The organism is Paenibacillus sp. J5 (genome assembly GCF_054955055.1).
Genome location: NZ_JBUEDD010000006.1, coordinates 115,344 through 230,686, shown reverse-complemented (window position 1 = coordinate 230,686; position 115,343 = coordinate 115,344). Strand labels below are relative to the sequence as shown.

99 protein-coding genes and 1 riboswitch (2 of these 100 cut by a window edge) are annotated in these 115,343 nt (G+C 55.2%); of the genes, 20 read left to right on the top strand and 79 right to left on the bottom strand.

Annotated features, from left to right (window positions below; genetic code table 11):
- The 3 genes from ACY1JZ_RS13370 to ACY1JZ_RS13360 form a co-directional block, all read right to left on the bottom strand.
- Positions 1 to 2,794: the 5' portion of an ATP-binding response regulator gene (locus ACY1JZ_RS13370; RefSeq protein WP_462629580.1), read on the bottom strand. 377 nt of this gene lie to the left of the window's left edge; the window shows 2,794 of its 3,171 coding nt (coding positions 1–2,794); it begins with the start codon at positions 2,792 to 2,794; its stop codon lies off the left edge, out of view.
- A gap of 5 nt (positions 2,795 to 2,799) precedes the next feature.
- Positions 2,800 to 3,870 (bottom strand): response regulator, encoded by a 1,071-nt coding sequence (locus ACY1JZ_RS13365; protein ID WP_462629579.1) that lies wholly within the window; start codon positions 3,868 to 3,870, stop codon positions 2,800 to 2,802.
- A gap of 214 nt (positions 3,871 to 4,084) precedes the next feature.
- Positions 4,085 to 5,806 (bottom strand): DUF4127 family protein, encoded by a 1,722-nt coding sequence (locus ACY1JZ_RS13360; protein WP_462629578.1) that lies wholly within the window; start codon positions 5,804 to 5,806, stop codon positions 4,085 to 4,087.
- Between the two features lie 257 nt (positions 5,807 to 6,063).
- Between ACY1JZ_RS13360 and ACY1JZ_RS13355 the strand changes: the two genes are divergently transcribed.
- Together ACY1JZ_RS13355 and ACY1JZ_RS13350 are read left to right on the top strand one after the other, a co-directional pair.
- The gene (locus ACY1JZ_RS13355; RefSeq protein ID WP_462629577.1) at positions 6,064 to 6,405 is read left to right on the top strand and encodes an RNA polymerase sigma factor; all 342 of its coding nucleotides are present in this window, start codon (positions 6,064 to 6,066) and stop codon (positions 6,403 to 6,405) included.
- The gene (locus ACY1JZ_RS13350; RefSeq protein ID WP_462629576.1) at positions 6,357 to 6,659 is read left to right on the top strand and encodes a helix-turn-helix domain-containing protein; all 303 of its coding nucleotides are present in this window, start codon (positions 6,357 to 6,359) and stop codon (positions 6,657 to 6,659) included. Before ACY1JZ_RS13355 ends, ACY1JZ_RS13350 begins: the two co-directional genes overlap by 49 nt.
- 138 nt (positions 6,660 to 6,797) lie before the next feature.
- On the opposite strand, the gene ACY1JZ_RS13345 is transcribed toward ACY1JZ_RS13350, so the two are convergent.
- From ACY1JZ_RS13345 to ACY1JZ_RS13335, 3 genes are all read right to left on the bottom strand, one after another.
- Positions 6,798 to 7,802 (bottom strand): LacI family DNA-binding transcriptional regulator, encoded by a 1,005-nt coding sequence (locus ACY1JZ_RS13345; RefSeq protein ID WP_462629575.1) that lies wholly within the window; start codon positions 7,800 to 7,802, stop codon positions 6,798 to 6,800.
- Positions 7,803 to 7,947: 145 nt separating this feature from the next.
- Positions 7,948 to 10,023: a beta-galactosidase gene (locus ACY1JZ_RS13340; protein WP_462629574.1), complete on the bottom strand. Its 2,076-nt coding sequence runs from the start codon at positions 10,021 to 10,023 to the stop codon at positions 7,948 to 7,950.
- Between the two features lie 143 nt (positions 10,024 to 10,166).
- Positions 10,167 to 10,478: a hypothetical protein gene (locus ACY1JZ_RS13335; protein ID WP_462629573.1), complete on the bottom strand. Its 312-nt coding sequence runs from the start codon at positions 10,476 to 10,478 to the stop codon at positions 10,167 to 10,169.
- A gap of 149 nt (positions 10,479 to 10,627) precedes the next feature.
- On the opposite strand from ACY1JZ_RS13335, the gene ACY1JZ_RS13330 reads away from it, so the two are divergent.
- From ACY1JZ_RS13330 to ACY1JZ_RS13315, 4 genes are all read left to right on the top strand, one after another.
- A complete protein-coding gene (locus ACY1JZ_RS13330; RefSeq protein WP_462629572.1) occupies positions 10,628 to 11,722 on the top strand; it encodes a GerAB/ArcD/ProY family transporter in 1,095 nt (364 codons plus the stop codon).
- Positions 11,723 to 11,744: 22 nt separating this feature from the next.
- Positions 11,745 to 13,178, top strand: coding sequence for a spore germination protein (locus ACY1JZ_RS13325; protein WP_462629571.1), 1,434 nt, complete (start codon positions 11,745 to 11,747; stop codon positions 13,176 to 13,178).
- Complete coding sequence (locus ACY1JZ_RS13320) at positions 13,175 to 14,362, top strand: Ger(x)C family spore germination protein (protein WP_462629570.1); 1,188 nt, start codon at positions 13,175 to 13,177, stop codon at positions 14,360 to 14,362. Before ACY1JZ_RS13325 ends, ACY1JZ_RS13320 begins: the two co-directional genes overlap by 4 nt.
- 300 nt (positions 14,363 to 14,662) lie before the next feature.
- A complete protein-coding gene (locus tag ACY1JZ_RS13315) occupies positions 14,663 to 16,765 on the top strand; it encodes a methyl-accepting chemotaxis protein (protein WP_462629569.1) in 2,103 nt (700 codons plus the stop codon).
- Between the two features lie 197 nt (positions 16,766 to 16,962).
- Here ACY1JZ_RS13315 and ACY1JZ_RS13310 read toward each other — a convergent pair whose 3' ends face one another.
- The 14 genes from ACY1JZ_RS13310 to glgA all read right to left on the bottom strand — a co-directional run bounded on the left by ACY1JZ_RS13310 (position 16,963) and on the right by glgA (position 37,562).
- On the bottom strand, positions 16,963 to 17,892 hold the full coding sequence (locus tag ACY1JZ_RS13310; RefSeq protein WP_270165856.1) for a manganese-dependent inorganic pyrophosphatase: 930 nt from the start codon (positions 17,890 to 17,892) through the stop codon (positions 16,963 to 16,965).
- Positions 17,893 to 18,018: 126 nt separating this feature from the next.
- A complete protein-coding gene (locus ACY1JZ_RS13305) occupies positions 18,019 to 19,530 on the bottom strand; it encodes a phytoene desaturase family protein (RefSeq protein ID WP_462629568.1) in 1,512 nt (503 codons plus the stop codon).
- A gap of 3 nt (positions 19,531 to 19,533) precedes the next feature.
- A complete protein-coding gene (locus tag ACY1JZ_RS13300) occupies positions 19,534 to 20,484 on the bottom strand; it encodes a lysophospholipid acyltransferase family protein (protein WP_462629567.1) in 951 nt (316 codons plus the stop codon).
- Positions 20,453 to 21,280 carry a carotenoid biosynthesis protein gene (locus ACY1JZ_RS13295; protein ID WP_462629566.1) on the bottom strand — a complete coding sequence of 276 codons (828 nt, stop codon included), beginning with the start codon at positions 21,278 to 21,280 and terminating at the stop codon, positions 20,453 to 20,455. The genes ACY1JZ_RS13300 and ACY1JZ_RS13295 overlap by 32 nt, the downstream gene beginning before the upstream one ends.
- On the bottom strand, positions 21,277 to 22,167 hold the full coding sequence (locus ACY1JZ_RS13290; RefSeq protein WP_462629565.1) for a phytoene/squalene synthase family protein: 891 nt from the start codon (positions 22,165 to 22,167) through the stop codon (positions 21,277 to 21,279). The genes ACY1JZ_RS13295 and ACY1JZ_RS13290 overlap by 4 nt, the downstream gene beginning before the upstream one ends.
- On the bottom strand, positions 22,149 to 23,690 hold the full coding sequence (locus ACY1JZ_RS13285; protein WP_462629564.1) for a phytoene desaturase family protein: 1,542 nt from the start codon (positions 23,688 to 23,690) through the stop codon (positions 22,149 to 22,151). Before ACY1JZ_RS13285 ends, ACY1JZ_RS13290 begins: the two co-directional genes overlap by 19 nt.
- Positions 23,691 to 23,730: 40 nt before the next feature.
- Positions 23,731 to 25,245: a phytoene desaturase family protein gene (locus ACY1JZ_RS13280; RefSeq protein ID WP_462629563.1), complete on the bottom strand. Its 1,515-nt coding sequence runs from the start codon at positions 25,243 to 25,245 to the stop codon at positions 23,731 to 23,733.
- Between the two features lie 327 nt (positions 25,246 to 25,572).
- Positions 25,573 to 26,187, bottom strand: coding sequence for a YqaA family protein (locus ACY1JZ_RS13275; protein ID WP_462629562.1), 615 nt, complete (start codon positions 26,185 to 26,187; stop codon positions 25,573 to 25,575).
- Positions 26,188 to 26,553: 366 nt separating this feature from the next.
- Positions 26,554 to 27,786 carry a CobW family GTP-binding protein gene (locus ACY1JZ_RS13270; RefSeq protein WP_462629561.1) on the bottom strand — a complete coding sequence of 411 codons (1,233 nt, stop codon included), beginning with the start codon at positions 27,784 to 27,786 and terminating at the stop codon, positions 26,554 to 26,556.
- A 169-nt stretch (positions 27,787 to 27,955) separates the two neighbouring features.
- Positions 27,956 to 29,626: an ATP-binding protein gene (locus ACY1JZ_RS13265; RefSeq protein WP_462629560.1), complete on the bottom strand. Its 1,671-nt coding sequence runs from the start codon at positions 29,624 to 29,626 to the stop codon at positions 27,956 to 27,958.
- 24 nt (positions 29,627 to 29,650) lie between these two features.
- On the bottom strand, positions 29,651 to 30,490 hold the full coding sequence (locus ACY1JZ_RS13260; RefSeq protein WP_462629689.1) for a CheR family methyltransferase: 840 nt from the start codon (positions 30,488 to 30,490) through the stop codon (positions 29,651 to 29,653).
- Complete coding sequence (locus tag ACY1JZ_RS13255) at positions 30,483 to 34,199, bottom strand: response regulator (RefSeq protein ID WP_462629559.1); 3,717 nt, start codon at positions 34,197 to 34,199, stop codon at positions 30,483 to 30,485. The genes ACY1JZ_RS13260 and ACY1JZ_RS13255 overlap by 8 nt, the downstream gene beginning before the upstream one ends.
- 288 nt (positions 34,200 to 34,487) lie before the next feature.
- Positions 34,488 to 35,444 carry a DMT family transporter gene (locus tag ACY1JZ_RS13250; RefSeq protein ID WP_462629558.1) on the bottom strand — a complete coding sequence of 319 codons (957 nt, stop codon included), beginning with the start codon at positions 35,442 to 35,444 and terminating at the stop codon, positions 34,488 to 34,490.
- Between the two features lie 360 nt (positions 35,445 to 35,804).
- A riboswitch (FMN riboswitch) is annotated at positions 35,805 to 35,949 on the bottom strand.
- Between the two features lie 161 nt (positions 35,950 to 36,110).
- Positions 36,111 to 37,562, bottom strand: a complete 1,452-nt coding sequence (gene glgA, locus ACY1JZ_RS13245; RefSeq protein ID WP_462629557.1) for a glycogen synthase GlgA — start codon at positions 37,560 to 37,562, stop codon at positions 36,111 to 36,113.
- Positions 37,563 to 37,801: 239 nt separating this feature from the next.
- Between glgA and ACY1JZ_RS13240 the strand changes: the two genes are divergently transcribed.
- Together ACY1JZ_RS13240 and ACY1JZ_RS13235 are read left to right on the top strand one after the other, a co-directional pair.
- A complete protein-coding gene (locus ACY1JZ_RS13240; RefSeq protein WP_462629556.1) occupies positions 37,802 to 38,779 on the top strand; it encodes an ABC transporter substrate-binding protein in 978 nt (325 codons plus the stop codon).
- 81 nt (positions 38,780 to 38,860) lie between these two features.
- Complete coding sequence (locus ACY1JZ_RS13235; RefSeq protein WP_462629555.1) at positions 38,861 to 40,486, top strand: helix-turn-helix domain-containing protein; 1,626 nt, start codon at positions 38,861 to 38,863, stop codon at positions 40,484 to 40,486.
- A 406-nt stretch (positions 40,487 to 40,892) separates the two neighbouring features.
- On the opposite strand, the gene ACY1JZ_RS13230 is transcribed toward ACY1JZ_RS13235, so the two are convergent.
- The 5 genes from ACY1JZ_RS13230 to isdC form a co-directional block, all read right to left on the bottom strand.
- Positions 40,893 to 41,663: an ABC transporter ATP-binding protein gene (locus ACY1JZ_RS13230; protein ID WP_462629554.1), complete on the bottom strand. Its 771-nt coding sequence runs from the start codon at positions 41,661 to 41,663 to the stop codon at positions 40,893 to 40,895.
- A complete protein-coding gene (locus tag ACY1JZ_RS13225) occupies positions 41,653 to 42,636 on the bottom strand; it encodes a FecCD family ABC transporter permease (protein WP_462629553.1) in 984 nt (327 codons plus the stop codon). Before ACY1JZ_RS13225 ends, ACY1JZ_RS13230 begins: the two co-directional genes overlap by 11 nt.
- Before the next feature lie 46 nt (positions 42,637 to 42,682).
- Positions 42,683 to 43,651 (bottom strand): heme ABC transporter substrate-binding protein IsdE, encoded by a 969-nt coding sequence (gene isdE, locus ACY1JZ_RS13220; protein WP_462629552.1) that lies wholly within the window; start codon positions 43,649 to 43,651, stop codon positions 42,683 to 42,685.
- Positions 43,652 to 43,799: 148 nt separating this feature from the next.
- Positions 43,800 to 48,236 carry an NEAT domain-containing protein gene (locus ACY1JZ_RS13215; protein WP_462629551.1) on the bottom strand — a complete coding sequence of 1,479 codons (4,437 nt, stop codon included), beginning with the start codon at positions 48,234 to 48,236 and terminating at the stop codon, positions 43,800 to 43,802.
- Between the two features lie 159 nt (positions 48,237 to 48,395).
- Positions 48,396 to 49,541 carry a heme uptake protein IsdC gene (gene isdC / locus ACY1JZ_RS13210; protein WP_462629550.1) on the bottom strand — a complete coding sequence of 382 codons (1,146 nt, stop codon included), beginning with the start codon at positions 49,539 to 49,541 and terminating at the stop codon, positions 48,396 to 48,398.
- 548 nt (positions 49,542 to 50,089) lie between these two features.
- On the opposite strand from isdC, the gene ACY1JZ_RS13205 reads away from it, so the two are divergent.
- From ACY1JZ_RS13205 to isdG, 3 genes are read left to right on the top strand one after another with little or no spacing between them, the layout of a single operon-like run.
- Positions 50,090 to 51,046: an ABC transporter substrate-binding protein gene (locus ACY1JZ_RS13205; protein WP_462629688.1), complete on the top strand. Its 957-nt coding sequence runs from the start codon at positions 50,090 to 50,092 to the stop codon at positions 51,044 to 51,046.
- Positions 51,046 to 52,041 (top strand): FecCD family ABC transporter permease, encoded by a 996-nt coding sequence (locus ACY1JZ_RS13200; protein ID WP_462629549.1) that lies wholly within the window; start codon positions 51,046 to 51,048, stop codon positions 52,039 to 52,041. The genes ACY1JZ_RS13205 and ACY1JZ_RS13200 overlap by 1 nt, the downstream gene beginning before the upstream one ends.
- Positions 52,041 to 53,162, top strand: a complete 1,122-nt coding sequence (isdG, locus tag ACY1JZ_RS13195; RefSeq protein ID WP_462629548.1) for a heme oxygenase — start codon at positions 52,041 to 52,043, stop codon at positions 53,160 to 53,162. The genes ACY1JZ_RS13200 and isdG overlap by 1 nt, the downstream gene beginning before the upstream one ends.
- Before the next feature lie 132 nt (positions 53,163 to 53,294).
- Here the strand turns inward: isdG and tyrS are convergent, their stop codons facing one another.
- From tyrS to ACY1JZ_RS13145, 10 genes are all read right to left on the bottom strand, one after another.
- On the bottom strand, positions 53,295 to 54,554 hold the full coding sequence (gene tyrS / locus ACY1JZ_RS13190) for a tyrosine--tRNA ligase (protein ID WP_462629547.1): 1,260 nt from the start codon (positions 54,552 to 54,554) through the stop codon (positions 53,295 to 53,297).
- A 330-nt stretch (positions 54,555 to 54,884) separates the two neighbouring features.
- Positions 54,885 to 56,048, bottom strand: a complete 1,164-nt coding sequence (locus tag ACY1JZ_RS13185; RefSeq protein WP_462629546.1) for a response regulator — start codon at positions 56,046 to 56,048, stop codon at positions 54,885 to 54,887.
- Positions 56,049 to 56,064: 16 nt separating this feature from the next.
- Positions 56,065 to 59,052: an ATP-binding protein gene (locus ACY1JZ_RS13180; RefSeq protein WP_462629545.1), complete on the bottom strand. Its 2,988-nt coding sequence runs from the start codon at positions 59,050 to 59,052 to the stop codon at positions 56,065 to 56,067.
- 347 nt (positions 59,053 to 59,399) lie between these two features.
- Positions 59,400 to 61,034: a chaperonin GroEL gene (gene groL / locus ACY1JZ_RS13175; RefSeq protein WP_270165901.1), complete on the bottom strand. Its 1,635-nt coding sequence runs from the start codon at positions 61,032 to 61,034 to the stop codon at positions 59,400 to 59,402.
- 74 nt (positions 61,035 to 61,108) lie between these two features.
- Complete coding sequence (gene groES / locus ACY1JZ_RS13170) at positions 61,109 to 61,390, bottom strand: co-chaperone GroES (RefSeq protein ID WP_270165903.1); 282 nt, start codon at positions 61,388 to 61,390, stop codon at positions 61,109 to 61,111.
- A 140-nt stretch (positions 61,391 to 61,530) separates the two neighbouring features.
- Positions 61,531 to 62,121, bottom strand: coding sequence for a hypothetical protein (locus ACY1JZ_RS13165; RefSeq protein WP_462629544.1), 591 nt, complete (start codon positions 62,119 to 62,121; stop codon positions 61,531 to 61,533).
- A gap of 340 nt (positions 62,122 to 62,461) precedes the next feature.
- Positions 62,462 to 63,217: a 2-dehydro-3-deoxy-D-gluconate 5-dehydrogenase KduD gene (gene kduD, locus ACY1JZ_RS13160; protein WP_270165907.1), complete on the bottom strand. Its 756-nt coding sequence runs from the start codon at positions 63,215 to 63,217 to the stop codon at positions 62,462 to 62,464.
- Positions 63,218 to 63,232: 15 nt separating this feature from the next.
- Complete coding sequence (locus ACY1JZ_RS13155) at positions 63,233 to 63,994, bottom strand: DeoR/GlpR family DNA-binding transcription regulator (protein WP_270165908.1); 762 nt, start codon at positions 63,992 to 63,994, stop codon at positions 63,233 to 63,235.
- A gap of 18 nt (positions 63,995 to 64,012) precedes the next feature.
- On the bottom strand, positions 64,013 to 64,846 hold the full coding sequence (gene kduI, locus ACY1JZ_RS13150; RefSeq protein WP_270165909.1) for a 5-dehydro-4-deoxy-D-glucuronate isomerase: 834 nt from the start codon (positions 64,844 to 64,846) through the stop codon (positions 64,013 to 64,015).
- 122 nt (positions 64,847 to 64,968) lie between these two features.
- Positions 64,969 to 65,886, bottom strand: a complete 918-nt coding sequence (locus ACY1JZ_RS13145; RefSeq protein WP_462629543.1) for a proline dehydrogenase family protein — start codon at positions 65,884 to 65,886, stop codon at positions 64,969 to 64,971.
- 301 nt (positions 65,887 to 66,187) lie between these two features.
- On the opposite strand from ACY1JZ_RS13145, the gene ACY1JZ_RS13140 reads away from it, so the two are divergent.
- A complete protein-coding gene (locus tag ACY1JZ_RS13140) occupies positions 66,188 to 67,723 on the top strand; it encodes a carboxylesterase/lipase family protein (protein ID WP_462629542.1) in 1,536 nt (511 codons plus the stop codon).
- Positions 67,724 to 67,871: 148 nt separating this feature from the next.
- On the top strand, positions 67,872 to 68,264 hold the full coding sequence (locus ACY1JZ_RS13135; protein WP_270172653.1) for a DUF2500 domain-containing protein: 393 nt from the start codon (positions 67,872 to 67,874) through the stop codon (positions 68,262 to 68,264).
- Between the two features lie 90 nt (positions 68,265 to 68,354).
- Here ACY1JZ_RS13135 and ACY1JZ_RS13130 read toward each other — a convergent pair whose 3' ends face one another.
- The 15 genes from ACY1JZ_RS13130 to ACY1JZ_RS13060 all read right to left on the bottom strand — a co-directional run bounded on the left by ACY1JZ_RS13130 (position 68,355) and on the right by ACY1JZ_RS13060 (position 79,136).
- Positions 68,355 to 69,047, bottom strand: coding sequence for a PspA/IM30 family protein (locus ACY1JZ_RS13130; protein WP_270165918.1), 693 nt, complete (start codon positions 69,045 to 69,047; stop codon positions 68,355 to 68,357).
- Positions 69,048 to 69,052: 5 nt separating this feature from the next.
- Entirely contained in the window at positions 69,053 to 69,436 is a 384-nt protein-coding gene (locus ACY1JZ_RS13125) for a PspC domain-containing protein (RefSeq protein WP_462629541.1), read from the bottom strand.
- 29 nt (positions 69,437 to 69,465) lie between these two features.
- Positions 69,466 to 70,140: a PspA/IM30 family protein gene (locus ACY1JZ_RS13120; RefSeq protein ID WP_270165922.1), complete on the bottom strand. Its 675-nt coding sequence runs from the start codon at positions 70,138 to 70,140 to the stop codon at positions 69,466 to 69,468.
- 82 nt (positions 70,141 to 70,222) lie between these two features.
- Positions 70,223 to 70,513: a hypothetical protein gene (locus ACY1JZ_RS13115; protein ID WP_270165924.1), complete on the bottom strand. Its 291-nt coding sequence runs from the start codon at positions 70,511 to 70,513 to the stop codon at positions 70,223 to 70,225.
- A 286-nt stretch (positions 70,514 to 70,799) separates the two neighbouring features.
- Entirely contained in the window at positions 70,800 to 71,867 is a 1,068-nt protein-coding gene (locus ACY1JZ_RS13110) for a polysaccharide deacetylase family protein (protein ID WP_462629540.1), read from the bottom strand.
- A gap of 362 nt (positions 71,868 to 72,229) precedes the next feature.
- A complete protein-coding gene (locus tag ACY1JZ_RS13105) occupies positions 72,230 to 72,892 on the bottom strand; it encodes a response regulator transcription factor (protein WP_462629539.1) in 663 nt (220 codons plus the stop codon).
- 3 nt (positions 72,893 to 72,895) lie between these two features.
- Positions 72,896 to 73,894 (bottom strand): sensor histidine kinase, encoded by a 999-nt coding sequence (locus tag ACY1JZ_RS13100; RefSeq protein ID WP_270165927.1) that lies wholly within the window; start codon positions 73,892 to 73,894, stop codon positions 72,896 to 72,898.
- Between the two features lie 100 nt (positions 73,895 to 73,994).
- Positions 73,995 to 74,690 carry a PspA/IM30 family protein gene (locus ACY1JZ_RS13095; RefSeq protein ID WP_462629538.1) on the bottom strand — a complete coding sequence of 232 codons (696 nt, stop codon included), beginning with the start codon at positions 74,688 to 74,690 and terminating at the stop codon, positions 73,995 to 73,997.
- Between the two features lies 1 nt (position 74,691).
- A complete protein-coding gene (locus ACY1JZ_RS13090) occupies positions 74,692 to 75,147 on the bottom strand; it encodes a PspC domain-containing protein (protein ID WP_462629537.1) in 456 nt (151 codons plus the stop codon).
- Positions 75,148 to 75,154: 7 nt separating this feature from the next.
- Entirely contained in the window at positions 75,155 to 75,829 is a 675-nt protein-coding gene (locus ACY1JZ_RS13085; RefSeq protein WP_462629536.1) for a PspA/IM30 family protein, read from the bottom strand.
- A gap of 23 nt (positions 75,830 to 75,852) precedes the next feature.
- Entirely contained in the window at positions 75,853 to 76,146 is a 294-nt protein-coding gene (locus ACY1JZ_RS13080) for a LiaF transmembrane domain-containing protein (RefSeq protein ID WP_270165931.1), read from the bottom strand.
- Positions 76,147 to 76,393: 247 nt separating this feature from the next.
- Entirely contained in the window at positions 76,394 to 77,131 is a 738-nt protein-coding gene (gene tatC, locus ACY1JZ_RS13075) for a twin-arginine translocase subunit TatC (RefSeq protein WP_462629687.1), read from the bottom strand.
- A 334-nt stretch (positions 77,132 to 77,465) separates the two neighbouring features.
- Positions 77,466 to 77,696, bottom strand: coding sequence for a twin-arginine translocase TatA/TatE family subunit (gene tatA, locus ACY1JZ_RS13070; RefSeq protein WP_270165932.1), 231 nt, complete (start codon positions 77,694 to 77,696; stop codon positions 77,466 to 77,468).
- 215 nt (positions 77,697 to 77,911) lie between these two features.
- Complete coding sequence (locus tag ACY1JZ_RS13065) at positions 77,912 to 78,397, bottom strand: MogA/MoaB family molybdenum cofactor biosynthesis protein (protein WP_270165933.1); 486 nt, start codon at positions 78,395 to 78,397, stop codon at positions 77,912 to 77,914.
- A 115-nt stretch (positions 78,398 to 78,512) separates the two neighbouring features.
- Entirely contained in the window at positions 78,513 to 79,136 is a 624-nt protein-coding gene (locus ACY1JZ_RS13060) for a 5-formyltetrahydrofolate cyclo-ligase (protein WP_270165934.1), read from the bottom strand.
- 146 nt (positions 79,137 to 79,282) lie between these two features.
- On the opposite strand from ACY1JZ_RS13060, the gene ACY1JZ_RS13055 reads away from it, so the two are divergent.
- From ACY1JZ_RS13055 to ACY1JZ_RS13045, 3 genes are all read left to right on the top strand, one after another.
- Positions 79,283 to 81,223, top strand: a complete 1,941-nt coding sequence (locus ACY1JZ_RS13055; protein WP_270165935.1) for an ABC-F family ATP-binding cassette domain-containing protein — start codon at positions 79,283 to 79,285, stop codon at positions 81,221 to 81,223.
- 629 nt (positions 81,224 to 81,852) lie between these two features.
- On the top strand, positions 81,853 to 82,278 hold the full coding sequence (locus tag ACY1JZ_RS13050) for a hypothetical protein (protein ID WP_462629535.1): 426 nt from the start codon (positions 81,853 to 81,855) through the stop codon (positions 82,276 to 82,278).
- On the top strand, positions 82,275 to 83,351 hold the full coding sequence (locus ACY1JZ_RS13045; RefSeq protein ID WP_462629534.1) for a phosphodiester glycosidase family protein: 1,077 nt from the start codon (positions 82,275 to 82,277) through the stop codon (positions 83,349 to 83,351). The genes ACY1JZ_RS13050 and ACY1JZ_RS13045 overlap by 4 nt, the downstream gene beginning before the upstream one ends.
- 76 nt (positions 83,352 to 83,427) lie before the next feature.
- Here the strand turns inward: ACY1JZ_RS13045 and ACY1JZ_RS13040 are convergent, their stop codons facing one another.
- The 10 genes from ACY1JZ_RS13040 to ACY1JZ_RS12995 all read right to left on the bottom strand — a co-directional run bounded on the left by ACY1JZ_RS13040 (position 83,428) and on the right by ACY1JZ_RS12995 (position 91,464).
- Positions 83,428 to 84,723, bottom strand: a complete 1,296-nt coding sequence (locus ACY1JZ_RS13040; protein ID WP_462629533.1) for a cellulase-like family protein — start codon at positions 84,721 to 84,723, stop codon at positions 83,428 to 83,430.
- A gap of 181 nt (positions 84,724 to 84,904) precedes the next feature.
- Positions 84,905 to 85,981, bottom strand: a complete 1,077-nt coding sequence (tsaD, locus tag ACY1JZ_RS13035) for a tRNA (adenosine(37)-N6)-threonylcarbamoyltransferase complex transferase subunit TsaD (protein ID WP_462629686.1) — start codon at positions 85,979 to 85,981, stop codon at positions 84,905 to 84,907.
- Positions 85,982 to 85,985: 4 nt separating this feature from the next.
- Positions 85,986 to 86,474, bottom strand: a complete 489-nt coding sequence (gene rimI, locus ACY1JZ_RS13030) for a ribosomal protein S18-alanine N-acetyltransferase (RefSeq protein WP_462629685.1) — start codon at positions 86,472 to 86,474, stop codon at positions 85,986 to 85,988.
- A gap of 103 nt (positions 86,475 to 86,577) precedes the next feature.
- Positions 86,578 to 87,552 (bottom strand): tRNA (adenosine(37)-N6)-threonylcarbamoyltransferase complex dimerization subunit type 1 TsaB, encoded by a 975-nt coding sequence (gene tsaB / locus ACY1JZ_RS13025; RefSeq protein WP_462629532.1) that lies wholly within the window; start codon positions 87,550 to 87,552, stop codon positions 86,578 to 86,580.
- Entirely contained in the window at positions 87,549 to 88,049 is a 501-nt protein-coding gene (gene tsaE / locus ACY1JZ_RS13020; protein ID WP_462629531.1) for a tRNA (adenosine(37)-N6)-threonylcarbamoyltransferase complex ATPase subunit type 1 TsaE, read from the bottom strand. The genes tsaB and tsaE overlap by 4 nt, the downstream gene beginning before the upstream one ends.
- Position 88,050: 1 nt before the next feature.
- Positions 88,051 to 89,139 (bottom strand): thiamine-phosphate kinase, encoded by a 1,089-nt coding sequence (gene thiL, locus ACY1JZ_RS13015; RefSeq protein ID WP_462629530.1) that lies wholly within the window; start codon positions 89,137 to 89,139, stop codon positions 88,051 to 88,053.
- Positions 89,140 to 89,250: 111 nt separating this feature from the next.
- Positions 89,251 to 90,120, bottom strand: coding sequence for a YitT family protein (locus tag ACY1JZ_RS13010; RefSeq protein ID WP_462629529.1), 870 nt, complete (start codon positions 90,118 to 90,120; stop codon positions 89,251 to 89,253).
- 131 nt (positions 90,121 to 90,251) lie between these two features.
- The gene (locus ACY1JZ_RS13005) at positions 90,252 to 91,085 is read right to left on the bottom strand and encodes a polysaccharide deacetylase family protein (RefSeq protein WP_270165948.1); all 834 of its coding nucleotides are present in this window, start codon (positions 91,083 to 91,085) and stop codon (positions 90,252 to 90,254) included.
- A gap of 24 nt (positions 91,086 to 91,109) precedes the next feature.
- Positions 91,110 to 91,232 carry a hypothetical protein gene (locus ACY1JZ_RS13000; RefSeq protein ID WP_462629528.1) on the bottom strand — a complete coding sequence of 41 codons (123 nt, stop codon included), beginning with the start codon at positions 91,230 to 91,232 and terminating at the stop codon, positions 91,110 to 91,112.
- A gap of 1 nt (position 91,233) precedes the next feature.
- Positions 91,234 to 91,464: a hypothetical protein gene (locus ACY1JZ_RS12995; protein WP_270172812.1), complete on the bottom strand. Its 231-nt coding sequence runs from the start codon at positions 91,462 to 91,464 to the stop codon at positions 91,234 to 91,236.
- 135 nt (positions 91,465 to 91,599) lie between these two features.
- Here ACY1JZ_RS12995 and ku point away from each other — a divergent pair, with 135 nt between their 5' ends.
- Positions 91,600 to 92,529, top strand: coding sequence for a non-homologous end joining protein Ku (gene ku, locus ACY1JZ_RS12990; RefSeq protein ID WP_462629527.1), 930 nt, complete (start codon positions 91,600 to 91,602; stop codon positions 92,527 to 92,529).
- Positions 92,530 to 92,713: 184 nt separating this feature from the next.
- Here ku and ACY1JZ_RS12985 read toward each other — a convergent pair whose 3' ends face one another.
- Positions 92,714 to 93,664: an ATP-dependent DNA ligase gene (locus ACY1JZ_RS12985; RefSeq protein ID WP_462629526.1), complete on the bottom strand. Its 951-nt coding sequence runs from the start codon at positions 93,662 to 93,664 to the stop codon at positions 92,714 to 92,716.
- Between the two features lie 43 nt (positions 93,665 to 93,707).
- Here ACY1JZ_RS12985 and ligD point away from each other — a divergent pair, with 43 nt between their 5' ends.
- Positions 93,708 to 94,622, top strand: coding sequence for a non-homologous end-joining DNA ligase (gene ligD / locus ACY1JZ_RS12980; RefSeq protein WP_462629525.1), 915 nt, complete (start codon positions 93,708 to 93,710; stop codon positions 94,620 to 94,622).
- Here ligD and cls read toward each other — a convergent pair.
- Positions 94,614 to 96,041 carry a cardiolipin synthase gene (cls, locus tag ACY1JZ_RS12975; protein ID WP_462629524.1) on the bottom strand — a complete coding sequence of 476 codons (1,428 nt, stop codon included), beginning with the start codon at positions 96,039 to 96,041 and terminating at the stop codon, positions 94,614 to 94,616. The two genes, ligD and cls, sit on opposite strands and share 9 nt — an antisense overlap.
- A gap of 188 nt (positions 96,042 to 96,229) precedes the next feature.
- On the opposite strand from cls, the gene ACY1JZ_RS12970 reads away from it, so the two are divergent.
- Complete coding sequence (locus ACY1JZ_RS12970) at positions 96,230 to 96,670, top strand: bactofilin family protein (RefSeq protein WP_270165955.1); 441 nt, start codon at positions 96,230 to 96,232, stop codon at positions 96,668 to 96,670.
- A 264-nt stretch (positions 96,671 to 96,934) separates the two neighbouring features.
- Here the strand turns inward: ACY1JZ_RS12970 and ACY1JZ_RS12965 are convergent, their stop codons facing one another.
- The 3 genes from ACY1JZ_RS12965 to ACY1JZ_RS12955 all read right to left on the bottom strand — a co-directional run bounded on the left by ACY1JZ_RS12965 (position 96,935) and on the right by ACY1JZ_RS12955 (position 99,146).
- A complete protein-coding gene (locus tag ACY1JZ_RS12965; RefSeq protein ID WP_462629523.1) occupies positions 96,935 to 97,729 on the bottom strand; it encodes an ABC transporter permease in 795 nt (264 codons plus the stop codon).
- The gene (locus ACY1JZ_RS12960) at positions 97,722 to 98,642 is read right to left on the bottom strand and encodes an ABC transporter ATP-binding protein (RefSeq protein ID WP_462629522.1); all 921 of its coding nucleotides are present in this window, start codon (positions 98,640 to 98,642) and stop codon (positions 97,722 to 97,724) included. The genes ACY1JZ_RS12965 and ACY1JZ_RS12960 overlap by 8 nt, the downstream gene beginning before the upstream one ends.
- A gap of 243 nt (positions 98,643 to 98,885) precedes the next feature.
- The gene (locus ACY1JZ_RS12955) at positions 98,886 to 99,146 is read right to left on the bottom strand and encodes a hypothetical protein (protein WP_462629521.1); all 261 of its coding nucleotides are present in this window, start codon (positions 99,144 to 99,146) and stop codon (positions 98,886 to 98,888) included.
- Positions 99,147 to 99,506: 360 nt separating this feature from the next.
- Here ACY1JZ_RS12955 and cysC point away from each other — a divergent pair, with 360 nt between their 5' ends.
- Positions 99,507 to 100,115 (top strand): adenylyl-sulfate kinase, encoded by a 609-nt coding sequence (cysC, locus tag ACY1JZ_RS12950; protein WP_270165961.1) that lies wholly within the window; start codon positions 99,507 to 99,509, stop codon positions 100,113 to 100,115.
- A 328-nt stretch (positions 100,116 to 100,443) separates the two neighbouring features.
- Here cysC and ACY1JZ_RS12945 read toward each other — a convergent pair whose 3' ends face one another.
- From ACY1JZ_RS12945 to murJ, 14 genes are all read right to left on the bottom strand, one after another.
- Entirely contained in the window at positions 100,444 to 102,246 is a 1,803-nt protein-coding gene (locus tag ACY1JZ_RS12945; protein WP_462629520.1) for an ABC transporter ATP-binding protein, read from the bottom strand.
- Positions 102,247 to 102,258: 12 nt separating this feature from the next.
- Positions 102,259 to 103,431 (bottom strand): nucleotidyltransferase domain-containing protein, encoded by a 1,173-nt coding sequence (locus ACY1JZ_RS12940; RefSeq protein ID WP_462629519.1) that lies wholly within the window; start codon positions 103,429 to 103,431, stop codon positions 102,259 to 102,261.
- A 4-nt stretch (positions 103,432 to 103,435) separates the two neighbouring features.
- Positions 103,436 to 103,885, bottom strand: coding sequence for a lasso peptide biosynthesis B2 protein (locus ACY1JZ_RS12935; protein ID WP_270165966.1), 450 nt, complete (start codon positions 103,883 to 103,885; stop codon positions 103,436 to 103,438).
- Between the two features lie 12 nt (positions 103,886 to 103,897).
- Positions 103,898 to 104,194 (bottom strand): lasso peptide biosynthesis PqqD family chaperone, encoded by a 297-nt coding sequence (locus ACY1JZ_RS12930; RefSeq protein ID WP_270165968.1) that lies wholly within the window; start codon positions 104,192 to 104,194, stop codon positions 103,898 to 103,900.
- Positions 104,179 to 105,129 (bottom strand): aldolase, encoded by a 951-nt coding sequence (locus ACY1JZ_RS12925; RefSeq protein WP_462629518.1) that lies wholly within the window; start codon positions 105,127 to 105,129, stop codon positions 104,179 to 104,181. Before ACY1JZ_RS12925 ends, ACY1JZ_RS12930 begins: the two co-directional genes overlap by 16 nt.
- A 111-nt stretch (positions 105,130 to 105,240) precedes the next feature.
- Positions 105,241 to 105,381, bottom strand: coding sequence for a paeninodin family lasso peptide (locus ACY1JZ_RS12920; RefSeq protein ID WP_462629517.1), 141 nt, complete (start codon positions 105,379 to 105,381; stop codon positions 105,241 to 105,243).
- A gap of 59 nt (positions 105,382 to 105,440) precedes the next feature.
- Entirely contained in the window at positions 105,441 to 107,375 is a 1,935-nt protein-coding gene (locus ACY1JZ_RS12915) for an asparagine synthase-related protein (protein WP_462629516.1), read from the bottom strand.
- On the bottom strand, positions 107,372 to 108,661 hold the full coding sequence (locus tag ACY1JZ_RS12910; RefSeq protein ID WP_462629515.1) for a sulfotransferase family protein: 1,290 nt from the start codon (positions 108,659 to 108,661) through the stop codon (positions 107,372 to 107,374). The genes ACY1JZ_RS12915 and ACY1JZ_RS12910 overlap by 4 nt, the downstream gene beginning before the upstream one ends.
- 170 nt (positions 108,662 to 108,831) lie before the next feature.
- Positions 108,832 to 109,749 carry an LCP family glycopolymer transferase gene (locus tag ACY1JZ_RS12905; protein WP_462629514.1) on the bottom strand — a complete coding sequence of 306 codons (918 nt, stop codon included), beginning with the start codon at positions 109,747 to 109,749 and terminating at the stop codon, positions 108,832 to 108,834.
- A gap of 142 nt (positions 109,750 to 109,891) precedes the next feature.
- Positions 109,892 to 110,776, bottom strand: coding sequence for a dTDP-4-dehydrorhamnose reductase (rfbD, locus tag ACY1JZ_RS12900; protein ID WP_462629513.1), 885 nt, complete (start codon positions 110,774 to 110,776; stop codon positions 109,892 to 109,894).
- Complete coding sequence (rfbC, locus tag ACY1JZ_RS12895; RefSeq protein WP_462629512.1) at positions 110,773 to 111,327, bottom strand: dTDP-4-dehydrorhamnose 3,5-epimerase; 555 nt, start codon at positions 111,325 to 111,327, stop codon at positions 110,773 to 110,775. Before rfbC ends, rfbD begins: the two co-directional genes overlap by 4 nt.
- Before the next feature lie 55 nt (positions 111,328 to 111,382).
- Positions 111,383 to 112,717, bottom strand: coding sequence for a UDP-glucose dehydrogenase family protein (locus tag ACY1JZ_RS12890; protein WP_462629511.1), 1,335 nt, complete (start codon positions 112,715 to 112,717; stop codon positions 111,383 to 111,385).
- Between the two features lie 19 nt (positions 112,718 to 112,736).
- Positions 112,737 to 114,140, bottom strand: coding sequence for a sugar phosphate nucleotidyltransferase (locus ACY1JZ_RS12885; RefSeq protein ID WP_462629510.1), 1,404 nt, complete (start codon positions 114,138 to 114,140; stop codon positions 112,737 to 112,739).
- 91 nt (positions 114,141 to 114,231) lie between these two features.
- Positions 114,232 to 115,343: the 3' portion of a murein biosynthesis integral membrane protein MurJ gene (murJ, locus tag ACY1JZ_RS12880; protein ID WP_462629509.1), read on the bottom strand. 442 nt of this gene lie beyond the right edge of the window; only the last 1,112 of its 1,554 coding nucleotides appear in the window; the start codon falls outside the window, past its right edge — the gene reads right to left on this strand; it ends in the stop codon at positions 114,232 to 114,234.

Below are 115,343 nucleotides of genomic sequence, written 5' to 3'. Positions count from 1 at the left end.
CGATATACAGATAGGAACGGACGAGCTCCAGCTCCTGCTCCAGTGGTACCAGATGCTCCAGATTTTTCAGATCAATGCTGACACGGAGATAATTAGAGAACTCATCTACCAGATTTTGCATTCGCCGCAGATCAATCTGGCTGAGCGCTGCCACCGCATTGAAGGTGTTCAATATGAAGTGCGGCTTAATCTGCGCCTGCAGCCAGGCTCCCTCCATTCGCAATCGCTCGCCTACCGATTGCTTCAGCCGGGTCAGCATCGTTACGCGGGCTCGCAGCTCCAGCAGGTTGACCGGCTTCGTCACATAATCGTTGGCTCCGGCCCGGAAGCCCGTCTCGATGTCTTCTGGGCGTTCACGCGCCGTCAACAGCAGAATAGGCAGCTCGGACAGCGTGTAACGGCTCCGAACAAGCCGGGTCAGCTCGTAACCCGACATGCCGGGCATCATCACATCCGAAATCATCAGATCGAACGGCTGCTTCTCCACCAGCCGCAGCGCTTCGCTGCCGCCAGTCGCTACCGTAATCTGGTAGGCTTCATCAAACACATGCACCAGCACATTCAGATTAACGGCATCATCATCCACGATAAGCAGACGACTTCGCTCGGCTCCAGTGTCCGATTGCCCGGCGGCGCCCACACCACCAGAGATTTCGTCTACCGCTTGCCCCCGGCCTTGCGGCGCCCTATCGCCGACGACGGCAAGACTGACAGGCACGGCTGCCGCCGCTTCCATCAAGCCTGCTGGAACCGAATCAGGCCACACGATAGAGGTCGCCCCTTCCTGCTCAACATCAGTCGGCCCGTTCGCTGCCGCTACAGCCGCAGCAGACGCGAGCTCCATTGTGAAGGAGAATTCGGCTCCCTTGCCGTACTCGGATCGAACACGAATTACGCCGCCATGCAGCTCTACGAGCTGTCTGCAGACATGCAGCCCCAGCCCAAATCCGCCAAGGCTAGCCTCCGCCTGTTCATATGGCTCGAACACCCTTCGCTGCAGCTCGGGCGGCATCCCCGTTCCAGTATCTCGCACCCGAATCGTCGCCCAGCCTGCCTGCGCCTCTGCGCTGACCTCGATCTCTCCTTGACTTGTATGCTTCAACGCATTATGAACCAGATTGAATAGAATCTGGATCAACCGCTTCTCATCCGCCATAACCGGCGGGAAGCTGTCGGGGATCAAGCTCCTGAGCACGACGGGCTTCCCGGCAGACATATGGCGCAGCATGTCCAGCACGCCGCCAGCAGCGGTCTGTACATGTACTGTCTCCCGCTGCAGCACAATGCCGCTCTCCTTCAGCAGGGCTATATCTAGCAGATCGTTCAGCATCAGTGTCATACGCCGTCCCACATCGAGCATCAGCTCCATATCCCGCACACTCTTGGCCTGCAGCGAGCCCCCCTCGCGTTCCAGCACGGCCTGGGCGACCGCGAGCATGCCGTGCAGCGGATTGCGCAGTTCATGAGAGGTATTTGCCAAAAATTCATCCTTCTGTTCATCGGCCTGCTTCAGCTTGACCGACAGCTCGCGCGTCCGCTTGACCCCTTGGAAATACCGCTGAAACCACATCGCACTAAAGCATATAATCGCAATCAGCAAATCAAACGGATAGAACACCACGCTATTTCCCAGATGATAAAGGGGAATCTCCCAGGCCAAACAGTGAATTAACGCGAGCAGGCCAAGTAAAGTGAACCCATTATGCTGCGGATCACGCAATGCCGTCCGCCAGATGGCCGTAAAGGTAACGACGATCGAGATCGCCACCAGCAGGAAATATAAAGGGAACATATGCAGCACAGCAGCAGACGGCGCCACGACAATAAGCAGCACTGTGAGCAGGCAGAGACGAGAAATCCAGGCCACTGCCCGCCTTGCCCAGGCACGAGCATATTGGCCGGGGACGCATTGGAGGATGCTGTATGCCCAGCTAACCATAATGAACGGCATATGCCTCACACTGAGCTCAAAGCTGGGCTCCCCCCACAGCAACAATATGCGGTTCTGAACAGCAGACATAGCCAGAATCGGAAAAATGACCGATAACGCAAAAAAAAGCAACCGCCGGTCGCGCATGCCCATCGCGTACAGCAGGAAGGCGTATCCCCCATGCAGCAAATACACGATGCTGACAAGCATGATCATCCCCATGGATAGCCCCGTCTGCCTGTCTACTGCATCACTTTTCCCGAGCAGAATGGATCTGGCAATCCCGCCGCGGGACGGAAGATCATAGTTCGCCACCTGCAACGCGATATCGAGCCGCTCGGCTCCCTCTGCGGAGAACGTTACCGTATAGGGATTGTTATACGGCTCGTAATTGTGCCTTGATGCTGCCGGTTTCCCAGACTGTCCGAGCAGCTTGCCGTTAATATAGAGCGCAGAGGACTGGATGACGCTACGAAGCTTGAGCGAGTAGATCGAGCGATCCTGTGGCGGAAGCAGCACCTGCAAACGGTAGGTGCCGTAGCCGTAGGAGCCGCCCTCCAGAGTCCATGCTCCAGGAACCTGTATGAGCGTCTTGCCTGCTATGTTCGCCATCTGTTTCTGTGATCCGAAATCTGAGACGAGTGCATGCGGGTAAAATTCCCACTCCCCGTTCAGTGATAGCACCTGTGTATCCGCCAGCGCGCCCTCCATTCGGAGATCGAGCACCCCGCTTTGGATCTCCGTCTGTTCCTCTGGCATATAAGCAATCAACCAGCCGATACGGCAGGCGACGAGCAGCACCACGAACAGCACCGTTCCCAGCCAAATTTTAGTACCTGCCCTTATGTCAAGCCACTTCGCCAAGGCCATCACCCTTCATCCAGGCACCGCTCATAAATTCGCATATACTCCTCAGCAGCCCTTCTGTCACCCATCAACGTATAGACGTGAATCAATCCCTTGTGCGCTTCCTCCATATACGGTTCAAGCTGCAATACTCGCTGATAGACCGCAATTGCCGCCGACAGCATGCGACTATCCACGTAGAAGCTGGCCAGTTGCAGTGCATGATGCGTGAAGGTGACACTCAAGCGATGACGTTCACTTTCCGCCCATAGATAGCCCTGGCTGCTGAAGTAGTGCCCTGTGTAGTCATCCATAAGCTGCTGATACGCCTCACAGTTGTCAGCGGTGATGGGTCCGAGCTGGCGCAAGCCGTCTTGCCAGACATCCACATCCACAGTTACTTCATTGAGCTCCAGTATGTAGCCGCGTTGGGCGCCAACCTTGCTGATCGTAATCTCAATGTTCAAATCCGCCAGCAGCTTGCGAATCTGATAGATAATCGTATACAAATGCGTCATAGCCCGTTTATCATCGGAATCGGGGAATAACAGATCGATCAGCGCCTCCCTATTCACGACACTGCCGCGATGATGCAGCAAATAGCAAAATAGCTCCTCCGTCTTCAAGGTTCTCCAGCGGAATGCTTCTGCTGGCTCCCCCTCCCGTTCATACTGCAGCATGTTCAGACAGCGCAGCAGCAGCTTGCCTGATGGCTTCTCCAGCTTGAGCTGCTCCAGGCGTTTTTCCAACCGCTCTACAGTCTTCTCCAGCCGCCTGCGTTGCAGCGGCTTCAGCACATAGTCGAGCGCGCTCAGCTCGAAAGCATCGACAGCATACTGGTTGTAGGCCGTGACAAATATGATCTCCATATCCGGGCAGATCTCATGGATCTTCTCGGCCGCCTGCAGGCCGTTCATCTCCGGCATGTCAATATCTAGAAAGATAACATCCGGGCGGCAGGAGGATAATGCCTGGATTGCCTCGACGGGACTTGTAAATGTGCCGGCAATGGTTACCTCCATTAGCTCCTTCAGTACAGATTCCAAGTACAGCAGAGCCAGCGGCTCGTCATCAACAAGAAATGCACGGGTCAAATCCATCCCACCACTCTATATACATTCAGCCTGTAATGGAGACCGTCCTTCACCTACAGGCATCTACCTTGCAGTTACCGGCGAGCCGCTAATGCGACTCGCCTATTCCATTCAAGAATACCACAAATCATGAAAATGTTACATGTCCTTACACCCGGGCGTCCTTCAAGCAACGAGAGACAGCGATTGTTATCGGTATCCCTCCCTTCCTCCCTCATGGCTCTGCATCAAGCGCTGTTACATGAACCATCGGCTTCAGTGTAATCTCAAAGGCTCGCCCCCAACTAAAGAACGCCGCCCCTGCAGGAAGCTCGAAGCTTGTATAGTCTGCCAGCTCCCAGCCGGCTGGGGCGATACACCATACGATGCCTCCCCCATTGTCTGATGAACGATTAAATGCAGCTTGACTCGCCATCGCGGCTGCCTGGGCTTGCATGCGCTGCTCCAGCAGCACGGACAACTGCTCGTAATCGCTTGGACGGACGAACAGCCGCAAATTCTGGTCGGCAGTCACATTCGTGTACGGTGTGCGCGCAGCCGCTTCGGCGCGAATCTCGCCGATCACCACCTTTTTGTAGCCGTAATCCTTCAATAATCGTTTGAACAGCAAGGAAGCGTGGGCATCCGCCGCATCTGCTCGCACCGCCTGCTCCGCCTCGGCTGTGACGAAGGCGTAACGGGAATGCGCCATACCGAGCGCCAGGCCAATCTTATTGCCCGCTGTATTCCATCCGCTGTATCCGAACATGCGGCCAGTGGCAGCATGGCTAAGCAGGCTATTCGTCGTCTCATGCCCGGAAGCCCCTCCGCTAGTGAAGTCGATCAGGATGGTAGGTATCCCGGATGCTCCATTTGCTGCAACCCGCGCTGTGGCGGTAGCCGCCTCCGAGGCTGCTGTAACCGCAACAACCTCCAGCTCATAGCTATCCCCATCCGACAGCCCCCCTCCTGCAATATCGATGTGGCTGACCATATTGTCATGCACGCTCTGATACTCGTATGGATTCACAATCGTCGAGCCGTGGGGCCCGTAATAGCTCACCAGATACTGAGGATAGGAGCCGTCTCCATACAGTTGCCTCGCTATGCGCGCCAGCAACGAGTGGCCGAGACCGTCCGCATCCGGCAATATAACCGCGCGCCCTGGATGGCGGCCGTTCTGTCCACCCAGCCGATCATCTATATAACGCTCGATCCAGGCAATCTCATTCGCCTGGATACCATGAATATAAGCGTCATCCACCCCAATCGCGATAAAATCGACATACCCCGGCTCCACCAGCTCCTCCAGCACATAACGGGTTGTCTTCAGCTTATGCCGACGCGCATTGTAATACTGTTCCTTGTCGAAATGAACTGCTGCGCCAAACGAGCTCCCGTCAGGCTTTCTATCGTAACCGGACAGAATCGCCTCAAATTCGCTCTGCTGCTGGCGCGGCTGCTGCATCAGGCTGCGCGATTCCTGATACGCCTGCAGCGTCAGTCCCTCTACCTGAACCGTAGACGCAAGGCGCATCACGGTGTCGAGCACATAGACTGGCTTGGCCTTATCATGCTCCTTGATGCCGCGAATCGTGTGCAGCAGGCTCATCGTAGCCGCATCATAATTCGGATACGCCCCGCCTCCGTTGTCACGCAGACGCCTGCTCCCAATCAGACCGCCATAAGCCAGCATGTCAATCGAGAGGATGAAGCCGTCAGCGCACGCCGCATGCTCAGCCAGGAACGCTTGCAACGGCTCTATCTGGCCAAATGTCGGGGCACTGGTGCTGATCACCTCGCTTCCTTCAGCCGTCAACTCCGAATCAAGCCGATTCGCAGTCACCTCCGGCTGAGGAACGATGACCTCGATTCCGGCCGCTCTGCCCTGCAGGATGACATCATCCAGATTCGCTGGCCGGTCATCCAATGGAACGTACACTACTCTTTTTTTCATCGTTAATTCCCTCCATCGTGTCATGTTAGCCGCCCTTGCAGCTACATCGTGTAGGCGATGAAGAAGGCGCGATTACAACCGCCCCGCTGAAAATAGGTCCAACTGTTCACTTCGCCCTCATCAAAAATAGGAACATTTGTTCTTACAAAAACATACAATTCGCGTTATCATTTTATGTATACAGAACCATCTCCATCTACATGACATGAAGGAAAGAAACCTATCCATTTCCTCAATATGAAAAGGAGAGAAATAAGATGTCCCAAGAGCAAAACGTCTATCGCTTCTATCGATCCGCGCTCTACCGCATCGGATGGAGGGTACAGTACCGTGCGCGCGCAACCAGGCAGCGGGAGCTGCCGCTTTCGTGGGATCACATGGCATCAGACCCGGGCTTTTCACTTCGAAGCGTCAACAGGCTCCTGATCGAGCAATTACTACAAGGGCTGCCTGCTCAGGGCAGAGCTATCCTAGTTAAGCTATACCTGCTCGGATTGACCGAGGCAGAGGTCGCGAAGCAGTTGAATATCAGCCAACAGGCGGTGAACAAATGGAAAAAAAGAATGCTCAGGCAGTTGTACCTGACGATGAATTGCTAGTCTTGCTGGAGGGGGCGCGCAATCGTGAGCCTGAGGCGATGCTGGAGCTCATCGAGCTGTACAAGGAGGATATGCGTCGTATGTGCCGCTACATCAGGTTGCCCAGAGAGGACGCAATGGGGGAGATCATCGTGGAATTTCTAGCGTTTATCCAGAACGAAGCAGCAGCCTGTCCAGATGCGGACAGGCTGCCTGAAGGAGAATGTGAGAAGCGTCAGACCTGGACGGCTCATCAGGAGCCGCTTCGTGAATAGCCGTTCCCATGTGGTTCGACCGACCGTCGTCATGTAGCAAAGCACCCCGTGCTGGGAGCCGCGAGTGACATCGTCAGCCGCCCGCACTGCTGTGGTTCTATTCGCAGCGGTGCCGCGCTGCATGTGGGCATGTCCTGCTCAGATGGCGCTTTTACGGATGACCAGCTCCGCATTCAAGTACACCGTCTTCACCAGCCGCCGCTCCTCAACGATTCTCTCGAGCAGCAGCCCTACCGCATTTTTACACAGCTCGTCCACATCGATATGGAAGGTCGTCAGAGGTGGCGAGACATATTTGGCAATACTAATATTATTAATGCTCATTAGACTCACCCTGGCTGGTATAGCTATCCCCTTCTCATTGAGCGCCTGCAGACAGCCAACAGCAATGGGATCGGATGCCACGAATAGCGCTGTCGGCATACGCTCTCCCAGCCGTTCGATGGCAGACATCGTTAATCGGTATCCGTCCTCAACAGCGAACTGCCTGCCGGTGAAGATCAGCTCCTCATCCAGCAATCCCGCCCGGCTCATGCACTCCCGGAACGTCTCCTCGCGGACATCGCTCACTCGCTCCTTCGTATCGGGATGGAGGTCAATCCCCCCGACAAATCCGATGCGACGATGCCCCCGCTCCATGAAGAAATCAATCCCCTTGCGGGTAATCCAGCGCAGATCAGGGCGGACGGCATCATAATGATCCTGATCTGGCACCGTATCGACGAATACGCCATGGGGCGTCAAGCGGCGCAATCGCTCCAGCTCGGCCGTGGAGAATCTCCCCACCGCAATGAAGCCCTGAATGTCCTCGCCAATAGCATCTATGCCATCCTCTATCGTATAACAGTGCAGCTCAATCTGCTGCTGCTTTGCCTGCTGCTCGATTCCGAGCCGGATCGACTTGAAGTAGACATCATGCAGTTCCTCCCGCTCAGTCAACCAATACAGGAAAGCAATGCTTCGAACCGTCGGTCGAGCCGCCGGCCGAGCCGTCTTCTTTCGGTACCCGAGCCTGTCAGCTACCTCGAATACCCGCTCTCTTGTTTCATCTGTGACTGACAGCGTCGGGTCATTGTTCAACACCCGCGAGACGGTTGCTAACGAAACCTTTGCCATCTCGGCAATCTGCTTAATTGTCGCCATATGCTCCTCCTGATTGCTTGCTCATCGCATGCATGGCTCTATTGTAAAAGACAAAGGGGCATTCCGCCAACCTTAAACTGTACTCCGCCAGGTAGATGACGGCTTCCAGTTCATGTTGCTGTCGTAATGCCCCTCATGCATTGGATTATTCGCGGCTTTGCGAGAGCACAACCGCCCCGTATGGCTCCAGCTCCAGTTGTTCCCCAACGGGTTCGCCGGTCAGCAAGTTAGCGAGACCGCTTCTTCCCGGCCAGCCAACCGTCTGCTGCTCCTCCGTAAAATTCATCACAAACACATAATCTGTCTTGCCATCGGTTCTTACCTGCACGGACACACCCTTGCTTGCCTGTACCGGGAATGGCGCCCCGATCTGCAGCTCGTCCAGCAGCCGCTCATACAGGTCGTCCTGGAAGCTTGTCTCATTACGTGAAGCGATATAGAACGCCTTGCCTTCGCCCAGGCGATTCACGGTCAACGCAGGCTTGTCCTTATAAAAATCTGAAGTGAACGAGGCCAGCGCCTCCGCCGTCTCCAGATGAATCAACTCCACGTAGTCCTTCGCCTCATAACGGGCGCCCCCCGTCATGACCAGCTCTCTCGACTCTGCCGGATACAGTGTATCGATCTCCTCCGCCCAGATGCCCAGCACCTTCTTCAACGGCCCAGGGCTGCCTTCCAGGTTGACCAGATCGGTCTCATTGACCATCCCGGTTGCGTAGGTGGCAACAAAATATCCGCCGCTATGAACGAAGCTCTCCACCTTTGCCGCATAACCCTCGCGCACCATATACAGCATCGGAGCGATCACCAGCTTGTAGCCGTCCAGCGGCTTGTCTGGCGTAATGACATCGACAGGAATGCCGCGCTCCCAGAATACCCGGTAATGCTCCTGGCAGGTCGCCGCATATTGCTTCGTCTCCTTCCCGAAGCCCTGGGCATCCGCAATCGCCCAGTCCGTCTCCCAGTCGTATACGATGGCTACCTTGGCATCCATAGAGCTGCCGACTACCGGCGCCAGTTGGTTCAGCACCTGACCGACCTCTGCCACATCCCGGAATACCCGAGTATGCTCATGCCCTACATGGTCGACGACTGCGCCGTGGAACTTCTCCGATGCGCCTCTGCCCTTGCGCCATTGGAAATATAGAATCGAATCCGAGCCATGCGCAATCGACTGAATCGAGGACAGCTTATGCATGCCAGCCCGCTTCGCCTTGTTTACCTCATGCCAGTTGACCAGACTTGGCGTGCACTCCATGATCAGGAATGGCTGCCCGTCCTTCAACGACCGGTACAGATCATTGACGAAGCCGACATCCTTGGCCAGTGAAGCGGTTGATTGCCAGTCATTATGCCAAGGCGGGTAGCTGTCCCAGGTCACGACATCGACATGCTTCGCGAATTTCTCATAATTGAGTCCTGTAAATGGACGCATATGCGGGTAATTGCCCATAAAGTTGGTCGTTACTGGAATATGAGGCGTCAGCTCGCGCAGCGGCACAATCTCGTTCTGATAGAAGTCGATCGTCTGATCCGTTACAAACCGCTGCCAATCCAGATTCATGCCATGCACCTGATTCTCCCCATGCGGCGCTGGCGACTCGATCTGGCTCCAACTGGAGTAGCGGTGGCTCCAGAAGCCTGTCCACCATGCATGATTCAGCTTGTCCAGGTCATGATCATATTTGTTCTTCAGCCACCCACGGAACGCCTCCTGGCACAGATCGCAGTGGCACCAGCCGCCGTATTCATTCGAGATATGCCACATGATAAGTGCCGGATGGTCCTTGTAACGCTCCGCCAGCTTGCGGTTCATCTCCTGTGTCTTCTGGCGGTATACCGGGGAGGTGAAGCAGTGGTTATGACGCACCCCATGAAGATTGCGGACTCGATTAGCCTCTACCCGCAGCACCTCCGGGTACTTCTCACTCATCCATGCCGGGCGCGCGCCGCTTGGCGTAGCCAGAATAATATGGCCTCCCTGCTCGGCCACCCGATCCATAATCGAATCCAGCCACTCGAAGCGGTATACGCCCTCCTCTGGCTCAATTGCACTCCAACCAAATATATTAACAGAGAAGGTATTGGCCGAAGCCAGCTTCATCAGCCTGAAATCTTCATCAATAATATGCGGATAATCCAGCCATTGATCTGGATTATAGTCCCCCCCGTGCAGCATGCCCGTTACGTTTGGATGCACCGGATTCCACCTTCTGCTCATCGTCTCGACTCCTATCCTCGGCAGTATAATTTATCGAAAAAAAAGCAAACGTTATCAAAAAAAATATATCATTTAACTAGTAAAATATCAATATTATATTGATAAAAATTTTACTATTATTTTTACTGAAATTCATACCTTGCTTATTCTACTCCTTTATTCTTATCCGAGCTCTCATGCAGCAGCGTCGGCTCTGGCTCCTGCTTCTGTTCCGAAGTTTGTTCCGTTCCTTGACGCTGTTCCATCACGCTTTGCGGATGCTTCTCCTCAAAGAGACGGTCACCGATCCATAAGAGACAGAACGTTGGAATAAATGTCAGGCTATTGACCGCAATAAACCCCCATGGTTGATGAACAATGAAGCGGTACCAGGATTTGTCCGGCATCAGCAGGGCAATCAAGAGCAGCCAGGTGATAATGGGGATATAGGTGAACAACCAACGCTTCTTTGCCATGCGCTCTGCCTCCTTCATTCATGTTCATCTTGTTTACCTATCCTTTACCAATCGCTCCTCTCTTTATGCAGCGTTGAAGCACACGAGCAGATGCATAAACTTTACCTCGACGAAGACATACTAACATCATCTGGCAGAGGAGGCGTCGTATGGACAAGCATACTGTTATCTCGAATCGTCAAATGCTTGCTATAGTAGCTCTCGCAACAGTAGGGACGTCCAGCTTGTACGCTCCCGCCACCCTGGTACATTACGGGGGGCGCGATGCCTGGTATCTCGTATTGATGGGAGGTGTCGTAGGCATTATCAATGTCTGCGTCTTTGTGTGGCTCAACCGTCTGTATCCCGGCCGCAACTATATCTCCGTGATCCTGCTCGTCTTTGGACGATGGATTGGCGGACCGTTGGCACTGGTGAGCACGCTGTTTTACATCGATGTAGGAACATGGGTGCTGCGGGAATTTTCCCAGTTTTTTGTTATTGCTTTGGAGCCGACCATTCCCATTGTCTGGTATCTGATTGTTGGCGCACTCATGTGTGGATATGCGGTTCAGCTTGGAATTGAGGTTATTGCCAGAGTGTCCGAGATTATCTTCTTCATCACCATGACCGCCTTCATGGCCATCTATAGTGTGCTGATCAATCAATACCATCCAGAGTATCTGCTCCCGGTGCTGGAGCACGGTCTGCTTCATCCGCTCAAAGGCTTGATGCTCTCCGCTTCGTGGTTCGGGGACTTGATGTTTATCTCGATGATTCTCAATCATGTGCGGCAGACGAAGCGGACTCCTTATTACATAGCCGGAGCCATGGGCGTCATTTTCTTCATTCTGCTGCTGGCAGTCGTCACCTGCATCGTTGTATTGGGTGCGGAAGCCACCAGCACCTTCACCTATCCAAGCATCAGCCTGATACAGAATATTAGCCTGTTTCGTAATATCGAGCGCTTTGACGCGGCCTTGGTTGCTGTATGGGTGATGAGCGCATTTGTCAAAATCACGGTATATTTTTGGGCGGGACTTCAGGCGCTCTCCACCGTGTTCCGGCTTCGCCATCCCGGCCGCTTCGTCTGGCCGCTGGCGGGGGCATTTGTCATAAGCTCCCATTACAAGGCCTGGGGGCTGATCGAAATCTCCCATTTCTATGATCATTACGCCTGGTACTTTGTACTCTTCCAGCTCGGGTTGCCGATGCTAGTGCTGCTGGCAGCGCTGGCAAGACGCAAGCTGCCAGCAGCATCCTAATCCACTTGCGAAGGTGATTCAGATGTCCAACCACACACCCATTAGCAATAACAAAGAGCATAATAAAGCTCTGCTACAGGAGATGCTTCAGCATGCTGACGATCTGATCATCTCCGAGATCCACCCGCATAAGCAGGGGGCAGCTACCGTCTGCTATCTGGACGGGCTGTCCGATCCGATGAAGCTGGAGCAGATGCTCCTGCTGCTGCAGAACGAGGAAGGGATGCTCGCCCCCTTTCGCCAGAGTCAGCCTATTGATACACTCGAGGAAGCGGCTGATCTGATCGCCGGAGGATATGCTGTGTTGCTATATGCCCATTCGGGTAGCGGACTTGCCATTCATGCTCTCGGCTTGCAGTTGCGCAGCGTCGATGAACCAACGAGCGAGTCAGTGCTCAAGGGACCTCGCAGCGGCTTCACCGAATCATTGCAAAATAACATCGCCTTGCTGCGCTATCATTTCTCCTCCCCACGCCTCAAGATCGAATTCAAAAAGCTTGGTACATTGAGCCGTACCAACATCGCGATCTTGTCCGTTGCGGGGCTCACCAACCCCAAGCTCGTGAAGGAGCTTCACCAGCGTATAGATGAGATTCAGGCAGACACGATCCTAGGCAGCAATACGATCGAGGAATGGATCGCAGACAACCCCTATACCTTGTTCCCGCTTACCGAGACGACAGAACGGCCTGACCGGGTCATCGGTGCTCTGCGTGATGGTCGGATGGCTGTCGTTGTTCAGGGCACGCCATTTGCCATCTTGCTGCCCTTCACCTTCCTGCAGGCCTTTCAGGTCAGCGAGGACTACTACTGGAACTACTATGTCAGCTCCACCATCCGTCTCCTTCGCCTGATGTGCGGCTTTTTGGGCATGTTCCTGCCCGCCTTCTATGTCGCTACGGTAACCTTTCATCATGAGCTGCTGCCTACGCCGCTGCTGCAGAGCATCGCTGCGGCCAAGGAGCCCGTGCCGTTCCCCGCGGTCGTCGAGAGCTTCGCAATGATGATCGCCTTCGAGATCATGCGCGAAGCCGGCGTTCGGATGCCTCGCCAGGTCGGCCAGGCGGTCAGCATCGTCGGCGCACTCATCCTGGGACAAGCTGCGGTTCAAGCTGGCATCGTCTCACCGATCATGGTCATCGTGGCGGCCCTGACAGGAATATGCACCTTCACGCTGCCGCCTACCGACGTCAACTATGTGATTCGCATCCTGCAATTTGGCATGACGCTGCTTGCCTCCATGCTCGGCTACGTGGGCATCATGGCGGGCTTCATTATGCTGATTACCTATATGTCCTCCCTGCGCTCCTTTGGCATCCCTTATCTGTCTCCTGCGGCGCCGTTCAGCTTCGCCAACTTGACAGATGTCATCATAAGGCGCCCTCATCCTTATGACAACAAGCTGCCAAGTCTGTTCCGACCGCTTGTGAAATGGCGCTTTCGGAGGCAGCGGTGAGCAGGCAAGCTGGAAGACATGCAGCACTGCTCAAGCTGCTCCTGTGCATGAGCCTTGCCATCACCGGCTGCCGCGGCAACCATGAGCTGAACGAGCTGCACATCGTCCATTCCGCAGCCTTTGATGTGGCGGATGATGGCAAGGTATTCGTTACAGCAGAGATTGCCAGGCTCACACCTGGCGGACAGCAGCCCAAGGGAATGCAGGACCAGACCTTCTATCTCTCCGGAAAAGGAAATAGCATCTTCGAGGCCGGACGATATATACGCTCCAAGTCAGACCGGACACTGCTATGGGGACATACAACTTCAATTCTGATCAGCAGCCGGCTCGCCAAGCAGGGACTGAAGCGGCATATCGAATCCATACGGCGGCTCCGTCAGTTTCGGAATTCCACTCTGGTCTATATAACGGAGGGGATGGCAAGCGACACCCTCCGGGTCAAAAAACCGATGACCACCATTACTTCACAGGTGCTGCGGGGGTTAACGGAGGGCGGGGACAACACCGCGCTGACCACCAAGGTGACGTTGGTCGATATCTATACCGGGCTGATCAATCAATACCGCGATTTGGTCATTCCCTCTATTCAAGTTGTAACAGACAAGGACGCTGGGCAACTGAAGCTGCTCCAGGCACAAGGCCTGTATTTGTTCCAGGGCGATCATCTGGCCGGACAAATGTCCGACGAGTATACCAAAGGCTATATGCGGGCAAACAACAATATGATTGGCTCCTTCGAGACGGTTGCCTGCACAGACGGACAGGATTCAATGAGCTTTGAAAATATAAACAATCGAGCCGAAATTCACGTCATGCTGGACAATAATTCGAAGCCGAGAACGCAGATCGAGATTCGGACAGATCTTAATCTGAATAGTGTTCAGTGCAACGACACCCCCATAACGCCCGATACGATCCGAGAGTGGGAGAGCCAGCTTAACAAAAGTATAGGCAATGAAGTCGAGCGCTTCTTTCGCTACACCCAGAAGCATAAAAGCGATGTGCTTGGCATCGGCGAGCGCCTGCACCGGAAATATCCCAAGCAGTGGGCTGCCATAAAGCCGAGATGGAGAGAGCTGTATGCCGAGATGGAGCTTGAGGTAAAGATACATTCGCGCATCGATCATACGAACTTCATCGTCCTTCAGCCTGACAGCTACGAAGGCGCACCCGGTCTATAGCAGTCAGTAGCAGCATCTTATTTTTCTGCCTCTCCTCTTCTTCTGCATCTTTTGCATCGCATCTGCAACATAGCAGCCCCCAGACGCTATTATGTCTGGGGGCTTGCTTACTTTAACAGAGCCGCCACCAGTTCTCACTCATCTATCGACCGACCCGGTTCGACCGCCTATTTTCCTGCCCATGCCCGTGTATCGATTAATAAGAAAATTGTCGAAATTTAAGTTATTATGTCGATTATCTATTATAATCAGATAAGGAGAGCTGCACTCTATTCTGCTGTGCAAAGGGGAAATCTAACGATGAGATGGTTCAACAATCAAAGCGTCAAAACAAAGCTGGTGACAGTCATCCTGACCATGCTGCTCGTCTTGTTCGGACCGCTGCTGGTTTACAACGTGCTGCAACTGCACGAGCTCAGTCTAGCCAAGGGAGAGCTTAGCGCTGCCCAGAGCGTCAAGAACACCGCTGAGAAGCTGCAGACCGACATGCAGCGCATCGAAAATACACTACTCACGCTTAGCGAGGTGTTTGAAGATGCAAGCCAGCACGGCACGTTCAGCCGCGAGGATGGTATCCGGCTGCTAGCAGCCGAGTTGAAGAAGCAGACCGATGTTGTGGCGTTCTATACGCTGTGGGAGCCGGGGGCATTTGACGGGAAGGATGAGGAGAACCAGAGCAAGCACAGCTATGATGATGCCAGCGGACGCTACCTGCCTTATGTGACCCGCAAGGGGGATACGATTCGTACAGTGCCGTTGCAGGACTACACAACGCCAGGTGCAGGAGACTATTATCTGATTCCCAAATCCACGATGCGCACCTATTGGTCCGAGCCCTATCTGTACCCGGTCAATGGCGAGGAAATTTTGATCAACAGTATGGTCATCCCTATCATGGATGAGAAGGGGAATTTCGCCGGAATTGTCGGCGCCGACTTCAGCCTTGAGCATCTGCAGCAGGTGACCAAGAGCATAGACATCTATGGGGGCTACGGGGCGATCATCTCGGAGGGCGGGCAATTTATTAGCAATGGACGGTACGTCGATGAGGTGCAGACGGCATTTGCCAGTCGGCCTGAGCTAGAGGAGATCTGGGCCAAGGTGAAGCTGGGAGAGTATACGCACTACTCAACCGACAGAGACGGCGAGCAGGTGATCCGTATCTTCACGCCGATCAAGCTGAGCAGTACCGATAATCATATGTACCTGCAGGTAGTCGCTTATAAGAATGTCATACTCGAAGAATATTCGGATACGATGCGCAACACCATCATGCTGGCATCTATCATTATGGTCGTGCTCTGCGGCTTGATGTATCTGGTGGTGCATTTTACGGTGAGGGCGATCAGCAAGGTGAACGCTCTGGCGCTCAAGCTGTCCGAATGTGACTTCACCGAGCGGCTGGAGGTCAAATCGAACGATGAGTTTGGCGTTATGAATGCCAGATTGAATGATATGATGGGCACGCTGAGTCATGCAGTGAAGACCGTATCCGAGCATTCTCTCTCCATCGGCGCCACCGCGCAGCAACTGACGGATAGCGCGGAGCAGACCGGGAAGGCCGCTGAGACCATCGCGACCTCTATCCAAAGCGTGGCGGCAGGCGCCGAATCGCAGCGCGCCGATGCACAGGAGATGTCGCGAACAATGGATGAATTGGCGACGGGTATCTCGCGCATTGCCGATTCTGCGTCTGGAATCTCCGACGCCTCAGGTCATATCGATGAGCAGACCCGCCTGGGCAATGAATATATCCAGTCTGCTGTGAGCCAGATGGACACCGTGTCCAGGTCGGTGGGTCAGACTCAACAGGTGATCGAACAGCTACATATGAAGTCCGAATCCATCTCCCGCTTCATCGGTGTCATTACCGCCATCAGCGCCCAGACGAATATTTTGGCGCTCAATGCAGCGATCGAGGCTGCGCGCGCGGGGACGCAGGGACGAGGCTTTGCAGTCGTGGCAGAGGAGGTGCGGAAGCTTGCGGAGCAATCCCGCCAGGCGGCAGAGCAGATTGCCGGACTCGCGGGCGAGATTCGCGCCGAAGCCCAAGCCGCCCACAGCGCAATGGAGCAAGGCGCCGCGGAGACAGAGCGCGGAGTAGAAGCCGTACAGCGGAGCGGGCATATCTTCGCCACGATTATGCAGGAGATGGGCGCGGTAAATGCACAGCTTGGCGAGCTGTCAGCCTCAGCCGAGCAGATGGCCGCCAGCGTAGAGGAGGTTACCGCCTCCGCCGCGCAGATGCAGCATATTGCCGAGCAATCCGCCGATAATTCACAGCATGTGGCTGCCGCATCCGAGCAGCAGTTGGCTGCAATGGAAGAGGTAACCGCCGCATCCGCATCGCTCTCCCATATGGTCGAGGAGCTGGTTGAACTGATGGGCAAGTTCAGAACCTGACAGACAGCCTCATAGCAATCCACAACGAAGCCGCCTCTGATCCGGCTGGATCAGAGGCGGCTGGATCAGAGGCGGCTGGATTGAATTCATTTGCCATCCGCACATATCTTGCAGGCTCTGCTCTCGCCCGGAGCAAACTATGGCCCCGATCTCCGCACGGAATGCGGGAATCGGGGCCATCTCATGCCGACCTTCTGTTATTGGCTCAGCGTCTCCGTCAGCACAGGGACGATCTGCTTTTTGCGGGATACGACGCCCTGGAGCACAGCCGTATTGTTCTGCAGCTCCACGTTATACGCCTTCTCTACTGCCGCCGCCTGGCTGCCCAGCGCCAGCGCCACCGAGTCACTGTTCAGAATGTCTGTCACAACGAGCAGGAACAGATCCAGCCCCTTGGCAGCAATCGTCGCATGGAGCGCCGCTTCCAGCTCAGCCTGACGAGCGAGCACATCATTCGGATCGATAGCATTAACCTGAGCGATCTCTACCTTGTAGCTGCCCATCTGGAACTCCTTCGCGTCCAGCGACAATAGCTGCTCGATCGTCTTGTCGCTTAAGTCAGCGCCAGCCTTCAGCATCTCCAGACCATAGCTGTCCGCATCGACACCGGCGATAGCAGCCAGCTCGCGCGCCGCAGCAACGTCCTGCTCGGTGCAGGTCGGAGATTTGAACAGCAGGGAATCGGAGATGATCGCCGACAGCATCAGCCCTGCGATTGGCGCGCTGATCTCGACCCCATTCTCCTTGTACAGCTTATTGAGGATGGTTGCGGTGCAGCCGACTGGCTCAGCACGGTAATATAGCGGTCCAGCCGTCTCGAAGTTCGCGATCCGATGATGATCGATCACCTCGACCACGGTCACTTGATCAATATCGTTTGCGCTTTGCTGGCGCTCATTATGGTCAACCAGAATAACCTCTTTGGCTTCCCCGGCTACCGCCTCCACCAGGCGCGGCGCTTCCGTCTGGAACGTCTTGAGCGCGAAGGCCGTCTCTCCATTCACTTCTCCCAGACGAACCGCTTCTACAGCATAGCCCAGCTTCGTCTTGAGATCGGCATAGGCAATTGCAGAGCAGATCGTATCGGTATCCGGATTTTTGTGGCCGAAAATCAACGTTTTTTCCATCGTTATAAACTCCTCCATCATGGTTTGAGAAATTGGCCTGGCAGCGTGATGCATGCTCCAGCCACGGCTCCTTTTATTATACCGCCAGTTGGCTATTATTCCTATCGCAAATCTCAAACCTGTATATTATTGATAGAGTTCGATCATACGTTCGGCCACTAGCTGCCCGGATTGCACCACGATCGGTGTGCCCCCGCCGGGATGTGTCGTTCCACCCACAAACCATAGATTGTCGATGTCCCGCGACCGATTGGATGGCCGCAGGAAGGTCTGCGCCGGCGTATTGGAGGAGATGCCGTAGATTGCCCCCTTGTACGCACCCGTGTCGCGGTGCAGTTGCAGCGGCGTATAGGTTAAGCTGACCTCTGCCTCGTTCACGCCTTCAAGCCCCAGCCGCTGTAGTCGCTGGAGCACCAGCTCCTTATAGCTTCCCGCCTGCTCCTCCCAGTCCCAGCTCTCTGACAAATACGGCGCATTCGCCAGCACGAACAGGCTGCTCCCTCCTGCAGGAGCGACCGGCTCCAGTGAAGCAGCCGGATTGCATATATACAGAGTAGGCTCGCGTGGCGGCTGCTTGAGCTTGAAGATCGCCTCGAATTCCTCCTCATAGCGCTCCGGGAAAAATACCGTATGATGGAGCAGCCGGTCATACCGGCGGGGCACGCCGAGCAGTTGGACGAACCCCGACAGAGACGGCTCGTAGCGCTCCAGTCGGTGCTGCGGCATCGATGGACGGGCGCTCTCCTCCAGCAGCGAGCCGTACACCTCCAGCACGTCGCGGTTGGCCAGTACAAGATCCGGCGCATAGGTCGCATCGTCTGTCTCCACCGCGACCGCTCTCCCTCCCCGCACCACGATACGCCGTACCGCTGTGCCCGTGCGCAGCTCTACCCCCAGCTCGGCGGCCAGGCGGGCAAAGGCGGAGACGATCTCATACGTGCCGCCCTTGACCCCATAGATACCCAGCGAGCCCTCGACATGAGCGAGCATGGCGAACAGGGCGGGCGCCTCATAGGGCGAGGAGCCGACATAGGTTGCATAGCGCCCGAACATGGCCAGCGTATGCGGGTGGCGGAAATAACGGGCAAGCAGCTTGTTCAGCGGGGTGAGCGGGCGGATGCTCATGAATGCAGCCGCCAGCTTCGGATTCAGCTTGTCCCGCCAGCCGAGCAGCAGCTTGTTCAGGAAATGCTGCTCGGACAGCTCGTACAGACGCTTGGCCTCCTCCAGAAATAACCGGTACGCCTTGGCATCATGCGGGCTGTAGGCGGCCATCTGCTCCTCCATCGCTTCCGCCGATGCGGACAGATCGACCTGTGTGCCGTCAGCGAATATATTGCGCGCCGCGGGAGCGAGCGGATAGGTCTGCACATAATCCTCCATCCTCCGCCCCGCTGCGGCAAATACCTCCCGGAATCGGTGCAGCATCGTAATTGTGCTCGGCCCGCGGTCAAAGCGGTATCCGCCTGCCTCGATCCGCTGCAGCTTGCCTCCGGGGCGCTCCTGCTGCTCCAGCACCGTCACACGAAAGCCGGCAGCAGCAAGCCGGATCGCGGCTGACAAGCCGCCAAGGCCTGCGCCGATCACCAGCACCTGCTTCTGTCCAGCCGCCTTTCTATACGGGTGTGCCATCGCCATGCGCTACTCCTCCTTCCTGATGGTCGCAGAATCTCCGGTGACGCTCTGCCGCCATCTTCTCCAGTTGTCGAAGCGTTCGCTCACAGAGCCGCTCCCGCTTAGCAGCGGCATGAACACACCCGCCAGTCGCTCTGGCCTGTACACGACCATTTCTCTGTGCTGCTCCAGTTGTGAACGCAGTCGCTCCGCAATCAAGGCGGTCGTCCGCTCCTTGCCCAGCTCCCGCCATGGCTCCGCAAGCGGCTGACCGGCCACCAGCGTCACCTCAGCCTTCTGATGCTGGCACAGCGAATAATACGCGCTCACCGGCACGACAGCGCATTGCGGCGCTCGCTGCAATAGATATGCCGCCCCGCCCTTCACCTCCAGCGGCCTATGCTCCAGATGGAAGATGTCACCCTGTGGAAACATCCAGACCCGCTTGCCCTCATTCAGCAGACGCGCCGCATAATCCAGCGAGACCGCCATGCCGCGCAGCGTCGTCTTGTCGATCGAGAAGGCGCCCAGTCTGCTGAAGAAACGATAATTCGTCAACTGGCGCTCATCCATCATGACATAGTGGTCCCCCGTCGAGACCATACGAAAGGCATGGTAGACAATCAGCCCGTCCCACCATGAGCTATGGTTCATAACATAGAGCACGCCTTGACTGGAGGTCGAAGCAGCGGCAGCAGTGGAGGCCGAGCGCCCTGATGCCGCCCTGCCCTCATGCAGGCTGTCCCCATGCAAGCTGCCCTCATGCAGACTCTTCTCCCCCCTCCTGCTGGCTGCGGCTGCCGCAGCCATGTGCGGTGCCTGCGACAACGCTGCGCAACCTGGCGACAATGGCGCATTCCACTGCGGATCAAGTGTTCCGCTCAAGCCGATGGAATGAAAGTGTCGCTTCAGCAAATAGTGCAGATTGTAGCGAAAAAAAACCGCGTCAAACCATCGACTCTTGCGTGCCTCGATCATGGCGGATGCTCCTCTCCAGCATGATGAGCGCCACCCCGGCGATAGCTACAGGCCACCACAGTTGCTCCTTGACCGCCAGCGCTCCGAACATCAGCAGCATTCCCTGCGCGAGCCGCATCGCCTCCTTGCGGATGGCTGCGCCGGGACCCAGCCGCGGCAGCAGCAGCGACATTAGCATGGCCAGCACGAGCCAGCTCACAAAATTTTGCAGAGGAATATTATAATAGCTTCCCCAGCGGAGCGGGTCTGACCAGATCCAGAACTCACGCGCGGCAGCCACCGGATCGAGTACGAGATCCAGGCACAGCGCCATACCGCCGACATGCAGCGCCCTGATTACGCGAGTGCGCGCAGTGGAGATGAGAGCAGCACAAGCGACGATGCCTGCCCAGGCGAAGGCGATGGATAGCGGGACGCCATTGCCGCCCAGTCGCAGCACATCCGTGTACTCGTACTGGCCAAACGGCACACCGCTTGCTGTACCCAGCCATTCGGCGGCAAAGGTGACCGCGCCAATCAGACCGATGCGCAGCCAGATCAGAGCGCCGCGCCGATCACGGACGGCTCCTGCCGTGCTGGCAGACAGGCTGCCGCCCTGCATAGCTCCGGTATCTGCCAGCCACAGCAGCACAAACGCATAGCACGCAAAAAATAGATTGAACAGGCCATTGCTGAAGCTCAGCATATCCGGTACACGATAGAACAGCATCAGCAGCAGTCCGATAGACAGCCAGCTCCAGAAGATATAGCGGATTGTCCGCAGCGGCAGCGGCACCGCCTCCTTGCCCTGCCTCATGAGATGACCGCTACGCTGTCGCCATTAGAATTGTCCGGCAGCAGGAAGCGATGCTTGCGAACAAGCTCGCGGAGTATTCCCGTCTTCGTCCATAACGACACATAGGCGCGGCGGCGGAACACATCATAGCTGTGAGAAGCGGCATCGTCGAGTATGGCTGCGTACATGCGAGCAGCCAGCTCCATGCAGAAGCCGCTCGCAGTCGGATAGCTGTCCAGCTCCAGCAGTCCGAGCTCGAACCAGCCCCGTGCTGTCGCCTCGAGCTCGCTCACCAGAGCTGTCCAGGCTCCGGTTATTCGCCCCTCAGCAAAATCCTGCTCGCTATAGCCATGCTTATGCAGCAGCTCCAGCGGAATATATCGCCGCCCGCGTCCCTGATCCTCGCCGACGTCGCGCACAACATTCACAATCTGCATCGCCTTCCCCAGCCATACGCCCGCCTCGCGCAGCCGTTCATCCGGCTGCGGATGCAGCACGGGGATGAGCATTTCTCCGACGGTTCCCGCAACCAGATAGCAGTAGGTCTCCAACTGCTCCATAGTATCATAATGTGTTAACTCATAATCGAGACGTTGACCCTCCATCTGCTTATAGAACGGCTCCTTGGAGACCGGATAAGTCTGGAACAGCCACCGGAGCGCCGGCCAGATGAAGTGTCCTTGCGCCTGCTCCAGATACGTAAAATGTTCCTCCAGCTCAGCCAGCGTAAACTCGGAGTTCTCCGGCTCATCTACAGCATTATCAATCAATCGGCAAAAGGCATAAATGACATATACCGCCTCCTTGCGCGGGCTCGGAAGAAAGCTGAACGCACGGTGAAACGTCGTCGAGCCTTGCTTAATCCTCTCCTCGCAGGCGTCCAGCACTGCTATGAGCTCTCTGTCCATGGACTACTCTCCTTCACAATATGATCCGCCACCAGCTTCGCGCCCTGCATGACGATCGGAATGCCGCCGCCGGGATGTATGGACGCTCCCACACTATACAGCCCGTTAATCTTGTAGGGAATCATCTGCGGCCGGAACACGCCGGATTGCAGCAGCGTCGGCGCAATGCCGAAGCTGCCCCCGCGATACCAGCCCTCCGCCTCGCCATCGGCTGGCGTGCGCACCGATTGCCAGCGGATCGAAGCCCGCAAGCCAGGGAAGGCGCGGCTCTCCGCATCTGCCAGCACCTTCTCCGCCATCTGCGCCCCCCGCTCCCGCCATTGCTCGGCAGACAGCCGCCACTTGGAAGTGAGCGGAATCGGAATCAGAAAGTACAGCACGGAATGGGAGGGCGGCGCCGCCTGGTCGTCCAGCGCGCACGGATTAAATACATAATAGGCAGGCGCTTCATCCGATGAAGCGGGCATCTCCCCCCTCTCCAGCCGCTTCAGGCTTGCGGTGAGCGAGGAGGGGAGAAAAAACTGATGCATAATGACTGACTGGTCAGTCGAATTCGTATGAACAGCTTTATCCTTTTCGCCCCATCTACGATCCGTACCGACATAGATCATGATCGTCCCCGATGATGGCACATACTCTCGGCGCGCAGGAAGCTTCACTCCAGGCAGCAGATGTGCCAGATGCGGGTAGTCCCCATTGAACACGACCGTATCGTGCCGATGCTCCGTCCCCGTCTTCGTTCTCAGCCCATGTACCTTGCCATGGCGCGCAATAATCTCCCCAATCTCTCCTTCCTCGCCAAGCCGCATCTCTACACCAGCATCCTGGAGCCTTCTACCAAGCACCTCGGACAGCCCTGCATAGCCGCCGCGCACATACCAGATGCCGAAGGCATGCTCCGCATAGGGAATGAACGTATACAATGAGGGCGATCCGCTTGGCATGCCGCCCACATACAGCGTCTGCAGCGAGAATGCATCAATCGCCTGCTCCCTCTTGAAATACCGGCCAGCCAGTTGTCTGGCGCTCAGATGCACCTGCAGCTTGCTCAGTAATCCCAGATTGCGAGGGGTGAAAAATTCACGTCTGCGCACAAATGAACGCTCCAAAAATTGCGACTGTGCTGCACTGAACAACGCTTTCATGTCAGACAAATAGCGCCGTACTCCCGCGCCCTCTCCTGGATACAGCCGCTCCATCTCCTCTGCCATCCGCTCGCTATCCCGATATTTCGTCAGCCTGGTGCCGTCTCCATAGTGAATGTGATACAACGGATCACAGAGCATCAGCTCCACCTCCGATTCCGCGATGCCCGCTTCCGCCATTAGCGACTGCAGCATCTGCGGCAGCAGCACAATCGTTGGCCCGCGATCGATCCTGTAGTGCTCACCGTTCGTTTCATATGCAAGCCTGCCCCCCAGAGCTGCCTGGCGCTCATAGAGCACTGCTTGCTTCCCTTGGCGGGCTAACAGAAGCGCCGTCATCATCCCGCCAACTCCGCCGCCTATAATTCCCACATTCATTTGGATTCTCCTTCAGAAGAACTATATTTGTACAGCTCCCTTAACCGCTTGCTCTTCCTGACAGACCGCCTCTGCGACGATCCTGCTCCATCAGCATCCCCGCGCTGATCCGCGCCGACTCCAGTATGGTTGGCAGACCGCTTCCCGGATGGGTGCCCCCACCGACGAGCCAGCAGTTGCCTACATCCTGAAACCGATTATGCGGACGCATCATCATCATCTGGTTCACCGAGTGCCCGATATTAAAGGCCGCCCCTTTGTACACGTAAAAAGACTGCTCCCAATCCAGCGGCGTCACCGCCTCCTCCACCTCGATCTGCTCCGAAATCCCTTGCAGTTGCGGCTCGCGTTCCAGACGTTCAAGCACACGGCGGCGTACCTGCTCCCGAACCAATGGGTCGCTCCAGTCCGTCTCGCCGTCAAGATTCGGCACCGGCATGAGCACGTATAGCGCCGACTTGCCCGCAGGCGCCAAGGTCGGATCAATCGCTGACGGATTATGCACGTAGATGGAGGCATCCTCTGTCAATCGACCGTCGATAATATCACGCACATTGCGCTCATAGTCGGAGGCGAACAATACCGTATGATGCGGCATGTCGATCTCCCTGTTCACACCTAGATACAGCATGTACGTCGAGCAGGAGAAGCGCAGCTTCGCCAGCCGTTCCGGCTTATAGCGGTTCAACTGCTCCGGCTTGAACAGCTTCGTAACCGCTGTGCCAAAGTCAGCGTTGATGACCACATGATCGGCGCGCAGCGTCTGGCCATCATCCAGCTCTACGCCCACCGCGCGTCCATTCTCAGTCACAATGCCCGCCACACCGCATGATAGCCGCACCTCTGCGCCCAGCTCCTCAGCCACCTGCGCCATCGCTTCGCAGATGCGGTTCACGCCACCAATCGGATGCCACAGACCGTATGCATGCTCAATATAAGAGAGGATGGTAAAGGTGCCCGGACATTCCCATGGCGACATCCCCAAGTATTTGGCCTGGAACGCAAACGCACTCTTCATCCGCTCGTCATGGAAGTAATGCGAGAGCCTGCTATGCACTGTATCCGTCAGATGAAGCCGCGGAAGCGCTCTGAACACATCCGCTTTCAAATAATCAGTCAATCGAGTGAACGGCCTGCGCAGCAGCGGCATGACCTTATCGAACTTCTCCCCCTCCTCGTGCAGAAAGCGCAGATAGCCTGCCGCCTCGCCTGGGAACAGCTCATCAATCTGGCGGGCAGTCTGTTCTCTGTCCATCGAAGGCTCAAATTTCACATCACCGAATTGCAGACGATACAAGGGATCAACCTGTATCAGTTTTAAATAATCTTTAACCGTTCTCCCCACACTTTGAAACAGCTCCTCCAAAAGTTGTGGCATCATTAAAAATGTCGGCCCCCGGTCAAAGCGATAATCCCCTAGCTTAACCGCCGATGTTCTGCCTCCTACCTGCGGCTGCTTCTCTATAACCGTTACCTGGTAGCCCTGCGCCGACAGCAGCATTGCGGCTGCCAGCCCGCCCGGGCCTGCTCCTACAACAACAACGGATCGCTTCATGTTCGGCCTCCCCATCTGGTGTATTCACTTCTGGCTTATGACCAAAGCTTGTCCAGGCTTTGGCTGCCCGGGGCGTGCAATGCACGTCCTAGCATATTTTACGAGCCTAATATAATTATACAATGGAGTGCTGGGAAAACCTAAAGTGTGAATATTCCATTCCTTGCGCCCTATGTTCCTATCTTCAACTTATGAGTTTTTTCCAGTATATATGCCGTTGCTATCAAAACCGCGCACCGCAACGCAAACAACCCGGGGGCAATGCTTCGCGCATGGCGAGTCATTGCCCCCGGGTTGGGGGGGACGAGCTTAAAGGCAGCCCGTTGCTTATTCGGCAGACAGATCGGCTTGGGACTTGGCGGCAGCCTCGACCTTGGCCGCCCGCCTCAACATGATCCGCTTGCGCAGCCAGAGCGCGAGCAGTACGATTGGCACTCCAATGAGGAAGATGTACATCGAAACCTTGCCCACCATACTCTCGGCGGCACGGCCGTAATAATAAAACAGAGCGCCAATGACATAAAACTTGATCGCCCGTCCAATCGCTGCATAAGCGATCAATCGCCATAAGGGGAAATTGAGACAGCCAGACAAGATCGTAAACACCTTGAAGGGAATCGGCGTAAATGCCCCAACTAGAATCGCGGTCTCCCCGTTCTTCTTGAACATAGCCGTCGCCTTGTCCACCCATTCTCGCTTCAAAATTTTGTACAACAGTGATTTGCCCAGCACCTTGCCAATCAGATAGCCAAAGGGCGTGCCCATAAGGCAAGCAATGAAACCGACAGTCGCTAGCCAGAGCGCAGAGGATGGATCAATCAGGCTGAGGGACACCTGCAGGAAAAACGCAGGCACCGGGAAAATAATAGCGTCAAAAAAGGAGTGGATAAATAATCCCCACGCTCCGAAATCCTTCAAAAAATTCAAAATATCATGAAACAATGCGCTGGCTCCTTCCTACATCCTGTCAATCGTCAAGCTTACATCGCTGCCTGTCATTCTCCCTGAACGGTAGAACTGCGTCTCGTAGAAATATAAGCCCATCTTCATATGCGTCTTACAACCAGGAAGGCACGACCGCATGGTACAGGTATGCGCGCAACCTGACTTAATATATATACGTATTCGACAAAGTACTGGTTTCATCTCCCCGTAAAATTAGTTGTTGCAACGGAAAGAATCGCTCACTGGCCATGCTAAACAAGCAAACACCAAGAACGCTCCATACGGCATTCTCAGTGTTTGCTTGTTATTTGTAAATGGCTTAAATCGGACTTTCTGGAAAGCCCAGATATGCGGTCTATATCGCTACTGTCCCTGACGGCTGGACAGCAGTTCAGCCGATGTGCGCTCCAGCTCATGAAGTCGCTCCAGCAGCAGCTCCTTGGAAAAATGCTCCCCTATAAACACGGCAACATCATTCACCTTCCCTTGCGGGTTGATGCGCAGGAAATCCGTCTCTCGGTATGCATATTGAAACATGAAGCGACTGGATGTCTCGGCGAAGGTCACGACCCCCTTGGCACGGTAAATATCATCCGGGAGCTGCTTCAGGAATGCCTCGAACAGCTCTCCGTCCACAGGAGCGGACAAATAATAGGTGACAGCCATCACATGCTCATGGCTCTGATGTGCATGGCTCGCGTGCGAATGGGAGCCATGAGCAGGCTTCTCGTGCCCATACCGCTCCTGCGCATAGTGATCCGTCGCTTCGTCATCCCCGGCCGATGGAACGTTATGATGTTCTCCCTTGCCAAGCGCTCCCTGCTCGGCCTGGCCGCCATAGCCCGCCTCCCCATGATGGTCATGGGCACAGCCGTGACCGCAGCTCTCATGCTGCTGTGGATGATGGCTCGTCCGACCATGACGGCTGTTCTCAGACTCCCCGTCTCGATCACCCTGCTGACCACTCCTGTATTCGACGCCAGACTCCCCGAGCAGGCTGGCCGGATCAACGACAGTCCGCACGGCAACATGCAGCGCCGCCTTCGCGTTCCACTCTCTGACTAGCTGCTGCGCCTCCACCAGTTGCTCCGGCTCAAGCAGATCCGCCTTGTTAATGAGAAGCTGTGTTGCGCAGCGAATCTGCTCCTTCATCAGCTTGAAGGTCGCTCCCTTGCTGTCGCGGCTACGGCGAAGCAGCTCTGGACCATCAACCACGGTAATGATCGTCCGCAGATCCACCTCGGTGAACAGCGCCGCCTCTGTCACGCCATCGATAATCTCCAGCGGATTAGCCGCTCCTGTCGATTCAATCAAGAGCACATCCGGCTGATGCTCGGCAATCAATTGTTGAATCTCCACGCCGAGATCGCCGCGGATGCTGCAACAGATGCAGCCGCCGAGCATCTCGCTCATCGGCACCTGACGGTCAACCAGCACACCGTCCAGATTAATGTCTCCCAGTTCATTCATCACCACCGCAACCTTGCTGTCCATCGCTTGATAATAGTCGATAAGACGAGCGAGCAGCGTCGTCTTGCCGCTGCCCAAAAATCCAGTCAACAAATGAATCGGAATGGGACCCTTTGGCAATGTCATCTTGTCTTCAACCTCCAGCCTGTTTCTTCGGATTATATCGTAATCATTACGGTAGTGACAAGACACCGCTGAGCGGCACACTGTGGTAACGGCCAATCACCGTCGCGTATGCGATGCAACGGGAAGTACCCTACATGCCGAGCAGCGGGGTACCCTCGCTCTCCTGCCGCTACGACTCCTCCAGCATCGCAGTGAAGGCGCGTGTATATTCATATTCCCCCGTCAGCTCCGCTCCTGCGGCATCATAACGCTTGACCTGGAGCGTACAGATGAAGGCCGCGCCTTGCTGCCAGGTCGGATCGACCCGAATCGTGCCCCCCATCAGCTCGATCAGGTTTTTGCAGATCGCGAGCCCAAGACCTGTCCCGCCAAACCTGCGGGTCATGGACGAGTCGAGCTGTGAGAAAGGCTTGAACAGCAGCGGGATTTTGTCCTGCGGAATGCCAACCCCGGTATCCTTGACAGCGATCTCGATCAGCAGCGAATGCGGGCAAGCCTGCAGCAAGCGCGCCTGTACCAGAACCTCGCCTTCTGGGGTGAACTTGACCGCATTGCCGACCAGATTAATCAGCACCTGGCGGAGCTTCGTTGCATCGCCTACCACAACCTCCGGCAAGCCATCCTCCAGCACATAACTCATCGTCAGATGCTCGCCCTTGGACTTCGCCTTGAACAGATCGAACGTCTCGCTGAAGCAGGCCTCCAGTTGGAAGGGCACCTCCTCCAGCTCCATCTTGCCCGACTCGATCTTGGAATAATCCAGAATATCATTGATGACCAGCAGCAAGGCATCCCCACTCTTGCGAATAATATGAGCGTACTCCCGCTGCTCCTCCGTCAGCTCCGTCTCCAGCAGCAGCGTCGTCATCCCGAGCACACCGTTCATCGGCGTCCGAATCTCATGGCTCACCATCGCCAGGAAATCCGTCTTGGCCTGTGCCGCAATCTCCGCCCGCTCCTTCGCCTGGACCAATTCCTCCTCGAACCGTTTGCGCTCCGTAATATCGATAATCGTACAGGCAAAGATGGGCTCATTGTCCACAAGCGCCTTGCCGATCTGAATTTCGGCCTCGAAGGTGCTGCCATCCTTGCGCCGCGGAGCAACCTGAATGAATGCACCGGTATGAGCTGTCAGTTGCCCTGCGCCACTCCCCTCTTCACAGTCGCCCGCCAGCACGGCAAGATCAGGGATCAGCTCAACCATCCACATGCCTACGGCCTCCTGCGGCGTATACTGAAACATCGGCTCCACAGCCGGGTTCACGGTCAGAATCAGGCCGTCCTGGTCGAACGTGACCATCGTATGAATCGATGTCTCGCCCACCACCCGCGCCTGTGCCTGCGTCTTGCTCAGCTTGCTTGCCGTAATGCGCAGCTCCTGATTGATTCGCTCCAGCTCCTTCGTCTTCTGATGCAGCAGCTCCGTCTGCAACTGCAGCCGCTTGTTGCTGATGTAGATGCTGACGAAGCCGTCAATCTTGGAGCGCAAGATTTGCGGCACGAACGGCTTGAGCATGTAATCGATCGCCCCGACCGAATAGCCGGTATAGAAATGCTCCGACTCCTTGCTCGTCGCGGAGATGAAGATGATCGGAATTTCCTTCGTCTTCTCCCGCGCCTTGATCAGTCGGGCTGTCTCGAAGCCGTCCATACCTGGCATCTGCACATCCATTACAATAACCGCATAGTCATCCTTCAGCAGGCGGCGAAGAGCCTCCTCACCTGAGAAACATTTCACCAGATTATAGCTTCGGTCGCCCAGCACCGCCTCGATCGCCAGGAGATTGTCCGGGTTGTCATCCACTAACAAAATGTTAATCGGTTGCTCCGTAGCATACACTCACTCTTCACCTGCCCTCATCCTCTATCTGAACTTCCGGTACAGCCGGTTGTGCATATCCAGCTCGTCGTAATCGGCGGCATGCTGCGTAAAATTAATTGTTTCCTTCGTGCCCAATACCAGCACACCAAAGGTGCTCAAGCTGTCATACAACAGATGATGCACATGATCCTGCAACTGCTGGTTGAAGTAGATCATTACATTTCTGCACAAAATAACATGAAATTCGTTAAATGAACTGTCTGTCACCAGATTATGCTGGGCAAAGACGATGTTTTTCTTCAAGTCGGCATTAAAAATAACCGAATCATATCTCGCCGTATAGTATTGCGAAAAGTCAGCCCTGCCTCCGGCCTCCATGTAGTTGCGCGTGTACAGACGCATCCGCTCCAGCGGGAAGACGCCCGTCTTGGCCCGCTCCAGAATATCCCCGTTCGCATCGGTGGCATAGATGCGGGTTTTATCATACAGCCCCTCCTCCTGCAGCAGGATCGCCATCGAGTACACCTCCTCGCCGCTGGAGCAGCCGGCATGCCAGATGCGGATGAACGGATAGGTTCGCAGCAGCGGTACCACCTTTCTGCGGAACGCCAGAAACATCTCGGGATCGCGGAACATCTCTGTCACATGGATGGTCAGATCCGCCAGCAGTCGATCCATGAATGCCCGATCATGCAGCACCCTCTCTAACAGGGATGTAATCGTCGGAAGCTGCTCAGCGTTCACTCTGTGCCAGATGCGGCGGCGTATGGAGGAGAAGGCATAGTTGCGGAAATCATAGCCGTACATCCGATACACGGCATCAAGGAGCAGCTCGATCTCGATCCGTTCCCGCTCGCCTATCTCATGCTGTTGCTTATTGATATAACCACACCCTCATCAGAGACAGTAGCTGCTCCGTATTTACCGGCTTGGCAATATAATCCGATGCGCCGGCCTCAATGCATTTATCCCTGTCATCCTTCATTGCCTTGGAGGTGACTGCGATAATCGGGAGCCGTTCGAATTGCGGTCTCATCCGAATCTCGCGCATCGCCTCGTAGCCGTCCATCTCCGGCATCATAATATCCATCAGCACCAGATCAATATCCGGTTGCCGCTCAAGCTGCTCTAATGCCTCCTTGCCGTTCTCCGCATAGACAATATTCATCTTGTACCCCTCCAGCACACTGGAGAGCGCAAACACATTGCGAATATCGTCATCGGCAATCAAGATGGTTTTATCCTCAAAGATGGATTCCATATTGTGAAGCTTGCGCAGCATCTTGCGCTTGTCCTCGGGCAGATCAGCCTCCACCCGATGCAGGAACAGCGTCGTCTCGTCCAGCAGCCGCTCGGGGGACTTGACATCCTTGATAATGATAGTGCCGGCATATTTTTTGAGCTGCAGCTCCTGCTTCTTATCCAGCTCACGGCCGGTATAGATAATAATCGGCAGCTCCCGCAGCCGCTCATGGCCGCGAATCGCATCAAGCAGTTGGAAGCCGGAGATGTCCGGCAGCCCCAGATCCAGCACCATGCAGTCGAATTGCTGCTCCTTGAGCTGCGCAAGCGCCTCCCCTCCAGTGGACACTGCACGGATCAGCACATCATCATGCCCGATCAGCTCCATAATGCTGCGGCGCTGCGCCTCATCGTCCTCCACCAGCAAGAGCCGCTTCAGATCACGCTCCAGAAACGCCTCGATCTGGTTGAACACCTGCTCCAGACTATACTTGTCCGCTGGCTTCTTCACATAAGCGAGCGCGCCCATGGACAGCCCTTGCTGAATATTGTCGGCTACCGAGATCACATGAACAGGAATATGCCGCGTCTGCGCATGATGCTTCAGCTGGTGAAGCACCGCCCAGCCGTCCAGCACAGGTAGCTGTATATCGAGCAATATCGCATCTGGTGTATACAGCCGCGCATACGACAGTCCCTTGTCGCCTTGCAGCGCGACGATCGCCTTGAAGCCGCGGGAACGGGCAATGTCGAGCAGCACCTTGGCGAAGTTGACATCGTCCTCGATGATCAGCACCACCTTATCGGATGGCTGGAGCTGCTCCAGATCGTCTTCGATACACGAATCAGCCCTCTTGTCCGGCTCCTCCTTGTCGTTCCATTCGGCTACGCGACCTGCCGCAGCCTCTGCGGCTGCGTGCAACGGCAGAGGCTGCGGCAGAGGCTGCGGCAAAGGCGTATGCTCGTGCCGCCACTGGGCAAGGTTCCTCTCCGAGCCCGCCTCCTCCTGAGGGATATGCGCCTCCGGTATATAGAGCGTGAAGGTGCTGCCTTTCCCTTCCTCACTGCTCAGCGCGATGACTCCGCCCAGCAGCGAGGCCAGCTCCTGGCTGATCGCCAGGCCCAGGCCGGTGCCGCCATAGATGCGGCTCGTCGTTCCATCCGCCTGCTGGAACGCCTCGAAGATCAATTGCTGCTTGTCAGCCGGTATGCCAATACCAGTATCCGTCACCTCGAACGCCACCAGCCTGCCTCTTCCCGCAAGCAGTGGCTGCTCCTGCGGCTGCGCGCGGCGAATACGGAATATCACCTTTCCATGTGACGTGAACTTGAACGCATTGGAGAGCAGATTCTTGAATACCTGCTTCAGCCTGTGGCTGTCGGTATAGATTTCGGTCGGAAGATTATCATCCAAGACCGTCTCCAGAGCAATTCCCCGCTGACTGCTGACGGGCATGAAGCTGCGTCGAACGTACTGCTCCAGCTTGTCTAGCGGCACACTTTCGATCACGACCTCCATCTTGCCCGCACTAATCTTGGACAGATCTAGAATCTCATCGATCAGCTTGAGCAGATCGCTGCCGGATGAATGAATCGTAGCCGCGAACTCCACCTGCTTCCTCGTCAGATTGCCCTCCTGATTATCCATCAGCATCTGCGACAGAATCAGCAAGCTGTTAAGCGGCGTGCGCAGCTCATGGGACATGTTGGTCAGAAACTCCGTCTTGTATTTGGACGACAGGGCTAACTGCACGGCCTGCTGCTCCAGCGCTGCCTTCGTCCGCTCCAACTGTTCATTTACCAGCTTCGCCTGCCTCATCTCGCGCTCCAGCAGATGCGTCTTCTGCAGCAGCTCCTCATTCGTCTGCTCCAGCTCCTCCTGCTGCATCTGCAGCAGCTCCTCCGACTTCTTGAGCTGCTTCGTCTGCTCCTCCAATCGTTCGTTCGAGCTGCGCAGCTCCTCCTGCTGGGAGATCAGCTCCTCAGACTGTGCCTGCAGCTCTTCCGATTGCGCCTGTGATTCTCGCAGCAATTCCCCGATACGGATACGGTCGAACAGATTGTTGAACAGCACGCCCAGATTGCCGGACACCTCGCGCAGCAGTCTGCGCTGCAAGTCCGTGAAGGGCGTCATCGAGGCCAGCTCAATGACGGCTACGGTGCGATCATTATACAGAATGGGATACAGCAGCAGATGGGACGGCGCACTGCTGCCCAAGCCAGAATGCACCCTTACATAGTCATCCGGCACCTGGGACAGCTTGAGCGGCCGCTTCTCCAGCGCGCACTGGCCAACCAGTCCCTGTCCAAATACGAATAGCTTCTCGAAGGCCGACTCATCCTCAAAGGCAAAAGCGCCCTCCAGCTTGAAAAACTGCTGTTCCCCATACCCCTGGCGCACATACAAGGCACCATAAGCAGCATCTACCATTGTAGCGATTGTATTAATAAAGGCATGACTAGCCGCTTCAATCGTTGTATCGGCCTGCAGCGTCGTAACCACCGCGGCGAGATTGGACTGAATCCAGGATTCCTCCTCGACCCGCTTGTTGTATAGCTGCTCCTTGCTGCTCTTCTCCTCTATATCATCTGCCAGCTTATTGAACACCTGCGACACCTCGCCGAATTCATCCTTGCGGGAAATTCGCACGCGCGCGTGGGCATCCAATGTGCCACGGGCGAAGCCTCGGATAATAGCTGCCAGACTGTCCAGCCCCTGGCTAAGATGGCGGACATTCCACATCATAGCCGCTGCACTGAGCACCAGGCCAATCAGAGCTGTCAGCCACATGAGCTGTGAAGTGCGCTCGTTATCCTCCAGCGCCTGCTCGAACGCCTCACTCATGCCCCGTTTCTGGTAGCTTGCCAGCTCGTTGGTGCGGTATAGCAGCTCATTTTGGGCATCCAGCCCCTCGTTCATCAGCAGGTCGACCGCAGCTCTGATCTCACCCTTGCCGGACAGTTGGAGAGCCGACTGGATAAAAGCTCTATATTCATCCTGTGCCTGCTCCATCTCCGAGAATATCTTCGTCTCCAGTTGTCCCCCCTCTGTGAGCTCCAACTGGTCGTATACGTCTGCTGCCTGGCTCCAGGCCGTGCGGATTGGCTCCATCTGTGCCGCCTTCGCCTCGTCTGTCGGACTCAGCAGCATATTCGTAAGACTCTTGGAAACCTCATTGACTTGGGTACGATACTCATAGGCCAGCAGCAGCTTCTGGTATCTGGCATTGTACAGCAGATTCAGCTCCTTGCTCTGATCACGGGTGTTGACGATGCCCATGCCAGCGAGCAGCCCCACGACTGCAATTAGAAATATGGAGCCAATCATCATCTTCGTCTTCATCTTCATGTCGTACACATCACCTTGATTTCCTCCAGTCGTATACTGCGCACTGCCGAGCCATACATACAAATATAGACAAGCCTATAGTGAGCAGCTTGCCTTGCAAGGTATGAAAGTCTATGAATGGCGGGACAGCCCTGTTGCTGCCGACCATGCCTGTCATTAACCGTATACGGGGGCGATGAAACACGTGGCGGGAATTATTTTGGAGCTAAGCGGTAACGGCTCTGCCGTCTTGGGCGGGCTATGCCTCCAAAAAAACGGCACAGGCTCTCGCCCGTGCCGTCTATCCATTCAAGCTGCCGCCAGAGGCTGCGCGTTGCGCTCTTGCTGGCGGGATATAATCAGCAGCGTCGCCCAGATCATCAGGAAGCCCGCAACCTGTGTCACCGTGACCACCTGCTGGAAGGCGATCCAGTTGATCATCACGCCCACCATCGGAAAGCTCAACTCCGCCAGCGTGGCATAAGAAGCCTTGATCGCGCTCAGCCCCTTGTAGTAGAGCAGCAGACTAAGCAGTCCTGGCAGCAGCGCCTGCAGCAGCAGGTTGAGGCCGACCAGCGCCAGCGCCCCCGACTCTCCCGGCAGTGTCCATACCTGGCGCTCTCCGATCACCAGCGCCAGCAGCAACGGCAGCGCCAGTATGAATCGCAGCGAGGTGACGGTCTCATAGTTGACAGCACCCAGCAGGTAGCGCCCCATAACCGTTGACCCGCCCCACAGCAACGCGGCGCCAATAGACATCAGACTGCCTATTTGAATAATATCGTTCAGATTGGTGAACGGCAGCTTGAAGCCGAAGGTCAACAGATATGTGCCAACGATAGCTACGATAAACAATGTCCCGAACGACTTCGGCAGACTCTCCTTGAGCAGCCATCTCGCCATCAGGATCGCGAAGAGCGGCTGCAGCTTCTGCAGCAGCAGAACCGCGTTCAGATCCCCTGTCTCCAGACCCTTGGTGAACATAATTGTCGCCAGTGCAGAGCCTCCCCATGAGATGAACAGCAGCGCGCCCAGATGGCGCAGCCGCAGCTTGCGCAGCTCCCGGCGGTGCTTCCACATGACCGGCGCCATGAACAGCACCAGGATGATGTGCTCCAACAGCGCAATCTGTGTGGAGGTCAAGGAATCGAGCAGGATAATGCGGAACAGCGGGTCGACGCCCCATAGCGCCGCCCCCAGCACGACAAACCAAAAGGCAGGCTTGACGGCTTGATTTTTGAATAGGCTTGTGGACAAATGACTCATGGCTGAATGCTCCTTCACGCATCCAACCTTCAGGGAACGCATGGCGAATTATGGAGTTGCATGCGAAAAGCCCCGCCTCGCGACTAATCAGCGAAACGGGGCCAGCCAAATAAACATACGACAGAAGTAGCTATATCGGACTTCACCGAATACAACCACGCTGCATGGTTTCATAGAGCGACAGCTAGCCGACTCACGTTTCCCAAGCGTAGAAGGGTGTCGCCATTCTTGACGGACTAAGCCTTGTATCGCATAGACATAGAAGACCTGTATACATGTGCACGTATACGCTCTTAGATGTGAACGGAAGCCGACGCTGTGCCGCATGAAGCCTGCAACAGAGTCTGCGCATATGATATTGGCGATCTTCTCCCATCCGGACTATACCGTCGGCCTTGGATTCACACCAAGTCAGTCCCCTTGCCGTTGTCGGCTTAGAGAGTCGCGGGCTTCGCTTGTTCAGCTTCACCGCCGGTCAGGAATTGCACCTGCCCCGAAGATCAGTATGCTACATAGTATTATTAGACAATGCCAGATGAACCTTATGACCTCATCGTGCGGATGAGACAGATACTTACATTAAAAAAGTAAGTGGCGTTGTTATTTTCTAATCATAAATTCATCGCAGGCAATTGTCAATAGGTTGTGCTAAAGATAGCAATAAAATCATATAAGTTTTGTCGGATTAGCAATCACTTGCTCATACAGGGCCATATATTCTTGAGCCGAACGGTTCCAGCTATAGTCTCCGCTCATCGCATTACGCACCAGTTGCTCCCATTGGTCGGGCTGCTCGTAGATTCGCAGCGCACGGCGAATCGTATGCATCATATCATGGGCATTATAATGGGTAAATGAGAAGCCGTTCCCTTCTCCGGTATATTCGTTATAGGCGTGCACCGTGTCACTCAAGCCCCCTGTCTCGCGCACGATCGGGATACTTCCATATCGCATGGCGATCATCTGGCTCAGGCCGCATGGCTCGAAGCGCGACGGCATAAGGAACAGGTCGGAGGATGCATAGATGCGCCGGGCCAGCCCCTCGTCAAAGCGTATCTGTGCCGACAGCCGCTGTGGATAGCGCCAGGCCAGGTGACGGAACATATCCTGGTATACGGCATCCCCGGTTCCCAGCACCACGAGTTGGAAGCTGTCCTGCTCCAGCAGCTCGCCCAGCACATGCTCCACCAGATCCAGCCCCTTCTGAGCAGTCAGCCGTCCGACCATCCCGATCATCGGCACCCTCCGGTTCTGCTCCAGACCCAGCTCCCGCTGGAGCTCCATCTTGTTCTGCCGTTTCGTATTCAGGCTGGATCGGTATCGGTAGGCAAGCGCCGCGTCAGTCGCCGGATTATAGCTCTGCTGGTCGATGCCATTCACGATGCCGCTTAACCGATCGCCCAGCCAGCGCAGGCAGCCATCCAGCCCTTCCCCGAAATAATCGGTCTGAATCTCTTGTGCATAGGTTCTGCTAACCGTCGTTACATGCTCGGCATACTGGATGCCACCTTTCATGAAGCTGACACCGCCCTTGTATTCCACCCCTTCGGATCGAAAGTAGGAATCATCCAGCTCCAGCAGCTCGCCCAGTATCCGATGGGAGAATACGCCCTGATATTGCAAATTGTGAATTGTGAATACATTTTTGATCGAGTGGTAGAAAGGATCATGCCGGTAGTGCTTGTGGAGCAGCGGGGCGACCATGCCTGTATGCCAGTCATGGCTGTGGATGATGTCCGGCTGGAAGCCGATATGAGGCAAGATGTGCAGCACAGCACGATTAAAGAAGGCAAACCGTTCCTCATCATCACCGTGCCCATATATGCCATCGCGTGCGCCGAAGAAATACTCGTTGTCGATAAAATAGGTCGGCACGCCCTCCTCCTCAGTCATGAAAATACCGCAGTAGCAGGCTCTCCATCCCATCGGAACCTCTATATGCGTGATGAACTGCATCCTTTGCACCTGTTCCTGGGCAATGGTCTTGTACTTAGGCAACACAACGCGGGCATCCACTCCGTTTTTGCGGAGTGCCTTGGGCAGCGCCCCGATTACATCGGCCAATCCCCCTGTTTTGACAAAAGGGCTGCCCTCAGCAGCAGCAAACAATAGCTTCATGTTGCGTCCCCTCCTCCACTCTCTTGATACATGCCTAATAGGACATTCTACATGGCCATGTCATTTTCCTTCACGTGGACCCCGTCTTCTGCGCCGTACACACAGTGTTATATGAATTGGGGGCAGGCCTCTGTCCACATATGACAAGAACAGGGCAAGATATGTCATGTACGTCATCTGCATTTCTCACTATAATTGATAATGATTATCAATTATGCGTACAAAGGGGATCTTTTGCTATGAACATTCATCGCCTCAAACTCTGCCTGCTTATCGGGCTGCTCTGCCTGACCGCTATCCTGTCCGCCTGCGGCAAAGAGGAGACAGCGCCTAACCCTGCTCATCCTAGTGAACCGGAGAAGGTTGACGCCACACAGACCTTCACCGATGCACTAGGACGCAATGTGGATATTCCACGACAGCCGCAACGGATTGTGACCACGCAATATTTGCCGGAAATGATCGCTGTCGGCGTCAAGCCGATCGGTGCGGTATCCCACCTGCTGAACAATTACAAGTCGCTCGCGGATCGGATTGATGGCATTGAGGATGTCGGGGCAGCCAATGACCCCAACCTGGAGAAGCTCCTCCAACTGAAGCCGGATCTGATTATTGCCGCCGAATGGAATGAAGCACAGTTGGATCAGTTGAGCAAGATTGCCCCGACGGTGGTCATCAAGTGGGAAGGCCGTGACGCCTTTCAGCATTTCCGTGATGTCGCAGGTCTGCTCGGGAAAAAGCAGGAAGCGGAGAATTGGATCAGCGCTTATGAAGCCAAAAGCGTCGATGTGCGCGCCACGCTTGCGAAGCATGTGCGCCCCGATGAAACGTTCGGTGTTGTAGTGATCGGCGGGTACGAAAAAGGACAACTGAGAATTTACGGCGACCTGAACGTAGGCTATACTTTGTATCAAACCCTTCAGTTTAAGATGACGGATGCGGTGAAGCGTGAGTGGGATAAGGGCGGCCATGAGCTTGGCATGAGTGTCTCACTGGAGACACTGCCCGAATATGCCTCAGCCGATCGACTGTTCGTCGTGAAGTTCGACAATGATCCTGAGTTTCTGCAACAGGTAGAAGACAGCAGCCTATGGCACAAACTGCCTGCTGTGCAGAACAATAACATCTACACGGTAGACTCTAAGCTATGGTTTTCCTATGATATCTTATCCTTTGAAGCACAACTGGACGATGCGCTCAGATTGCTGAGCCAATAATTCGCTGTGCTAAGCATTCAGACATGCGGGGGGGGAACATCGATGATAATGCCCCTATATATATGGGCCGGATCGCGCCAAATGAATATCAACGCGCACAGCGCTGCCGCGCTCGTTAGAAGCGATCGGCCGTCGCTACTGCTGCCTGCCGAAGGCGAAGGGGAGGCGCAAGGGCTGCGCTGTAGCTGGGTGCTGAAGCCCGGCAATTGCCTCCTCCTGCCTCGCGGCGAAGCTCTGCAGCTCCACTCTGTGTCGGGGCGTCCGCTCATGCTGCACCTGATCGAATTCGAGCCCATCGCTCTCCCCGAGCTGCTCTCGACAAGCGTGTCTCCGCCGAGCACGCAGCCCCCGAGCGTGTCGGAAGCGGGCGCATCGTCAGCGCGTGTGCCTACTCCAGGCGTCCCCCCGCTGTCGCTGGATCAGCCCGCCCTGCTGCAGCCGGCTCCCTACGCCCGGTGCCGTGAGCTTGCTGAGCGTCTCTCCTCCCCCATCGATGCGTCTGATGCCGTGCAATGCTACGGCCAACACGCTGCCTTTCAGGAGCTTATCTATCGGATGATGCAGGCGGCACGCTTGCCTACAGGCGGCAGAGCACAGCACGCCATGCAGGCTGTCGAACTAACCGTGCAGTCGATACATGAGACATTGCCGCTCGCTTTTACACTGGAACAACTGGCCGGCAAGGCTGGCCTGTCCGTCCGCCACTATTCACGCCTGTTCCGGCAGTTGACCGGGCAAAGTCCCATCGATTACATGATCGGACAGCGCATCAAGCAGGCCGCGCATCTGCTGGAGGAGCCGGGAATGTCCGTTCAGGCAGCAGCGGGCAAGGTGGGCTTCAGCGACTCCTTCCAGTTCAGTCGCAGCTTCAAGGCGCACACAGGCATCTCGCCTCGTCTGTATATGAAGATCAGGAAGCAGCGGACACGGGTGGTGTCGATGCAATTTTTAGGTGAAATATTGACCCTGGGCATCAAGCCGATCGGCGCTCCCAGTCAACTGCTGGATTGCGGTTATTTCCGAGGCCATGTCGAGAATATCGCGGAGATCGGCGAATCGGTAGTGACCCCTTATCTTCACAAGCTGGCAGAGCTGAAGCCGGATGTCATCATTACCTTCAACGGCCACCATTACGCAGAGTATGCACGTATTGCGCCAACACTCGATATTGCGTGGACGATGCCGTTCTTTGACCGCTTCGCCCTGATCGCGGATATGGCAGGCCGCACCCAAGCTGCAAGGGCGTGGAGCGAGCAATATCAGCGGAGACTGCATGAGACGCGAGAGCAGTTGCGCTCGCGCATCTCCGCCAGCCAGTCTGTATCGTTCTTCTGGCTGCGCGGCCTGCCATCAACCTTCCAGGTATACTACGACATGGGAGTGCTGTACCGCGACATGGGCTTGCGTGCCCCGGCGGCTGTAGAAGCTATGCAGCGCGAATCGGGGCATCCATTCAAGGCGGATATACCGCTGCATGAGATGCCGCTATATGCTGGCGACCACATGTTTGTTGTCGTCTCCCCGGATACAGAGTCTAAGGCGCAGTTCCGCGCCTTGACTGCCAGTCCGCTATGGCAGGGGTTAGATGCGGTGCGAAGGGGCTGCGTCTATCCATTAAACCTGGATTGGCTGCGGGAAGACCCCATCTCCATGATGGGCCAGCTCCAAGACCTGGCGCATATCGTAGCCGGGCGCCGTATGCCCTAGCCACAGTGCCTCGCGCGCTGCATGACGGCGGCGGCCGAACCACATGCCTGCTCCCGACTTTCCTGGACACGATATGGGCTTGCACGCCCCAACAACTGTAGCAGCCATACCGCAGCACAACCAGGAGCATCGGCAAGGGCTGTTCTGCAAGGCGGCAAGCAACCGCCTTCTGTTCAACTCGGATGCTGCGGCATTGCCTGTGTACAGCGGTTGACCTAATGCCGGAGCTGACCCCAATTTAACTAAAGCTAAAACCCCAAGAATGTTAGTACAGCATTCTTAGGGTTTTAGCTTTGTAATCACCCGGCTAAACTACTTACTTTTCGGATAGCCCCTTGGATTAATCTGATATTAATTTCATAATAATAATCAAATATCCATATTTTACCTAATGGGAATTAGATCGTTATATGCCTACGGGAACAATATACAGACCTAGCTCCTGATCCTGCTTCACCACGACATGAACGCCGTAGATCGACTTCATCGTCTCCTCGGTCACAACCTCCTGCGGCGTACCGCGTCCCATAATCTCGCCCTGCTTCATTACAATAATATGGTCGCTGTAGCGGATCGCCTGATTAATATCATGGAGCACCATGACGATGGTCAAGCCGTGGCTGATATTCAGGTCGCGGATCAGCTCCAGCAGCTCAATCTGGTAATACATGTCCAGATAGGTCGTCGGCTCATCGAGAAAAAGAATCGGCGTGCGCTGTGCCAGCGACATCGCGATCCATACACGCTGACGTTCTCCCCCCGATAGCTGGTCGATCGGCTTCGTCCGTTTGTCCAGCAGCTTGGTGCGCGACAGCGCCCATTCAACAGCTTGCTCATCCTCCTCCTTGTTCTGCGACAGGATACCGCGATGCGGCATTCTGCCATAGCTCACCAGCCTCTCGACCGTAATATCCGCGGGAGCGTCGTTATGCTGATGAACAACCGCCAGCTTCTTCGCCAACTCCTTCGGCTTATAGCTGCTGATCGCCTTGCCGTCGAGCACGATCTCACCGCTCTGCGGTACGATGTTTTTGGACATGACGCCCAGCAGCGTCGATTTGCCGCAGCCGTTCGGCCCGATGATCGTCGTGACCCTGCCTGGCTCGATCTGGCTGCTTACACCCTTCAAATGCTCGGTCTTGCGGTCATACGAGAACACGACCTGATTAATTTCCATCGATGCGTCCACTCCTTCTTAGCAAAAAGATAAGGAACGGCCCGCCGATAATCGTCATAATAATCGAGGCTGGAATTTCACTAGGAGCCAGCACCGTGCGCCCCAGTGTATCGGCCGTCAGGATAAGCAGCGCCCCCGCCAGCGCAGAGAACGGAATGAGCGCCTTATGGTCGGAGCCGACCAGGATACGCGAGATATGCGGCACCAGCAAGCCGACAAAGGCGATCAGTCCACCCACTGCTGTCGCGATCGAGGCCAGCAGGACAGCGACGACAGAGATAACCAGCCGGGCACGAGTCACATGAATGCCCAGATTATGAGCCGTCTTGTCCTGCAGGGACAGCACATTGCACCAAGAGAACAGGAATAGAGCTGCGACCAGACCGACTGTGCCGTACATCATCATGATGTCGACATCCTTCCATATCTTCATCGAGAAGATCGAGGTGGTCGCCTGATTGACACTGCCCGCCGCATAGCTGCCCCGATAATTGAAGGATTGCCCCATACCAGTGAACATCGCATTGATCGCGATCCCGACCAGGATGATGCGTACCGGACTAAGCCCGGATCTCCAGGATAAGGAATAGACCAGGAAAAATGCAAAGGCTCCCCCGATAAAGGCAAAGAGGGGCATCCAGAAGAACAGTGCCGGAAAAAAACTGACGAATAACAGCGAGGACAGACCCGCCCCGGACGAAATCCCGATGACACCGGCATCAGCCAGCGGGTTGCGCATGACCGCCTGGAGCAGTACACCGGATACCGCCAGACATGCCCCCGTGTATAGCGAGACAATAATTCGCGGGAAGCGCAAATCCTTAATGATATGAACCGTCTCGTTGTCGCCGTTCCACAATCCCTGGAACAGCTCGAGCACCCCTACCTGCAGACTCCCCTTGATGGCGGAGTAGCAACTGACGACCAGCAATAATAAGATTACGCTGGCAAAGCTCCATGCAATTTTGTTCATTCCAGACATCCTTTGCGAGTCTTCATTCGTTATTGCGAGTCTTCATTCATGATTGCGGATACATCATCCTCATCAGCTCATCCAGCGCCTTGTCCGCCGCAAGATTGCCGGTCGTGCCGAATAATGCCTCTTCCAGATCGTAGACGCGCCCGTTCTTCACTGCGTTGAAGTGCTTCCATATATCATTCTTCTTGAATTCCTCATTAAACATCACGACAACCTCCTCCGGCATGCCGTGCGCTGCCCGCAGGATGATGTCCGGGTTCGCCTGCTGCAAATATTCTGTATTGGAGGCCAGGTATTCGACGGCTTCGCCTTGCACGATATTTTTGCCTCCGGCCAGCCGCACCAGATCGCCAATGTAGGAATGCTCGGTTGCTACCAGATAGCTTCCTGGGACGCCCATTAGGATCAGCACCGTCGGCTGCTCCTTGCCTTCGATCCGCTGCTGGATGTCCGCCAGCTTGTCATCATATCGCTGGAGGAGTGCGGCGGCCTGCTTCCCGCGGTCATATCGCTTGCCGAGCTCCGCAATCGCCTGCTTCATCTGCTCCAGACTGGTCAGATCGAGAAATGTGGCTGTGATGCCCACCGAATCAAAGATCGGCTTCAGATCGTATTCAAGCGTCGTAACGGATAGCACCTCCGTCGGCTTGAGCGACTTGACGATCTCCATATCCGGCTTCATCGGGTTGCCCACCTTGGTCAGCCCGTCATAGCGCTGCGGCAGCACCTTGACACTGGTCGGGATGCCCACCAGCTCAATCTCCAGCGCATCCATCATCTCCGTAGCCGCAACGGTAGTCGCGATGACACGCTGCTCGGCCTTCGCCTCCTCACCGATCCCCTGGGACACTGGCTGTGTCTTCACTTCGCTTCCTTGCTTCTGCGCATCCCCGCTTGCACCGCCACTGCTTGCTTGTGATCCTGACCCGCTAGCTGAGCAGCCCGTCATCACAACCATAACCAGCAGTGCCAGCAGCATTGGCAGGCGCAGCTTCTGTCCTACTCTCATCGCTTTCTCCCTTCTCCTGCTTCATACGGGTTGGCCCCGCTCAATGAAAATCACAGAGGACGCCAGTTGCCTGACATCCTCGTGATGGTTGATCCGCTCGCCACAGCAACTCTTCGGAACCGCTATGACGTCTCGCGTGTCATGTGAATTAGATCGCCTTTAAGCTTGCTGCGTCGAACTTGAATTGGACAATGTACTCATTATCGTAGTCGAGCCCTGGAACCCCCGTAACAATTACATGCGTATAGGCATATAGCTTATCAGTCAAGCCAGTAACTTCAAATTGCACTACACGGGTATCCTTTACCTTGTCCTCGCTAATGGTCTTGACTTCAACGAATTTGGAGGCGTCATGGTTGACGTTGCCCGGATCGACCTTGAGCGATTTGATCCAGCTCGCATTTTTCAAGGTCAGCGTCACCGTATACTTATCCCCATCAACCTTGACCGAGGCTGGCTTCAGCGTATATTCATCCATAACCGATTGGTTCTCGGTCTTATCCTTCAATACAGTGTAGCTTAGACTGTACTCGCCGTTCGCGATGCCCTTGGCATTGACTGCTGCGGTTGGCTGTGCCGGATTCTGTGGCTGCGATGGCTCCTGCGCCTCCGTTGTCGGCTGCGATGCGTCGTTGCTCCGCACATTCGTCATCGCCAGAATAACAGCTACCGCTTCAGCTCTCGTCGCCTTCGCATTCGGGACGAACTTGGTTGGAGTCTTGCCGCTCATCAGTCCGGCTTGGACGGCGGTAGCAATCTGCGCCTGGGCCCATTGCGGCATTTGCCCCTTGTCTTCAAAGCTGAGCGCCGTTGCCGCTGCAAGCGGCAGCCCCGATGCGCGCACGATCATAGCCGCCATCTCCGAGCGGGTAATGAGGCTGTCCGGACGGAAGGTCTGATCCGCGTAGCCGCCGATAATGCCAGCTCCCACCGCTTGGGCTACATAGCCTTGAGCCCATGCAGGAATCTGTGCGGCATCCTTGAAGGCCAGCTCGCCAGCCTTGCCCTCCAGCTTCAGCGCTCTGGCGATCATGGCTGTAAATTCGCCGCGTGTCACCGAGCCATTCGGACGGAACGTGCCGTCATTGTACCCGGTTACGAAGCCTTCTGCCAATGCTTTCTCAATGGCCGACTTGGCCCAGTGACCCTCGATGTCCTTCAGCTTGGCACCTGCGGTGGAGGAGCTATTCGCCGCCTCTCCCTCCCCTGCAGTGTCCTTGCCGCCAGTGGAGGAAGCTCCTTGCTTACGCAGGCTGTTCTCGTTGAAGGTGAACGTCACATCATGATAGCTGTAGGTGTTGTCGCCCAGTGTGATCCGCAGGCGTCCATGTACTGCCTTCGACAGATCGTTCACCTGGAACTCCACATATTTATGTCCGTCTTTCTCAGCAATCTTGGCACGCTCCGTCTCCGTGCCACGCTCTACGCGAAGCTCGCTGATTTGTTCATTTTTCAGTACAGCAGAGAAATACGTTTTGCCGTAGGCATAGGTGACGGTACCTGGATGAACGAGTTGGCTATCGACATCCGACTTGGTCGACGTACCTTTCTTCAATACGGAATAATCTACATCATAGACACCTGACTTATATTCTGTGCTCGACACGCCGTTGCTGCCTGCGGATGCCGAATATGCAGAGATGCTGCCAAATTTCAAATGCACATCGTACTCATGGTCATACAGGCCGTTGTTGCCGTCAAAGTTCGGCCAGTACACCTTGACCCAGCCCTTCAGCGGCTTCGTCAGATCGCTAACCTCGAACTCCACCGTGCGTGTGTCCTTGTCTTTATCCGTCGCAACAGTGGATGGCGACACCAGCGAACCGTTGCGGTCAACCTTGAAGCCGGTAATATATTGGCTGTTCTTCAATGTAATCGATACATAATTGCGTCCATTGTCTACACGTAAGGTAGCAGGGTGCTCTACATAACCGTCCATGACTGAGGTCGAAGAGGTATTATACTTCAACACTTCGTACTGAATGTTATACTTCCCATCCTTCGTTTCTGTCCCAGTCCCCGGATTGCTTCCAGTCCCCGGACTTCCACTGCCCGGATTTCCACTGCCCGGATTCCCTGTACCGGGATTTCCAGTACCCGGATTCTCGCCTCCCGGCTGCTCCCCTTCGTCACCCAGCACCGGCTTGGCGCTATCGAAGCTGAACGGGATGACTTGAGCCTGTCCGCCTTGAGTCACGGTCAATCTGTAGCTGGCGGTCAGATCTGCCAATTCGTACTTGACGGGAGCCGCTGCCGCCAGCACGCTCACCAGCGCCTTGGCGCCGGAGCTTGTGCCCACTGGATCGATGACGATATAGCCGCCCTGTCCACCCGCACGCTCCAGCTTGTTGATCGTCACTCCATCCTTCATCGTGAAGGCCAATGTCTTGGTGCCGTCCTCCTGAACTGCCAGCTTGGGTGCTTCATTCAGCACGGCTGCGAGTGCGCCGTTAGCTGTCTCATCGCTGCCCTTCAGCTCCACGACATAGCTTCCCTTCTCCACCTTGGACAGGTCCGTCAGCTTGATGCTGTCCTTGTTGAATACGAAACGGATGTTATGGGTGGCCTTGTAGGCTCCGACCTGAATCTCGACTTTCCCCTTCAACACATTATCCAGGGATTTCACCTCGAACACTGCCTCACGGGTGCTATTCGTCGAATCTTCACTTACCGTATCGACATTTTTATAGTTGTCTCCTTCACTATTCACCTGAACAGCCTTGACCTGATCGCTGTTTTTGATGGTGAAGTGAACGTAGTATTTTCCATTCACAATGCTGAGGTGACGATTCAGGAAATAGTCGTCCATTTTGGATACGACATCTTTATTATCCTGCATGACAACGAAGTCGAATGTGTATTTTACTGGCTCCGCATGGATGACAGAGCCCTCAAAACTTGCGACTGCGGCCTTCAATGCCGCCACAGCCTGGTCTACTTGCAGTTGCAGCGCCTTGTCATTGCTATTCACCTTGCCAGCCGCCTCAATTGCAGCTTGCAGCGCAGCTTTCGCTCCAGCAGGGTATTGTCCGCTTTGAGCGCCTTCTGTCGCCTCATCATGCTTGGCCTGCGCCGCCTGAATCGCCGCTTGCAGCTCGCTCTTATCCGCAGTTGGCGCGCCCTTCAGCTCAAAGCCAAGAGCCACATCGTATTCATTGTCATACAACATATCCGGGGTGATCTGCCAATAGATTTTGACCCAGCCCGCGACTCGCACTGACAGATCTTGAATTTCAAACTGTATCGTGCGCGTATTGGCTGCCTCGTCTTTGGACACGGTCTGCGTCTCTGTCATTTCACCGTTCTGCTTGACCTTGAAGCTCGTAATCTCCTTGCTTTGCTTCAAAGTAAACGATACATACATTTTGTCATCCTTAACGGTCAATTTACCGCTCTCCGGAATGACATAATCATACATGACCGACTGAATATCGCTATGCTCCTTGTAGATCATAAAATTCAACGGATAAACCCCGGACTCTTCCGGTGCTTCAGGGGACTCCGTCACCACTGACGCTGCGAAGGCCGCCAGTGCCTTCTCCAGCGTCTCTGCCGCTTCGTCTACCTGGGCTTGCGTAGCAAACACATCCGAATTGACGGTCGATGCTGCAAGGCTCGCTTCCTCCAGCTTCGCCTTGGCCTCGGCCGGATATTGGCCCGGTTCCGACCCGACAACGGCCTCCTCTAACTGTTGTTTGACGGCAGCTAGAGACGCCTTCAACGCAGTTGCATTGGCCGCCTGAAAATTCAAACGAATGTCATGATCCATCTCATACGGCCCATTAGGAGTTACTGTCGAAATATGCACGCGAGCCGGAACCAGCTCCTCCACACTGTCAATTGTGAACTCGACAACACGGGCTTTTGCCTCAGCATCCGCAGAGACCGTCGTAGCCTCGGTCATATCTGCGCCCACTTTCAAGCTAGTTACGATTGAGCTGTTGTTAATAGTGAATTGCACCTTCGTCTGTGTGCTGCTCACGATCAGCTTGGCCGGCTTATCAAAATAATCGTTCATGCTGGACAGCTTGCTGTCGCTCTTGTGCAATGCCGAAAAATAGATTTCAGATTCCACAGGAAGCTCCGGCGTTTCTGTATGTACCGGCTGAATACTGCTCTCATCAAATTGAAGCTGCACGATGTACTTGCTGTCATAGCCTATAGAAGGAACAACAACGTGCATGGAAGCATTCAACTTGCTAGAGAGGTCTTTCACCTGGAACTGAACGAGGCGAGTGTCGTGTTCGGTATCCTTGCTGATCTCTGTTACCGCCACAAACCCATCAGGATTCTCTCTCCCCACTCCATTAGAATCGACGGACAGTGACTGAATCGAGCTGCTGCTTTTTAAGGTCAGCGATACGCTCTTCTCCTCGCCATCTACGATCAGCGTGGCTGGCTTTTCTACATACCTCTCCATTTGCGACGCCTCATCGACGCCGTCCTTCAACACCTTGAAGGCAATCGTGTACTCGCCGTCTTGAAGTGCAGAGCTATCTGCCTGTACAGCCGGGAATGGGATTGAGCCTAGCAGAACGAGAATCATTGCGAACATGGAAAAATATCGTTTGAATCCGGTTTTCAATTGAATACGCTCCTTTATCCTCTGTAATTACAAGTACAAGCCTAGAGCTTCTTACTGTTGTGTGATTATACGGTCATACGGCTGGCTGATCACTATTAGGACGCGCTGTGCGATGTCAGCTTCTATATGTCTTCTCGCCTCGTCCTTGCCAGATTCAGATCAACTCTTGGCGCCTCGTCTCATCCTGCGTGCCAGCAGCAGTGCCGACAACGCCAGCAGTACGACCAACACTATGATAGGAATGGTGCTTCCAGCAGAAGAATTGGCCGCCTGCACTGCAGGAGCTGCCACATCGCTAGAAGTCTGTGCATCGATCGACTCGCCCTTCTCCGTATCCGCGTTGCCCGACTCGGCCTGCTCAGCAACTGTCTGCGATGATGGCTGAACCGGGCTGCTGTCCTCGCTGCTTGGCACCGCTTCATCCGCCCTGCTATCATCCTGCTTCGCCCCGACTCCACCAAGCTTGCTGTTCTCTTCCTTCACCTCAGCTTCAGCCTGCTTCGTATCCTGCTGAGCAGAATCACCAGACTTGCTGCCCGATCCGGTTGATTCCCGGTCGGTTCCGGCGGTCGACGTCTCTGTAGCTGCTGGCTTCTCTGCGGCTTCTTGCTTATCTGTAACCGCCTGCTTACCCGCAACTGTCTGTTTGTCTGCAACCGCCTGCTTGTCTGCGACTGCTTGCTTATCTGTTGCCGCCTGCTTGTCTGTAACTGCTTGCTTGTCTGCGGCCACCTGTTGATCTGCAACTGCTGGCACTGAGCTATCCTTAGCCCCCGTCCCCGGCTTCGCAGTCTCCTCGGACTTCGCAGGCTTGCTGCTCTCTTGCGGCTTGACGCTGTCCGCTGCCTTCACAAGCTTCATCGTGTCCAGATCAAAGCGAAAACGGATCGTATAATCATGGTCATAATCGATCGATTCCACCGTGACATGAATCTTAGACAATAACGACTCTTCCAGGCTCGTCACTGTAAATTCAGTCACTCGGGTATCGCTCTTCTCGTCGGTGCTGATCACCTTGACATCATCGTAGCCGCTCCCGGTTTCCGTCTTGAAGTCTGTGACCCATTGGCTATGGTTAATCTTCATGCGCACGGTCAGCTTGCCCTGATCGACAATGACGGTCGCCGGCTTCTCCCAGTAATCATTGGCCATGGACGCCGAGTCGTTCTCCGCCTTTAGCACCGTATAATCAATCGTGTAGGTGCCACTCTCATAATCCGATGCTGCCACAGCAGCCGCAGGCTGCCCAAGCGCCAGCACCCATACTAGCAGCAGCACGGCCGGAATGCTCCACCATCTGGTCATTTCCTCCAATACACCGCCTTAAAAAGTAATGATTATCATTCTCATTAGAGTTGCAAAAAAAATATCCTCGCGGGATACAATAACCAACCTCTCTCCTTACGTCCCTCCCTGTCCGCAGCCTGCCCTCCCTTCAATCTGCATACACACCATGGACAGAATAGGCCATCCACTTGCGCAACATGCACTTGGCTGATTGCTTGAATGCTCTGCTACCCTATCATCAACTGGTCAGGCGCCAGTGGAAACTCATTGATCCGCTGGGGGATTCCCAGCACTATCCAAGTCCACTTACGGTTAAAATACTAGCTTAACGCTTCGTCCATTGTCAAGACTTTTATCTTGATCTCATTCAGACAGAGCTTCGCATTGGCTATGCATCATAAAAAGCAGACTTGCAGCAAAAATGAAAATGCGTGTTGACAACAATAATGATATTCATTATCATTTAGGTCAGGTGTCCATATGGAAATCGTTGTATATCATGTCTTACACTGAATTACTTTATCCCTACTCAGGAGGCTGCAGTGAGAACGAGATTAATTACCCTGATGTTGCTCTGTGCAGCTATATTTACTCTCTCTACAGGCTGTGCATCACATGAAGCGAGCACTACCGCATCGGCTGGCTCGGTCAACCCCTCGGCTGAATCAACGGCTATGGCCGTTCACATTACCGATTTTGCCGGACGCAGCCTTGCGTTCTCTGCTCCGCCTGTCCGTATTGCAGCGCTAAGCAATGGGGATCTGAACACGGTCTATGCCCTGGGCGGCACACTGGTCGGGAGACCAACCAGCTCACATGTCGCCGTACCCGAAGCGGAGTCCGTTCCTCAGATTGGTACGACCCACAGCATAGATTTGGAGAAGCTAGCCCTGCTTCAACCCGAGGTTGTGCTAGGCAACGAGCCGCTTAACAGCAAGGATATTGCGGCAGTAGAGAGCGTCGGCTCTCAGATGATGCTGACCTCGGCTAATTCCGTCGACGACATCAAGCGCCAGATTGAGCTGCTGGGGGCCTTGCTGGATAAGACAGCCAAGGCGCAGGAGCTGATTCAGGAGCTGGATGCCAGGATCGCTCAGCTACAGAGCGCCCAGCCTGCGGATCAGCTGCGCGCCCTTATCGTCTACGGCGCTCCGGGTACCTATATGGCGGCGCTGCCGAATTCGATTAGCGGCAATATCGCGGAGCTGGTCGGCTTCACCAATATCGCCGCAGGCTACCCGAGCCTGGAGAACTATCCCCAATACGCCCAGTTAAGCACGGAGCGCATCATTGAGGCCAACCCGCAATATGTGTTTATTATGGGTCATGGCAACCCGGAGGAGGTTACAGCAGGATTCCTGACCGAGATGGAGCGCAATCCGGCCTGGAACAGCATCGATGCGGTCGTCAACAACCGCGTGACCGTGCTCCCATCCGATCTGTTCGGAAGCAACCCGGGGGCGAGAGTGATGGAGGCGCTGGATACACTCCAGGCCATTCGGAGTGAGGCGGCAGCCCCGTGATGAATGCAGATCAGCGCAGCCGACGGAGAAAATGGGCATGGGCTATCATCCCCTGTGCCGTGTTGCTCGTATCCTTATATGGTCTGGGTTATGGCTCTGTATCGATCTCCCCGGCTGAAATCTGGAGCGTATGGATGGGCGGCGGTCAGCCGGCTCATGAGAAGATTGTTATGGATCTGCGCCTGCCCCGCGTGCTCATCGGCTTGCTGGTTGGGGGCTGCCTGGCGGCATCCGGCGCCCTGCTGCAGGGGGTGATGAAGAATCCGCTCGCTGATCCGGGTATTATCGGGGTCTCGGCGGGCGGTGGCCTCGCTGCGATCATAACGATGATCGTGCTGCCGCAGTTCGGGTATCTGCTACCCGCCGCTGCCTTCATAGGCGCTCTGTGCACGGCCATGATCATCTATGGATTAGCTTGGGATAACGGCGCCTCCCCCTTGAAGATCATTCTGGCGGGAGTTGCCATCAACGCGCTGCTGGGCGCGGCGACCAATGGCTTCATGGTGATCTACAGCGATCGGGTACAGGCCGTTCTGCCTTGGCTGTCCGGCGGACTGAACGGCAAGAGCTGGTACGAGTTCAGCTTTATGGCGCCGTATGCTCTCGTTGGCCTGCTGCTCACCTTTACCGTCATCAAGCCAGCCAATCTGCTGCAGCTTGGCGACGATTCTGCGCAACTGCTGGGACAGCGGGTAGAGCTTCAGCGTTTTCTGATCATATTGCTCGCGGCATTTCTGGCCGGCACTGCCGTCAGTGTCGCTGGCCTGATCGGATTTGTCGGGCTGGTTGTGCCGCACGCCATCCGCCTGATGATCGGCGAGGATTATCGCTATCTGCTGCCACTGTCCATCCTGTCTGGCGCAGCACTGGTCGTCTTCGCGGACACGGTCGCCCGCTCGTGGTTCGACCCGATTGAGCTGCCGGTAGGTATCCTGCTAGCTGCTCTGGGCGCACCATTCTTTCTATATCTGTTGAAGAAACGGAGGATGATGTGATGACAGCGATTATGACCCACCATGTCGAGCTTAACCGGGGCCACTTCAAGCTGGCGGATATATCAGTCTCCATTCCGCAAGGCAAGATGACTGCGATCGTCGGGCCTAACGGCTCCGGTAAATCAACGATGCTCAAGCTTATCACCCGGCTGCTCGTCCCGGACGGAGGCGAGGTGTGGATTGGACAGCGACAGGCCAAGGAGTACGCTGCCAAGGAGCTGGCCACCACCGTCTCGATGCTGCCTCAGTCCAGGGACTGGCTGCCGGAGCTGACGGTGCGGGAGCTGGTCGCTTATGGGCGTTCTCCGCATAAGGGCATGTTCCGCAGCCGACTCACACCCGAGGATACAGAGGTGATCGAGTGGGCGCTGGACATCACCGGAACCAGGCGTCACGAGGGGCGCATGCTCCAGACGCTGTCGGGCGGAGAGCAGCAGAAGGCCAGAATCGCGATGGCACTCGCACAGAAGACCGATATTTTGCTGCTGGATGAGCCGACCACTTATCTGGACATTGCCCATCAGTTGGATGTGATGGAGACGCTGCAGCGCATCAACCAGGAGTACGGGATAACGGTTCTGCTGGTGCTCCATGATCTACAGCAAGCCGCCCATTATTGTGATCATCTGATCGCGATGAAGCAAGGGCGCATCGTGACCTCCGGTCAACCGGAGTCGCTGCTCACTCGCGAGTTTTTCCAGCATGTCTATGAGATCGACGCCAAAATCAAGTTCGAGGACGGCTACCCCGTCATTGTTCCTTTAAAAACAAAACGATTAGGAGAGTGTGACCATATGGTTATCGTTACTAACACCAGCAAAATCAAGCCGGGCAATGCCCATCTGCTCATTGAGCGTTTTGACCGCGTAGGCAAGGTAGAAGAAATGGAGGGCTTCCTCGGTCTGGAGGTGATGCTGACACAGAATACGAAGGAGTTTGAAGAGGTCACTGTCAGCACACGCTGGGTATCCAAGGACGCCTTCCAAGCCTGGACGCGCAGCTCTGCCTTCAAGGAATCTCATGCTCATCGCAATATTCCAGACTACATCCTGGATAACAAAATTTCCTTCTACGATGTCAAAATCGTTCGGAACCCGCTTCCGGTAGCCGCTGGCGAATAAGAGTCCCACCCTCGCCTTCTCTCCCGGCAGACTAATCCAAAAAAAACAGCAACGCCCGCAGAAGCATCCCTGCACATGAACCGTGCAGGCAGATGCATTCTGCGGGCGTTGCCGTCTTGCCATTCATATTCGCTATACTAGCCGTACCAGCGAGTAGCTCTTCTTGCCTTTGCGGACGATGATGAACTTGCCCTCGATCGCATGATCAGCGGTCACGTCCAGCTCCTGCTCCTGCACACGCTCGCCATTGAGCGAGATAGCGCCGCTCTTAATGTCCTCGCGCGCCTGACGCTTGGACGGCTCGATACCGATGTCCACTAGCCAATCGATGATGTTCTTGGACTCTTTGGACGCTTCATAGGCAGGCATCTCCTTGAAGCCTTGCTCGATCTCGTCAGCCGTCAGTGACTTGATGTCACCGCTGAACAGCGCGGCGGTTATGCGCTTCGCCTGACTGAGCATCTCCTCGCCATGCACGAACCGGGTCATCTCCTCGGCCAGCGCGATCTGCGCTGCGCGCTTATGCGGCTCCGTTCTCACCTGCTCCTCCAGTGCCTCGATCGCCGCTTTGTCCAGGAAGGTGAAGTATTTCAGGTATTTAATCACATCCCGGTCATCCGTGTTGGTCCAGAACTGGTAGAACTCATATGGAGTCGTCTTCTCTGGGTCAAGCCATACTGCGCCGCCCGCCGACTTGCCGAATTTCGTGCCATCGGCCTTGAGCATCAGAGGGATCGTCAGACCGAATGCCTTGGCCTCCGAGCCTTCCTTCCTCCGAATGAGATCCAGACCACTCGTAATGTTCCCCCACTGATCCGAGCCGCCAAGCTGCAGTTGCACATCCTCCTCACAGAACAGATGATGATAGTCAAGGGATTGCAGAATCTGATAGGAGAACTCGGTGAACGAGATGCCTGTCTCCAGCCGATTCGCCACGATGTCCTTCGCGAGCATCGTATTGATGCTGAAATTTTTGCCGTAATCACGTAAAAATTCAATGACATTAATCTTATGAATCCAGTCATAGTTGTTGACCAGACGCAGTTGGTTATCGCCTTCTGTCATGAACAGTTTCTTCATCTGTGCAGTCAGCTTCGCCACGTTCTCCTGCACCTGCTCCAGCGTCTGGAGCGTCCGCTCGGACTGCCGTCCGCTCGGGTCGCCGATCGTCCCTGTCGCGCCGCCAATGAGAATGACAGGGCGATGGCCAGCCAGTTGGAATCGCTTGAGCATTATAAATGGAATGAGGTGCCCGACATGCATACTATCGCCTGTCGGATCGACCCCGCAGTAGAGCGATACGGATTTTTCCTCCAACAGTTTGCTTAACCCCTCGGCATCTGTCTGCTGGTTAATCGCTTCGCGCCACTCCAGCTCATCTAATATGTTCATCGTATATAGCCCCTTCTTAATATATTTTCCTTGTAATACAAAAAAAATCGCCCCTCGTCTAGTGTAGACGCAGGGACGATGTCATAACCGTGTTACCACCCAAATTGCATGACGTCACCCATGGTGCCGCTATGCCACTCTTAGCTGTGCTATCGTTAGCCATTCCGCTTGGCATTACCCAAGATACTCCTGAGTGTACTTCACAGCGTCGTGTGTGCCAAGTTCCATCTACCCTTGGCTTTCTGAAGACAGGGACGACCCGCTACTTGCTCATTCATTGCATACCAGATATGAAGTTAAATATTAGTATAGTGAATCCTGCTGGTGTTGTCAATGTCGCTGCAGCCCTGCCAGATCACGCTCTACCTGCGCCGACAGCTCCTCCGGCGGCTCCATCCCCATCTCCTCCCGATACATTGAGGCGAAGCGAGCATAATGGCGCCTAAGACCTTCCCAGTTTTTACGCCGGGCATACAGCTCAAGCCGGATCGCGTTGAGTCGTTCATTCAATGGATGCCACATCAGGCATGCCTCCAGCCGCCTCTCCACCGGCTCGAGCTCATGGCGATCCAGATCCCGCTGCACCAGCTCATGAACCAGATTCAGATAGATTCGGTCGCAAGACTCCACCAGCGCCGCGCTCCACGCATAGGGCTTGCCTGTGAACAATGGCCCCTTGTATAAGGTTGCGAGCCGTTCCATATAAGGGAATCGTTCTTGCGGCTCCAGACCGCCCCCGTTATCTCTGTCCCATCTCAAATACAGCAACAAGTCATATTGGATGGCGCCTGCATTGAAGCGGTAGCCCTCGATTGTCTTCTGTATGTCGCAGGCCAGCCCCAGTTCCTTGAGCATTTTTTTGAGCGAATAGATAGAGGTATGCAAGTTCGGCAAGGATCGCTCCTCGTCCATCTCCGGCCATAGCATTTCAATCAGTTGCCATTTGCTAATTTCTTTATCTGGATGACAGAGAAAGTAGGCCAGCAGCTCCTCTGCCTTGCGTGTACGAAACTTGATCGTCTGCCCCTGACTATTTTTTAACTCAAAGCCACCTAAGCAAGTGATCACGCTGCTCGCCTTAGGCGGAGCAGGCTTGACAGGCTTGGGCGCATCATTCACCGCTTCCGTCACGACACCCCGGCTTCGCAGGCGGGCGGTTACACGCTCGATGGCGGCTGGCGTCACTGGCTTAAGCAGATAGTCCAGCGCCTGTACGCCGAACGCATCGACAGCGTAATCTTTATAAGCAGTTGTGAAAATAATGGCAAGGCGCGGCAAGTCCGCACGCAGTTGCTGCGCCAGCTCCACGCCATTCATTCTGGGCATCTCGACATCCAGAAACACAACATCTGGCTGTAGAGAGGGGATGGCATCCGCAGCCTCCAGCGGACTGACAAAACCGCCCACGATGGTAAAGCCCGGATGACGCCCGATCAGCACCTTCATAAGCTCCAATATAGGTTTCTCATCCTCAACAATGACAGCCCGATACATACGACTCCCCTCCCATCTACGACGGCTCCACCGGAATAAACATCGTAATTTTGGTACCCTGTCCAATCTCGGAATCCATATTCAACGTCGCACCCGGAATCATCCGCAGCCGCTTGCGAATATTGGTAATTCCTATTCCTCTATTCTCATCCTCTTCATTCAGCAGTCGATATAATTGCTCGTCTGGGATGCCGATCCCGTTATCCTGCACCGTAATACGCAGGCAGTTGCCTGCTTGATGGATGCGCAGCAGCACCTCGCCGCCCTCCTCCATCTCGAACAAGCCATGACGGATCGCATTCTCCACAAAGGGCTGTATCGACAACGAAGGAATGAGACACGCCTCCAATTCCTCCCCTGTCTCGCACAGGAAGGTGAACCGATCGCCGAATCGGGCCTTTTCAATCTCCACATAAGCGTGGATCAACTCCAGCTCACGACTTAGCGGAGCATACAGCTCCGAACGATCCAGCTCCAGGATATACCGTAAATATTGACTTAGCATCGAGAGCAGATAGGCAGCCCGTTCCCCGTCTGTATAACAGAACGAGATGACACTGCTTAGCGCATTATACAGAAAATGCGGCTTGATCTGAGCCTGATGGAATGCTAGCTCATTGCGAATCGCCTCTTGAATCGAGCTTCTCATAGAGATCAGTGTATGGATTCTCGCCAGCAGCGTGTTCGCCTCGAACGGCTTGGTCACATAATCATTCGCTCCCGCTTCGAAGCCGAGCGCAATGTCTCGCGGCGCATCCTTCACCGTAGCGAACAGAATCGGCAAGTCCAGTATGGAATGCTGCTCCCGCAATCTACGGCACAGCTCCAGCCCTGAGATGCCTGGCATCATGACGTCCAGCAGCACGAGGTCTACGGCGCCATGCTCATGCATCTTATCCAATGCCTCGCTGGCGGAGAAAGCCGTCAACACATTATACGGCTCATCGCGCAGCAGATACAGCAGCAACTGAATATTGGAGCGCTCATCATCGACAAGGAGAATCGTATGCGGATGCTCCTGAAGCTGATCCAGCGGCTCCTCCTCGCGACGCAGTCGCTGCCCCATGCCGCCTGCGCCTGCAACTGCCGTATCCTGTAATCCGGCAATCGAGGCCGCAGTGGGCAGCGTACAGGATATGCGCGTGCCCTCGCCTGGCACGGACCAGTCCACCCATATTTTACCGCCCATCTGCTCGATTAGCTTGCGGCTCAGGTACAGCCCGACGCCCATCCCCGAATAGCTGTCCTTGTCCTGCGGCAGCTCTAGCTGAACAAATTCCTCGAAGATCGATTCATGTCGGTTCGCTGGAATGCCGCGGCCTGTATCCTCGACCGTAATATGCAGCATCGAGCCGTCCGTGCGGGCAATGACCTGGATACGACCTTGCTCCGTATGATGGATCGCGTTATGAATCAGATTATACAACACCTGCCGGATGCGGTTCTCATCGGCTAGCGCATACATGCCGGAGCGCACGCGATTATCGAGTACAATCGGCTTGCCTGCAAGCTCGAACTGAAGCATATCCATCACAATCTGCACCGCCACCCGTACATCGACGATCGCTGGTGACAGCCGCAGCTCGCCATATTTTAAGCGTGTCACATCGAGCAGATCGTGAATGAGCATCGATAGCTTGGAGGAGGTATCATGGACGAGCCAGAGCTGCTTCTTTTGCCTGTCTGTGAGTGTGCCTTCACGATCCTCCAGCAAATTAGAGGTCATATTAATGATGCCATGCAGAGGGGTCTTCATCTCATGCGAGGTATGCATCAGAAATTCATCCTTCAGCTCATTGGCCGCCATCAGTTGACGGGTGAGCTGCTCTGTCCGTTCGTAGGCCCGGGCGAAGCGCAGCGCCAGAAAAGCGTTCAGGCATAAAATAAAGCCGACCAGCCCGACTCGTCCCCATACATTAGAGGTGACCCAGTTCTGAGAATGTAGACTCGTATTGACCAGATAGACCATCATGCCGCCGCTGGCAAGCATGAACACCAGCAGCTCCAGCCGCGTCTCCTTACGGCTGGAGCTGACCAGCGTAATTAGCAATCGAACAATCAGCACATTAATAAATACAAACAGGTAGTACATAAAGAGAGCTTTGTATTGTATATGTACTTTATAAGGCAGAGCAACTACGAACCCCATATATACCATGGCCGGGAAAATCAGCACAATACGCATTTTTTTGCTGAACAGCCGCGGCTCCACGGAGCATAGCAGCTCCAGCAGCAGCAGGCTGGTGCTAAATGAAGCCATATCCAGCAGCTTGTATGTAAACTCGAAGGGCAATCCAGGCAAGAGCCGCTGGAACAGCTTTTCGCCATATAATACAAATGCCCCGGTCTGTGAGATCAAGTACAGTCCGCTCAACAGATAGAGACGCTCGCGCCTTGAAAAATAATAATGACTTAAATGATACGTTCCGAAGATAAACATGAGCAGCAGCAGCGCGATCTCTGTGCCTACTTGGAGGCTATCCATCATCGTGATGGAGGTATACGATCCAAAAACGATCGAATTAATGATGCCTCGGTTAACATTAATATAATTGGAGACCATGATGACAATCTCCAGTTCATCCCCATCGGGACGGACAACCGTCACATACGGTGTATTAGAGGATGTGCCATCCTCCTCCTGCAGTGCAGGAACGCCGCTTCCGCCCTCACGCTTGCCATTCAGATAGAGCGAATGAGCCGTTCGAATATTGGACATCTTCAAGCTGTAGTATTGTTGTCCATCGGGAGGCAGCTTGATCCTAAGGCGATAGGTGGCATTCCCGTATCCTTCCAGAACGTCCGGCACGACGGAATAGACCGTCTTCACCTTACGCTTGCGCTCCGCCTCGATCTGTTCCGGCTTCAGCAGCACCCCCTCATAGTACTCCCATTCCCCATCCAGCGCGACGATGCTCCGACTATGCAGCTCCCAACGGGATAGATCCAGGACACCGCGCACGGCAATCGGTGCACTGCGGTCGGGCTGCGTATACATGAACATAGCTGAGAGTACAGCTAACGGTAATAAAAAAAACAGGCCAAACGTTGTTAGCCTGAATAATCGAGTCCCTCTCAATTACGCGCGCCCCTATTCATCCTAAGCTTATGGCTTCATTGTAACAGATTCGGCTGAAAAAAAACTGACACAATTTCTTTACAGCGTTGCAGCCTTCCGCTCCACGCCAACATTCCTGCATATGAATAAAGGGGCTGCCAGAAGTCCGTTACACCGACTTCTGGACAGCCCCGCCCCGTACCTGGCTCAAGCGATGATGCCGTTTCCTCGAATAAATGCATAGAGGCTGCAGATCACGATGATCTGCAGCCTCATATCTGTCAGGGAGCTTCTTAGAAGCCGCCCATACCACCCATTCCACCCATGCCGCCCATGTCAGGCATAGCTGGTTTTTCTTTTTCCGGTTTGTCTGCTACAACAGCTTCAGTTGTCAGGAACATCGCGGCAACGGATGCTGCGTTTTGCAGTGCGGAACGTGTTACCTTCGCAGGGTCAACGATTCCAGCTTCGAACATGTCAACCCACTCGCCAGTCGCTGCGTTGTAGCCTACGCCGATTTTTTCGTTTTTCAGACGCTCTACAATGACAGAGCCTTCTTGACCTGCGTTCGCAGCAATCGTGCGCACAGGCTCTTCCAGCGCGCGCAGAACGATGTTCACGCCCGTCTGCTCGTCGCCATTGGTTTGAACAGCAGCAACAGCATTGTATACATTAACCAGAGCTGTACCGCCACCGGATACGATGCCTTCTTCAACCGCAGCACGAGTGGAGTTCAGGGCATCCTCGATGCGCAGCTTGCGCTCTTTCAGTTCAGTCTCGGTTGCTGCGCCGACCTTGATTACCGCTACGCCGCCAGCGAGCTTCGCCAGACGCTCTTGCAGCTTCTCGCGATCGAACTCGGAAGTGGTGTCTTCCAGTTGTGCTTTAATTTGGTTCACACGAGCGAGGATGTCTGCGGAGTCGCCGCTTCCATCGACAACGATCGTGTTTTCTTTCGTTACGCGAACTTGGCGCGCAGATCCGAGCTGCTCCACTGCTGTGGATTTCAGATCCAGTCCCAGCTCCTCGGTAATTACTTGACCGCCAGTCAGGGCAGCCAGGTCTTGCAGCATCGCTTTGCGACGGTCGCCAAAGCCTGGAGCCTTCACGCCTACGCAAGTGAATGTGCCGCGCAGCTTGTTGACAACCAGAGTTGCCAGCGCTTCGCCTTCGATGTCCTCAGCGATGATCAGCAGTTGCTTGCCGGATTGGACAACCTTCTCCAGTACAGGCAGAATCTCCTGAATGTTGGTGATCTTCTTGTCTGTAATGAGGATGTATGGGTTATCCAGAACAGCTTCCATTTTATCGGTATCAGTAATCATGTAAGGCGAGATGTAGCCGCGGTCGAACTGCATGCCTTCCACAACTTCCAGCTCGGTGATGAAGCCCTTGGACTCCTCAACCGTGATCACACCGTCATTGCCCACTTTTTCCATCGCTTCAGCGATCAGTTGACCTACTTCGTCGTCAGCCGAAGAGATCGCCGCAACTTGAGCGATCGACTGCTTGCCTTCGATTGGCTTCGCAATCGTCTTGAGCTCTTCTACAGCAGCGCGGACTGCTTTTTCGATGCCCTTGCGGATTACCATCGGGTTAGCTCCAGCCGTTACGTTTTTCAGACCCTCGCGGATCATCGCTTGTGCCAGAACCGTTGCTGTTGTCGTACCGTCACCAGCTACGTCATTTGTTTTGGTCGCTACTTCTTTAACCAGTTGAGCGCCCATGTTCTCGAATGCATCTTCCAGCTCGATTTCCTTCGCGATGGATACACCGTCGTTCGTAATCAGCGGGCTGCCGAATTTTTTCTCCAATACCACGTTGCGGCCTTTAGGACCAAGTGTCACTTTAACTGCATTAGCCAGTGCATCCACCCCGCGCAGCATCGCGCGGCGAGCGTCTTCACTAAATTTAATCTCTTTAGCCATGAGTTGAATACCCTCCTTCTATTGTGTCAAGCGTAAGTAAATTTCAATCATCTATGTGGTTTCAAAACGTGGGCTTATCCCAAGATCGCGTGAATGTCGCTTTCCTTCATAATCAAATACTCTTTGCCTTCGTATTTGATCTCTGTGCCAGCGTATTTGGAGAAGATGACACGGTCGCCTTCTTTAACTTCCAGAGCTACATGGACTCCGTCCTTAACCGAACCGCTTCCTACTGCGATTACTTTACCTTCTTGCGGCTTCTCTTTTGCTGTATCCGGCAGAACGATGCCGCTAGCAGTCGTCTCCTCTTTCGCGATCGGCTCGATCAATACGCGTTCACCTAAAGGTCTGATCATGAAAAAATAGCCTCCTTTTGAAATGTTATGCTTCATCAATTTTATTAGCACTCGACAACGCTTAGTGCTAATAACCATTTTTATAATACTAATTTAAGCAGCATTTTTCAAGTCTTTTGATTGATTTTTTTCATGAAATCTCAATCTCGCAGCTCTCGCAGCCGCTCAAGCATCCATCCAGCGCTTGGCCATGCAGCCTGGAAGCCAACCCGTATCTGCGAATCGTCGAAGGCCACCTTACTGATCTTGACCCACTCTGGCAGTTCCTTGTTGAGAGGAACCTCGAATGCCTCCAGCCAGGAAGCCGGGAGGTCAAGCGAGCGAACCGTAAGCCGCTGAGGGATCGCCCGAAGATAGGGCTTGTCCCAGTTCAGCTCATACTGCGCCGTGGCGCCTGCCTGCACTAGCCCCATGTAGGTCACGTTGACGCGGGCGGACAACAGATTTCCTTCCAGATTAAAATCCGCTCCATCCAGCAACAGATGGCTGCCAACCCGGGGATTTTGCCGCAGGTACCCCTTAATAAGCTGGTTCAGCTCCTCGGAGCTCAGCGTCATCTCCGGCTTCAGCTCTATGGCCATCTCCAGCACCTTCTTCTCCAGCAGCAACGGAGTTGACTCCAGGTTGAGTTCCTCCTGCGGGGCAACATAGCGCACTGCTCCCCAGACTGCCAGTCCCAGCAGCACGAGCAGCACGGCAACCGTAACAAGCAACCGCCGAATCAGCCTCATCGGATTCTTCCTTTCTAGTGAGCGTACATTGTCTGTGATGTCACACTATATCCACTTAATATTGTAGGCTTTTTCATAGGGAGCGGGCAAGTTTTCGGAGTGTCGATACCGATAAGGCAAGGAACAGATGGCCTGTATCTACTGCTCCTGCTATGGGTCATCAGTCTTATCGTTAACGTCGCTACCTAGTGCACAGCTTCCAATCCACGGACAACTTCCGGTGAACTGCGCTTCGCTACACGACGGCAGGCGGACGGGTGTATCCGTATCAACACAGGCTGCAACGTCAAATAGCCGGAGCTCCGAGCCACGCTCGGAATTCCGGCTTGATTGTGTAGGCTTAACGGTTCATCCAGCCGCCGTCCACGCACAGGACATGACCGTTCATGTAATCTCCTGCTGCGGAAGCAAGGAATACAGCCGGCCCCTTCATATCCTGCAGCTCGCCCCAGCGGGCAGCCGGGATACGCTCCAGAATCTGGCGGCTGCGCACAGGATCGTCGCGCAGTGCTTCGGTGTTGTCCGTGCTCATGTAGCCCGGCGCAATCGCATTGACCTGCACGCCCTTGGATGCCCACTCGTTCGCCAGCGCCTTCGTCAGGCCAGCTACCGCATGCTTGCTGGCCGTATAGCCCGGCACGTTAATACCGCCCTGGAACGACAGCATAGAGGCGATGTTAATGATCTTGCCGGAGCCTTGGCGAATCATCTCGCGGCCTGCAAGCTGACACAGCGTGAACACAGCATTGAGGTTGATGTCCAGTACATCCTTCCAATCCTCGAAGCTGTGATCTGCCGCAGGCGTGCGGCGGATGATGCCAGCGTTATTGACCAGAATATCAATCCGGCCAAAATGCTCCAGCGTCTTCTCGATGATCGTCGGGAGCTGTGCCTGGTCGCTCACATTGGCCTGCACAGTCAGCGCTCGTCTGCCGAGCGCCTCCACCTCGCGCTGCACATCGCTAGCCGGCGTGCTGTTCGTCACGAGCACGATGTCCGCGCCCGCCTCCGCCAGCCCGAGCGCTACCGCCTTGCCCAGTCCACGCCCGGCGCCAGTAACGACGGCAATCTTCCCTGTCAGATCGAACAAACTCATCTCTTTCGTCTCCTTCTACCGCCCTGCCCGAATCAGCTTGGCTGCAAGTATGCTGTACTTGTCCAATACTTCCTCGCTAAGCCCGCTGTCGGTTATATACGCATCCACCTCGGACAGTTCGGCAAATGTAATTAATGCGCCCTTGTCAAATTTGCTATGGTCAGCCACGCAGTAAATTTTCTTGGCGCAGGACATATAGACCTTCTTCAGCCTGGCCAGCTCCTCGGTAAAGATCGTCAGCCCGTATTCCATGTGAATGCCGGTTGTCGAGAGAAACAGCTTGTGGACATTCAGACGGCTAATCCACTCCTGCTCCTCGCCGCCAATGAGCAAATTATGGTGTCGGTAGCCGCCAGGCACTACCAGGCGAATCTGCTCCTTGAGCGCCAGCTCACGGATGATCAGCAGATCGTTGGTGACGACAGTAATAGGAATATTCTTGACCCGCTTGGCAATCTCAAGCGTGGTGCTGCCCGCATCCAGCGCAATAATATCCCCGGGCTCAATATAACGCAGGGCCTGCTCCGCAATAGCTGCCTTAGCCTGTCCGTGCCGGCTGTTAGGAATCTGCATCGGCAGCAGGCTGTCTTCCTGCCCGCTTACCGATACAGCGCCGCCGTGAATACGCTTCAGCAGCCCCTTCTCCTCCAGCTTCTCCAGATCGTCACGGACAGTCTTCTCCGTCACCTGAAACCATGCGCTCAGCTCGGATACTCTAACACTTCCATCCTGTTCCAGCCGTTCTATAATGTTTCGATGACGCTGTGCAGCCAGCATGAATGGTTCCCCCTCAAATTATTTCAACTCGTCCATCGGGACGACATCCATATCCTTGAAGGTGTAGTTTTCCCCAGCCATTGCCCAGCAGAAGGAATAGCTGCTCGTTCCTGCCCCGGAATGGATCGACCATGGCGGCGAGATAATCGCTTGCTCATTGGCCACAACCAGGTGACGAGTCTCGGATGGCTCACCCATGAAGTGGAATACGCGAGTATCCTGATTCATATCGAAATACAGATAAGCCTCCATCCGGCGGTCATGCACATGAGATGGCATCGTATTCCACACGCTGCCCGGCTTGAACAGGGTAACGCCGAGCATCAGTTGACAGCTCTGTACGCCGTTCTCATGAATATATTGATAAATGGTGCGTTCGTTCGATGTCTCGATCGAGCCAAGATGCAGCGGATTCGCTTCGTTAACGCCCGTCTTTCTTGTTGGATATGTCGCATGTGCAGGCGCAGATACGATGTAGATGCGCGCCGGATTCGAGCTGTCCTTGCTCTCCAGCGTCAGATCCTGCACACCCTTGCCGACATACAGCGCATCCAGCTTGGCAAGCTCGTACACTTCGCCGTTCACCTTGATGACGGCATCTCCGCCGCCAACATGGAGAAATCCGGCCTCACGGCGCTCCAGGAAGTATTCGGTCTTCAGTTGATCCGCTGCTTCAAGCTGCAAAGGCTCCTTCCCAGGCACGGCACCGCCGACAATCAGCCGATCATAATGAGAATACACCAATTCGACCTTGCCATCCTGGAACAGATTTTCGATCAGAAAATCCTTTCTCAATCTTTCCGTCGTGTATGTCTTTATGTCAGTCGGATTCGTAGCGTGACGAATTTCCATGGTATAAAAACCTCCTGAATAGTATGTTTTAGTTCGTTTATAGTATAACACTCCACAAACAAACATTAAAGAACTATTTCGGAAATTAACATACCCACATCCAGCAATAGACCTTTCTTCACTTATCGCTTGAGCATTGAGCGCAGCACGAACCGGACATTCTCCGGGCGCTCCGCCAGCCTTCTCATAAAATATCCGTACCAATCCACGCCATAGGGAACGTATATCCGCACCTTATAGCCCTCATCTGCGAGCTGCTGCTGAAGCGCCGGACGAATGCCATACAGCATCTGGAACTCATACCTTTCCCGCGTGATGCCACTGACCTTGACGAATTGCTTCACATGGTTAATGATCTGCTCATCATGCGTTGCTATAGCCGCATAGTGGCCGCTTAGCAACTGGCGTTCTATCATTGTGATGAAGTTATGATCCACATCCTCCTTATTCGGAAAGGCCACCTCCTCCGGCTCCTTATAGGCTCCCTTGACCAGCCTATAATTGGGCGCATACGAATGTAGTCGCTCCATGTCCTGCAGACTCTTATACAGATAAGCCTGCAGCACAATGCCAACATACGGGCCATAATCCGAGACGAGCCGCTCATAGAGCGCAATCGCAGGCTCATTATGGGCATAATCCTCCATATCGATGCGAACGAAGCTGTGCAGCCGCTTGGCTGTAGCTACGATGCCGCGCATACGCTGGAGACAGCGCCCAGAGGATAGATCCAGGCCAAGCTGAGTGAGCTTGAGCGAGACATTGGCCTGTGCGTCGCTCGCATGGATGGCCTCCAGCGCTTCGATGACTGCCACCGCCGCGCGATCAGCCTCCTCCTCGCTGAACACATATTCGCCTAGATGATCCAGCGTCACTAACAGTCCGCGGCTATTGAGCTCCCTGACCTTTCTCATCGCTGCATCTAGCGTCGGTCCCGCCACGAACCGCTCTGCGCCTAGACGCAGGCCGAAGCGCTGCGCTGCTTGATTGGCCAGGCGACTTTTGGATAAATGCAGCAATATGGTTCTCATGATCGACATCCGGCTTCACCTCTCGTTCAGTGGACCCGCGCAGGAAGCACCTTGAATCGAGCAGGGTGCTGCAGACTGCGTCTCCTATTTATATTAAGAATATGTGGAGCAAGCAGCCATTTAATACACCAACACCATACACCTGACACATAATGACGTCTTACGAATCCTGTATTGTTATTTTGAGGCAGATTTGCGTATGATGGACACAAGGGCAGAAGCCTCCACTGCATGGAAGGATAGGAACACCACGACTCAATGAGGCTCCGCTTGAACACATAGACTATGGTTCAGGAAGGAGAAGGTGCACTTGCTAAGAAGTGTTATTGTGGAAAATGGCATCGTACAAGGGCTGCCCGCCGCAGACCCCCGCATTACCAGCTACAAGGGAATCCCCTTCGCAGCTCCGCCCGTCGGGGAGAATCGCTGGCGCGCGCCGCAGCCGGCTCAGAATTGGGAGGGCACGCTGAAAGCATTTGAATTCGCTCCCATCTCTATGCAGGCCAAAACGGTCATCGACGATAACAATATTTATACCAGGGAATGGGCCGTTGACCCGGATATACCTATGGATGAGGATTGCTTGTATCTGAACGTCTGGACGCCTGCCAAACGCGCGGATGAGAAGCTGCCTGTGTTCGTCTGGTACTTTGGCGGCGCACTGCAGGTTGGCCATACCGCGGAGATGGAGTTCGACGGGGAGCGCATCGCTCGCAGGGGCATCGTGGTGGTCACGGTCAATTATCGCCTGAATTCGCTAGGCTTCCTATGTCATCCCGAGATTAGCGCAGAATCTCCCGATGCGCCCGCCAACTTCGGGCATCTGGATCAGAAGGCCGCAACGGAATGGGTGAAGCGCAACATCTCCGCCTTTGGCGGCGATCCGCAGCAGATTACGATTGGCGGGCAGTCCGCCGGCGGCGGCAGTGTGCTGACCCATATGACCGCTCCCTGCAACCGCGGACTATTCCAGCGTGCAGTCATCCTGAGCGGATTAATTACGGAGGTGTATCCCGGCAATCCTATGCCTATCAAGAAGATTCGGCTAACGGAAGCAGAGCAAGAGGGCGTTCGCTTCTTCGACTTCCTCGGCGTCACTACGCTGGCAGAGGCCAGGCAGCTTGATGCCACCTATATTCGGGATAAGACACTGGAGTACAATCGTTTCTGGGGAACCGTCATTGATGGTCAATTCTGCCTCGGCAGCCCCTTTGAGCTGTTTATGCGGCAGCAGCGTGAGATGGTTCCGATCCTCCTCGGCCATACCTCTTCCGAGTTCACCGTCCAGCCGATTGCCGCTACGATGAAGGAGCTTCGCGAGCTAGCCGACACCTTGTTCGGCGACCAGGCGGATACCTTTCTTGAGCTGTGCCAGGCACAGGACAGTGATGTTGATAAGGCGCTGAAGCAGGCTTCGGTGCGTATGATCGAATACGCCATCCGTCTTGCTGTACGCGCGAACAGCGAGCACCCGGAAGGCACCTCGCTATATTATTATAACTTCGATGCCGAAATTCCGGGCTGGGATCAGCCGGGAACGTTCCATTCGGTGGACCTGTGGTTTTTCTTCGAGACGCTTGCCAAGTGCTGGCGCCCCTTTGTAGGCAAGCACTACGACCTGGCCCGTCAGATGTGCAATTATTTGTCCTATTTCATTGCCACGGGCAACCCCAACGGCCCCGACTCTACAGGCGACATGATGCCCGATTGGCATCCCTGCACCTCGGAGCGGCCCTATGGCATGTTATTTGGCGACACTGCCCAATTCGCAGAGACCGCCCCTGATCCGCTGATCGCCTTTTTGGTGGAGCAGTACTCTAGCAAGGCTGCAGCATCAAGCCGCTAACAGGTGCCACGGGAACGTGCAAAATGAGGGGCTGCTGATCGTTCCTGCAACGTTTCTCTCCTTAGTTCCGTATAGTATGTAGATCGTCGCTAGAAAAAGACAGAAATGGAGGAGAGAGAATTTGTCAGGATTTGGTGCACCTTCGTTCATGCCAGGGGGCGGGGACTTTCTATTCGAGCTTGTTCCGATTCTTATTGTGATCGGATTCATAGTCATCATCGGCATTATCGTTATGAACGGCGCCCGTTATGTGAAGAACGCCCGCTCTCCGCGGGAGTCCAGCTACGCGCGTATCGTTGCCAAGCGGACAGAAGTACAGCATACCACCAACCATAACCATCATCAGGATGGGTCCATGCATCCGACGCATTCCTCGCGTACTTATTACTATATTACGTTGGAATTCGATAACGGGGATCGCCGGGAATATCTCGATGTGAAGCAGCTTTACGGACTTGTGGTCGAAGGCGATCAAGGCTATGCCTCTACTCAAGGTGAATGGATCGTCGCCTTTGAACGGGAACGTATGCCGCAACAGTAGTCGCGGTACGCAGCAGAGCAGCCCCCCAATGTCCTCGGGGGGCTGCTTATATGATGGGGGCGTTGCGGCTGCCTTGCAGCCATGCCCCTCTTATTCGGCTTGTGTGCCAGCTCCAAGCTTCTGCTTGAGCGCTGCAAGCTGCTCATCCACCTGTACCTGCTTGAGCGGATCACGAGCCGCCGCCGGGGCAGTCGGGGCATAGGCGCCGCTACCTGGGAAGCGAGCCACCTCGGCCTCAGCCTCCAGTTGCATAATCTTCTCCTCCATCCGCGTGAAGCCACGAACGGCGCTGCCGCCCTCGATATGATGAGTAACGTTCAGTTGAGACAACTGCTGCTTCGCCTTGGCTGCTTGAGCGCGAGCTGCCAGGTCGGTGCGCTTGGCGCGCAGCGCCTGAAGCTGTGCCTTCATCTCCTCCAGCTCATCGCGCAGTTGCTGAGCCTGCACCTTGCTCTGCTCATACAGCGAGTAGAACTGCTCGGCCTGCTGATCATAGACCAGCTTCTCCTCCAGTTGCTTGCGAGCCGCCAGCTCATCGCCTGCAATGACCGCTTGCTCGGCACGCTCCTGTGCAGTTGCCGCTCCTTGCACTGCGCCCTCATAACGCTGCTTCATCCGCTTCTCGTTCGCCATCTGCTTGGCAACGGTAACCTCCGCCTCACGAACCTCTGCTTCCATGTCACGTACATATTGGTTCAGCATCATGACCGGATCTTCCATCTTATCCAATACCTCGTTCAGCGAAGCTCTTGTCATATCCTTCATCCGTTTGAAAATGCTCATTGTCCTCATTCTCCCTTCTCGTATTGTGCAACCTTCGCACGATAATGATCCAATTCCTTACGCAACTGCGCTTTCTCCAAGTCATTCATCATTGCATCTGTAGTCGGAGCCTGATGCGGAGCACCCCCATAGTTTCCGGCGGCTGGCCCGCTTCCCCAATGATTCCAGCCTGCACCGCCCATCCCGTAGCTGTCAGCGTACAACCGCTCCTTCGGCATAACGGCCGCGCAGATCAGATAGATCAGCAGCAGCGTTCCAGCGCTGAACAAGCAACCGACTGCAAGCACTACCCGCAGCAGCGTAGCATCAAATGCATACCGTTTTGCTAAGCCGCCGCAGACACCGAGCAGCATTCGATCCGTATTCGACCGATATAGATGATTCGTCATCCCGTTCTCTCCCCTCTTCGTCTATCCAATCACTGATCTAAATTCAGCTTCTGCTTCAGGCGTTCCAACTCCATATCCACCTGCGGCTGCTGTTCAGGGCTTAGCCGCATGGCATAGGTACCGTCCCGTTCCTGCTGCCTCAACTGACGAAGGCTCTGCGCCTCCAGCTCCTGATCGGTGAGGCGATCCTCCAGCCTGCGGAACATCCCCTCTGTTCCAGGTCCACCGAGCGCGGCACTGCGCTGCGCCATACGCTGCTGCAATCGTAGCGACTCCATCCTTGCCATATAATAGCTGCGCTTGCTTGCCGCCTCATCATACTCGCTCTTGAGCTCTGCAAGCCGATTCTCCAGCTCGACCAGCGTCCCCTTGCTCTGCTCATACAGTTCCTTATATTGCGCTGAACGCTCATCATGCATCGTCTTATCCAGCAGCGCCGAGCGCGCTGCATCCTCTGCACCGGCCTGAAGCGCCGTCATCGCCTGCTGCTCCCTGCGTTCCTTTTGCGCCTCCTCCTGAAGCCATTGTCGCTTCAGTTGGAGGGCATGAGTGGTACATTCGCGATAGAGCTGCTCCGCCTTCACCAGCTCCTCCTTGGTGCTATTCAGAAACCGGTCGATCATCTTCACCGGGTCCTCGGCTTTGTCCAGCCGATCATTCAAGGTGGCGATTGTCATATCCCGAACTCTGCGCATTAAGCTCATTAGCCTGCCTCCATCTCTACTTCACGTATTGGTTCGTATCGTTGCCAGCTACCGGTCAACAGCAACTGGCATGCTTCGTTTATTAATATCTTTTCCCCCGGAACAGCGAGATACCCCACATAATCAGCAGCACTGCCAAAATGAAGAAGATAACCTTCGACAGCTTGGCGATCAGCAGCAAACCTCCGACTGCCATGAATGCTCCGCCAATCACATGATTGTTGTTCCTCCAGCCAATCACCCCGACCCCGACCAGCAACAATGGGAACAGGAGACTGAACAGCCAACCGATCGTCACGCCGATGATGGGGAGCAAAATCCACAATCCCACTACCGCGAGCAATATTCCGAGCCATGTTCTTTCTCTCATCATTTCCTTCACCGCCTTTCGAATCCGTTTCTCATTTGCTTATGTACTTATTGTAGAATGAATTCACAATTGGCAGAACAGACCTGCGGCGGTTTTTCAACCTAGCTTTAGGTCGGGGTTTGGGCTGACCTTAAGGCGGAGTTATGTCCCCAAAGACCTCATTCAGCCGCGAAAACCATCGCCACAGACTATTACAGCCGCCTTGCCCTGCTGGACTCAGCATTGGACAAAGCGGCTGTAAATGTTTTGACTATAGCATGAATGCCCTGTGCATACTCGAATTCGTCTTCTAATGAATCTCCAGATAATCTAGATAGGCATCCCAGGTCCCGTTATCGGCGGTAACGATCAGCTCAATCTCCTGATTGCCGGTGCCGTGGCTGACGTTATTCAGGGTATAGACTGCGGGAGAGGAGCCGCCAAAGTAGAAGGTTCCCTTCAACTGACCTCCGATTCGCAAGTCAACTCTAGCCATATTTGCATTATTAGAAGCACCCCGAAGGGAGAAGTTATGGGTACCCAATCCAAAATATTGTGTGAATTTAACCGAGTCACCGTTGGCATACAAGGCAACACCACTAAAAGGCGAGCTAATATTGGAGGCGTAGGTGCCGCTTTTGGTCATTTGCTCGGCTTCAATTCTCGTTGCGGTGCCGGGGGGATTGGAGGAGCCGCCATCAGGAGCGACCGCCCGCCCCGTTGACGGAGAGATCATGCCCGCACAAAGACCGCGATTTTTCAGGTTTTGGGCGATCTGTGGAATGGCCCGAATCGTATTTTGAAACTGCTCATGCAGCAGCATGACATCTCCGTTTTGCAGCCGGTTTGCCGCGGCAGCGATCTGAGCGGTGGACGCTCCGTTCCAATCCAGGGAATCGACATTCCATAGCACCTCGGTCAGACCATTCTGGCTGATGACGGATCGCAGCGTTCCATTCGTAGCCCCATAAGGAGGGCGGAACAGCTTGGGAGCGCTTCCAGTTATCGACTGAATCGTTTGCTGTGTCTGTGTGATTTCCGATGCCATCTGTGCGCTGCTCATTGATGTCATGTTGGGATGGGTAAAGGAGTGGTTGCCAATCCACATCCCGGCCGCCACCTGATCTCGCACCAGTGCTGGATGATTTTGCGCATTTCGACCGATATTGAATAGTGTAGCCCGCAACCCGGCTTGCTTAAGAGCATTCAGCAGATTCGTGGTATTGCCTGGGCTTGGCCCATCATCAAAGGTAAGCGCAACGTAGCCATTAGGACAGTTGGCGTCGGCCGCCTGTACGATTGGCGATACCGGGATCGCCAGCAGGGAGCTGAATAAGGTCAGCATAATGCCGCCTTTTAACAATGTAGATTTCAACATAAACATCCTCCTCATTCATTTGTTCATCGTTCTATAACAATATCGTTGCTCTCATCACTCCGATACCGGCTGTTATATCTGTACTTGTGCAGGTGTCGCCTCATCTCCCTTCAGCTTGATCTTTCACCACAAGAATACGCTTTCATTTCATAGCGCTCACCCGTAAATTGAATGCTGTGAGACGATTATAGTATACATGAACGTCGCGAATTATTAAATAAAAATTTACACAAATGAAAAAAGACGGCAAACTCAGCCGTCTTGCTCGCTTGATAGAATAATACAGGTCACCCAGCTCTACGCGTCTCTCAGCTAAACCCGCCCAGAGCGGCTACAGCCGCTAACCTCTAACGGACGTCTACCTACTCCGCTAACCCATGCTTGTGGGCATAAATGGCCGCTTGAGTACGATCCTCCACACCCAGCTTGGAGAAGATGTTGGTAATATGATACTTCACCGTCTTGATACCAATGAACAGCTCGTCGGCGATCTCCTGATTGGACTTGCCCTCCGCAAGTCGGCACAGCACCTCCATCTCCCGATCCGTCAAATCCTCATGCGCCAGCTTCTGCTTCGGCGTCTGCGGCTGGCGGAAGCGATTCATCATCTTGGCCGCCACCTGCGACTCCAGCACCGATTGCCCGCGCGCCGCTGCGCGGATCGCATCGGCAATCTCGCTTGCACGGGAGGTCTTAAGCAGATAGCTGAAGGCGCCTGCCTCAATGACCGGATACATCTTGCTGTCGTCAATGTAGCTTGTCAATACGATGACCTTACATTCCGGGTACAGCTCCAGCAGACGACGGGTCGTCTCTACGCCATCCATCCCCTCCATGACCAGATCCATGAGAACAATGTCCGGTCGATACGCCTGAGCCATCCGTATGCCGTCCTGGCCGTTGCTGGCTTCCCCGACCACCTCAATGCCATCCTCTGTATCCAACACAGCCGCCAGACCGATTCGCACCATCTCATGATCGTCGACCAATAGCACTTTAATCGGTTGCTCGATCTCCATCTCCATCGTCTATTCGCTTCCCCTCTCATCGGTCAGAACCGGTATCCAGATTTCGATGGTCGTTCCCTCTCCCGGAGCAGAACGAAGCTCCATCGTACCGCCCATCTCGTGAACGCGCTCCTCCATCGTCAGCAAGCCGTAGGAGGTCTGCTTTTTGTCCTCCAGATCAAAGCCTACGCCATTGTCCCTCAACAGCAGATGAATCTGCTTGCCATAACGAAGGAGTCTAATCTCCATCGCTGTGGCGCGAGCGTGGCGCAATGTATTCGACAACGCCTCCTGAACGATTCGGAACAAGTGATCCTCCGCATCTGTCATCAGATGAATCGTCGGATCATACTCCAGTTGGATGTCCATGGCCACCTTCTGCTTCAGCTCATCCAGCAGCGCTCCCAGCGCCTGTCCAAGATTCTTCCCGTCCAGATGAATCGGGCGCAGATGAAGCAGCAAGGCGCGCATCTCGGATTGAGCTACGGAGGCCATCTCCTCAATCAGCTCCACTTGGCGACGGGCCCGCTCGAAGTCCTTGTCGAGTGTTCGGCCTACCGCTGTCGCCGTCATCGAGATGGCGAATAGCTGCTGACTGACTGCATCATGGAGCTCGCGCGCGAGACGCTGCCGCTCCTCGATGACCGCCGTGAATTTAACCTTCTCTTTCCATATCTTATTTTCCTCCTGCTGGGCATCATCCTCGCCACCATCTCCATTCAGCAGCGTGACCGCCCTGAAGCCACGGGCTTGATTCTCGGCCAGCTTCCGCACTGCCTCACGCAGCCTCCTGCTCTGGAGGTAGCTGTACACCGCCCCTGCCAGCAGAGCCACCCCGATCACAGCCAGCCCGATGATTGCGGCCTTTCCTTTAAGGAGCTGGAACCAGCTCAGATAGCCCATGGCCTGAAGCACGAGCACGAGCAACCCCATAATGACAAGCAGCCACAGCAGGGTCTCGATCGTCTGCCTGCTCAGACGTAAGCTGCGCTTGTCCTCCTCAGGCTTCTTGTCCGACATTTATGAGCCTCCCCTATACAGTGTGAAAGACAAGCCGTACATACCTGTGGCGCCCCTTGGCAGGAGCGCCCCAATTCGGTATCCGGCTTGCCTCAGCTTCTTATTCTTCTGTCTTGGTCAGAGTTGGAGCAGGAGGAACAACTCTCGCCTTCAAGGCTGCTAATTGCTCATCGACCTGCAGCCTCTTCTCCAGATCTGCTGCACTGGCACTTGGCCTGGAATATACCCCTGGAGCGCGCATCACATCGGCCTCGGCTTCCAACTGCATAATCTTCTCTTCCATCCGGCTAAAGCCGCGGGTAGCATTGCCCGACTCGATCGAATGCGGCCCCAGCTTCGACATCTGCTTCTTCGCCTTGGCCATCTGGGCACGGGCGGCCAGCTCGTTGCGCTTGTTGCGCAACTGGTAGAACTCTTCCTTCATGCCATGCAGTTGATTCATCAGATCATCCGCCTGACCCTTCGCCTCTGCATGCAGATCGCCATATTCAGCAATCTTCTGATCGAAATAGATTTTCTCCTCCAGCAGCTTGCGCGCTAGCTCCTCATGCCCGGAGCGAATCGCTTGCTCCGCTTTGCTCTCCCGATCCATCGCACTGCGCGCCGCCTCTTCATAGCGCTGTCTCATCCGGCGCTCATTGGCCATTTGCTTCGCCACCGTCACCTCTGCCTGATGAATCTCCGCTTCCATATCCCGCAAATATTGATTCAACATGACGACCGGATCTTCAATTTTATCCAGCATCTCGTGCAGAGAGGCCTTTGTCATATCCTTCATCCGTTTAAAGATACTCATATTATTTGTCCTCCTTTTCTTTCTCAAGCTTTGACAATTTGGCGCGGAGCTCATCTAGCTCACGGCGCATCGCTTTCTTCTCAATATCATTCATCATATCGTCCAGGGGGGAGCTGGACTTGCCAGATGGAGGAGTCTGCTGCCAGCCAGGGTTCCCCGACGGGCCATGACCCGGATTGTAGTAGCCTTGATCGGACGTGCCGCCAGAATAGGGACCACTGTTGAAGTTGCCACCGTAGCCTCCGCCTCCGTATCCCCGATGATCGTAGTAAGGCGGCTCCTTAGGCACAACCATGCCTGCCAATATATAGATGAGGATCAATCCTCCGCTTGAAAAAATAGCCCCGACAATAAACAGCACCCTCAGCAATGTAGCGTCAATATTGAGCATTTCCGCTACGCCGCCGCATAATCCGAGCAGTTTCTTATCCCGGTTGGAGCGGTATAACTTCTTCATGGCGCGTTCATCCTTTCTGATCTAGCTTGCGTTTAAGCTGCTCTAGCTCATATTCAATCGAGGATTGGAGCCCCGACTGAACCTCGTTCATCAGTTGCTTGCCAGCGCGGCGCAGGTCACGCAGGCTGCCCGCCTCATACTCCATGCCGCTGATGCGCTCCTCCAGCCTTCTGAACATGCTGTCCGGCCCTTGAGCAGCACCGGAGGCGGAGGCGTAACGAGCGTTCATCCGCTGCTGCAGCCTTAGCGATTCCATACGGGCTGAGTAATACTCGCGCTTATCATATACGACCTGGTACTCGCTGCGAAGCTCCTGCAGATGCTCCTCCAGCTCATCGATATTTTGCCGGCTCTCTTCATAGAGCTCCTTATATTGGACAGCCCGCTGATCATGCGAATGCTTCTCCTGCAATGCGAGACGAGCAATCTGCTCCTCGCCAGCCTTCAATGCGGTAATCGCCTGCTGCTCGCGCTTCTCCTTCTGCTGCTCGGCCTGAAGCCATTGCTCCCGCAGATGGTTGCCATGCGAGTTGTATTGCTGGTAGAGGCGCTCGGCGTGAATGATTTCTTCCCGTGTGGACCATAGGAATTGGTCAATCAGCCGTACCGGATCTTCTGCCTTCTCCAGCCGCTCGTTCAACGTTGCCAATGTAATGTCACGTACCCGTCGAATTATGCTCATTGCTTAACCTCCATCCTCTCGAACTAATAGGCTCTGTTTTTATTGTTCACCAGATATACACCTAATGCGATCAGCCCAATAGCCGCTCCCACGAGCAGCAAGCCGTGCAGCTTCGACATCAGCATCAACACACCGAGGACAACCATTGCCGTGCCGACAAACCGTTTGTCATTGCGAAGTCCGATCGCTCCCAGTCCGATCAGAACAAACGGGAAGATCAGCCCGAAGACCGGTGCAAGCGAGACGCCAATTGTCTTGAAGGCGAACAATCCGCCTAGCACCACCAATATAACCCCCAACAGCGTTTTACCGTTCATTTATTCACCGCCTCTCATGATCCGTTTCCGTTGCGCCATACTCATCAACCTTATGTCCTTATTGTAGATCGGACAGCGCAAATTCAAAACAGACTTGCGGCGGTTTCTCACCTAGACCTAAGTCGGGGAGGGCAGACAGTCTCAAGCCGGGAGCGATATCCGGGCGAATACCGCTTCATTTGCCGGTCTCAACAAGAAAGAGGCGGCTCTTATCCCCACAGCCTTCGCCGCGACACAAGAACACGCCTCATGAACCATACTCTTCTTCCCACTTGGCCTGCTCCTCCAGTTGCTTCCTATAGACGATCGACGACAGATACACGCTGAATTCATACAAGATGATTAGCGGTATGGCGACCATCAAGTCGGATATAACATCAGGCGGAGTGATGAGCGTTCCTGTAAGCACCATAACAAAATAGGCAATCCTGCGCATCTTTCGCAGACGAATCGGATTCACAATTCTGAGCCGGGTCAAAAACATAATCACCAGCGGCAGCTCAAACAGCAGTGAGATCGGAACAACGATATTGAACAAGAACGTCAAATATTGAATCACACCATATGTCTCCACCAGATTGAGCTGCTTCGCAACCCCAGTGGTGAAATGGTAAGCCATCGGAAACACAACGAAATACGCAAACGACAGGCCAATCAGGAACATCAACAGTGTAAACGGGATGTATCGCAGCGTGGCCTTTTGCTCATGCTTTCCCAAGCCTGGCTTCACGAACGCCCACATCTGATAAAATGTAAAGGGCAGTGTAAGTATAAGCGAGATGACCATCGCAAATTTCATGTAGATGCCAATGCCGTCCCACAGGGAGAACGTATGCAATGGCATACCGCTCAACGGCTCCTGGCTCATTAAGTAATCATATGCCGGCTTGGCAATAAACAGGCCTGCAACTAGGCCGATTACAAAAACAGACAGCACGGCGATGAGCCGTTTGCGGAGCTCCCCGATATGCTCTAGAACCGACATGGAGCCTTCTTGCCTGCTGGTAGATTCTGCTTCCTGCTGAGCCAAACTGAAAGCTCCCCCTTCCCGTTACCGCAAGCTAGGGCATATCTTCCATCCCGATCAAGTGCAGCCTTCGCCGATTGCCATCCCATGCCGCCCTACTCGCCTCTGGACGTACCCTGGGTACATCTACAAGGAAGCGCAAGGCTCGGAACAGCAATTCGGCAAAAGCTTCTCCCGTCGGAGTCGAAGACACGCCCTAGAAGCGTCTCTTACCCTTCCTCCGGCATAAACTCCTGTTCGTCTCCTGCCTACGCAGCGACTGAGGGATGCCGGCGCAGCTTGTCTTAGCTGCTTAGTCTGGCAGCTTCTTGCTCCCCTGTTCGTCAGTCGTAACTGTATCGATCCGGTTCACTTCCTTGCGCTCAGGCTTCGGGTCGTCCTCCATAATGTCCTTCGCGCCGTTCTTGAACTCGCGCAGCGTCTTGCCGAATGCGCGTCCCAGCTCAGGAAGCTTGTTCGGCCCGAACAACAGTAACGCAACAATGACCAGCAATATAACGCCGGATGCTCCAATACCGCTCACTTGATTTCCTCCTTCATGCGAGTTAACCCGCGGGCCAACCCTGTATGTGTGTACATGCGCATACAGCCACCATGGACGCCAAATGCAGACCATGCCAGCCTCGCAGGACAAATAGCAACAAGGGACTGGGCGGTATCATTCCTCCACAGTCCAAGCATTAGTTCATTATAACATAATGAGGGCAACTGCCATAGTACATTTACCTACAAAAATCGTCATTCCATCGGCTGGCCCGACAACATGCGAAGAGCATGCGGCAACTGATCCATAATCGCCATCAGGCATTCATGTACTCCCTTAGGGGTGCCGGGCAGATTCACGATCAGAGATTGACCTCTGATGCCGCAGATGCTGCGTGTCAGCATATAGCTGCGCGACTTCTGCATCGCGTAGAACCGCATCGCCTCGGCCAGCCCAGGCACCTCGCGATCAATGACCCGCTGTGTAGCCTCCGGTGTCAGATCGCGGGCAGCCAGCCCCGTTCCCCCCGTAGTGAGCACAAGATCCGCCTGATAATAATCTGTCATCTCTATCAGCGCGGCCGTAATCTCGTCCTGTTCATCGGGCACGATCCGGTAATCGACGATGACACCGCCAAGCTCCTCCTCAATCAGCTCCCGAATGACCTGAGCGCTTGTATCCTCGCGCTCTCCGCGCGAGCCTTTGTCGCTAGCAGTCAGTATGGCTACCTTCCATTGCATGAACAACCCCCCTGTCCATTTCATTGAAATCTAAAGGAAGTATAAGCTTCGCGCTTATATCCGGCCCCCATCTACACGCGGCGCGAAGCTTGGTGGCCGCGGACGGTCACCGCCGTCACCCCGCCCAATCGGCCGGGTACGCTCTGCACTCAGTCACGACCGCATCCAGCCGAAGGTCATGAGACTCCAGCGGCAGCATCGCAGGCGCAATGAGCTGTGCTTCGAAGGACAGACCGAGCCAGCGCGGAAGCGGCTGTACTCCCCCGGCGAGCAGCTTGCTGTAGTAGCGATCGTAATAGCCTCCTCCGTACCCAAGGCGCCCGCCCTCCTTGCTGAATGCCAATCCTGGCACCAACACCACATCCGGGATGCGTTCAGGCGGCCAGCGCCAGGCAAGCTTCGGGTCAGGCTCCATAATGCCGTATGCGCCCTGCCGCAGCTCGCTCAGGCTAGTGATCCGGTACAGCTCCATCTCTCTGGAGGGCAGCATGCACCGGGGCGCGGCGACCTCGATGCCGCGCTTCCACGCTCCCTGAATGAGCGGCATCGTATCTACCTCGGAGCGAAAGGATATGTAGACGAGCACAGTGGACGCCTGCATGCGCTCCAGCCCGGTCAATGCCGCAGCACAGGCGGCCTCCGACCATCTGCTTCGCTGCTGTGGAGCAAGACTGTCTCTTATCCCCCCCAACTGACGCCGAAGCTCCTGCTTGCGCCCGTGAACCGCATGATTCTCCATATATTCTGATCTCCAGTAATTTCATGATTAGCTGCTCTTAGTTTACCATTGTTGCGATGGTTTAGCCAACCTGCAGACGAAGCTTATCGCGCTTGGACGCAAATTCATGTACACTGGTATATGACATCTTCAAACGGAGGTTTATTATGCTTCTTCAAGTATCCGACCTATCCAAAAGCTACAGCGTCAACGCTGTTCTATCTCATATTTCATTTCAGATCCAGCCGCGGGATCGCATTGGCCTCGTCGGTGTGAACGGAGCAGGCAAGTCGACGCTGCTCAAGATTATCGCCGGGGAGCTGACGGCTGATTCCGGTACCATCTACAAGGCCAAGGAGACACGACTCGGCTATCTCGCCCAGAACAGCGGTCTGCAATCCTCCCGCTCCATCATCGAGGAGATGCGGGAGGTATTCGCGGATCTGATCCAGACCGAGCGCGAGCTCCGAGAGCTGGAGCAGCAGATTGCCGACCCTGCGCTGCATGACGACGAGCAGCGGTACAACGAGGTGCTCACACGCTACGCCGCACGAACAGACTGGTTCAAGGAGCATGGCGGCTTCGAGATGGAGACCAAGATTCGCAGCGTGCTGCACGGGATGGGCTTTGGCGCCTTCGACCCGGCGACAATCATCTCTACGCTCAGCGGCGGACAGAAGACACGGCTCGCACTCGCTCGCATCCTGCTGCAGGAGCCCGACCTGCTCATGCTGGACGAGCCGACCAACTATCTGGATATTCCAACTCTGACCTGGCTGGAGGACTATCTGCGCGGCTATTCCGGTGCAGTGCTGGTCGTCTCCCATGACCGTTTCTTTCTCGATGCATTGACGACCGCTATTGTTGAGATCGAGCGTCACGCCGCGAAGCGATATACCGGCAATTACAGCCGCTATATCGAGATTAAAGCCAGCGAATACGAAGCAGCTATGAAGCAGTACGAAAAACAGCAGGATGAGATTGCCCGCATGGAGGATTTTATTCAGAAGAACCTCGTGCGCGCCTCCACCACCAAGCGAGCGCAGAGCAGACGCAAGGCGCTGGACAAGCTGGAGCGGATCGACAAGCCGCTCGGAGATCTCAAGAAGGCCAGCTTCGCCTTCCAGATTCAGCGGCAGACCGGCAAGGATGTACTCGATGTGGAGCAGCTTGCGATCACCTTCCCTGGCAGCAGCAGACCTCTGTTTGAGCAGGTCAGCTTTCAATTGAAGCGCGGCGAGACCGTTGCACTGATCGGCCCGAACGGGATGGGCAAGTCCTCCCTGCTCAAGACATTGGTTGGCGAATTGCAGCCTAGTGCCGGTTCTGTCCGCTGGGGAGCGAACGTCAAGCTTGGCTACTATGATCAGGAGCAGACCGGGCTCACCCCGTCCAATACCGTGCTGGAGGAGGTATGGAGCGCCTATCCGCATATGGAGGAGGCTCGCATCCGTACCGTACTCGGCAACTTCCTGTTCAGCGGCGAGGACGTGAAGAAGAAAATCTCGACCCTGAGCGGCGGAGAGAAAGCCCGTGTCTCCCTCTCCAAGCTGATGCTTCTTGAAGCCAATGTGCTGATTCTTGACGAGCCGACAAACCATCTGGATTTGTTCAGCAAGGAGGTACTCGAAGCGGCGCTCATGGATTATGAGGGCACGCTATTCTTCATCTCTCATGACCGTTACTTCCTGAACAAGATGGCTGAGCGGATCGTTGAACTGACACCACAGGGCATGCTTCACTATCTCGGCAATTATGATGAGATGCTGGAGAAGAAGCAGGAGCTGGCAGAGCTGGCTCAGAACGTGGACGATGGCAAAAGAGCACAGCAGGACACCGGCATAAGCGAAGCGCCGGGCAGCTCGCAAGCATCTTATGAGCAAGAGAAGCAGGCCAAGAAGGAGCAGCGGCAGAGACAGCGGCGGCTGGAGCAGTTGGAGCAGAGCATTGCAGAGCTGGAGGAGGAGGTTGGCCAGTTGGAAGAAGAGTTGGCCAAGCCCGAGGTATACCAGGACTATCAGCAAGTCCAACAGTTGCAGACGGACATCGCAGAGAAAAAAGAGCAGCTCGCCCTGTATTACGAGGAATGGGAACAACTGATGGAGTAAATGAAAAAGCCGCGACCCGCGTACTGTGTTCATCCACATGCACGGATCGCGGCTTTTGTTCGTTGATTAGGCAACATGTCAAGCGAATGTTAACTGTGCCCCAGCCACTTTCATTAAGCTATCCACGTTTTCCACATTGTTATCCACAACATGTGACTCGTTTTTTGTCTATTCTGTCGATATTCATCCCATTAAATACATGAATTTTCCGCCACTTTTTTGTCGATAACCGAAATACCCACATTATTCCACAGAATTATCCACATTGTCCACAATTTTAACGCTGTTAATACACTTTTTTTATCCCCAGCATTAATGCCGTTAAAAATTGTGTTTTCCCAAGACTTTCACAGCCTTATCCACAATCGATTAAGGATATGTGGATAACTTTTGTACACAGGCTCGCGATGTTTGTAATGGAGGTGTTAGAGGAAGGTAAAGTCGCTTCATGGTTGTCTGTGACAGAAAACAGACAGGTTGGTGAGGGGCATATGGACGAGGATTGGTCACTTGAGAGCCCGTTCGACGCCTTAGCTGGACTCCAGTTGCCAACGCAACTTTTTGTAATTGCTGGCGTCTAATGGAGTAGTCATTGGGCAATACAAGCAAAGGAGATTTTGTGCATAACCATGAATACCGAATTACAGACGAACACACCACAGGGAACGACGAGAGCAGGACGAGCCTCGCGTAAAGGCTCTGTCTATCTGTTTCTGACGATATGGGTGGTGCTGATCGCCGCAGGAATTGCCGGAACCAAGTGGTATACGGATCAGACGAGACAACAGCTAACCGCCGAGCTGGAGCGACAGACGGCAAGCCAGATCGCACAGATGCAGCAGCACTACGAGGAACGGATTGCAGCCGTCGAGGAGGCCTTCTCCATGGAGATGACCGCACTGGGGAATAAGGTGGATGCCTTGAACGAGCTGCTGACCTTTACGAAGGATAACACGAGCAACAAGACGGATAACAGCAACAAGCTGTATACTCAGATAAATGAAGTGAAGAAAAAGCTCAATGAGCTGCAAAAAAGTCTGGATGTGTTGAAATGATGACCTCCGTCCAGCGACTAAACCGGCTGGCGCTGCTTGCCTGCGCTCCATTCGCAGGTATGGTGGCCTGGCTGTTGTTGTTCCCCTTTGCCATCGAGATTCCATCGAGCGCTTACCCTGTCGCGTCTCCCTATACCGTGGAAGGCATCCGCAGCGGGAGCGTCGCGCTGGAGCGTAATCTGGATGCAGCCGTCGGCACAGCAGAAGCCGTCTCCGCCTCCATGCAGAAGACCGCATGGCTATATAATGAGACGAACAAGGGCATGAAGACGATTGTCGGTATGGCCAGCAAGCAGGCCGATCGGCCTTATGTCATCTATGATGCCCGAATTACGTCCAAGCTGGGCAAGCCGTCTGAGACCGTCAGCACCGACAAGCTGAGGGCGCAGCTATTCTATGTCCGCGCAGAGAACTTCAAGGGCTATGCTCTCAAGGTGAAGCTCAAATCGCAGGAGGCCATCTCGATGACGCTTGGCAAGGACAAATATGGCGGCTCAGAGACGACGCTTGAGGCTGTCAAGCGCTATGGCGCTGTTGCAGGCATCAATGCCGGCGGCTTCGCGGATCAGAAGGGATCGCGCTACCCGCTTAGCACGACCATTGTAGATGGGGAGTATGTGAATGGCTTCGAGCCTTCCTTCTCTGACCTGTTCTTCGTCGGTGTCAACTCCAGGCTGAAGCTCATCGGCGATAATTATTCGACACGGGAGCAGCTCGACAAGGAACAGGCGCTGTTCGGCGCCTCCTTCGTGCCGATCCTGCTCAAGAATGGGCAGAAGCAAGCCATCCCCGCGAAATGGCAGACCAGCCCGCACCGGGCTGCACGTACCGTCATTGCCAATTACAAGGATGATCAGTTGCTGTTTCTGGTCACCGATGCCGCGGATGAGAACGGCCGATCCGGCGCTTCGCTTGCCGAGCTGCAGCTACTGCTTCAGCGCTATGGCGCAGTCGATGCGTATAATCTGGATGGCGGAGGCTCGTCCTCGCTCATCTTCAAGGGCAGAGTCATCAACAAACCATCTGATGGCAATCTGCGCAAGCTGGCTACGAATTTCCTGTTGTTCTCTTGACCAACCAGCGAGCTTAATTGACCTTTCACACCGCGCTCAGCTTCCAGGGGCGCGGTGTTTCTGCCGTCGGTCGAACCTAAGACTCCAGAATGAACCGGTTCCACTTCTGCTGCCAGGCTATATCCCCCCAGAACGGATGATGCGGCGCACAATTCGAGCATAGCGTCATTCCCCAGAAATCAAGTGCCATCCCCTTGCGTATGGCGTACTCGGCGATGAACTTGCCCACCGGCCCCTCCTCGAATCCTGCCATTAGCGGCGTATAGCCGACATAGCCCTCACCGATGACGACCGGGATGCCAGAGCGTCGAACCCAATCCTTGGCCTGCTCGAATTCCGTATCCGCTTTGTACAGCATCGCCAGACGATGCTCGCCATAGTGATCATACAGGTACAAATCCCACTTGTCCGGGTCAGCCCAGTCATGCAGATAGATCAGCTTCATGCCCACCGGATTGCCTTCCATTCTCCACTCCTGCCCCGGCGGCAGTGTCCATTCCGAGAATGGCGGCGCATCGTCGCGCAGCAGCGAGCGGACGAATGCATTCGGGAACGGATGGCTATCATCTCCCAAACCAGCCTCATTCATCAGTTGGTTGAGCACGCCTTTAATATACAGATGAAAATGAGCAACCTGAAGGTTGCGCGCCACATACTCCTTAGGGTAAGGGTCGTTGAGCGTGTAGCTGGCTGTCATGAGCACATCGGGGTGCTGCTCCCGCAAATACGAGATCGCCTCCTCAATATAAGGCTGCATCGACTCCACCAGCTCAGGTGTATTGTTCGCGGCTATGCCCTGGGCTGTGCCTACGGCTGTCAGTTGACCGAACTCCACCTCGTTATGCAGCTCCGCATAGACAATCTGGTCGCCGAAGCCAGCCTCCTTGACATAACGGATCAGTTGGTCGAGCGAACGCGCTATCGTCATGAACCGCTCCTCCGGCGCAATCGCGGCCAGCAGATCGCGCAGCTCGGGATGAGCCAGAAAGCTCGGGCTTTGCTGATACTCCCATGAAGACAGCATAATATATACACCGTGCGCCTTCGCCTGCCGGAATAACTCCAGCAGATGAGCATGCCCGTCCAGCTTCGCCCCGCCGCGGCAATTATACCAGCGCGTGCGTTGTCCGACCCGGCCCAGATTGCCAAAATACAGCGGCCCTGGACGCGGCCCGTCGGCCGTGAACAGCATGAAGGGCATCGCGCATATACGAATCGTATTATATCCCCGCTCTACTGCCTCGGCGAACCGGGCCGCCAGATCATGGTACGGCTCTCCGGGCAGGGTCATCGTGTACCAGGAGAAATCCCACATTGTAATCGTCAGCTTGCGGGGCAATCCCGCTATCGTGATCGGACTCGCTTGGCTCATGTCATATCCTCTCCTTCTGCTTCTAAGCTTACCTAAGATCAAGGAGTGAAGGCAATGAACGATTCACTGTTGATGATGGACGATATTATGATCCTCCTGAATTGCTCCTCCGTTAATCATGGCATAACCAAATAGCCCTTTCCAGACGACTGCCCGGAAAAGGCCACATGCTCTTGCATCGTTAACTCACAGAAGCCGACGTATGGGCGCTGAGCGACCAGGCTTCCAGCGACAGTCCCGGATCAGCCTTCAGATCGAGCTCGGAGTGTTGACCGCTTGCCCATTTGAGATGGGCGGCAGCAGCTATCATCGCTGCATTATCTGTGCATAGCCCAAGTGGCGGAATAAGCAGCGGCACCTGCTCCTTGTCGCAGCGTTGCTGAAGCGCCGCGCGCAGCCCTCCATTAGCCGCAACGCCGCCGCATAGCAGGAGCTGCTGCGCGCCATAGGCATGGACGGCACGCATCGCCTTCTCGACGAGCACCTCGATGACCGATTCCTGAAAGCCACGAGCCAGCATCGCCGGATCTAATGGCTGTCCCTTCATCTTCGCCTGATTAATCGCTGCCAGCACTGCCGACTTCAGCCCGCTGAAGCTGAAATCATACGACTCCGGCTCCAGCCACGCACGGGGCAACGGCAGAGACGCTGCTGCGCTCTGCGCCAGCTTATCGACATGCGGGCCTCCAGGGTAAGGAAATTGCAGCGACCGGGCTACCTTATCATAGGCTTCTCCGACAGCATCATCACGGGTACGGCCGATGATCTTGAATTCCCCTTCCCGTTCCATCACAACCAGCTCCGTGTGCCCGCCGGAGACGACGAGCGCAACCGAGGGATAGACCATCGTGTGCACCAGCTTATTGGCGTAGATATGTCCGGCGATGTGATGGGTGCCGATCAACGGCACGCCCAGCGCCATCGCCAGCCCTTTGGCGGCCACGATGCCGACTAATAGCGCACCAACCAGACCCGGCCCTTGCGTAACGGCGACCGCGTCGATCTGCTGCAGCGTAATACCGGCCTTGCGGACGGCCTCTTCCATGATCAGTGTAATCGACTCCACATGCTTGCGCGAGGCGATCTCAGGCACCACGCCTCCGAATTGCTTATGGGTCTCAATCTGGCTGGAGATAACATTCGACAACACCTCCACACCGCCGCGTACAACAGCCGCCGATGTCTCATCACAACTCGTCTCTATCGCTAATATCAGCTCATCCTGCTTCATCTTCCCCGTGCTCCTTGCTTCATCCATTCTGCTAGGCTCCGTCATCTTGTCCACCCGCCTTCACATGGTCCAGCTCCGCCCACATGATGAGCGCATCCTCGCCATTATCCGAATAATAGCCCGGTCTTGTGCCAGAAGGCTCGAAGCCCAGCTTCTTGTACAGATGAATCGCGCGGTCATTCGTGACGCGCACCTCCAGTGTCATCCTTCCCGCTCCGAAGAACACTGCCGTCCGCTGCAGCTCGCTCAGCAGCCTCTCGCCAAGTCCTTGCCCCTGATACGCCTCGCGCACCGCAATATTCGTCACATGAGCCTCATCCATAATCGTCCACATCCCGCCGTAGCCAATCACTTCCCGTCTCCATTCCATCACCATATAACGGGCAAAGTGATTGTTCGTCAGTTCGTTAATGAACGCTTCCGCTGTCCACGGACTCGTGAACACCTCTCGCTCAATCTCGCAGATGGCCGGCACATCGCTAAGCGTCATCGCGCGAAATACCAGTTGCTGCTGCGGCACCCGCTCTAATCCTTCAGCTCCCTCACGAAGCCTTCGGCCTTCATTAGATGGACGTCCCTCCGCAGCGGCGAGACGTCTGCGCTCCAGCTCATCCGGGTTCGTATCAGCCACGCGGCGGCACCTCCTGACCTCTGGCAGCCGCCAGCTTCGCTTCGGCCTCTGCCATCTGCGTATAGTTCGGCACCAGCGCATGAGGCGCGCTCACCTCGCCACGCAACAGCAGATTGCGGCCCAGACGGGCAATCTGCGCCCCTTCCATTGCGTAATGGATCGTGTGCAGCGACGTGCCCGTCCCTTCCAGCAAGTGCCCGAGCTGCCCGAGCTGTGCGCTATGCAGCTCCAGTTGTTCGCCGGCGACCACGATCGCCTCTGGACGAGTCGCCTCGTCTGCCGCACGCACCTGCTGCGCAAGCTCCTCCACCCCAGTCGCTGTCAAGCGGATGCTGTCGTCAGCCAGCCGCTCCCAGTGCCCGCCAGATGCGCTGAAGGCCGCCGTATAAGCTTGACCGCGGCGCGCATCGATCATCGGCACGAACCAGCGGCTGCCCTTCGGCTGCTCCTGGGGCTCCTGACTGAGCGCATGGTCAGCCGTATCTCCCTCATCAGACCGATGCTCCCCAGCCGCTGTCAGGCTCAGACGCCAGGCACCGTATGCGATCCCCTCCAGCGAGGAGACGCCCACCAGCGGCTTGCCCCACGCCCAGGCGAGCGTCTTGCCGATCGTCACGGCGATTCTTGTGCCGGTATAGGAGCCGGGGCCACGGCCTACAGCGATCGCGGCCAGCTCGTCCGGCGTCTTGTTCGCCTGCCTGAGCAGCTCCTGCAGCGCAGGCACGCTGTAGACCGAGTGGTTGCGTTCGGACATGGAATTCAACTCGCCGAGCACGCGATCCCCTTCGAGCAGTGCAGCCGCCATCACAGCCGTCGATGTGTCAATGGCCAGTACAAGCGGGGTGCCCTCACTGTCGCCACCTGCCAGGCTATTACTAACTATGCTACTACTCACTACCCCGCCACCTGCCGTGGCTTCGGCACGCCATGAAGCGGCTGCGGATGTCTCCTGTTGATCTTCCTTCATGAACAGCCCTCTCTTCCTCTCTCCTGCTCCAACTGACTGCACCAGCCTGCATACGGCTCCCCGCGGCCCGTCAGCACATAACGGCGAGCCTCTCCCCCAAGGTGCTCTATATACAGCTCCAGCCGCTGCTGTGGCAGTAGCGGCTCAATAATCGAGGCCCACTCCACAATCGTGGCGCCTTCTCCATAAAAATAATCATCCAGCCCCAGCTCGTCCGCCTCCTCCAGCGATAGCCGATAGACATCCATATGGTAGAGGGGCAACTGGCTGCTTGTATACTCCTTAATAATCGTAAATGTCGGGCTATTCACCACATCCCGCACACCGATGGCAGCGGCGAACGCCTGGGAGAAACGGGTTTTGCCCGCACCCAGATCGCCATCCAGCGCCAGCACCGTGCCTGCTCCGGCTCTGCGGGCAAGCCATTGCGCCAGCTTGACGGTGTCCTGCTCAGCCGCGATCTCCAGGCTGATTCGTGCTTCTGCTTGATTCGTCATCCTATTCACCATGGCTTTCAAAATGATTATATCCTCGCTTATATAGCGCCATCCGCTCTCGTTCACTGCGCTCCAGCCATACGCCCGGAACCCCGGCCTCTGTATAACCGATCGGGTACAATGGAATTCCGTGCCGATTCAGCTCTTCCTTCATCTCACCCACAGCCTGCTTCGGCATCGTCCCCACGAGCACATAATCCTCACCGCCATACAGGATCCAGTCCAGCGGATTTTTACCTGTCCGCTCGCCGTAGCGGCTCATGCTGGCGCTGCGCGGCAGCAACTGCTCGTTCAGTACAAGCGACAGGCCAGATGCCTCGGCAATCTCCCAGGCCTCGCTAGCCAGACCATCGCTGACATCATTCAGCGCATGACAGCGGCCCTGCCGAAGGAGCAGGCGTCCCGCCTCCACCGAAGGCCGGGGCCTGCGATGGGCGCGCACCAGCGCCTCCGTCCCATGCTCCGCCGCCAGCTCCAGCGCTCTGGCTGCCAGCTCAGGCTCAGACAGACTCCGTTGCTGCTTGGACAGCGTTAGCAGATAATCAAGTCCGGCAGCGGATAAACCCAGTGGCCCAGTGACGAATACCGCATCCCCGACCTGTGCGCCTGACCGGTACAGACTGCGCCCGCGCTCGACCACCCCGGTCAACGTTACAGACAGCACGAGCTGGGATGGCGACCCGGTTGTATCCCCGCCGACGACCGTGATGCCGTATTGCTGGGCACAGGCGTACAGCCCATCATATACGCGCCGCATGCGCTCGCTTCCGAAGGAACGGGGTACGCTAGCAGCGATGACCGCATGGCGGGGAATGCCTCCCATGGCTGCAATATCGCTAACATTGGAGGCCAGCGCCTTGTAGCCGATGTCCTCATCTTGCATCGTCAGCGAATTGAAATGGATCGTCTCCACCATCGTATCGACCGTCATCAGCATATCCCATGCTGGGGAACCTGACTTCTCATCCCCTCCGTGCAGCTCCACCACAGCCGCATCGTCTCCGATTCCGAAGATGACGCCCTTCTCCAGCTGCCAGGACGCGCTCTGCCGATTATCCGTCCAACTGCGAATACTTGCGAACTCATCCAAGCCGCATCCTCCTCAATGAACTGTTCAACAAATGTACCTCACATTATATCCATAACCGGTCAGATGCTGCAACAGGCTGTCCGCCTCTCATCTACACGCCACGCTTCCTCCCTAATGAATATCCTTCTTCTTGAATCGCCCGCCCTTGACATCATGGATGTTGCCCACTGCCAGAAAGGCCTGCGGGTCCAGCTCATGCACGATCAACTTGAGCTTGGCCTCCTCCAGCCGGTTGATGACACAGAAAATGACGCGCTTGCTGTAGCCCGTGAAGGCGCCCTCGCCGTTCAGATACGTTACGCCACGCCCTAGCCTGTCCATAATCGCCTCGCCGATCTCCGTCGACTCCTCGCTAATAATCCAGACAGCCTTCGATTCATCGAAGCCCTCAATCGTCACATCGATCAGCTTGAAGGCAATGTAGTAGGCAATTAGCGAATACATCGCCCGATCCCATGTGAAGACGAAGCCGGCTGTAATCATAATGAAGACATTGAAGAACATGACGATTTCGCCAACGGAGAACGGCGTCTTTTTGTTCACCAGGATCGCCACAATCTCCGTCCCGTCGAGCGAGCCTCCGAACCGGATGACCAGCCCAACGCCTACGCCCAGCAGCACTCCTCCGAATACCGTGACCAGGAACAGGTTATTGGTCAGCGGCGGCACCGAATGCAGCAGCACGGTATCCAGCGACATGACGGATACACCGTATAAGGTGGATAGTGCGAACGTTTTACCGATCTGCTTATATCCGAGAAATAAGAAAGGCAGATTCAGCAAAAAGAGAAAAAGTCCTAGCGGCACATCCGTCAAATAGGAAGCGATAATCGAAATACCGACTATGCCTCCATCGATGATGTTGTTCGGAACAAGGAAAATTTCCAATGCAACCGCCATAAGTGTCGCACCGAGAGTAATAAATATGATCCGAAACATCAGGTCAAGCTTGCTTAATTTCACATGCTGGTGTGCTGGCATATACACGGCTCCCCTATTTTTGTCTCCTTATCATTTTATAGTAATCAAGTCTATTGATAAAGAATTTCCTTTCCCACGTCAAAAACCCCAAAGCTAGAGGTGCAGCTCTGGGGCAATCGCTTCGGTATGGATTAATCATTCTGCCTGAGCGGGATCATCTCTGCCACGGTGGCAAAGGAGAGTCCCTTCTCACGTACCGCAGCGATAATATGGGGCAGCGCCTCTACTGTCCCCAGCAGATTCTCCCCCTTGCCGCCGCCGGAGTGCTGCAAAATGATGGAGCCGGCCTTCGTAAATGGCAGTACATTCGCGCACACCTCATCGACGTTTAGCCCCTTCCAATCAACGGAATCGACATTCCAGTTGACGACCTTGCGATGATGGCTGGCTAGCCATTTCAGTTGCTCCTCGCTAATATTGCCATAAGGTGGACGGATGTAGCTGGGGGTATAGCCTGTGTATTCCTTAATTACCCGATCTGTCTTCGTAATCTGCTCGCGAAACGCTGCATCTGTAAGCTTGGGCAGATTGGCATGGTCATAGGAGTGATTGCCAATCACATGTCCCTCGGCGACAATCCGCTGCATGATCTCGGGATGCTTCTTGGCTCGGGAGCCCACGACAAAGAAGGTGGCGCGAATGCCTTCTTTTTTTAGCACATCAAGGATCATCGGGGTAAAATGGTTATCCGGCGCATCATCGAAGGTGAGCGCTACTGTACCGTCAGACGGATGACCCTTCATGATCAGTGTGCTAGGATATTTAGCCTGTAGATCCGCCAGCGAGAGCGGCTTGATGGTACGGTTCGACGCCTGATAGCTCCCTGCAAGACGGTAGCTGCCCTTGCGTGGCCTACCGTCCTTATCGCGGCCAACCGACGGATCGGAGCCCCCGCAGGCGAATGTGACCGCAAGCAACGCTAAGGCCAGCAGCAGCTTGGTTGTCAGGCTCCATAGTGTCTTCACCGATAGCCCTCCTTTTTCTCAACCTCATGCTTCGTAGTGTCCCCGATACGAGCGCAAAACATGCAGCGTCAGGATGCTCCGGCACAGCATCGCTTCGTTAGCGGGGCAGCAGAGCCAGGCGCCACTGGCTGCTGTTGCCGCTATCACGTTATTCCATCTCCTGCTCCAGTCCTTGCTCTGTCAACGAGCGCTCTTCTTCATCCATCGTATCGGTCGTCGAAGCATCAATCCATCCATTATGGACGGTAATCTGCCCGCCTCCGAGTCCTTCATTTACCATGCGATCAATATCCATAAAGTAGTCTTCGCGCCCTTCATGCATCCGGTCCGGCTGGCCTTGCTGTGGCTGCGATTGTGGCGAAGTGCCTGCTTCTGACATACGGCGTTCCTCCTTGGCATTGTGTGATAGTACAGGGGGTACTCCTGTGCCCAAAATATAACCCATCTGACTCAGTTTCATACGGATTGGACACAATAAAGATATAGCTAAACCACATTCAAGGGAGGGATAGGCATGCATACGGTATGGAAGGGCGCGATCAGCTTCGGACTTGTCCATGTGCCCGTGAAGATGTTCTCCGCAACAGAGGACAAGGACATCTCGATGAAAATGATTCATAAAGCCTGTGGCGGGCCCATCAGCTATGTCCGTCAATGTAAAAACTGCGAAGTCGATGTCGAATGGGCGGATATTGCCAAGGGATATGAATATGAGAAGGGGCGGTATGTCTTGTTTGACAAGGAGGAGCTCGACGCGCTAACCTCTGAGGCGAGCAAGACCATTCAAATATTGGATTTCGTCGACTTGCAGGAGATCGATCCGATATATTTTCAAAAAACCTATTACTTATCCCCCGATCAGGCTGGCGGCAATGCGTACAATCTGCTGATGGAGGCGATGCGTTCGACAGGCAAGATTGGCATCTCCAGCATCTCTATCCGTTCCAAAAGCAGCCTGGCTGCCATACGTGTGCTGGATAACTGCTTGGCGATTGAAACTGTATTTTACCCGGACGAGATTCGTCCTGTGTCACAGGTGCCTGGGCTGCCGGAATCGGCCAACATTAATGATAAGGAGCTGATGATGGCCAAGATGCTCATCGAGCAGCTCTCCACCCCTTTCGATCCTGGCAAATACACTGACGATTACCGTAACCGACTGATGGATGCCATCGGCAAAAAGATCGCCGGCGAGGAGGTTCATATTGCTCCGGAGCAGCAGCGCACGAATGTCGTCGATCTCATGGCAGCGTTACAGGCCAGCCTGGCTGCGATGCAGACCGATGCCGCTCCAACCGCACCGCAAGCGGAACAGCCGGTAGGCAAGAAGGTAACCGTGCGCAAACGGACGACGAAGACAACTGCGGCTCAGCCAGACGTACAGGACAGCGGGGCTGCGCCCAAGAAGCCATCCGCCAAGAGCCGCAAGGAGACGGTGCGTTAGCAAGGCCAGCTTGCATAAGGGGGTGCTCCTTGGCCTGTTCAACCCCTGCGGCGTGGCTGCTTCCTGACCAGACGTTCCCCCCTTATCCTGTACGCCTGCGTAAAGCGTCTGTCTGGCAGCTTCATATGGCAGAAGGTGTGGCAGAAGGCATGGCTGCATGGAGGCCCATTCTGTCGTGGTCTGGCTAGCCGTTAATCTGATCCCACCCGCACATGCCTGGGCGTGCTTCCAGCAACGCATGCAGCACAGGCTGGCGCAGCGTCCGGTGATGCGTCCATTCAAGGTAATGAACGCGCGCTGCCAGCCACGGCCGCAGCCAGTTCGCTCCCTTGCTCCGTTCCGGGAGATTGGCGAAGGGGGACTTCGAGATGGTGAGCTGTCCCGCCATCGCTGTCAATACCGCCCATTCCTCCTGTGTAAGTCTGGCTGCACCGACATGTCCGATATACCATAGCCTGCCCTGCTCATCATATAATCCGAGCATCAGCGCATTCACTTGCTTGTCGCGATAGGTGACGCCGCCCACTACCGCAGTCACATCCTGGATGTTCTTATGCTTCTGCCAGCGCTCATCCTTCCCCCCTGGCTCATAGGTGCTATGGACATCCTTGATGACAATCCCCTCCAGCTTATGCTGGCGGGCAAGCTCGAACAGAGCCTGAGTATTGGGCGTACTGGTCACTAACTGCACCGTCTTGCCTGGCAGAAGGATGCGTTCCAGCAGTTGCTGTCTCTCCAGCAATGGTTGTTCAACTACTGAGCGACCATTGCAATACAACACATCGAAGACCATGTAATAGACGGGTACCTCTTCCATTAGCACTGTAATATGCGCTCCCTTGCCTGTACGGTCGCGGCGCATGATCTGATGGAACGAAGGCTTGCCATCCTCCAGTGCGATCAGCTCGCCGTCGAGAATGACCGAGTCCGCGCTGCAGAACGACGTAATCGCCTGCAGTTCAGGATACTGGGCGGTGCGGTCATTGAGCCTGCGATTGATTAGCCTGACCGTAGTGCCGTTATAGTATAGCAGCATACGTACACCGTCCCATTTCAACTGGGCAATCCATTGCTTATCCTGGGGAATGCTTGCTAAGCGGATCGGCTCGAATGGAATGACAGGTTCCAGCTCCATGAGTGTTCCTCCACCTCATAATATTTATCAAGGAGTGATTGCTATGCCCGCAGCGGTTCAAGGCTCCATCATGATCCAAGGCCAGGAGCTTGCCATTACGAATCCAGACAAATTGCTATGGCCTGAGATGGGCATTACGAAGCTTGTCTATCTGCAGCGGCTAACCGAATTGGCTCCCTATCTCATCAAGCATTGCAAGGGACGTTATCTGACGACCATCCGTTACCCGAACGGCATTCATGGCAAATCTTTCTATCAGAAAAACTGCCCGCAGCCGCGCCCTGATTTTGTTACCCTCGCTCCATTGGAAACAATAGATTACATCGAGCTGAACTCGCTGCCTACCTTGCTCTGGCTGGGCAATCTGGCTTGCCTGGAGTTTCACGCCTCCTTCGACCGGATCGGCGAGCCCGTACATCCAACCGAATGGATGATTGATCTTGATCCCTCGCTGGAGGATGAGCCGCGCATTATGGAAGCGGCCTCCATCGTTGGGGAGCTGCTGCGCTCGCTTGGAATTCAGTCCGTTCCGAAAACCTCGGGAGCTACCGGAGTACAGATCATCGTGCCGCTTCAGCCTGATCTGACCTTTGATGAGCTGCGGGTCATCGGCCAGTTCGTAGGGGAATTCGTCTCCCGTGCCCATCCTCACCTGTTCACCATCGAGCGCATGAAGAAGGATCGCGGCACCTGCATTTATTTCGACTACCTCCAGCATTACCGCGGCAAAACCTTGTCCGCTCCCTATACGCCGCGAGCCCGCAAAGCCTCCAGTGTCTCTACGCCACTCCTATGGGAGGAGGTTGCGCGCGACGTCAAGCCTGCAGATTATCATCTGCTCAACATCGCCTCGCGCCTGCAGAAGATGGGCGATCTGATCGATACCGTTCCACCGCAGAGGCTGCGGCCAATCCTGCAATTCATCCGCAGCGGGAAGCAAGCCGCTCCGCTACAGTAGCGGAGATAGCATCCGCGACACAGCCTCCCCTATCTTCTGCGAACGGGGCCTTCGCTTGAAGCTGGACAGTTGAAGCTCCGTGCTATCTTGAATGTCCCGCGCGAAGTCCTGCTCCATCCTGCGAATCACTGCTTGGTTGAACAGCAGCGCCGTCAGCTCGAAATTACTGAAGAAGCTGCGCATATCCATATTGGCGGTGCCGACGGAAGCGAGCAGTTGGTCGACAATGAGCGTCTTGCAATGTATGAAGCCCTTCTGATAACGGAAGATGCGTACCCCGGCATCCAGCAGCTCCTCCACATAAGAGAGCGAGGCGCGCATGACCAACCTGGAGTCACAGGTTTGGGGTATGATTAGCCGAACATCAACCCCGCTTACCGCAGCCGTCTTCAACCCCATCATCAGACTGGCATCCGGTATAAAGTATGGTGTCGTTATATAGATGCGGGATTTGGCTACAGCGATGGCGTTGAAGAATACCTCCAGCAACGCATCCGAGCTACTGTCTGGCCCGCTCGTCAAAATCTGTACCTGATCCAGCCCCTCGCATGTATGCTGCGGGAACAGCCCCGGAACATTCAGTCTCTCCTTAGCGGCAAACCACCAATCACGCGAGAAGACATCCTGCAGTGAATAGACAGCATCTCCATATAGCCGAAGATGCGTATCACGCCAGTAGCCTAGCTTCGGATCACCCCCAATGTATTCGTTGCCGATATTGATGCCCCCAAGGAAACCGACCTTCCCATCGATCACGGCGATTTTGCGGTGATTGCGGTAATTCATTCGTTTCTCGAAAAATGCGATTCGCGGCGGCAGGAAGCAGACCGCCCTCACTCCGGCAGCCTCCAGCGCGGCAAAATACGCGCCACTCGTCTCGTAGCTGCCCACTCCGTCATAGATCAGGCGAATCTGCACGCCCTCAGCCGCCTTGGTCAGCAAGGCGCTCCGAAAGCGCTGACCCGTCTCATCATCACGAATCGTGTAATATTCCAGATGTATATGATGCTGTGCAGCAGCAATCGCCTCCAGCAGCCGTTCATACGTCTCCTCTCCGTCCTGCAGCACCTCAATCTCATTACAGCATGTTATCGGAGACAGACTAAAGCTCTGGAGCAGATGAAACAGCCGCTCCTGATGAATGTACGTCTCCTCTCCCAGCTCCTGAATTCGATGCACCAGCTTCGAACGCCGCAACGCTTCCCGTCTTAGCTCGGAAGGAATGATCCCTTGGCGGCGCACGGTACGCCTTCGCTGAAATTCCTGAGCCATGAAGTAATACATGACGAAGCCGATAAGCGGAAAGACAAACAAAATCAACTGCCAGGCCACTGCTTTGGACGGACGGCGGTACTCGCCAACCAATATGGCCAGCACCTGCAAAATGAAGATGAGCAGTGCAACAATCACCCATAGCATGGCTGTTCTCCTTTCTGGGGCTCCTATCCTAGCTTTGACTTCTCTTACTTGCTCTATACTTATGAGATGGAGCAGTTCCCCTAACACCTCCGAAAGCGATGCACGCAGACGGGTCTATTTTTGTCCCCAGACGAATAAATAGCTAGAAGGCTAATCTATCCCAACAGCCAAAGGAGGAGGATCTGCATATGTTCAGAGAAAGCAAGCAGCGTGCAACGATACACGACACACTGATCGGTCAGGGAGCCAAGGCAGAGGGAAGCTTTCACTGTGAATCGGGCATTCGGATTGAAGGCGAGTATCAAGGTGAGATGATATGCAAGGGCGAGGTCATTGTTGGCGAGTATGGAGTATGCCGCTCCACGATCTCGGCTCCGGAGGTGACCATTGCCGGGATCGTACATGGGGAGGTACATACACAAGGCAGGCTGACGATTACTGCATCGGGTCAACTGCATGGCATAGCCATTGCCCAAAGCCTGGTCATTCATGAGGGTGGACTGCTGAATGGCACATGCAGGATGGAGAAGCAAGCCCCTGCCAAGATGCTGTCTCATGATGCCTCCAAGGAACGAAGCGACAAGGATAATGGGAGCACCAAGGACAAAAAAGCGCTGCAGGCAGGCTGAGCAGCTCGCAGCCCACTAACGCTCCACAGCAAGCAGCCCCCAAGCCGATCAAGTCGGTTGGGGGCTGCGGCGTAATTGGGGCCAGCGGCCTCTTACAGCTTCGCATGACGCACTCGGAGCCGAGCACGGTGGAAGCCCTATAGCGACAGGGAGCGACTCGGAAGCGAGCTCGCCTGCGCGGAGGGCAGCATGGAGCTGGTCGCCTGCCAGACATAGGCAAGCACAGCCTGAGCCGATTGTCCCTGGCAGAACGCTCTCCTCTCCCTAGGTGGCAATATCTCGCTTGTTGAAGATGTACCAGGTCAGGGCGATGAACACAACATAATATACGGCGAGCACAGTCAGTGAGAAGCCCAGCGTAAAGTCGCCCAACTCCCCGATGCGAATGACCGACTCATCCAGATAGCGGCTCACATCCATGTGGAGGAACAGCAAATATTTGGCCCACTTCTGACCTAGCATCATGAACAGTGAGGAGATGCCTTGACCCGCGAACAGCATGAACATCGCAAGCCCGATTGCGAAGCTGCCGCTGCGGAAGACCGTCGAGATCAGGAAGGATAGCGTGACGACCATCAGCAGCGAGATGTATTTGTACACGCTCTGCAGCGTATAGTAGCTGAGCGGCGACCGATTATCAGCTCCGACTCGATAGGTTGGGTCTCCACCGAACATAAGCCAGGTGGTCAAGTAGTTCCATACGAACAGAATCAGCAGGAACAGGAGCGAGAACAGCACGACGGACACATATTTGGATAGCAATATTTTGGAGCGGCTCCAGGGACGGATCATGAGCAGCTTGATCGTGCCTGTACTGAACTCACCCGCTACTGTCTCCGCAGCTACGACCACCGAATAGATCGTGACGAGAAAGAATCCGATTGCCATGCCCACAGGAAAGGCGCTCCACATAGAGTCAGGCCCGGCATCCGGCAAAGTCATCATCAGCACAGACGGCGCCAGCGTCAAGACCAGCAGAATGCCGAGCATCACCCAGGTGCGCGGACGGCGGTAGATCTTCATATTCTCGTTGCGTATCAGTTGGATAAAATCAAACAATCTGTTCCCCTCCCGTCACTTCAAGGAATTGATCCTCCAGAGATTTCGTATGGGAGCGGATACCATAGACCTTGATACCAGCCGCGACTAGCCGTGCATTAATCTGTGGAATCTCCTCGCGCTCTACCGTCAGCAGCAGCCTGCTCCCTTCATGCGCCGCTTGCAGGTCTGCCAGCAGGAGGGAAGCTTCCATCGGCTGATCCACCTCGAACGCCACCTGAACCGCTTGTTCTTGAGCGCCAGCGTTAATCTGGCGAACATCAATCAGCTTGCCAGCCTGTATGATCGCCACCCGGTCGCACATCAGCTCCATCTCCGACAACAGATGGCTGGAGACGAATACTGACGTCCCCTCCTCCGAAGCGAGGCGACGGAGATAATCGCGCAGCTCGCGAATTCCCGCCGGGTCGAGTCCATTAGTAGGCTCGTCCAGTATAAGCAGCGACGGCTTGTGCAGGATTGCCTGCGCTACTCCGAGCCGCTGCCGCATCCCCAGGGAATACGTCTTCACCTTATCGTGAATTCGCGCTCCCATGCCGGTCAGCTCCACCACCTCGTCAATTCGCTGCCGAGGGGTGCCGGGGAACATCCGTGCATAATGCAACAGATTATCGTAACCGCTGAGATATTTATACATTTCCGGATTTTCAACAATCGCCCCTACATGACGAATCGCTTTCTCATATTCGTTGCTGATTCGATGCCCGCGAATGGTGATCTCACCCGATGTCAGCCTCATGAGGCCAACCATCATGCGAATCGTCGTTGTTTTACCTGATCCGTTCGGACCCAAGAAGCCGAACACTTCACCCGGGGGCACATCCAGCGTCAACTGGTCGATTATTGTCCGGCTGCCGATCCGCTTGGTTACGTTGGACAGTCTGACAATCGGCTCCCGCATACTCTCGTGCATGTTTCACCCTCCTGCTCTTCGTTTAGTCTGCCTGCCGGGCTACCTTCATGCCAAGGATGGCAGCAAGGTTCACAACCTTATAGACAGCTACAGGTTCAGATAACAAAACTCTTATCAATTATAACGAAGTGCAGCCGCCAAAAGTATCATCTTTAGCAAAAATTTAAGGTTCGCTCCGCTTAATTCGTGCAGAACGAACCTTATTAAGAAGTTGCAGATGCCGCAGGCCAGCGTTCATTCTGATCAAAAGGCAGGGGCAGCCAGCAGATGATGACTTTCCAGGTATGGCTTATTCTCCTTGAGCACCGTAATCATCAGTTCCCCATCCTGTACGCGGGAGCTCCCCTGATTCGGCGCGTCCTTCTCTAGCTCCCTACTGCATTTCATACAGCAGCCCAGCGGATGTATAACCCGAAAAAATCCGGTGCGGAACAATTGATGAGCCTGATGAATCGGTTCTAACTGGTAACATATGACACAATAATACATCTCAGAATGATTCATGGTCTGCCAGCTCTCCTTCTTTTTCGACAACTACCAAATGTATCATATTATCGATTTTTGTTACATTTCGTATCCGTTTATATGTATTATTTTATCCAGATAGCGAAATTTGTCAAGCATGGAATAAGAATAACGCCTTCTTTTGTCGGATTTCACAGTTGAGGCCGTCCTTGACAGGTACAGCTTCACCTTGACCCTCTAGTTTTCAGCTTATGAGGACAGGCCGATTTTTAGAACTACATCGTTCACACGACCGTTTTCTCAGAGATTATATATTCAGCTTATATAGGCTTCTATGACGAAATATGATAGAATATATTTGAAAATATAATAATCTTTTCTATACAGGAGGCACGCCCTTTGTATACTTCACCCCATATTACATGGCAGTCATCTGCATTGACCCGGCAGGAACGCAATCGTCGCAATGGACACCACAGTTGTACTCTCTGGCTCACCGGCCTCTCCGGTTCGGGCAAGTCCACCTTGGCTTTTGCCCTGGAGCATGAGCTGTTTGCACGCGGCAAGTCTGTCTATGTGCTGGACGGCGATAACATTCGGCACGGACTTAACGGCGACCTGGGCTTCTCTCCCGAGGACCGAAGCGAGAATATCCGCCGAATTGGGGAGGTCTCGAAGCTAATGGCTGATGCCGGGCTGATCGTCCTGTGTGCTTTTATATCCCCGCATGAGGAGGATCGGGCAATGGTGCGCGCCTCTTATGCGCAGGAAGAATTCATAGAGGTCTATGTCAAATGCTCGTTGGAGGAATGCGAGAGGAGAGATCCTAAGGGGCTGTACAAGAAGGCTCGCAGCGGAGAGATTACAAGCTTCACCGGCGTCTCTGCAAGCTATGACGTCCCTGCGACACCTGCTGTTACGATTGACACCGAGATACTGACCGTCGAGCAGTCGGTTGAGCTGTTGCTAGATTACCTGGATACACGCGGATTACTGAATATGAATTGATGTTCTCAATTAAGGGACGTGTCATCCGAATGGGGTCTGTCCGAGCGGGACGATGCAAAATGATACAGAACGATGCGGTCAATCGTTAGCAGCCTGATGAACAGGTCTTAGCTGCTCTTTGGCTCGGAGGGGAGCCGTCATATACGCGCAAGAATAAGCCCTGACAGACAGCATGTGAAGTGCTACCTGTCAGGGCTTATTCAATGCAAGGCTGAGGGGGGTTCCATTGTGATCGCCGAACTTACGAGCTCGGCATGGCGCTGCCTGCCCTTGTCGCATACGACTAGCGAATAACCACAACTGGCTACCCTCACCGCGAATCGCCGCCTCAGGGCGAGCTCTGCTCCATATGCATATGAAGCCACTTGCTGAATCGGCCCTTGCTGTCGCTGGACAACTGCTGGTATCCGCCCTGCTGAATTAACTCTCCGCGCTCCATGACCAGCACCTGATCCGCATAGCGAATCGTCGGCAGGCGGTGGGCGATCATGATGATCGTCACTTTCCCCTTGAGCCGGTCAATGGCTTGCCTGATCTTCGCTTCATGCTCCAGGTCTAGTGCGCTGGTCGCCTCATCCAGAATGAGCAGCGCCGGCTTCCTCAGTATGGCGCGTGCCAGTACAATCCGCTGCCGCTCGCCCCCAGAGAGACGTTCTCCCCGATCGCCAAGCACCGTATCCAGCCCCTGCGGCAGTTGCCTGACGAATTCGTCAGCCGCAGCAAATTGCAGCGCCTGCCAGATTTCTGGCTCCGTCGCATTCGGCTTGACGAGCAGCATGTTCTCGCGCAAGGTCGTGTGGAACAGGAACGGCTCCTGCGAGACATAGCTCACCGAGTGGCGGAAGGCGGCAAGCCGCTCACCCACAAGCGGCTGTCCATCAACGTAGACCTCTCCCTTCTCCGGGCGGATGAGTCCCATCAGCAGATCAATCAAGGTGCTCTTGCCTGCGCCCGACTTGCCGACGATCGCAGTCATGCTGCCGGCCGGGATGTGCAGGTGAATATTACGCAGCGCACAGTCCCCCTCCTGCCGGTTATAGCGAAAATAAGCTCCACGACATTCCAGCGCCTCCCGGAGCGGGAGCGGCTCTGCCGACAGACCCTGCTCCAGCGCCAATTCACGCGCCTCCTCACATTCCCGCTTCAGCGCGATCAGTCGGTCAAAGGCTGGAATCGAGCTGTATAGCTGCTCCATATTGGATTGAATGGCCGAAAATCGCGGCCATAGTCGGGCGAAAATGACAATAATGAGCAGCAATTGGCCGCTCTGAACCTGCAGCAGCCGCAGCGAGAAGAAAACAAAGAGTGCAATCAGCACCGCGGATGCCAGCTTGTAATAGAATTGAGAGATGGATTGCAGCCTGCTCATCTCCACAATGTTGCTCTCCATCCGTTGGCAGAGTGTGCGGAACCAGGAGAGATGAGACATCTCGAGTCGATTACTCTTCATTTCCTTCATGCCGTTAAAATGGTCGCTAAGTGCCGAGTAATAGCTCTGTGACAGCTCAGAGGTTCGGTCGCCCAACAGCTTGGACCGCCTTACGAACCGTCGTAGCGGCAGCCCGATCGCCAAGCCGCTGGCAAGAATGAACAGGGTCAGCTCGGGCGACAGCATGAAGGCGAGGAGGAGCTGAATCGCCGCGAAGACCCCCGAGCGGACCAGGGTCAGAAACAAGTGCACCCCCTGGCTCACTCTCGCCAGCTCGGAGGTCAGCATATGCTGGAAGTCCGAGCGACGCTGCCTGAGAAAGAAGCTCCAATCCGCTTCAATCAGCCGCTGATAGGTATCCACCCTAAGATGGCGAATGAAGCCCTGCTGGATGCTGACAGCAAGCACGCTCTGACTTCGTTGCAGCCAGCCTGTGGCGATCATGATGAACAGATAGCCTCCGAGTACAACAGGCAGTTGCCAGTCTGCTGGCAAGCCCGCTAACGGCTGCATCAACTGCGAGACGATCGGGATGCCGACCGCACTGCTATCTGCAAAGCCAATGACGCTTAGCATCGGAAGAATCAGCAAAATCCCCATGCTGTCCACAAAGCTAAGCAGCAGCATGCAGAGCATATTCAGGTATAGCCTGAAGCCCGCAAACTGCTGCAACTTTTTAAGATAGATCCGTATCGGCTTCATAGGCTCGCTCCTTTATGATTGAACTTGTTTGACCCGCCTGTAGCACCACAGGAGAGGACGAAGCGGAACGTACAGAAAGTGCAGCGCCCTGGGCAGCGGCAGCACAGCGGCATCCCTGGAGCTTGGGTACAGTCTGCGCAGCAGATACGCTAGCTGTTGGGAGGGCGTTTTGAGCGCACGAAGATAGCGCTTGTAGGGTCCCGCAAATTCCGGTGTCGGCTCAGGACATAGCTCCGCCTTGCTGCGGATGAAGAACATGGCTTGTCGTGCCAGGCTGCGCGACTTGCGGCTGGAATACAAGGGCTGGAAAACATACGGCACCGGAGCAGCGAGCAGCGATGACACCAGCAGTGCCGCCTGTCCCCCCAGATGCTCGCTGCGATTGCGACGAAACTGCTCCAATAGCAGCTTGTAATCATCGATCTGCGGCAACAGACAGGCAATATCCGTCAACCAGCGCAGCCGAAACCAGGCATGCCGTGCACCATGCGAGATGAGATACTCCAGCAACTGCTCGCGGCTCAGACCGTGGATTGGATAGCCTGTCATCCGATTGACCCGGCGCCCCTCCCACAACTGCTCGAAGCTCGCCTCGGAGCCGCTGTCCGGGTGCATGCGCCAATGCAGCTCCACCTGTACCTGCTTGTGCGGATGGCTGTACGATTGGTGATGATCCTTCCATTTCCAGTCGTTAAGCAGTCGCAGCTTCGGATTATGAATATGGTAGCCGTGCTTCAGCAGCGCCGCCTCTGCTCGCTCTATATCGGCCACATCAATAAGCAGATCCAGATCCTTCGAGGTGCGCAGGGAAGTATCCCCGTATAGCTCGTGGGCCAGCAGCGGACCTTTTAATACTAATGTGCGCACGCCTTCATGATCGAGCAGCTCGCAGATGCGCCTCAGCTCTGCCGTCAGATGCAGCATGGTGAGCGTATTGCGCCTGTAGTCCTGACGAAGCGCTTCAAGGACATCGGCAGGAATCAATGGCGTGGACAAACTCTGCAAGCTTATATATAAGGTAGGAAAGACACGATGATGTCTGACCAGCTCCACGAATTGATTCCAATCGATATCGGTAAGCCAACCCCTCATCTCCTCCTCCTGTAATGCTGTTCCATTCCGCTTGAGCAGCTCCAGCAGCAGCCTCAGCTCTCGCGTCTCGATTCTCTCCCGCTTAGCGCCCATACATTTATCCCTCCACATGCCGGGCGAATGTGGCTACACAGGTGTAGCGATCCTTCTCCTCCGCGCCGGTAATATAATAGGGGCCGCTTCGCAGCCAGGCATGGGCCAGCAACTGCCCCGTCTCCTCCCTGGCCATCCCCATATACAGCGTGCAACTGATCCCTCTTCTCTCCAGCATGCGCATCGCTGCCATCGCCTTGACCAGGCACTTGCTCTCCCACCACGTATGGCGGCTCATCAGGTTGACCGCATAGGCCACCTGCTTCAACGAAGGAACCTGCGACGGATTAGGCTGCGTCCCCGTCTCTTCCATATGCGCCCCTAGTCCCGGCGCCACCCTGGAGAACGGGAGCGCCTTCATGATCCTCGCCCATCCCAGACTGAGCAGAGCCTCAGCCAGAAGCTGCTGCTGCCTCCTGCCCAGGGAGGCGAACTTGCGCCATTTGCTCCACATTGCTACTCCCTCCTAGCTGCTGGACTGGAGCCGGATGAGCCCTTCCTGGTGAAGCTGCTGAAGGAAGGTCAGCACCTGGGACTCACAGTCCTCACGACGAACCTCGTACTGGCTCTCCAACTGTTCTATCAACTGACCTACGGTCTGTCCGGCGGAGAGCCGCTCCCAGATGATACTGCCCATCCCGCCCAGATTGTAATATTTCCCGGATTGGATACTCATCATCACCTTTTCCCCGTTCATATCACTGACCAGATGGCCCTCCACAGGCTGTATGCGATCCTGCAAATGAATTACATTCGTTGACATAAGCTAAGCTCCTCCCCTTGTATCCATTGTGTCATTCGCTCCGCCATCATACGGGCGCTGAAGCCCTCTGTTCCTCGCTCCCATCTGGCTAGCCACAGCGAGCCTGCCAGCTTGGCCGTCATGTCCAGATGCCACTGGCCAAGTCCCATCATGGGGATAAGGTAGTTCCGATATGTATGAGCGAACAGCACCGGCAGACTCTCCAGCGGTGACAGCCGCTCCAGGCGATGCTCCGCCTTATCTCCAAGCCGCAGCTCGAACAGACCCGCCAACTGCACAGGCTCGCCTGCGAATTGCTGCACCACGGGCACCGCGTACTTGTTAACCTCCTGGAACAGCGGCTTATATTGCCTTGCATCCATGCCAAGCTGCTCAAGACTGGCCTGCCACAGCTTCTGCTGCGGATAGGAAGGCGTGACATACGGACGACCCTGACCGTCGAAGGAGACCGCGATCACATCATCGGTCACCAGTGGCCTTCCCAGCTCGCCAAAGGCGGAAGCAAGCGTGGACTTGCCCGCGCCGGACTGCCCGCAGAATGCATAGGCTCTGCCATCGATGACCACAGCACTTCCGTGGAGCGGGAGAATTCCCCGCTGCATCAGCAGCACGCCCATAGCGCTACCCAATATATAGAGTCTGATCTGGTCAGGGTCAGCAGCGCCGCAAGGAGAGACAACGATCCGCTTCCCGCCTTGTATGGCGTAGACGGCCACTTCCGGGACGCGGAACAGGATCGTCTCGGTCGCTGCGTCTGAGGCCCAGCTCCTGCCGAACTGGACAGCGGCGTCCCATACCTCATTCAACCTCCCCACCACAACTTCCAACGCAGTGTCGCTGCCGGTCGGCCCTTCCCAGTGCGGCAGCTCCGGGAAGGGTAGCTCGCTGCGAACCTCACAGCCAAAGGCTCTGTATATATAGCGATTCTCCTGCACGGCGTCCCCCTCTTTCCGATGATCGTAGTGATCGTAGTGATTGTAGTATACAGCAAGAGAAAAGCAGCCCTTATACAGCATCTGCATAAGGGCCTGAATGATAAGTACACACTAGGAACCTATTGGCTCAGTATCAGTAACGTCCATGTCGCTTGGGGAAACCCAGTCGATATACTTTGTCCCTTTGCCTTCCATCGTCATATTAATATCCAGTACTTCCAGCGCGGGGCGCTCCCAATTCAGCTTATTCATTCGCTTCACCTCCTTTCATTGCACAGCGCAGCGAAGCCGCAACGCCTGCTGCCTGATCCTCATCCTGCCAGATGCCGCTTCAGGAATCGGTACAGGATCAGGCAGCGCACAAGAAATCTTGTATTCGGCTCAAAGGCTTGATCCACCGCAGGAGAGGCCGTCTCCTGCATCGTCTTGCGTATCTGCTCCACATGCATGTAGGCGGACAACTGCGGGTCATCGCAGAGCTGCTCCAGCTCTGCGAGCAGCTCCGGCCACGCGGGCAGACTGCGATGCAGCCAATCTGCTCCCTGCACACCGCGCACGCGATAGTTGAGCCGTACCGCATCCGGCAGATCATGCTTCGCCGCCCTGCGGATCAACGCCCGATCCAGCCCGTTCTGCACATATTGCTGCATCGGCACCGACAGACAGAAGCGAACCACACGGGCATCGCAGGTCGGATCGCGCTCCCAGATGCCATAGCGCAGGGACAGCTTGCTCGACTTGTTGCCTGTCATATTGTGAATCGCCAGATTCTCAAAGTGCTCCCGGCGCGCCTCCAGCGAGCTAAGCCGGCTCCCGTTGTCCAGGCTGATCCCGGCCTCGTTCAGCTTCGACCACACCGCTGTCCTGCGGGCAAATTCCGGTGCAATCAGAGGCGGTATCGTGTCCGAACCATCCTTGCCGCCCCCCTGCCAGGGCCACAGCCGTCTGCCGACCAGCGAGAGCAGCCGCGTCCTGCGAATGCCTCTATGCTTGCCGTACAGATACAGCTCCTTGTACAGTCGAATCCAGCGGAATTGCTTCAGCAGCTCCGCATAATAATCGACAACTGGCCCCCAGGAGATGGTGTTATTGCCCTTCGCTCCCGTCAGCAGCACCCCGACTCCCTCGCCTCGAGCCCGCTCGAAGATGCCTTTCACCCAGAAGGAATTTTCAAAATATTTATAGGGCATCTCCAGCGTATCCAGCCATTGGTTCACGCCGCTCAGCGGACTCTCACCCGTACATTCCACATAGTTAGCCCGCGTGTTACCGATATGATTGAGTGTCGCCTCGATATAGGGTGTCTCGTCTGCTGCCCTGCTGCGCGCTGTCCAATCGACGAAATCCCGCGCAGGAACATGGCTGAAGGCATGCAGCAGCTTGCCCTGCGCCTTGAGTTCTCGTGCCGCATAGCTGGCAACAATACCGGAGTCGAGTCCGCCACTGAGGGTCACCCCGACCTGCCGATAGGTACGAAGCCTGCACTGCACAGCCTGCTTCAACACCTCGCGGAAGGCCTCCTCGTACTCGCCATTCGAGTGTAGCTGGAGAGGCTTCTCCGGCAGCAGTGTGCCGTAGCGTCTCAGTTGCAGCCTCCCCTCGTCGAGCAGAAAGCTGTGAGCTGGAGGTAGCTGACGCACATCGGCATAAGCCGTTGCCTGCGAATCAGCCGACTCGAACATCACCTGTATCGCCATGAACTCAGCCAACCATGCTTCGTCCAGTTGAGAGCTGACACAGGGCAGCGTCAGAAGCGGCGCAATCGCGCTGCAGAAGGCGAACTGCCTGGAGCTGTGGGTGTAATAGAGCGTGCGGTTGCCGCACAGATCGCGCGCGCCAAATAGCCTGCGGCGGGACACATCCCAGACGACGAAGGCAAAATCCCCGAGCAGATGCGAAGGCGCGTGCTCCCCCCAGCGAAGATAAGAGCGCAGAATCAACTCCGTGTCACTCATCAAGAACCGCTGCTTGCCGGGGACGCCTATCGCCTCGAACAGCTCATCGCGGTTATCGAGCAACGCATCCGCCACCACGACAAGCCCCGAGGCCGGGTCATGGCAAGGATTGCTGCTGCCAATCGACTCGCTCGTCAGCCAGAGCGCCCGGCAGGCAAGGAAGCAGCGATCTCCCTCCCAGTGCTCCAGCGCATCGCCAGCATAGGGCTGCAATGCCTCCTGCATCAGCTCGGCGGTATGCGGAGACACCGGCTCGCCGTTCAAGCCAATTACCCCTCCGAGCGCACTCATTTGCTCCAGCCCCCTGGCCCCAGATAAGACGAGGCCCAGCGAGAGAGGCGGTTGCCGAAAGGAATGATCGACTTCACACGACTGATCTTGGCTTTCATCTGCTCCACCTGAGCCTGGAGCTGCTTCTGGCGAGCATAGCTCTTCTCCAGCCGCTGCTCCAGCGCGTTCAGCATCATTCTGAGGCGTATCATCTCCGTGTCCTCTTCCTGTGTGATCTGCGTGACGGCAGTTGCCAGCGCCGCATCCGTGGAGAGAGAGGCTGCTGGCTGGGGAGCCGCCGCGAGCGCGTAGTCCTGATCCTCTACATCGAGCGAGCGCATCCGGTAGGATGGCTCCCATCGACAGCCCGTCGCTTCGGCAAGCTGCCTGCGCCGCCGCTCCAGCAGCTCCTGATCCGGCTCCGACTCATAGCGGCAGCCCGTCAAGCGCTCGGCCTCCTCCAATTGGGCACTATAGCCGAGCTCGTGGAACACTGCTGAACCAAGCACACGGCAGTAGAGGTCCATCTCTTGCTTGTCGAGCACTTCCTTCCACAAATTCAGCGAGTCGGTATGCGGCCGGGAATGGTGGCCGACAAACGGATCACCCACACCCATGCTGAAGAACAGATCGGACTTGGACGGATCGGCTGCATCTCCGTATCTCTCCATCCCTTCCTCATACTCAAGACCCAGGAAGCCGCATAGCTTCTCCAGCTCCTGCTGTGGCTGAACAGCCAACTGCTCATATTGCAGCTTATACGCGTAGGGATGGGGACGACTGAAATAGTCCATATATCGGAACAGGCCGACCGTAATATCCGCCATCTTGATATTGAACTTCGATTGCAGCAGCTCCTGCTTCAGATCGAACCCCTCTCCAACATGCCGATTCACCTTCTTGTAGGAGGCAATGACGGAGAGCGGATTGCGTACGAGCCAGATGCGCCTGGAGCTTGGGAAGAGACGATCCAGAAACTCCAGCAGGTAGTAATAACGCGGCGACTTATCCACTACCCGATCCGCCGTGCTGCTCGCAAGCAGACTGCTGTACACCTCCAGTGCAAAGCTTCGGCATGCTTGATCATAGGCCGAATCGGGGAGCATCCCATTGAACAACTGGCGGATGATTCCTGTCCCCCCATACGGCCTGTAGGGCGCGATCTTCAAATCATACAGGCTCATCAGGAACCACATCTCCTGAGTCGCGAATACCCTGCTATGATTTTGCAGCATGACCGTGGCTAACGAGCTGCCACTGCGGGGCGTGCAGAGCAGAAATATCAATTGGCTTCCATCTGGTTTCATCAAGGCGACCGCCCCTTCGGCTTCTCAGATTGATTGTTACTTTCTGTTTCAATTATACATCAAATGATACATTTTGTAACTATAATTCTAAAAAAAATTTAATATTCCTCCAGCTAAGGAGTGGATTGGAAGTTCTCGATGCTGCTTCCCGCTCCCTTGCCGTTCATCCATTAGCGCATGTAGGCTTGCAGTGTGCTTTGCAGCTCCCGGCGCATCCCCTCGCCGACAATATAATAGTAGATCCCCGCTATCTTCTGACCGCTCCCCTTGACCTCCAAGGTGTCAATCTCCTTGATCGCTGGACGGTAATCGAGCAGCAGCTCCTTCAGCTTATCCAGCTTCAGATTCGTCTTTACCGAAGCGCCGACCTCGTCCATAATGACCTGGAACCTCGATAATCCCTTCCAGTCCAGTGTTTGGCGGAACAGTGCCTTCATGACCTCGCGCTGGCGGTCATTGCGCCCCAGATCTCCCTTCGGGTCATCAAATCTCATTCTTGTATATGCGAGCGCTTTCTTGCCATCTAGCATCAGATTGCCCTTGTCAAACTTGTACCCCTCATACTGAAAGTCCAGGTCATTATGAACTTCAATCCCGCCTAGACTGTCAATGATGGTGACCAGCCCTTCCATGTTTACCTTGACATAATAATCGATCGGGTAGTCCAGGAAATGCTCCACTGTCTGCACCGACATCGCTACGCCGCCGAAGGCATAAGCATGGTTAATCTTGTCTTCGGTTCCCAGGCCCATAATCATAGTGCGCGTATCGCGGGGAATATGGAACAACAGAGCCGATTCCTTGGCAGGATTGACCGCAAGCAGCATGATCGTATCCGACCGACCTCGGTCTTGCTTCCGCTCGTCCACGCCTAGCAGCAGCATCGTGAAGGGCTCTAGCCCCTGGTCAGAGTCCTGGCGCGCCCGATCCACTTGCTGGATCAAGGGAGGATGAGCTTCAGGCTGTAGCGGCTCATAGATTTGCTCCGCCAATGTGGTGACTGCTTGATTCACATAGATCATCGTTCCTGCTATGCCGAAAGCGATGATAATGCCTGCGTATAGAATGAATCTAGACCAACGCTTCATCCTCGTTCTCTCCCTCTGCAACAGCGTAGCGGCGGCAGCATTTCCCCCTGGCACCCAGCAAGCCGCTACCGATAAGGAGCATGAGATGCACAGACAGCTCCTTCGTGCATCTCGCCGCTGCGCGCCGCCGCTGTCCGCTCTACTATTCTCCTGAACGGCCTTGCAAGTAATGATGCAGCGATTGCTGCCAGGGCGGCAGCAACGGCAACCCATTGAGCCGCAGCATCATCGGCTCCAGCACCGAATAACGCGGGCGAGCTGCGGGGCGCGGCATCTCCGAGGTCAGGATGGGCGTCACCTTGACCTCCATACCTGCTTGCTTGAATATTTCACACGCGAACTCGTACCAACTGCATTGTCCGCTATTCGAGACATGATATACGCCATAACGGTCGGTGTGCAGCAGTGCAATGACCGCGCGCGACAGATCAAGTGTATACGTCGGTGCCCCGCGCTGATCATCCACCACCCGAACCTCCTTGTTCTCCGTCCCCAGCCGCAGCATCGTCTTCACAAAGTTCGGACCATACGGACCATAGACCCAGGAGGTGCGCACAATAAAAAAACGGCGATGAAGCTCCCTTACGAACTGCTCACCAGCAAGCTTCGACCGACCATACACATTGATCGGTCCGGTGTCTGACCATTCGTTATAGGGGGTATTCCCATCGCCGCTATACACATAATCGGTACTGATATAGACAAGCCGCGCACCGATCTGTTCGGCTGCGACCGCGACATTGCGTGTGCCGAGCGCATTGCATCGGAACGCCTCGTCCTCCTCCACCTCTGCCCGGTCCACTTGAGTATACGCGGCCGCATGAACGACAGCTTCCGGGCGTAGCTGACGGATATAGCGGCTGACCGCCTCGCTGTCGGTGATGTCCAGTTCGGCGCGTGTTACCCCATGCACATGGAAGCCTTCACTGCACAGCAGAGCCACCATCTCCTGACCGAGCTGCCCACCTGCTCCCGTCACCATAATCAGCCCATTCGGAGCTGATTGAACATCCTCCTGCTGCATCATGGGAACAGCTCTCCTTCCGCTGTCTGCGCTAACGGCAGATGCTTCTGATCCTTGTCGGACAGGTGTACCTTCCCGAACGGCCACGGTATGAATAGCTGCGGGTCATCCCAGGCAATGCCGCGATCTGTGTTGGGATCATAATATTGATCCACCTTGTATGCGACCTCTGTATCGGCAACAAGCGTACAAAATCCATGAGCGAAGCCCGGCGGAATCCATAGCTGGCGGAAGTTATCCGCGCTCAGCAGCACGCCTACCCATCTGCCGAACGTGGGCGAGCTGCGCCGGATGTCTACGGCTACATCATAGATCGCGCCCTTCAGCACCCTGACCAGCTTCCCTTGGGCGGATGGCGGCAGTTGATAATGCAGCCCTCGCAAGGTGCCCGCCTCCCGGGATAAGGAGTGATTATCCTGCACAAACTCGCAATCCAGACCCAGCGCCTCATATTTCCGCTTGCTGTACGATTCGATAAAGAACCCCCGCCCATCCCGATGAATAGCCGGCTCGAATATCCATACCCCATCCAGCTCTGTGAATACCTTCTGCATGAAAAAATCACCTCATAGATTTATATGCTGGAAAACCGGCTTCTTGTGTCGGCCTTTACAGCAAAATAGGGATTCCTTCCCGAACGCCGCAGCGAATATGGGGTCTGCCCACAGAATAATAGGCAAAATCCGTTGCCAGGAGCTGCTCCTCCGTGAACACGTTGCGACCATCAATCAGGTTGGGCGCCTTGAGCCAGCTCCTTATGTCATGCAGCGAATATTCTGCGAACTCCCGCCACTCCGTCAACAGGCACAGCGCATCCGCTCCTGTCGCCGCATCCTGGGCATCCTTGGCATAGTATAGCCGCTCATGCTCGATCAACTGCCGGAAATTGCCGGCAGCCACCGGATCATACGCCTGCACCGAAGCGCCGCGCTTGAGCAGCTCCTCTACAATATCGAGCGCTGGCGCCGCGCGCACATCATCCGTCTCCGGCTTGAACGCCAGTCCCCAGATGGCAACCGTGCGACCCCGAAGCTCGCCTAGCAAGGCCTCTAATTTGGTGATCACATTGTATCGCTGGTCGTTATTGACCTCCACCACGGCCTTCAGCAGCTTGAACTCGTAATCGACATGCCCGGCAATTTGGATCAGTGCTTGCGTATCCTTGGGGAAGCAGGAGCCTCCGTAGCCGATCCCGGCTTGCAGGAAGGCGGGGCCGATACGGTGGTCGAAGCCCATCCCGGCGGCTACCCTCGTCACATCTGCTCCGACCTTCTCGCAGATGTTCGCAATTTCGTTAATGAAGGATATTTTCGTCGCCAAAAAGGCATTCGACGCATACTTGATCATCTCTGCGCTGCGAATGTCGGTGACGATGATCTGATCGGTAAGCTGCTGGTGCAGCTCCTTGATCCGCTCCGCCGCCTCCGGCTGCGCCGCCCCGATAATGATACGGTCCGGGTGAAACGTATCGCGAACCGCCGATCCCTCCCGCAAAAATTCGGGCACCGACACGACATCGAACGGCTGCTCCGTCACGCTGCGAATAAGCGCCGACAATCTCTCATTCGTACCGACCGGCACCGTGCTCTTCGTCATGATGATGCGATAGCCCTCCATCGCCGCAGCGATCTCCAGAGCCGCCTGCTCGATATAGGCAAGGTTAGCCTCACCGCTTGGCAGCGGCGGCGTACCGACCGCCAGAATGATAATATCGGAGCACCTCACAGCCTCTCTCGTATCCTCCGTGAAGGATAATCGCCCGGCTTGCATGTTGCGCCGCATCAGGTCCTCCAAACCCGGCTCATAGATGGGCACCTCGCCTCGCTGTAGAATAGCGACCTTGTCCGCATCCTGATCCACACAGATGACCTCATTGCCCAGCTCCGCAAAGCATACGCCGGAGACCAGTCCCACATATCCCGTGCCGATTACGGCCAGCCTCATTCCGCTCACCTCGCCTTTTTTATCTACAATACTCCAGAATGTCCGACCACACCAGACACAGCCGATAAATATCCTCCTCGATCAGCTCCGTGCCCGACTGCACCTCAATAATTTCCAGCGGTGACAGCGCCCGGATGCTGTGCAGCATCCCCGCCGGAATCTTCACGACATCACCCGCGCTTACTTGGCTATAGACGCCGCCCAGGATCAGCTCTCCACTACCAGCAATGATCGTCCACACTTCATTGCGCTTTTGATGGTATTGATAGCTCAGATTGCAGCCTTGCTTCATCCGAATGCGCTTGGTCAACACCTCATTGCCCTCGCTGTATTTCACATAATCAATAACCTTATAGCTGCCCCAGCGGCGCTCCTCGTACATCGGGCGATGCTCGGTGCCCTTGAGCACCTCCTTGATCCGGTAGCTCTGTTCCTTGGAGCTGACGAGGATACCATCCGGGCTCGCGGCCACGATCAGATCGGAAGCGCCCAGCACGGTGACCGGAATATCCAGCTCATTAATGAGACAGGTCCCCTTGGCGTCCTCCGTCACAATCCCTCTGCCCACCACCTGCCGCTTCATCTCGCCTGTCAGCATCTCCCATGTGCCCAGATCGCGCCACGAGCCCGCATAGGGCAGAACGACGATGCTCGCGGCCTGCTCCACCACCTGGTAATCAAAGCTGATCTGGGGCATTCGGCTATATTGCTTGAGCATCTCATCATAATGGATAGGCAGCCCGAGCGTAATCAGCAGATTGATCATATAGTCGAGCTTGAAGGCGAATACGCCGCAGTTCCACAGCGCGGACTGCTCCAGCAGCGCCTCCGCCTCCGCCTTGCACGGCTTCTCCTTAAAATGATGCACCCTGTAGCCATTGCAGCAGCCATCTATTGCCTCCATGCCCTCATGCACAGCCTCATCCCCTGATGCCGAATCAGGAACAATATAGCCGTAATTTTCTGAAGGGGTGCTCGGCTGCACGCCAATCAGCGCAAGCTCGGCCTGCGACCGGTTCAGCACGCCCTCCAGCTCCTTGAGCTTGTCAAAAAATTCAGCCTCCACGTAAGGATCGACCGGCATCACCACGATCGTCTCCTTCAGCGATGCGCCGGCTACAGAATACAGATAAGCAGCCGTAAGCGCGATCGCCGGGAAGGTGTCGCGCCGCTCTGGCTCTACAACCACCGCCGCCCGCTCCCCCAACTGGCTGCTGATCATATCCACCTGGGACTTGCTTGTTGCTATGTAGGTCTCCTGCTCCAGCCCTGCCGCCCGAATCTGGCCCCATACCCGCTGAACCATCGATTCCGGCTCTCCCTCCCTGTTCTGCAGCACCTTGAGAAACTGCTTGGATCTCGCATCATTGGACAGCGGCCACAGACGTTTGCCCGAGCCGCCGGACAGTAGCACCAGCTTCATCTCCATCGCACTCCTTATCTATCTGTAGGCTGAGGCCAGCTCGATACCCGGCCTTGCATGTCTTCCATCGTTTCTTGCATCGCTTCTTGCATCACATCGAGGCGGACTTAAAATAAGGCTTCAACCGTCTGGCGACCATCTCCCGCAGCATCGCCATTTCCTCCACACGCAGCAGATGAATGCCGAGGGCATAGACCAGCATTCCGCAGAGGATGCTGGCGGAGACAGCAGCCAGGTTGAATGGCACAAGCGCATAGGCTGCTGCGTAGCTGTAATGAACCGCAATCCCCATCACCAGACTGGCGATGCATACCTTCACGAAGGTAACCGCAATCGGCAGCCATCCGTAGTTGCCAATCTTGCGATGCAGGCTGTGCATGAGCAGCAGTGTCGCGACGATGCCGGAGATTGAGGTGGCCAGTGCCAGTCCCCCCAGTCCCATAGATGGCACCAGAACCAATGACAGGATAATATTCAGCACGACCGCCATGGAGCCGTTAATCATCGCCGCTTTGGTCTCCTTAATCGCAAAAAAAGCCCGGGTCACAACATCCCGAAGCAAAAAGCCGGCCAGGCCGATCGTATAGAAGAGTAGGGCGACAGCGGTCAGCTCGCTCGCTGTACGGTCGAACATGCCCCGCTCGAACACGATCTGGATAATCGGCAGCCGCAGCACGATGAAGCCTACAGAGACCGGAAGGGTAATCAGCAGCGCGATATTGATCGTATTGCGTAGCAGCTTTTTGAACAGCTCGCTTTGCCCGGCGGCAAAATAATTGGACATGGAGGTGTAGAAGACCGATACGACCGCCGCCGAGAGCAGTCCGATCACGAACAGGCTGAGCCGATTGGAGAAATTAAGTGCCGCGATGCTCCCTTCCGGCAGGCCGGATGCCATCACCCGGTCCACGAGGGCATTGATCTGCTGAATGCCCGAGCCGATCATAATCGGGATGATCAGAATTCCGATCCGCCGCAGCCCCTCCTCCTTCAGATCCAGATTGAAATGAAATCGGTAGCCGAGCTTCCGTGAATAGGGATAGAGCAGCAGCACCTGACCAAATGTCGCCACCACGAGCGATACGGCGAGGCCCTGTACGCCGAAATAATCGGTGACAAGCAGCATCGAGCCAATCAACAGCACATTCAATGGAATACCGATCATCGCGGGAGCAATATAATTGCCGTGGTTTTGCAGCTTGG

Bases quoted from the DNA above. Each gene is read 5' to 3' on its own strand.
- ACY1JZ_RS13300 (WP_462629567.1), bottom strand. From the start codon at position 20,484: ATGATCGAGGCACGCAAGAGTCGATGGTTTGACGCGGTTTTTTTTCGC.
- ACY1JZ_RS13120 (WP_270165922.1), bottom strand. From the start codon at position 70,140: ATGAGCTTAATGCGCAGAGTTCGGGATATGACAATCGCCACCTTGAAT.
- kduD (WP_270165907.1), bottom strand. From the start codon at position 63,217: ATGAGTTTGTTCGATCTGACAGGGAAGATTGCCGTCGTTACTGGCGCC.
- ACY1JZ_RS12920 (WP_462629517.1), bottom strand. From the start codon at position 105,381: ATGAATAAGCTGAATTGGGAGCGCCCCGCGCTGGAAGTACTGGATATT.
- ACY1JZ_RS13115 (WP_270165924.1), bottom strand. From the start codon at position 70,513: ATGATGAGAGAAAGAACATGGCTCGGAATATTGCTCGCGGTAGTGGGA.
- ACY1JZ_RS13090 (WP_462629537.1), bottom strand. From the start codon at position 75,147: ATGAAGAAGTTATACCGCTCCAACCGGGATAAGAAACTGCTCGGATTA.
- rfbC (WP_462629512.1), bottom strand. From the start codon at position 111,327: ATGCAGAAGGTATTCACAGAGCTGGATGGGGTATGGATATTCGAGCCG.
- cls (WP_462629524.1), bottom strand. From the start codon at position 96,041: ATGCTATGGGTGATTGTTGCACTGCTCATCTTCATTTTGCAGGTGCTG.
- ACY1JZ_RS13125 (WP_462629541.1), bottom strand. From the start codon at position 69,436: ATGACGAATCATCTATATCGGTCGAATACGGATCGAATGCTGCTCGGT.
- ACY1JZ_RS13250 (WP_462629558.1), bottom strand. From the start codon at position 35,444: ATGAGTCATTTGTCCACAAGCCTATTCAAAAATCAAGCCGTCAAGCCT.
- ACY1JZ_RS13285 (WP_462629564.1), bottom strand. From the start codon at position 23,690: ATGAATGTGGGAATTATAGGCGGCGGAGTTGGCGGGATGATGACGGCG.
- ACY1JZ_RS13010 (WP_462629529.1), bottom strand. From the start codon at position 90,120: ATGCCAGCACACCAGCATGTGAAATTAAGCAAGCTTGACCTGATGTTT.
- ACY1JZ_RS13060 (WP_270165934.1), bottom strand. From the start codon at position 79,136: ATGGAGAATCATGCGGTTCACGGGCGCAAGCAGGAGCTTCGGCGTCAG.
- ACY1JZ_RS13255 (WP_462629559.1), bottom strand. From the start codon at position 34,199: ATGAAGATGAAGACGAAGATGATGATTGGCTCCATATTTCTAATTGCA.
- ACY1JZ_RS13225 (WP_462629553.1), bottom strand. From the start codon at position 42,636: ATGAACAAAATTGCATGGAGCTTTGCCAGCGTAATCTTATTATTGCTG.
- ACY1JZ_RS12945 (WP_462629520.1), bottom strand. From the start codon at position 102,246: ATGAAGCCGATACGGATCTATCTTAAAAAGTTGCAGCAGTTTGCGGGC.
- groES (WP_270165903.1), bottom strand. From the start codon at position 61,390: ATGATCAGACCTTTAGGTGAACGCGTATTGATCGAGCCGATCGCGAAA.
- tsaD (WP_462629686.1), bottom strand. From the start codon at position 85,981: ATGGATGAAGCAAGGAGCACGGGGAAGATGAAGCAGGATGAGCTGATA.
- ACY1JZ_RS13350 (WP_462629576.1), top strand. From the start codon at position 6,357: ATGGAAAAAAAGAATGCTCAGGCAGTTGTACCTGACGATGAATTGCTA.
- glgA (WP_462629557.1), bottom strand. From the start codon at position 37,562: ATGAAGCTATTGTTTGCTGCTGCTGAGGGCAGCCCTTTTGTCAAAACA.
- ACY1JZ_RS13230 (WP_462629554.1), bottom strand. From the start codon at position 41,663: ATGGAAATTAATCAGGTCGTGTTCTCGTATGACCGCAAGACCGAGCAT.
- ACY1JZ_RS13325 (WP_462629571.1), top strand. From the start codon at position 11,745: ATGTCCAACCACACACCCATTAGCAATAACAAAGAGCATAATAAAGCT.
- ku (WP_462629527.1), top strand. From the start codon at position 91,600: ATGCATACGGTATGGAAGGGCGCGATCAGCTTCGGACTTGTCCATGTG.
- ACY1JZ_RS13100 (WP_270165927.1), bottom strand. From the start codon at position 73,894: ATGTCGGACAAGAAGCCTGAGGAGGACAAGCGCAGCTTACGTCTGAGC.
- tyrS (WP_462629547.1), bottom strand. From the start codon at position 54,554: ATGAACATATTAGATGAGCTGGAGTGGCGCGAAGCGATTAACCAGCAG.
- ACY1JZ_RS13355 (WP_462629577.1), top strand. From the start codon at position 6,064: ATGTCCCAAGAGCAAAACGTCTATCGCTTCTATCGATCCGCGCTCTAC.
- ACY1JZ_RS12885 (WP_462629510.1), bottom strand. From the start codon at position 114,140: ATGAAGCTGGTGCTACTGTCCGGCGGCTCGGGCAAACGTCTGTGGCCG.
- ACY1JZ_RS12890 (WP_462629511.1), bottom strand. From the start codon at position 112,717: ATGAGGCTGGCCGTAATCGGCACGGGATATGTGGGACTGGTCTCCGGC.
- kduI (WP_270165909.1), bottom strand. From the start codon at position 64,846: ATGGAAATTCGTCACGCTACGAATCCGACTGACATAAAGACATACACG.
- ACY1JZ_RS13240 (WP_462629556.1), top strand. From the start codon at position 37,802: ATGAACATTCATCGCCTCAAACTCTGCCTGCTTATCGGGCTGCTCTGC.
- tsaE (WP_462629531.1), bottom strand. From the start codon at position 88,049: ATGACGAATCAAGCAGAAGCACGAATCAGCCTGGAGATCGCGGCTGAG.
- ACY1JZ_RS13110 (WP_462629540.1), bottom strand. From the start codon at position 71,867: ATGTTGAAATCTACATTGTTAAAAGGCGGCATTATGCTGACCTTATTC.
- ligD (WP_462629525.1), top strand. From the start codon at position 93,708: ATGCCCGCAGCGGTTCAAGGCTCCATCATGATCCAAGGCCAGGAGCTT.
- ACY1JZ_RS13105 (WP_462629539.1), bottom strand. From the start codon at position 72,892: ATGGAGATGGAGATCGAGCAACCGATTAAAGTGCTATTGGTCGACGAT.
- ACY1JZ_RS13330 (WP_462629572.1), top strand. From the start codon at position 10,628: ATGGACAAGCATACTGTTATCTCGAATCGTCAAATGCTTGCTATAGTA.
- ACY1JZ_RS13360 (WP_462629578.1), bottom strand. From the start codon at position 5,806: ATGAAAAAAAGAGTAGTGTACGTTCCATTGGATGACCGGCCAGCGAAT.
- ACY1JZ_RS13270 (WP_462629561.1), bottom strand. From the start codon at position 27,786: ATGACATTGCCAAAGGGTCCCATTCCGATTCATTTGTTGACTGGATTT.
- ACY1JZ_RS13085 (WP_462629536.1), bottom strand. From the start codon at position 75,829: ATGAGCATAATTCGACGGGTACGTGACATTACATTGGCAACGTTGAAC.
- ACY1JZ_RS13065 (WP_270165933.1), bottom strand. From the start codon at position 78,397: ATGCAATGGAAGGTAGCCATACTGACTGCTAGCGACAAAGGCTCGCGC.
- ACY1JZ_RS13145 (WP_462629543.1), bottom strand. From the start codon at position 65,886: ATGTCGATCATGAGAACCATATTGCTGCATTTATCCAAAAGTCGCCTG.
- isdG (WP_462629548.1), top strand. From the start codon at position 52,041: ATGACAGCGATTATGACCCACCATGTCGAGCTTAACCGGGGCCACTTC.
- ACY1JZ_RS12905 (WP_462629514.1), bottom strand. From the start codon at position 109,749: ATGAAGCGTTGGTCTAGATTCATTCTATACGCAGGCATTATCATCGCT.
- ACY1JZ_RS13165 (WP_462629544.1), bottom strand. From the start codon at position 62,121: ATGAGGCTGATTCGGCGGTTGCTTGTTACGGTTGCCGTGCTGCTCGTG.
- isdE (WP_462629552.1), bottom strand. From the start codon at position 43,651: ATGAGAGTAGGACAGAAGCTGCGCCTGCCAATGCTGCTGGCACTGCTG.
- tsaB (WP_462629532.1), bottom strand. From the start codon at position 87,552: ATGAAGGAAGATCAACAGGAGACATCCGCAGCCGCTTCATGGCGTGCC.
- ACY1JZ_RS13315 (WP_462629569.1), top strand. From the start codon at position 14,663: ATGAGATGGTTCAACAATCAAAGCGTCAAAACAAAGCTGGTGACAGTC.
- ACY1JZ_RS13295 (WP_462629566.1), bottom strand. From the start codon at position 21,280: ATGAGGCAGGGCAAGGAGGCGGTGCCGCTGCCGCTGCGGACAATCCGC.
- ACY1JZ_RS13130 (WP_270165918.1), bottom strand. From the start codon at position 69,047: ATGAGCATTTTCAAACGGATGAAGGATATGACAAGAGCTTCGCTGAAC.
- ACY1JZ_RS13235 (WP_462629555.1), top strand. From the start codon at position 38,861: ATGAATATCAACGCGCACAGCGCTGCCGCGCTCGTTAGAAGCGATCGG.
- ACY1JZ_RS12940 (WP_462629519.1), bottom strand. From the start codon at position 103,431: ATGGGCGCTAAGCGGGAGAGAATCGAGACGCGAGAGCTGAGGCTGCTG.
- ACY1JZ_RS12970 (WP_270165955.1), top strand. From the start codon at position 96,230: ATGTTCAGAGAAAGCAAGCAGCGTGCAACGATACACGACACACTGATC.
- ACY1JZ_RS13205 (WP_462629688.1), top strand. From the start codon at position 50,090: ATGTTGCTCTGTGCAGCTATATTTACTCTCTCTACAGGCTGTGCATCA.
- ACY1JZ_RS13080 (WP_270165931.1), bottom strand. From the start codon at position 76,146: ATGAACGGTAAAACGCTGTTGGGGGTTATATTGGTGGTGCTAGGCGGA.
- ACY1JZ_RS12960 (WP_462629522.1), bottom strand. From the start codon at position 98,642: ATGCACGAGAGTATGCGGGAGCCGATTGTCAGACTGTCCAACGTAACC.
- ACY1JZ_RS13155 (WP_270165908.1), bottom strand. From the start codon at position 63,994: ATGCTGGCTGCACAGCGTCATCGAAACATTATAGAACGGCTGGAACAG.
- ACY1JZ_RS13335 (WP_462629573.1), bottom strand. From the start codon at position 10,478: ATGGCAAAGAAGCGTTGGTTGTTCACCTATATCCCCATTATCACCTGG.
- ACY1JZ_RS12910 (WP_462629515.1), bottom strand. From the start codon at position 108,661: ATGAAACCAGATGGAAGCCAATTGATATTTCTGCTCTGCACGCCCCGC.
- ACY1JZ_RS13305 (WP_462629568.1), bottom strand. From the start codon at position 19,530: ATGGCGATGGCACACCCGTATAGAAAGGCGGCTGGACAGAAGCAGGTG.
- ACY1JZ_RS13280 (WP_462629563.1), bottom strand. From the start codon at position 25,245: ATGAAGCGATCCGTTGTTGTTGTAGGAGCAGGCCCGGGCGGGCTGGCA.
- ACY1JZ_RS12955 (WP_462629521.1), bottom strand. From the start codon at position 99,146: ATGAATCATTCTGAGATGTATTATTGTGTCATATGTTACCAGTTAGAA.
- rfbD (WP_462629513.1), bottom strand. From the start codon at position 110,776: ATGATGCAGCAGGAGGATGTTCAATCAGCTCCGAATGGGCTGATTATG.
- ACY1JZ_RS13290 (WP_462629565.1), bottom strand. From the start codon at position 22,167: ATGGACAGAGAGCTCATAGCAGTGCTGGACGCCTGCGAGGAGAGGATT.
- ACY1JZ_RS13200 (WP_462629549.1), top strand. From the start codon at position 51,046: ATGAATGCAGATCAGCGCAGCCGACGGAGAAAATGGGCATGGGCTATC.
- ACY1JZ_RS13345 (WP_462629575.1), bottom strand. From the start codon at position 7,802: ATGGCGACAATTAAGCAGATTGCCGAGATGGCAAAGGTTTCGTTAGCA.
- ACY1JZ_RS12930 (WP_270165968.1), bottom strand. From the start codon at position 104,194: ATGTCAACGAATGTAATTCATTTGCAGGATCGCATACAGCCTGTGGAG.
- tatC (WP_462629687.1), bottom strand. From the start codon at position 77,131: ATGTCGGTTCTAGAGCATATCGGGGAGCTCCGCAAACGGCTCATCGCC.
- ACY1JZ_RS13135 (WP_270172653.1), top strand. From the start codon at position 67,872: ATGCCAGGGGGCGGGGACTTTCTATTCGAGCTTGTTCCGATTCTTATT.
- ACY1JZ_RS12985 (WP_462629526.1), bottom strand. From the start codon at position 93,664: ATGGAGCTGGAACCTGTCATTCCATTCGAGCCGATCCGCTTAGCAAGC.
- ACY1JZ_RS13185 (WP_462629546.1), bottom strand. From the start codon at position 56,048: ATGTATCGGGCTGTCATTGTTGAGGATGAGAAACCTATATTGGAGCTT.
- groL (WP_270165901.1), bottom strand. From the start codon at position 61,034: ATGGCTAAAGAGATTAAATTTAGTGAAGACGCTCGCCGCGCGATGCTG.
- ACY1JZ_RS13180 (WP_462629545.1), bottom strand. From the start codon at position 59,052: ATGTTCATGTATACGCAGCCCGACCGCAGTGCACCGATTGCCGTGCGC.
- ACY1JZ_RS13045 (WP_462629534.1), top strand. From the start codon at position 82,275: ATGATGACCTCCGTCCAGCGACTAAACCGGCTGGCGCTGCTTGCCTGC.
- ACY1JZ_RS12935 (WP_270165966.1), bottom strand. From the start codon at position 103,885: ATGTGGAGCAAATGGCGCAAGTTCGCCTCCCTGGGCAGGAGGCAGCAG.
- isdC (WP_462629550.1), bottom strand. From the start codon at position 49,541: ATGACCAGATGGTGGAGCATTCCGGCCGTGCTGCTGCTAGTATGGGTG.
- ACY1JZ_RS13340 (WP_462629574.1), bottom strand. From the start codon at position 10,023: ATGAGCAGAAGGTGGAATCCGGTGCATCCAAACGTAACGGGCATGCTG.
- ACY1JZ_RS13055 (WP_270165935.1), top strand. From the start codon at position 79,283: ATGCTTCTTCAAGTATCCGACCTATCCAAAAGCTACAGCGTCAACGCT.
- ACY1JZ_RS13095 (WP_462629538.1), bottom strand. From the start codon at position 74,690: ATGAGTATCTTTAAACGGATGAAGGATATGACAAAGGCCTCTCTGCAC.
- ACY1JZ_RS13050 (WP_462629535.1), top strand. From the start codon at position 81,853: ATGAATACCGAATTACAGACGAACACACCACAGGGAACGACGAGAGCA.
- ACY1JZ_RS12995 (WP_270172812.1), bottom strand. From the start codon at position 91,464: ATGTCAGAAGCAGGCACTTCGCCACAATCGCAGCCACAGCAAGGCCAG.
- ACY1JZ_RS13310 (WP_270165856.1), bottom strand. From the start codon at position 17,892: ATGGAAAAAACGTTGATTTTCGGCCACAAAAATCCGGATACCGATACG.
- ACY1JZ_RS13040 (WP_462629533.1), bottom strand. From the start codon at position 84,723: ATGAGCCAAGCGAGTCCGATCACGATAGCGGGATTGCCCCGCAAGCTG.
- ACY1JZ_RS12915 (WP_462629516.1), bottom strand. From the start codon at position 107,375: ATGAGTGCGCTCGGAGGGGTAATTGGCTTGAACGGCGAGCCGGTGTCT.